The sequence below is a fragment of the Clostridium sp. 1001271B_151109_B4 genome, assembly GCF_015670405.1.
GTDB lineage: Bacteria > Bacillota > Clostridia > Clostridiales > Clostridiaceae > Clostridium.
In genome coordinates, this window is record NZ_JADPBQ010000012.1 from 1 (window position 1) to 96,343 (window position 96,343).

At 29.4% G+C, this 96,343-nt stretch carries 83 protein-coding genes, 9 tRNA genes, 2 riboswitches and 4 other annotated features; of the genes, 77 read left to right on the forward strand and 15 right to left on the reverse strand.

The window, feature by feature from the left end; genetic code table 11:
- Positions 1-647: hypothetical protein (locus I4V63_RS09590; RefSeq protein WP_207746543.1), on the reverse strand; the 647-nt coding region annotated here is incomplete at its 3' end.
- Between the two features lie 158 nt (positions 648-805).
- Here I4V63_RS09590 and I4V63_RS09595 point away from each other — a divergent pair.
- The 8 genes from I4V63_RS09595 (at position 806) to I4V63_RS09630 (ending at position 9,586) form a co-directional block, all read left to right on the forward strand.
- Positions 806-1,108 (forward strand): hypothetical protein, encoded by a 303-nt coding sequence (locus tag I4V63_RS09595; RefSeq protein WP_196001045.1) that lies wholly within the window; start codon positions 806-808, stop codon positions 1,106-1,108.
- A gap of 118 nt (positions 1,109-1,226) precedes the next feature.
- Positions 1,227-2,003 carry a glutamate racemase gene (gene murI / locus I4V63_RS09600; protein WP_196001046.1) on the forward strand — a complete coding sequence of 259 codons (777 nt, stop codon included), beginning with the start codon at positions 1,227-1,229 and terminating at the stop codon, positions 2,001-2,003.
- Positions 2,004-2,137: 134 nt separating this feature from the next.
- The gene (locus tag I4V63_RS09605; RefSeq protein ID WP_243280481.1) at positions 2,138-2,416 is read left to right on the forward strand and encodes an STAS-like domain-containing protein; all 279 of its coding nucleotides are present in this window, start codon (positions 2,138-2,140) and stop codon (positions 2,414-2,416) included.
- Positions 2,417-2,698: 282 nt separating this feature from the next.
- Positions 2,699-3,223 (forward strand): peptidylprolyl isomerase, encoded by a 525-nt coding sequence (locus I4V63_RS09610; RefSeq protein ID WP_196001047.1) that lies wholly within the window; start codon positions 2,699-2,701, stop codon positions 3,221-3,223.
- Between the two features lie 87 nt (positions 3,224-3,310).
- The gene (locus tag I4V63_RS09615; protein ID WP_196001048.1) at positions 3,311-3,685 is read left to right on the forward strand and encodes a DUF3783 domain-containing protein; all 375 of its coding nucleotides are present in this window, start codon (positions 3,311-3,313) and stop codon (positions 3,683-3,685) included.
- Positions 3,678-4,352: a helix-turn-helix transcriptional regulator gene (locus I4V63_RS09620; RefSeq protein ID WP_196001049.1), complete on the forward strand. Its 675-nt coding sequence runs from the start codon at positions 3,678-3,680 to the stop codon at positions 4,350-4,352. The genes I4V63_RS09615 and I4V63_RS09620 overlap by 8 nt, the downstream gene beginning before the upstream one ends.
- Before the next feature lie 272 nt (positions 4,353-4,624).
- A complete protein-coding gene (locus tag I4V63_RS09625) occupies positions 4,625-8,188 on the forward strand; it encodes a S8 family serine peptidase (protein ID WP_196001050.1) in 3,564 nt (1,187 codons plus the stop codon).
- Between the two features lie 63 nt (positions 8,189-8,251).
- On the forward strand, positions 8,252-9,586 hold the full coding sequence (locus tag I4V63_RS09630; RefSeq protein WP_196001051.1) for a peptidoglycan-binding domain-containing protein: 1,335 nt from the start codon (positions 8,252-8,254) through the stop codon (positions 9,584-9,586).
- 78 nt (positions 9,587-9,664) lie between these two features.
- Here the strand turns inward: I4V63_RS09630 and I4V63_RS09635 are convergent, their stop codons facing one another.
- The gene (locus I4V63_RS09635) at positions 9,665-10,726 is read right to left on the reverse strand and encodes a transporter (protein WP_196001052.1); all 1,062 of its coding nucleotides are present in this window, start codon (positions 10,724-10,726) and stop codon (positions 9,665-9,667) included.
- 133 nt (positions 10,727-10,859) lie between these two features.
- Between I4V63_RS09635 and I4V63_RS09640 the strand changes: the two genes are divergently transcribed.
- The 5 genes from I4V63_RS09640 (at position 10,860) to I4V63_RS09660 (ending at position 14,880) form a co-directional block, all read left to right on the forward strand.
- On the forward strand, positions 10,860-11,945 hold the full coding sequence (locus I4V63_RS09640; RefSeq protein WP_196001053.1) for a hypothetical protein: 1,086 nt from the start codon (positions 10,860-10,862) through the stop codon (positions 11,943-11,945).
- 114 nt (positions 11,946-12,059) lie between these two features.
- The gene (locus tag I4V63_RS09645; RefSeq protein ID WP_196001124.1) at positions 12,060-12,986 is read left to right on the forward strand and encodes a TIGR01212 family radical SAM protein; all 927 of its coding nucleotides are present in this window, start codon (positions 12,060-12,062) and stop codon (positions 12,984-12,986) included.
- Between the two features lie 199 nt (positions 12,987-13,185).
- The gene (locus I4V63_RS09650; RefSeq protein ID WP_207746546.1) at positions 13,186-13,731 is read left to right on the forward strand and encodes a sigma-70 family RNA polymerase sigma factor; all 546 of its coding nucleotides are present in this window, start codon (positions 13,186-13,188) and stop codon (positions 13,729-13,731) included.
- On the forward strand, positions 13,724-14,455 hold the full coding sequence (locus I4V63_RS09655) for a hypothetical protein (RefSeq protein ID WP_196001055.1): 732 nt from the start codon (positions 13,724-13,726) through the stop codon (positions 14,453-14,455). Before I4V63_RS09650 ends, I4V63_RS09655 begins: the two co-directional genes overlap by 8 nt.
- An 8-nt stretch (positions 14,456-14,463) precedes the next feature.
- Positions 14,464-14,880, forward strand: coding sequence for a DUF2752 domain-containing protein (locus tag I4V63_RS09660; RefSeq protein WP_196001056.1), 417 nt, complete (start codon positions 14,464-14,466; stop codon positions 14,878-14,880).
- A gap of 127 nt (positions 14,881-15,007) precedes the next feature.
- Here the strand turns inward: I4V63_RS09660 and I4V63_RS09665 are convergent, their stop codons facing one another.
- Complete coding sequence (locus tag I4V63_RS09665; RefSeq protein WP_196001057.1) at positions 15,008-16,183, reverse strand: class I SAM-dependent rRNA methyltransferase; 1,176 nt, start codon at positions 16,181-16,183, stop codon at positions 15,008-15,010.
- Between the two features lie 160 nt (positions 16,184-16,343).
- On the opposite strand from I4V63_RS09665, the gene I4V63_RS09670 reads away from it, so the two are divergent.
- Together I4V63_RS09670 and I4V63_RS09675 are read left to right on the forward strand one after the other, a co-directional pair.
- A complete protein-coding gene (locus I4V63_RS09670; protein ID WP_196001058.1) occupies positions 16,344-16,601 on the forward strand; it encodes a GIY-YIG nuclease family protein in 258 nt (85 codons plus the stop codon).
- A gap of 11 nt (positions 16,602-16,612) precedes the next feature.
- The gene (locus tag I4V63_RS09675; protein ID WP_196001059.1) at positions 16,613-17,116 is read left to right on the forward strand and encodes a GNAT family N-acetyltransferase; all 504 of its coding nucleotides are present in this window, start codon (positions 16,613-16,615) and stop codon (positions 17,114-17,116) included.
- An 86-nt stretch (positions 17,117-17,202) separates the two neighbouring features.
- On the opposite strand, the gene I4V63_RS09680 is transcribed toward I4V63_RS09675, so the two are convergent.
- Positions 17,203-17,415 (reverse strand): (2Fe-2S)-binding protein, encoded by a 213-nt coding sequence (locus I4V63_RS09680; RefSeq protein WP_196001060.1) that lies wholly within the window; start codon positions 17,413-17,415, stop codon positions 17,203-17,205.
- A gap of 339 nt (positions 17,416-17,754) precedes the next feature.
- Positions 17,755-17,999: a binding site (T-box leader), on the forward strand.
- 177 nt (positions 18,000-18,176) lie between these two features.
- Here I4V63_RS09680 and ileS point away from each other — a divergent pair.
- Complete coding sequence (gene ileS, locus I4V63_RS09685) at positions 18,177-21,287, forward strand: isoleucine--tRNA ligase (protein WP_196001061.1); 3,111 nt, start codon at positions 18,177-18,179, stop codon at positions 21,285-21,287.
- A gap of 177 nt (positions 21,288-21,464) precedes the next feature.
- A complete protein-coding gene (locus tag I4V63_RS09690; RefSeq protein ID WP_196001062.1) occupies positions 21,465-22,463 on the forward strand; it encodes a LacI family DNA-binding transcriptional regulator in 999 nt (332 codons plus the stop codon).
- Between the two features lie 343 nt (positions 22,464-22,806).
- Here the strand turns inward: I4V63_RS09690 and I4V63_RS09695 are convergent, their stop codons facing one another.
- Complete coding sequence (locus tag I4V63_RS09695) at positions 22,807-22,992, reverse strand: hypothetical protein (protein ID WP_196001063.1); 186 nt, start codon at positions 22,990-22,992, stop codon at positions 22,807-22,809.
- A 180-nt stretch (positions 22,993-23,172) separates the two neighbouring features.
- Between I4V63_RS09695 and I4V63_RS09700 the strand changes: the two genes are divergently transcribed.
- From I4V63_RS09700 to I4V63_RS09720, 5 genes are all read left to right on the forward strand, one after another.
- Positions 23,173-23,748, forward strand: a complete 576-nt coding sequence (locus I4V63_RS09700; RefSeq protein ID WP_196001064.1) for a nucleoside recognition domain-containing protein — start codon at positions 23,173-23,175, stop codon at positions 23,746-23,748.
- A gap of 18 nt (positions 23,749-23,766) precedes the next feature.
- On the forward strand, positions 23,767-24,291 hold the full coding sequence (locus I4V63_RS09705) for a nucleoside recognition domain-containing protein (protein ID WP_196001065.1): 525 nt from the start codon (positions 23,767-23,769) through the stop codon (positions 24,289-24,291).
- Between the two features lie 248 nt (positions 24,292-24,539).
- Positions 24,540-24,980, forward strand: a complete 441-nt coding sequence (locus I4V63_RS09710; RefSeq protein ID WP_243280482.1) for an ACT domain-containing protein — start codon at positions 24,540-24,542, stop codon at positions 24,978-24,980.
- A 42-nt stretch (positions 24,981-25,022) separates the two neighbouring features.
- A complete protein-coding gene (locus tag I4V63_RS09715) occupies positions 25,023-26,279 on the forward strand; it encodes an aminopeptidase P family protein (protein WP_196001067.1) in 1,257 nt (418 codons plus the stop codon).
- A gap of 81 nt (positions 26,280-26,360) precedes the next feature.
- Positions 26,361-26,535, forward strand: a riboswitch (Lysine riboswitch).
- A gap of 123 nt (positions 26,536-26,658) precedes the next feature.
- Complete coding sequence (locus I4V63_RS09720) at positions 26,659-28,371, forward strand: Na+/H+ antiporter NhaC family protein (RefSeq protein WP_196001068.1); 1,713 nt, start codon at positions 26,659-26,661, stop codon at positions 28,369-28,371.
- Positions 28,372-28,445: 74 nt separating this feature from the next.
- Here the strand turns inward: I4V63_RS09720 and I4V63_RS09725 are convergent, their stop codons facing one another.
- Both I4V63_RS09725 and I4V63_RS09730 read right to left on the reverse strand, forming a co-directional pair.
- Positions 28,446-29,858: an MDR family MFS transporter gene (locus tag I4V63_RS09725; RefSeq protein ID WP_196001069.1), complete on the reverse strand. Its 1,413-nt coding sequence runs from the start codon at positions 29,856-29,858 to the stop codon at positions 28,446-28,448.
- A gap of 186 nt (positions 29,859-30,044) precedes the next feature.
- Entirely contained in the window at positions 30,045-30,542 is a 498-nt protein-coding gene (locus I4V63_RS09730; protein WP_196001070.1) for an aromatic acid exporter family protein, read from the reverse strand.
- A 173-nt stretch (positions 30,543-30,715) separates the two neighbouring features.
- On the opposite strand from I4V63_RS09730, the gene I4V63_RS09735 reads away from it, so the two are divergent.
- From I4V63_RS09735 to I4V63_RS09775, 9 genes are all read left to right on the forward strand, one after another.
- A complete protein-coding gene (locus tag I4V63_RS09735; protein ID WP_196001071.1) occupies positions 30,716-31,051 on the forward strand; it encodes an SdpI family protein in 336 nt (111 codons plus the stop codon).
- A gap of 43 nt (positions 31,052-31,094) precedes the next feature.
- Positions 31,095-31,332 (forward strand) — a binding site (T-box leader).
- A gap of 127 nt (positions 31,333-31,459) precedes the next feature.
- Positions 31,460-33,403 (forward strand): methionine--tRNA ligase, encoded by a 1,944-nt coding sequence (gene metG / locus I4V63_RS09740; protein ID WP_196001072.1) that lies wholly within the window; start codon positions 31,460-31,462, stop codon positions 33,401-33,403.
- A 206-nt stretch (positions 33,404-33,609) separates the two neighbouring features.
- On the forward strand, positions 33,610-35,238 hold the full coding sequence (gene metG / locus I4V63_RS09745; RefSeq protein ID WP_196001073.1) for a methionine--tRNA ligase: 1,629 nt from the start codon (positions 33,610-33,612) through the stop codon (positions 35,236-35,238).
- 469 nt (positions 35,239-35,707) lie between these two features.
- A complete protein-coding gene (locus I4V63_RS09750; protein ID WP_196001074.1) occupies positions 35,708-36,493 on the forward strand; it encodes a TatD family hydrolase in 786 nt (261 codons plus the stop codon).
- Positions 36,494-36,724: 231 nt separating this feature from the next.
- Positions 36,725-37,774, forward strand: a complete 1,050-nt coding sequence (locus I4V63_RS09755; protein ID WP_196001075.1) for a G5 and 3D domain-containing protein — start codon at positions 36,725-36,727, stop codon at positions 37,772-37,774.
- 160 nt (positions 37,775-37,934) lie between these two features.
- On the forward strand, positions 37,935-38,489 hold the full coding sequence (rnmV, locus tag I4V63_RS09760; protein WP_196001076.1) for a ribonuclease M5: 555 nt from the start codon (positions 37,935-37,937) through the stop codon (positions 38,487-38,489).
- A complete protein-coding gene (gene rsmA / locus I4V63_RS09765; RefSeq protein WP_196001077.1) occupies positions 38,490-39,332 on the forward strand; it encodes a 16S rRNA (adenine(1518)-N(6)/adenine(1519)-N(6))-dimethyltransferase RsmA in 843 nt (280 codons plus the stop codon). It begins immediately after the preceding gene.
- Positions 39,333-39,457: 125 nt separating this feature from the next.
- Positions 39,458-40,681 carry a hypothetical protein gene (locus I4V63_RS09770; RefSeq protein ID WP_196001078.1) on the forward strand — a complete coding sequence of 408 codons (1,224 nt, stop codon included), beginning with the start codon at positions 39,458-39,460 and terminating at the stop codon, positions 40,679-40,681.
- A gap of 164 nt (positions 40,682-40,845) precedes the next feature.
- Entirely contained in the window at positions 40,846-41,670 is an 825-nt protein-coding gene (locus tag I4V63_RS09775; protein WP_196001079.1) for a hypothetical protein, read from the forward strand.
- A 97-nt stretch (positions 41,671-41,767) separates the two neighbouring features.
- Here the strand turns inward: I4V63_RS09775 and thiT are convergent, their stop codons facing one another.
- From thiT to I4V63_RS09795, 4 genes are all read right to left on the reverse strand, one after another.
- Positions 41,768-42,415, reverse strand: coding sequence for an energy-coupled thiamine transporter ThiT (thiT, locus tag I4V63_RS09780; RefSeq protein ID WP_196001080.1), 648 nt, complete (start codon positions 42,413-42,415; stop codon positions 41,768-41,770).
- 55 nt (positions 42,416-42,470) lie between these two features.
- Positions 42,471-42,572, reverse strand: a riboswitch (TPP riboswitch).
- Between the two features lie 25 nt (positions 42,573-42,597).
- A complete protein-coding gene (locus tag I4V63_RS09785; protein ID WP_196001081.1) occupies positions 42,598-42,801 on the reverse strand; it encodes a hypothetical protein in 204 nt (67 codons plus the stop codon).
- Positions 42,802-42,887: 86 nt separating this feature from the next.
- Positions 42,888-43,343 carry a PadR family transcriptional regulator gene (locus tag I4V63_RS09790; RefSeq protein ID WP_196001082.1) on the reverse strand — a complete coding sequence of 152 codons (456 nt, stop codon included), beginning with the start codon at positions 43,341-43,343 and terminating at the stop codon, positions 42,888-42,890.
- 3 nt (positions 43,344-43,346) lie between these two features.
- Positions 43,347-44,192: a DegV family protein gene (locus I4V63_RS09795; protein ID WP_196001083.1), complete on the reverse strand. Its 846-nt coding sequence runs from the start codon at positions 44,190-44,192 to the stop codon at positions 43,347-43,349.
- 239 nt (positions 44,193-44,431) lie between these two features.
- On the opposite strand from I4V63_RS09795, the gene nrdD reads away from it, so the two are divergent.
- The 4 genes from nrdD to nrdG all read left to right on the forward strand — a co-directional run bounded on the left by nrdD (position 44,432) and on the right by nrdG (position 51,105).
- Positions 44,432-46,549 (forward strand): anaerobic ribonucleoside-triphosphate reductase, encoded by a 2,118-nt coding sequence (nrdD, locus tag I4V63_RS09800; protein WP_196001084.1) that lies wholly within the window; start codon positions 44,432-44,434, stop codon positions 46,547-46,549.
- Positions 46,550-46,974: 425 nt separating this feature from the next.
- A complete protein-coding gene (gene nifV / locus I4V63_RS09805; protein ID WP_196001085.1) occupies positions 46,975-48,147 on the forward strand; it encodes a homocitrate synthase in 1,173 nt (390 codons plus the stop codon).
- A 2-nt stretch (positions 48,148-48,149) separates the two neighbouring features.
- Entirely contained in the window at positions 48,150-50,441 is a 2,292-nt protein-coding gene (locus I4V63_RS09810) for a hydratase (protein ID WP_196001086.1), read from the forward strand.
- A gap of 157 nt (positions 50,442-50,598) precedes the next feature.
- Positions 50,599-51,105, forward strand: a complete 507-nt coding sequence (nrdG, locus tag I4V63_RS09815; RefSeq protein ID WP_196001087.1) for an anaerobic ribonucleoside-triphosphate reductase activating protein — start codon at positions 50,599-50,601, stop codon at positions 51,103-51,105.
- A 227-nt stretch (positions 51,106-51,332) separates the two neighbouring features.
- Here nrdG and asnS read toward each other — a convergent pair whose 3' ends face one another.
- Positions 51,333-52,727 carry an asparagine--tRNA ligase gene (gene asnS, locus I4V63_RS09820; RefSeq protein WP_196001088.1) on the reverse strand — a complete coding sequence of 465 codons (1,395 nt, stop codon included), beginning with the start codon at positions 52,725-52,727 and terminating at the stop codon, positions 51,333-51,335.
- A 78-nt stretch (positions 52,728-52,805) separates the two neighbouring features.
- Positions 52,806-53,041 (reverse strand) — a binding site (T-box leader).
- Between the two features lie 97 nt (positions 53,042-53,138).
- Between asnS and I4V63_RS09825 the strand changes: the two genes are divergently transcribed.
- Positions 53,139-53,741, forward strand: a complete 603-nt coding sequence (locus tag I4V63_RS09825) for a cytochrome b5 domain-containing protein (RefSeq protein WP_196001089.1) — start codon at positions 53,139-53,141, stop codon at positions 53,739-53,741.
- 130 nt (positions 53,742-53,871) lie between these two features.
- Here I4V63_RS09825 and I4V63_RS09830 read toward each other — a convergent pair whose 3' ends face one another.
- Positions 53,872-54,570, reverse strand: a complete 699-nt coding sequence (locus I4V63_RS09830) for a metallophosphoesterase family protein (RefSeq protein WP_196001090.1) — start codon at positions 54,568-54,570, stop codon at positions 53,872-53,874.
- A 196-nt stretch (positions 54,571-54,766) separates the two neighbouring features.
- Between I4V63_RS09830 and I4V63_RS09835 the strand changes: the two genes are divergently transcribed.
- Positions 54,767-55,843, forward strand: coding sequence for a Xaa-Pro peptidase family protein (locus I4V63_RS09835; protein WP_196001091.1), 1,077 nt, complete (start codon positions 54,767-54,769; stop codon positions 55,841-55,843).
- A 127-nt stretch (positions 55,844-55,970) separates the two neighbouring features.
- The gene (locus I4V63_RS09840) at positions 55,971-56,696 is read left to right on the forward strand and encodes a DUF421 domain-containing protein (protein ID WP_196001092.1); all 726 of its coding nucleotides are present in this window, start codon (positions 55,971-55,973) and stop codon (positions 56,694-56,696) included.
- Positions 56,697-56,783: 87 nt separating this feature from the next.
- Here I4V63_RS09840 and I4V63_RS09845 read toward each other — a convergent pair whose 3' ends face one another.
- The gene (locus I4V63_RS09845; protein WP_196001093.1) at positions 56,784-57,602 is read right to left on the reverse strand and encodes a purine-nucleoside phosphorylase; all 819 of its coding nucleotides are present in this window, start codon (positions 57,600-57,602) and stop codon (positions 56,784-56,786) included.
- A 30-nt stretch (positions 57,603-57,632) separates the two neighbouring features.
- Entirely contained in the window at positions 57,633-59,009 is a 1,377-nt protein-coding gene (murC, locus tag I4V63_RS09850) for a UDP-N-acetylmuramate--L-alanine ligase (RefSeq protein ID WP_196001094.1), read from the reverse strand.
- 313 nt (positions 59,010-59,322) lie between these two features.
- On the opposite strand from murC, the gene purR reads away from it, so the two are divergent.
- The 39 genes from purR (at position 59,323) to murD (ending at position 95,719) form a co-directional block, all read left to right on the forward strand.
- Positions 59,323-60,138, forward strand: a complete 816-nt coding sequence (gene purR / locus I4V63_RS09855) for a pur operon repressor (RefSeq protein ID WP_196001095.1) — start codon at positions 59,323-59,325, stop codon at positions 60,136-60,138.
- Between the two features lie 131 nt (positions 60,139-60,269).
- A complete protein-coding gene (gene spoVG, locus I4V63_RS09860) occupies positions 60,270-60,551 on the forward strand; it encodes a septation regulator SpoVG (protein WP_042400088.1) in 282 nt (93 codons plus the stop codon).
- Positions 60,552-60,720: 169 nt separating this feature from the next.
- Positions 60,721-62,094 (forward strand): bifunctional UDP-N-acetylglucosamine diphosphorylase/glucosamine-1-phosphate N-acetyltransferase GlmU, encoded by a 1,374-nt coding sequence (gene glmU / locus I4V63_RS09865; RefSeq protein ID WP_196001096.1) that lies wholly within the window; start codon positions 60,721-60,723, stop codon positions 62,092-62,094.
- A gap of 67 nt (positions 62,095-62,161) precedes the next feature.
- Positions 62,162-63,121: a ribose-phosphate diphosphokinase gene (locus I4V63_RS09870; RefSeq protein ID WP_196001097.1), complete on the forward strand. Its 960-nt coding sequence runs from the start codon at positions 62,162-62,164 to the stop codon at positions 63,119-63,121.
- A 139-nt stretch (positions 63,122-63,260) separates the two neighbouring features.
- A complete protein-coding gene (locus I4V63_RS09875) occupies positions 63,261-63,947 on the forward strand; it encodes a response regulator transcription factor (RefSeq protein ID WP_196001098.1) in 687 nt (228 codons plus the stop codon).
- On the forward strand, positions 63,948-65,357 hold the full coding sequence (locus tag I4V63_RS09880; RefSeq protein WP_196001099.1) for a HAMP domain-containing sensor histidine kinase: 1,410 nt from the start codon (positions 63,948-63,950) through the stop codon (positions 65,355-65,357).
- A gap of 108 nt (positions 65,358-65,465) precedes the next feature.
- Entirely contained in the window at positions 65,466-66,599 is a 1,134-nt protein-coding gene (locus I4V63_RS09885) for a S1C family serine protease (protein ID WP_196001100.1), read from the forward strand.
- A gap of 150 nt (positions 66,600-66,749) precedes the next feature.
- The gene (gene pth / locus I4V63_RS09890; RefSeq protein ID WP_196001101.1) at positions 66,750-67,325 is read left to right on the forward strand and encodes an aminoacyl-tRNA hydrolase; all 576 of its coding nucleotides are present in this window, start codon (positions 66,750-66,752) and stop codon (positions 67,323-67,325) included.
- Positions 67,326-67,349: 24 nt separating this feature from the next.
- Positions 67,350-70,874 carry a transcription-repair coupling factor gene (gene mfd, locus I4V63_RS09895; protein ID WP_196001102.1) on the forward strand — a complete coding sequence of 1,175 codons (3,525 nt, stop codon included), beginning with the start codon at positions 67,350-67,352 and terminating at the stop codon, positions 70,872-70,874.
- A gap of 84 nt (positions 70,875-70,958) precedes the next feature.
- Positions 70,959-71,972 (forward strand): peptidylprolyl isomerase, encoded by a 1,014-nt coding sequence (locus tag I4V63_RS09900; protein WP_196001103.1) that lies wholly within the window; start codon positions 70,959-70,961, stop codon positions 71,970-71,972.
- 293 nt (positions 71,973-72,265) lie between these two features.
- Complete coding sequence (gene spoVT / locus I4V63_RS09905; RefSeq protein WP_196001104.1) at positions 72,266-72,814, forward strand: stage V sporulation protein T; 549 nt, start codon at positions 72,266-72,268, stop codon at positions 72,812-72,814.
- A 115-nt stretch (positions 72,815-72,929) separates the two neighbouring features.
- Complete coding sequence (locus tag I4V63_RS09910; protein ID WP_196001105.1) at positions 72,930-74,459, forward strand: polysaccharide biosynthesis protein; 1,530 nt, start codon at positions 72,930-72,932, stop codon at positions 74,457-74,459.
- A gap of 20 nt (positions 74,460-74,479) precedes the next feature.
- The gene (mazG, locus tag I4V63_RS09915; RefSeq protein ID WP_196001106.1) at positions 74,480-75,928 is read left to right on the forward strand and encodes a nucleoside triphosphate pyrophosphohydrolase; all 1,449 of its coding nucleotides are present in this window, start codon (positions 74,480-74,482) and stop codon (positions 75,926-75,928) included.
- Between the two features lie 254 nt (positions 75,929-76,182).
- On the forward strand, positions 76,183-76,458 hold the full coding sequence (locus tag I4V63_RS09920) for an HU family DNA-binding protein (RefSeq protein ID WP_042400053.1): 276 nt from the start codon (positions 76,183-76,185) through the stop codon (positions 76,456-76,458).
- A gap of 74 nt (positions 76,459-76,532) precedes the next feature.
- Positions 76,533-76,793, forward strand: coding sequence for an RNA-binding S4 domain-containing protein (locus I4V63_RS09925; RefSeq protein WP_196001107.1), 261 nt, complete (start codon positions 76,533-76,535; stop codon positions 76,791-76,793).
- Positions 76,794-76,845: 52 nt separating this feature from the next.
- Positions 76,846-77,139: a sporulation protein YabP gene (gene yabP, locus I4V63_RS09930; protein ID WP_196001108.1), complete on the forward strand. Its 294-nt coding sequence runs from the start codon at positions 76,846-76,848 to the stop codon at positions 77,137-77,139.
- Between the two features lie 9 nt (positions 77,140-77,148).
- Positions 77,149-77,541, forward strand: a complete 393-nt coding sequence (yabQ, locus tag I4V63_RS09935) for a spore cortex biosynthesis protein YabQ (protein ID WP_196001109.1) — start codon at positions 77,149-77,151, stop codon at positions 77,539-77,541.
- A 78-nt stretch (positions 77,542-77,619) separates the two neighbouring features.
- Positions 77,620-77,901, forward strand: coding sequence for a septum formation initiator family protein (locus I4V63_RS09940; protein ID WP_196001110.1), 282 nt, complete (start codon positions 77,620-77,622; stop codon positions 77,899-77,901).
- Positions 77,902-77,989: 88 nt separating this feature from the next.
- Entirely contained in the window at positions 77,990-78,391 is a 402-nt protein-coding gene (locus tag I4V63_RS09945; RefSeq protein ID WP_196001111.1) for a S1 domain-containing RNA-binding protein, read from the forward strand.
- A 257-nt stretch (positions 78,392-78,648) separates the two neighbouring features.
- Positions 78,649-78,735, forward strand: a tRNA-Leu gene (locus I4V63_RS09950).
- Between the two features lie 21 nt (positions 78,736-78,756).
- Positions 78,757-78,832 (forward strand) — tRNA-Met (locus I4V63_RS09955).
- 4 nt (positions 78,833-78,836) lie between these two features.
- Positions 78,837-78,913, forward strand: a tRNA-Met gene (locus I4V63_RS09960).
- A gap of 5 nt (positions 78,914-78,918) precedes the next feature.
- A tRNA-Leu gene (locus I4V63_RS09965) sits at positions 78,919-79,005 on the forward strand.
- A 21-nt stretch (positions 79,006-79,026) separates the two neighbouring features.
- A tRNA-Met gene (locus I4V63_RS09970) sits at positions 79,027-79,102 on the forward strand.
- Positions 79,103-79,107: 5 nt separating this feature from the next.
- A tRNA-Met gene (locus I4V63_RS09975) sits at positions 79,108-79,184 on the forward strand.
- 5 nt (positions 79,185-79,189) lie between these two features.
- Positions 79,190-79,276: transfer RNA gene (locus I4V63_RS09980), tRNA-Leu, on the forward strand.
- A 347-nt stretch (positions 79,277-79,623) separates the two neighbouring features.
- Complete coding sequence (gene spoIIE / locus I4V63_RS09985; protein ID WP_196001112.1) at positions 79,624-82,011, forward strand: stage II sporulation protein E; 2,388 nt, start codon at positions 79,624-79,626, stop codon at positions 82,009-82,011.
- Between the two features lie 131 nt (positions 82,012-82,142).
- Positions 82,143-83,537 carry a tRNA lysidine(34) synthetase TilS gene (gene tilS / locus I4V63_RS09990; RefSeq protein ID WP_196001113.1) on the forward strand — a complete coding sequence of 465 codons (1,395 nt, stop codon included), beginning with the start codon at positions 82,143-82,145 and terminating at the stop codon, positions 83,535-83,537.
- Positions 83,538-83,542: 5 nt separating this feature from the next.
- Positions 83,543-84,082, forward strand: coding sequence for a hypoxanthine phosphoribosyltransferase (gene hpt, locus I4V63_RS09995; RefSeq protein ID WP_196001114.1), 540 nt, complete (start codon positions 83,543-83,545; stop codon positions 84,080-84,082).
- 50 nt (positions 84,083-84,132) lie between these two features.
- Complete coding sequence (gene ftsH, locus I4V63_RS10000; RefSeq protein WP_196001115.1) at positions 84,133-85,935, forward strand: ATP-dependent zinc metalloprotease FtsH; 1,803 nt, start codon at positions 84,133-84,135, stop codon at positions 85,933-85,935.
- A gap of 279 nt (positions 85,936-86,214) precedes the next feature.
- Positions 86,215-87,885, forward strand: a complete 1,671-nt coding sequence (locus I4V63_RS10005) for a formate--tetrahydrofolate ligase (protein WP_196001116.1) — start codon at positions 86,215-86,217, stop codon at positions 87,883-87,885.
- A 133-nt stretch (positions 87,886-88,018) separates the two neighbouring features.
- Entirely contained in the window at positions 88,019-88,798 is a 780-nt protein-coding gene (locus tag I4V63_RS10010) for a type III pantothenate kinase (protein ID WP_196001117.1), read from the forward strand.
- A 4-nt stretch (positions 88,799-88,802) separates the two neighbouring features.
- Positions 88,803-89,777, forward strand: coding sequence for a tRNA dihydrouridine synthase DusB (gene dusB, locus I4V63_RS10015; protein ID WP_196001118.1), 975 nt, complete (start codon positions 88,803-88,805; stop codon positions 89,775-89,777).
- Positions 89,778-89,946: 169 nt separating this feature from the next.
- Positions 89,947-90,429: a transcription elongation factor GreA gene (gene greA, locus I4V63_RS10020; RefSeq protein WP_196001119.1), complete on the forward strand. Its 483-nt coding sequence runs from the start codon at positions 89,947-89,949 to the stop codon at positions 90,427-90,429.
- Between the two features lie 15 nt (positions 90,430-90,444).
- Positions 90,445-91,950, forward strand: a complete 1,506-nt coding sequence (gene lysS / locus I4V63_RS10025) for a lysine--tRNA ligase (RefSeq protein WP_196001120.1) — start codon at positions 90,445-90,447, stop codon at positions 91,948-91,950.
- 248 nt (positions 91,951-92,198) lie between these two features.
- A tRNA-Asn gene (locus I4V63_RS10030) sits at positions 92,199-92,273 on the forward strand.
- Between the two features lie 27 nt (positions 92,274-92,300).
- Positions 92,301-92,375: transfer RNA gene (locus I4V63_RS10035), tRNA-Asn, on the forward strand.
- A 132-nt stretch (positions 92,376-92,507) separates the two neighbouring features.
- Positions 92,508-92,672, forward strand: a binding site (T-box leader).
- A gap of 100 nt (positions 92,673-92,772) precedes the next feature.
- Positions 92,773-94,164, forward strand: a complete 1,392-nt coding sequence (locus I4V63_RS10040; protein ID WP_196001121.1) for a glycine--tRNA ligase — start codon at positions 92,773-92,775, stop codon at positions 94,162-94,164.
- Between the two features lie 181 nt (positions 94,165-94,345).
- On the forward strand, positions 94,346-95,719 hold the full coding sequence (gene murD / locus I4V63_RS10045; protein WP_196001122.1) for a UDP-N-acetylmuramoyl-L-alanine--D-glutamate ligase: 1,374 nt from the start codon (positions 94,346-94,348) through the stop codon (positions 95,717-95,719).
- Positions 95,720-96,343 lie beyond the last annotated feature (624 nt).

Here is a 96,343-nt window from a genome sequence, read left to right on the forward strand (position 1 = left end):
GAATCGCCTTCAGAACCAGAACCGCCTTCAGAGCCAGAATCGCCTTCAGAGCCAGAACCGCCTTCAGAGCCAGAACCACCTTCAGAACCAGAACCACCTTCAGAACCAGAACCGCCTTCAGAGCCAGAACCGCCTTCAGAGCCAGAACCACTTTCAGAACCAGAACCGCCTTCAGAGCCAGAATCGCCTTCAGAGCCAGAACCGCCTTCAGAGCCAGAACCGCCTTCAGAACCAGAATCGCCTTCAGAACCAGAACCGCCTTCAGAGCCAGAATCGCCTTCAGAGCCAGGACCACCTTCAGAACCAGAACCACCATTAGAGCTAGAACTACTGTTAGAGTTATTATTTGGTCTGTTTGGCTTAGATGTTGTTATATCTTCGTCATTTTCATCATCACTATAATAAATATCATTATTTTCATTATTATAAGTATCAATTTCAACTTCAGTTGGTTCTTCTACTATAACTTCTTCAGGAGGAATATAAGCTTCTATCTCTTCATCCAATATAGCCTTTTTTTCCCTTAATACGATAGAATTATTTGTAGTTGCCTTTGTTTGAATAAAATCAAGTGAGAAAATTAAAATTGTAGCAACTAGCAAAATAACAATAAACATATTTTGAAATTTTTCAGATTTAAAGTTCATAAAGTATGTTCTCCTTATATGATAAATAATAGTTTTACATAAATAATATTCTATAAAATGTAAAAAGAATCCTCTAAATTAGTAAAAAAAATGTTGCTTAAGAACAAATGTTCTGATATTATTAAACTAATAATTGAACATTTGTTCGGAGGTGCGGTATGAAAGAGAATAGGGCAATATTTGTAAAGGTTAATTATAAGAATATAGGGGAATTAAATAGTTTTATTTATGATAGTATGAATGGAGTAAATAGAAATAAAGATAAATATGTAATGTGTGCTGGAAAATATAGCAAAGACGGTTGGACGATGGTTTTTAAAGCTAAAAGCATAAGTGAAGCTGAGGAGTTATTAAATATTAATTCAGCCAAAAGAGAATCGCATAGAAAGAAAGAATTAATTAATACACAATTAATGGATAAAGAGAGGGTATTGATACCTTCATGGATGAATAATAACTAATTCATTATTTACATAAAGAATGCATAATAATTTATATATTATAATAAATCAAAGTAGATTTACGCTTAATTAAGGTATAAAATAAAATTAAGGAATATATAAATTGGAGTGAGATGATTTGGATAAAAAGGATATGCCCATAGGCTTTTTAGATTCAGGTGTTGGTGGACTAAGTGTGATGAGAGAAGCTATTAAAATAATGCCTAATGAAAATTATATATATTTTGGAGATTCAAAAAATGCTCCATATGGAATAAAACCTACAAAGGAAATAAGGGATCTAACATTTAATGTAGTAGACTTTTTAATTGATAAGGGAATTAAGGGATTGGTTGTAGCTTGTAATACGGCAACTAGTGCAGCAGTAAGTGAATTAAGAAAAACATATCCTGATTTACCTTTAGTAGGTATAGAGCCAGCTATAAAGCCAGCTGTTGAGATGAATAAGGATGGTAAAATATTAATAATGGCAACTCCTATGACAATTAAACAAGAAAAGTTTAATTTATTACTTAATAAATACAAAGACAAGGCAGATATAGTTCCAATACCATGTGCAGGGCTTATGGAGTTTATAGAAGAAGGAATATTAAGTGGAAATCAATTAGAAGAGTATTTAAGGGAAAAGTTGTGTATATATAAAAGCGAGGAAATAGCATCAATAGTTTTAGGATGTACACATTATCCGTTTGTTAAAGATACAATAGAAAAAGTTGTAGGTAGTGAAATTGATATTATAGATGGTGGAGAAGGAACTGCTAGAGAAATAAAACGAAGATTAAAAGAAAAAGATTTATTAACCCATAGGACTACTAAAGGAGAAATATCAATTTATAATTCATTAGAAGAACAAAAGGTAATAGAGTTAAGTTTAAAGTTAATAGAAAAAAAATAGAAAACGCCAAGAGGCGTTTTTTTATTGTAGAAATAAATGTAAAAAATAATTGTTAAATAGTTGACAATATTCTGAAAATTGTATATATTATTAATAAAGAAAGAATTTTCAGAAAATTTAGGGGGATTAATAATATGAGTATGAATATTAAAGTTAAAGATTTATTAGGTGATAATTATGCTATAGAAGATGCTATTTTATTAAGAGAGATAGTAAAGAATAACTTAGATCAAGAAGTAATTTTAGATTTTGCTGGGTATGATAGAATACCATCAACATTTTTAATAAATTTATTTAGTGATTTAATATATAAATTTGGAAGAGACTATATTTTTAAACAAATTGTTGTTAAAAATTTATCAAACTATAGAGATTATTCAAGAGTAGTATTAGGTACTGCATTTCAACAATAAAAAATATAACCATATCTAAATAATAGAGAATAAATTCATATCATAAATATTTATCATATATTTAGCTTCGATTATCGAGGCTTTTTTTCTTAAGTGAAAGTCCAAATTTTAACTGATACTCTAAATCATATATTTAGTTAGTAGAAGTTACCGTTTTATTAATAAATATATATAAAGTAGAATTCCTCTAAAAATTTAAGAAAATTTGAATAAAAGATTGAATTAGTATATTAAAATATGATAATAATAAATTATACCAGAAAATGAAAGTGAGGTAATAAAATGAAAAACCCTATAGTTACTATAGAAATGGAAAATGGAGATATAATGAAAGCTGAGTTATATCCAGAAATAGCACCTAACACAGTAAAGAACTTTGTTGATTTAATAAATAGAGGATTTTATGATGGATTAATATTCCATAGAGTAATACCTGGATTTATGATTCAAGGTGGATGTCCAGAAGGAATGGGAATTGGAGGACCTGGATATAGCATTAAGGGAGAATTCTCAAGAAATGGATTTAAAAATGACTTAAAGCACACAAAGGGTGTTTTATCAATGGCTAGAGCAATGCATCCAGATTCAGCAGGAAGTCAATTCTTTATTATGGTAGAAAATGCACCGCATTTAGACGGTCAATATGCTTCATTTGGAAAAATAATAGAAGGATTAGAAGTTGCTGATAAGATAGTAAATACTAAAAGAGATTATAGTGACAAACCATATGAAGATCAAGTTATGAAAAAAGTAACAGTAGATACTTTTGGAGAAAATTTTGGAGAACCTGAAATAATAGAAGATTAATATTTAATTTCATGTTAAAGTAATAGGCTGTATCATTTTTGATGCAGCCTTAAATTAAAGTTTTGTAAGTATAACGGGGTGATTGAGATGATTAATAATAATAAGTGTATATTAGTATATGGTTTATCTAATATAGACTTAGAGTATATGAAAAAGCTTAACTATAAAATAATTGAAATAACTCCAGAAATGTGCGAAATGACTTTAAGAGATATATTATCAGGATTAAGATTAGATATTTTTAATAATAGTCCGCTTAAAGAAAAAGTAATACTTTATAATAATTTAACAGAAATTGAAGTGAAAAAAGTAATAAAATATACTCGTGACTATATCAAAGATGGAATATTAGCTGTAGTAACAGAGCAATCTATTAATTGGAAAGTAAATTATTTAATGAAACATTTAAAGAATGAAAAGGATTGGTATTCAAAGGTAAGAAAGGAAATCAAGGATGAGTAGAGTTGGCGAAAAAATAAAAGAAGCTAGATTAAAGTCAGGAATGACTCAAAAGGCACTTGGTAAAAAATTAGGTGTAGCAGAAAAATTTATAAATGACGTGGAAACAGGTAGAAAAATTGTACAAGAATCATTTATAGAAAAGGCAGCAAAAATATTAAATACAGATTTAAATGATGTAAGTATGGTTGTAACTGATGAAGCATTAATGGAAGAAAGAAAAAGTTATGCCGAAAGCAATAAGAAACCTACTAAAATAGAAACAAATGAAGTTTGGGATAATGCATTTTCTACGGTATTGAAAAATGTTCCTATTTATGATTATAATTTAAAAAATATTTTAGGAAAAATAGAATTGCCTATACATTCAAATAAGGTAGAAGGATATCATCAAGATAAAGTAATGTATTTACAAATTCAGGATAATGAGATGTCTGGTTTTAGAATGATGGAAGGCGATTTAGCATTTGCTCATTTAGTTAAGGAAATAAGTAATAATGGAATATTTTTAGTGGATTATAAAGGAAAAAGAAGAATAAGACAAATAAAAAGTCTTGGAAATTCTAAATTACTTTTAGTAAGTAACGGGGGAGCTCTAATGACTGAAACTGTTGAAAGTAAAGAAATTGCAGTCATCGCAAAGATAGAAAGAATTGAAATAAGATTATAGAAAAGTGCCAAGAGGCACTTTTTTTTATTATATAAATAGTAGAAGTTTACCAATAAAAAGTAATGTACATATTAATTTGGGGACAATGTGGATAAGTTAATTAGACCTGTGCATAACTTTGCAATTAATGTTAAGTAAATTTTTTTTATTATATTCAGGCAGATTTAAATGATTTAGTTTTTTTATAGAACAATTAATAAAAGTACTTTTTTCAATGTATTAGTTCAAATATATGGAGTTAAACATATATTTATAATAGGAATTATTATGAGGTGGTAAATATAGAAAGTAATAAAAATAATTTGGGTTTATTAAAAAATATACCTAAATCAATATTATCAAAGTTTAACATATCGAATAATTTTTTAGCAACTAGTAATGATGCTGAAATTGAGGTAAGTATAATTTCAGGTAGTTCTCCAAGTGAAATTTCCCAAATTGTAGAGAATTTAGGTGGAAAATATACTGATTTAGGATATGGATATGGGATAGTATTGATTCCTATAGAGAATATTATTGCTTTAGCAACAAGTCCCCAAATTCAATATATTGAATTGCCAAAAAGTTTATATACAAATGATTATGAAAGTAATAGGGCTTCTTGTATAACTCAAATAAATTCTGGAGATTTGAAAGGGCAGGGTGTTTTAGTTGGATTTATTGATACAGGAATAGATTATACTCATCCTGCATTCAGAAATTCTGACGGAACAACTAGAATAGAATATATATATGATTTAGATGATGATGGAAAAATATATGATAAGGCTAAAATTAATGAGGCACTTCAGTCATCTAATCCATATTCAATAGTTAGTTCAACTGATGTTAATGGACATGGGACACATGTTGCAGGAATAGCATGTGCTGGGGGAAATATAGATGTGAAATATTATGGTGTAGCACCAGAAAGTTCAATAGTAATGGTTAAGGTTGCTAGAAGTAGATTTGCATTGAGTACTCAAATAATGCGAGGAATAAAATTTCTTATTGATAAAGGAAAAGAGCTAAATATGCCATTAGCTATAAATATGAGCTTAAGTACTAATGATGGAGCTCATAATGGAAGTAGTTTACTTGAGCAATATATTTCAACAGTATCTGCTACTCAGAGAGTAACTATAGTTATTGCAGCAGGTAATGAAGGGGAAGCTGCACATCATGTAGGAGGAACATTAGAAGATTTAAATGAAATATATTTTAATATTTCATCAGATGAATCTATAGTTATAATAAACTTATATAAGTCAATATTACCAGAAGTAAGCATAGAATTGTTTTGTCCATGTGGATTTAGTACAGGAGAATTAATATTAAACGAAGGATTTAATGAAGGCACGATAGGAAGCTCTAGATATTCCATATATTTAACTGGACCAAAGCCTTTTGATGTAAGTGGAGAAATTGGAATTGTGTTAACTGGTGTTAATAACTTTGTATCATCAGGTCAGTGGAGGATAACTTTAAGAAAGTTGAATGAATACCATGGAAAATTTGATATGTGGTTACCAATTTCGGAGGGGTTAAATATTAATACAAAATTTTTAAATCCGGTTGTTTATAATACATTAGGAATTCCAGCTACAGTTAGAAATGTGATATCAGTTGGTAGTTATAATTACTTGGTTAATACTATCTCGCCATTTAGTGGTAGAGGAGAAAAGTATAATGGGAAATATATAAAACCAGATATAGTTGCACCAGGTGAAGGAATTTATTCAACTATACCTAATAGAGGATTTGATAAAAAAACAGGTACATCTATGGCGACACCACAAGTTACTGGAGCTGCTGCTCTTATGATGCAATGGGGTGTAGTTAATAGAAATGATCCATATTTATATGGAGAGAGATTAAAATATTTTTTGATTACAGGAGCAAAAAAAGGAAGACGAGATATACAATATCCAGATGCAGCATGGGGATATGGAGAGCTTTGTTTAAGAGAGAGTATTAATTTAGTATCTCAAACGTTGGGCTTAGGATTTAGAAATATTTGTATCAATGATAGACAAGAAAATAAATCACTTAAAGGTGTAGCTGGAATAGATGTTGACTATGATACAGAAAGTACAGAGAAAGTCTTTATTTTAGCTGAGGTTTCAGATGCAGATGCTCTTAAAAATATATTAAAAATACCAGAAGTTTCAGGCGTAATGATATCAACAAATTTTGCAGTAATAATTACCCCGGCTAATAAGATTAATGAAATAAGTGAAGCAGTTGTAAGGATAGTTAATATGGAGGTTTCTACTATATTAACATTGAATGAGCTTTCGCCAGTGGAAGCTAGTGGAGCTCCTGTGTTTAATAACAACCCATACCTAAGGCTTAATGGAAAAGGTGTATTGGTAGGGATAATGGATACTGGAATAGATTATCTAAATAAAGAATTTCAAAGAGAAGATGATACTACAAGAATTTTAAGAATATGGGATCAAACTATTCAGGGAGATAAAGAAATATATGGATTAAAATATGGAACTGAATATACAGAGCAAGAAATAAATAAGGCTATAAATTTACAGACTACAGGTGGTGATCCATATAGTATAGTCCCATCTAAGGATGATATAGGACATGGAACTAGGGTAAGTGGAATTATTGGAGGAAGAGGAATAAATCCTGATTTAAAAGGAGCTGCACCTGACTGTCAGTTTATTATTGTTAAATTAGCTAGATCAACTAAGGTAGAACTTGATGCTGCTCTTATTGATAAAACAGATGTACCTTCATATAGTCCATGGAGTGCACTATTAGCATTAAGATATATAGTTTCAGTTGCAAGGGCATTAGATAAGCCTGTAGTTGTATTTATACCACTGGGAAGTAGTATGGGGTCTCATACAGGTAATGGAATTATTGAATCATCCATAGATAATTTTTCGAGTCAGGCGGCAACTGTAATTGTTGTTCCTACAGGCAATCAAGGTAATACAGATACTCATACAGAAGGTGTAATTGAAAAAGTTGGAGATGTAAAAGATATAGAAATAAGAATTGGCGAAAAACAAAAAAATTTACCGATAGAAATATGGATAGATAAACCAAATAGAGTTAAGCTAGCTATTATATCGCCTACGGGGGAAATCATAGATAATCTTGAGTCTAAAAATACAAATAATGATAGGATTAAGTTTTTATATGAAGAAACTGAAATGATAGTAAATTTTACTTCTCCCGAATTGACAACTGGAGACTCACTTATTTTTATAAGGGCTTATAATTTAAGGGCTGGAATCTGGAAATTTAGATTAACGGGGCAATATATAGTAGAAGGTAAATACTATGCCTGGATACCGCAAAGAGAGCTTATAGATAATGAAACTAAGTTTTTAAATCCTACTGAATATACAACTATTACATTACCAAGTACATCAAGAGGAGCGATTTCAGTATCGTATTATAATCAAAATAATAATGCAATTTTATCAGAGTCCAGTAGAGGGTATACAAGAGATGATCGTATAAAGCCAGATATAGCAGCTGGAGGAAGTAGAGCTTTAGTTACTAACCCAGGAGGTACGACTTCACTAATGACTGGATCTTCAGTTGCTGGGGCAGTTGTTTCAGGATGTTGTGCACTTATTCTTCAATGGGCAGTTACTGATGGAAATTATCCAGATATATATTCAACACAGATAAGATCTTATATTATAAGTGGTGCTAAAGGAAGACCGGGAGATGTTTATCCTAACAGAGATTGGGGATATGGGATGTTTGATTTACAAGGTATATTTGATAGGATAAGAGAAACCTATACACCGAGATCTGATGTAGGATTTCAAGAATATAGCGTTAATAATCTATTTATTAGAAAACCTACTGATTTATAATAATCACTAAATATAATTTAAAAGCATATTAATATAGTGAATTAATTTATGTAGGAGTAATATATGCCAGAAAAGGGTGGTTTAAAGTTACAATGCTTTGTTGGAGATACCTACATTCCTATAGAAGGAATAAAAGCTACATTAGTACCTTCACAGGGATCAAGTGGGGAAAGTAAGGAAATGGAGCTTACAACTAATTCGTCTGGAGAATCGCAAGTAATAGAATTATCAGCACCATTATTAGAATATTCAGAGCAACCAACAGGAAATATACCATATAGTCTTTATGATTTAAGAATAGAAAGACAAGGCTTTCAATCATTAGTTGTTAATGGAATACAAATATTTCCTGGAGAAATTGCAATTCAACAATGTAATTTAGTTGAAGAATCAAGGAGGAGTGGGAGTAGGGCAGATGTGATAAATATTCAACCTAATACTTTGAATGGAAATTATCCATCAAAAATTCCTGAAGAGGTTGATAAACCATTACCACCTCCAACAAGTGGAGTAGTTTTGCCAAAACCGGTTGTTCCAGAATTTATTACAGTTCATGCGGGGGGACCAAATAATACAAGTGCACCAAATTACACAGTAGCTTATAAGGATTATATAAAAAATGTAGCTTCTTGTGAGATTTATTCAACATGGCCAGAAAGTACCATTAGAGCTAATGTATATGCAATTATATCATTTACATTAAATAGGATTTATACAGAATGGTATAGAGGAAAAGGGAAAAATTACGATATAACTAATTCAACAGCTTATGATCATGCATTTAACTATGGAAGAAATTTATATGAGAGTATAAGTGTTATTGTAGATGATATATTTTCTACTTATATACGAAGATTTGGTAGAAAACAACCTTTATTAACACAATATTGTGATGGTAAAAATGTTACATGTCCAGGGTGGATGACTCAATGGGGAAGTAAGTATATGGGAGATGAAGGAAAAACTCCATATGAAATATTAACATCGTTTTATGGAAGTGATATTGAACTAGTTACTGCTGAAGTTGTTGAAGGAAGTCCAAGTTCTTATCCAGGATATGATTTGACAGTTGGATCTAGTGGAGATGAGGTAGAAACTATTCAAGAACAATTAAATAGAATAGCTCAAAACTATCCATTAATACCTAAATCAGCAGTTGATGGCGTTTATGGAGATAAAACAAAAGAGGCTGTAACAGTATTTCAAGGTGTTTTCAATTTACCACAAACAGGTGTTGTAGACTATGCGACTTGGTATAAAATTTCGGATGTGTATGTTGGTGTTACTAAAATAGCAGAGCTTAGATCAGGTTGTAAACCAAGGCTATTTATACCACCAGTATCATTTGATATTATAAATTCAAATGAGATACCAAGATTTAATTATTTTGGTGATTGATAAAAAAAGTGATATGTATTTATAGGTTAGCATTTACCAATTACAAATTTTGTTATTGATAAATGCTAACCTATTATTTTAGGTATTAAGTTCTGATTTGTTTTTATGATAAAAGAAAATACATTGTGTAATAAATATTAAGCTTAAAACACCAAAAAGAGGATATAAAGTAGATATTAAATTTGAGAATCCTATTTGTGATATTGGTAAGGCAACAGCTAATACAATGAATATTCCTTTCTTAAATTTTATATTAAATGATTGTTCAAGGGTTTTACTTATTGAGTATACGTCAGATACTTCAGTAGAAAACATTTCAAGCCAAATTATAACTAAAAGTAATGCTTGAATTACACTTCCAAATCTTTGAGCAACTAAGAGTAAAGGAATCTCTAATTCATATATATAAGGTTGGTTAGCTAGCAATAATAAGTTAATAGCACCTGATAGTAAGGTTAATCCTAAAGCTCCAAATGCAATTCCATATACCATGGTTTTTGAACTTTTTGTTTCGTTACTTAAAGGTACTAGAACACCAGAACAACAAAGAATGTTATAGCCTGCATAAAGGATAGTAGAAACTACAACACCTTTTTTAGGTGGTTCAAATGAAGATATAAATTGAAAAGATATAGAATCTTTACAAAATAAAAAATATAAAATTATTATAAGTGTTATTGTTCCTAATAGTGACGGAACGATAAATGAGTTTACTTCAATAAGTCCATCAGTACCTCTTAATAAAAAAATAGAGGCAAGGCATAACATTATTAATGATCCAACTATTTTAGGAATACCAAAAAATTGATTAATCAAAGCACCACTACCAGCTAGGATTATTGAAGCACTTGAAATAAGATAAAAAGTTGTAATTACGCCAGTGAGTTTACCTAATAAATTAGGACTTATTATTTTTAGAACATCACTATAGGAGTTTAGACTATATTTAATACTTATTTTAGCTATTATTGATCCCATTAATATATAAAATGCTCCACAGAAAAGTATTCCGAAAAAGCTAGTCAAACCAAATGAAGTAAAAAATTGAGTAATTTCTTTACCTGATGCAAGTCCAGCTCCTACAATGGTTCCTATAAAAACAACTGCAATTTGAAAAATTTTAGTAAAATCTTTCTTCACGCACATCCCTCCAATATATTTCTAATATCTAATATATAAGGATTACAGTATAATTATTCTTTTTATTTGTGAATAAGGTATAAGTTATTAGGAAAAATAAATTTAAAAGCAGAATAATTGTAAGGAGATTAATATGATTAGCATTAAAAGGATTTTAAATGGGATATTAATTTTATCAATTAGTGTACTAATTAGTTGTTCAAACGTAAATGAAAATAAAGAAGAAACTTTAGATTTATTTGATGTTTTTAAAGGAAAGAACTTAGCAACCGATTATTTAATTAATATAAGAAATGGGGATATAAATAGTGCAACAGAGTTTTGTGACAAGGATCTCATAGATGGTACCATTAACTTGTCAGAAGGAGTATCGAATATTACCGGTTTTCAGCTTGATAAAACCGTAGCAAGTAGTGAGTTTGCATACTATATATTTAATGTAATTAGAGATTCGAATATTGAACCTAAAAGTGATTTGGAGCAATATACAATAAGGGTAAATAGAAATGGGGATAACTATATTATTGGAGATATAAAATCAAAATCACAAAGAGAGTTATACATAAAAAATAATGCAATTAGAATAATTGGGGATAAGGGTGGAAAGAGTAACTTGGTTATTAGTTTAAATAATATACCTAAAGATACCTATTTAAGTAAAAATAAAATGATGCTTTATAAAGAAAAAGTACCTAATAATAGTTTTGGAAAGGTTGTTTTAGGTTTTACAGGCAAGAAGATTGCTATTTCAACTATAGATGATAAAAATTCATACATTTGTATTGCGTATATTGATGATACTTTAATGAGCGGAGGAACAGATATAGTTGATTTAAATAGTGATTCTCAGAATTCACAGTTAGGTGGGGAACTACAAGAGACATTAGAAAAACCGATTGCTAGTAAGATTATATCTGTAGATTTGATTAATAATTCCCAAATAGATGATTTTATATTTTCTAAAGAAGATGATAATTTAGCTGTAAATTTTAAAAACCAAAATGGATTAAGCAGTTTAAATATATATAAGGCTGAAGATGGAAAACCTGTAGATACAAAATTTAATGAGATGTTTAATCTAGACATATATAATATTAAAGCTGAATATTTTGATGATGATAAGGTGATTTTTGATGTATTTAAAAGTGATTCAACTAATGATGAGACAACAGGAAAGTATAGTCTGGATTTAAAGAGCAATGAAATGATTAAATTGTAATAAGTTAATAAGTATTTTATAATAAAGAAAAACATAAAAAGAGGTTAATGCAATTAGCATGGCCTCTATTTTAAATTATATTGAATATATAATTTATAGATTTTAAGGAGAAAAATTATGAAGGAATGGAATGGAAAAAGGTATCACAGCTTAAATTATTTCCTAAGAAATAAATTCGGTGAAAAAATATATAAAATATCATTAGATGGAGGTTTTACTTGTCCTAATAGAGATGGAAAAGTATCTAAAGGTGGTTGTACTTTTTGTAGTGCAAGAGGATCAGGAGATTATGCTGGTAGCAGAATGTTATCTATAAGTGAGCAGTTTGAAGACAGAAAGGTAATGATGGAGAAGAAATGGAAAGATGGAAAGTATATTGCTTATTTCCAAGCTTATACAAATACCTATGCTCCTGTTGAAGAATTAAGAAGAAAATATGATGAGGCATTAGCTCAAAAAAATGTTGTTGCTTTATCAATAGCAACAAGACCAGATTGCTTGGATAAAGATGTTTTAGATTATCTTGAAGAACTTAATAAAAAAACTTATCTTTGGGTTGAGTTAGGATTACAAACTATAAATGATGATACTGCTCGTAATTTTAACAGAGGATATGATTTAGAGGTATTTGATAAAAGTATAAAAGAATTACAAAAAAGAGGCATTGAAGTTGTAGTTCATACTATTTTTGGGCTTCCAGGCGAAACAAAGGAAGACATGCTAAAGACTGTAGACTATGTTGCTCACAGTGGGGCACAAGGAGTTAAATTCCACTTATTGCATTTAATGGAAGGTACTAAAATGGTACAGCAATATGAAAGTGGTGAATTAGAACTCTTAAGCAAGGAAGATTATATAGATTTAATTTGTAAAGGTATTGCGATGATACCAGAGGAAATGGTTGTACATAGGTTGACTGGAGATGCTCCGAGAGCAAGCTTAATTGGACCTATGTGGAGTTTGAAAAAATGGGAAGTATTAAATGACATTGATAAAGCGCTTGTAGATAATGATATTTGGCAAGGAAAAGATTTTAAGTAAGTTATAGAATAATATAGAGCGACTGTGTGAATTGTTTTTTGCAACAGTCGCTTTTTAATTTATAATATATTATGGAAACATTTACTACATTATATTGGTAGGTGTAAGTTTTACCAATAAAATTGAAAGTTTATATTCTTATATTATGGAACAAAGTAGAATGAGCAATTGTCAAATGAATAGGAAAGGAGCGAAAGTTTTGGAAGCTTCGATGTATGATTATAGTAAAGATCAGTTGATAATGGAAGTAAAAAGAGCAAAAGATGGAGATAAAGAAGCATTTTGTGCTCTAATAAGAATAAATAAAATAGCAGTATATAGAGTATCTAAGTCTATATTAAATAATGAAGAAGATGTAGAGGATGCTGTTAGTGAAGCTATATTAAAAGCATATAAAAATATACATGCTTTAAAGGATGAAGCTTTTTTTAAAACCTGGTTAATAAGAATAGTTATTAATGAAAGTAATAATATATATAAAAAAAGATCGAGAGAAATAGCTGTAGATAAGGAGCATTTTAAAAATATAAGGGTTGAGGATACTTATAAGGATTTAACTTTATATAATGCAATTAATTTATTAGATGATGACTTAAGAACAACTACAATATTATTCTATTTTGAAGACATGAAATACAAAGATATAGCAAAGATTTTAAATGTAAAGGAAGGAACTATAAAATCTAGGTTATCTAGAGCAAAAGAAAAGTTGCATAAGATTTTAAAGGAGGAGCTTCATGGATAATTTTGATGAATATTTAAAGAATAAAGGTCATATAGAAGATAAAGAATTTATTTTGCCAAAATCATTTGATGATAAGATTGAAGAAACTCTTGGAACGTTAGATAAGATAAATTTAGAGAAAAGGAAAAGTTGGTATAGTAATAAAAAGATTTGGGCTACAGCGGCATGTTTTGCATTTATTTGCCTAACAGCAATATCGATAAATAGTAATATTAATTTAAATAAATCATCTGATATTTTAAGAAGTGAAGAAGATAGTATAGAAGAATATAGTACTAATACTCCAGAAGTAGCAATGTATGATAGTGGAGAATCTAGAAGTATTGAGAAAGATTATGGTGATGAAACTCAAAAATCAGAATTAAATTTGATGTATAGTATAGATGGTAGTTTTATAGATATTAGTAATATAAGTAAAGTTGTTATTAAATCTATGGGAAGTGATAATAAATATAAGTCTGTAGATAATATTACAGATATAGAAAATATTATTGGATTTATTAATGAAATTTCTAAAGAAGAAGTTGAAAGGCAAGATATAAATGATTGGGATTTTTTAATTCAAACTAGTGGAATTGGCATTAATAACACTATAATAATTCAAGATGATATTATGAATATAGATGATAAATGGTATAAGATAAGTTTAGAGGATAACAAGAAGCTTAAAGAAATTTATAATAATTTAAGTTATCAAGAAGATGATATACCATATTGTAATTAGTAAATGATATGAAGAAATATGATAAGAATTTAAGTATAAAGATTGTATTTAGTATTGTAATAGGGTTAATTATTATTTACTTAATTTTAAATCAATTTTCTAAAGTTGCGGGGACAATTTGTTTAATAAGAGGATTAACAGGTATACCTTGTCCTTCTTGTGGAATAACTAGAGCAATGATAGCAGTTTTGAACGGTAATTTTATAGAGGCATTTAAGTTACATCCATTATTTTGGATGCCTTTTGCTATAGTAATATTAATAATATTAAATAGGAAATATTATAAGTGGATATTAATTGGAGCTATTGCTATTTTTATTGGAGTTTATATAGTTAGGATGAGCATTTTCTTTCCCGATATAGAACCAATGAAATATAATGAAAGGGCTATAATTAATCAATTAATAAGTAAAATTAGAAAATGATGAGGGAAGTAAGCGACAAATGACAAGTTAACGTGGAAACTCCTTATAGAGTTTCTAAATATATAGTCTAAATTCAGCCTTAACTGAATTTATTGATTAACTTGCCATTTGTCACTTGAAATTTACTTTATACTACTTGGAAAATAAAGAATTTTAAGTAGTATGATTCATCAGAATTCCAAAGGATTGGATGGTCTGAACTTTGAGTTCTAACTTCAACTTGTCTTAAGGTTCTTCTTGCATCATGCGCAGCTTCAAGAACAGTTTTCTTTAATTGTTCTTCGTTCATATAGTGAGAGCATGAGCATGTAGCAAAATACCCACCTGATTTAACCATTTTTAAACCTCTAAGGTTAATTTCTTTATAACCTCTAATTGCAGCATTTACTGTACCTCTTGATTTTGTAAAGGCAGGGGGATCTAAAATTACAACATCATATTGTCTACCTTCTCTTGACCAATCTCCAAGAACGTGAAATGCATTATGACATTCAAATTTAACTGTATCTTGTAAGTTATTTAATTCAGCATTTCTAGTAGCACAATCTACAGCATGTTGAGAAACATCTATTCCAAGAACTGATTTTGCACCAGCAATTCCAGCATTTAATGCGAAAGATCCAGTATGAGTAAAGCAATCTAAAACATCTTTACCTTTACATATTCTATGCATAGCAGCTCTATTTTCTTTCTGATCTAAGAAAAATCCAGTTTTTTGACCATTTTCTAAATCTACTATGTATTTAACTCCATTTTCAATAATTTGAATATTAGTATCAAATGGATCAGTTAAGAAGCCTTTAGTTTGTTCTAAACCTTCAATTTCTCTAGTTTTTATGTCACTTCTTTCATAAACACCCTTAGCCCCATATTCTTCAACTAGTATTTTAACTATTAAATCTCTATATTGCTCCATTCCTAGAGTAGATATTTGAATTACATAGTAATCTTCAAATTTATCAACTGTTAAACCAGGTAAGAAATCAGCTTCTCCAAATATAAATCTGCAAGATGATGTGTCAATTACAGTTTTTCTATAATCCCATGCTGCAGCAAATCTTCTTTTAAAGAAAGCTTCATCAATTTCTTCATTTATATCTCTAGTCATTATTCTGATAGTTATTTTACTTCTATCATTAATATAACCTTTTCCTATAAAGTAGTTTTTATGATTATATACTTCAACAATATCTCCGTTTTCATAATCACCATCATATTCATTTATTTCATCTATGTATATCCAAGGACGGCCTTGTTCAGCTCTTTTGTTTTTTCCTTGATGTAAGAAAAATTTACATGCCATAATATTATTTGCTCCTTTTCTGTTAATTCTCATAAGATTATAACACAACTATTGCTTTAGTGTTATGTACTTTGTTATTAAGTATTAACAACAATGATAGAAAATATAGTTAGTCATAGATATAATTATAAATAATATAGAAATATTAAAGAGGTATTATATGAATTATGTTTATATATTAAGGTGTAATGATGATAGTTTATATACAGGGTGGACAAACAATCTAGAAAAAAGGATAAAGGCACACTCTGATGGAAAAGGAGCAAAATACACAAAAGCTAAATTGCCAATTGAATTAGTTTATTTTGAGGAATTTGAAGATAAAATAGAAGCTATGAAGCGTGAATATGCAATTAAGCAGTTAAAGAGAAAGGATAAGTTAGAGTTAATAAAGAATAGTAAGTATATAAAGACTTAGGGGGAAAAACTATGGATATAAAAATAAGGCCAATAAGAATAGAGGATGCAGAGGAAATTAATGCATTAAGGATTATGGATGGAGTTAGAGAAAATATACTTGGAATAACTAGTGAAAGAATATATAGAAGCAAAAATTTTATAAGTGGCTTAAATAATAATGCTCATATGTATGTGGCAGAAATAATTGAAGATGAAGGAAGTAAAATAATTGGGACAATAGGATTACATGTTTCAGAGAATCCTAGATTAAGGCATTGTGGAAGCATAGGAATAATGGTTCATAAGGATTATCAACAAATGGGAATTGGTAAAAAGCTTATGGCAACTGTTATTGATTTAGCAGATAATTGGTTAATGCTTAAAAGATTAGAATTAGGAGTATTTACTGACAATGTAAGAGCTTTAAATTTGTATAAATCATTTGGTTTTGAAATAGAAGGAACTAAGAAATGTTCAGCTATTAGAAATGGAAATTATGAAGATGAATATATTATGGGCAGAATTAGAAATTAAATAAATATTTGAATTATAATAAAAAACCACTTACAGTGTAAGTGGTTTAAATCGTTAAACTTATAGGGGAGTTTGGGAGCGGGGTATTATTTTGAATAATCCTTAATTAAATCTTCTATCTTTGATTTACATCTAAATCCATGGCAACTTCCAGTGCAAGCACCGGTATCTTTAGAAACCTCATCAACGGTATGGGCTCCATTTTTAATGGATTCCTTAATTTTAGCTCTAGATATAGATTTACACGTACAAGTTTTTGTAATTTTATCAAGGATATCAGCATTTAAATTATTTTCCATAATAGATCCTCCAAAATACAAAGATATTAGGAAACACAAAAATTAATTATTAGGTAAACTAATTTTTGAGTAATACGTTTCAACAACTATATTAAATCATAGTATACCAAAATAGTCAACAATAAATATTAAATAATAATTATTATTGATTGAGTATAAGGCGGATAACTAATAATGAAGAGTTAAGGAGTAAATTTGGTTTAGGCTAAATTTAGAAAACTATATTTAAGAAATCTTCTAAGGGATTTTAAGTACAACTTGTCACTTGACAATTGAAACGGAAATAAACTTTTTGGGTACAATTGACAAAGAGATATTTAATAATATATAATGAATTCATTAAAGACTATGATTAGGATAAGTACTTTGATTTATTCTTTTAAGAGAGTGATTGTTTGGTGTGAAATCATAAGAAGATTAGAGGAAAATCACCTAGGAGTTTGAGGCTGAAAGTTTTATACAATTAAGTTATCACGTTTGCTCGCGTTAAGGGATAGGGTATGAAAGTATCTGAAATAATGCTCATAGAATAATTATGAGTTTATTAACCTTAGGTGGTATAGCGAATTCACTTCGTCCTTTTGGGATGAAGTTTTTTTTATTTTAAATGAATCTTAAAATTTTGAATTGAATAATTAAAGTTAGATAGTAGTGAACTAATTCAAGTATAGGAAAAGGGATTTCATTAAAAAATAGGATTAAAATATGTCTTTAAGAGAATAATTTTAATAGTTGATAAACGTAAAGAAAGGAGAATTCTTATGTACAATAAAGTTGAATTACCAAATGGTTTTGTTGGACTTGAAAAAGAAATAGCAAACCTTTGGACTGCGAGAAATGTTATAAAAAAGAATTTTGATATGAATCAAGATGGTGAGTATTTCACTTTCTATGATGGACCTCCAACAGCAAATGGTAGACCACACGTTGGGCACGTTTTAACAAGAGTTATGAAGGATATAATCCCAAGATACAAGGTTATGAAGGGATATAAGGTTATCAGAAAAGCTGGATGGGATACTCATGGTCTTCCAGTAGAACTTGAAATAGAAAAGAAACTTGGTATTTCTGGTAAAGAGCAAATCGAAGAATACGGAGTTGAAAAGTTCGTTAAAGAATGTAAAGAAAGCGTATTTACTTATGTGAGTATGTGGGAAAAAATGACTAACCAAATTGGATATTGGGTAGATATGGAAAATCCGTATGTTACTTACCACAATCCATATATCGAATCAGTTTGGTGGGCATTGAAACAAATGTGGGATAAGGGTCTTTTATATGAAGGACACAAAGTAATGCCATACTGTCCAAGATGTGGGACTGCATTATCTTCTCACGAAGTTGCACAAGGATATAAGGATGTTAAGGACTTAACTTGTATAGCTAAATTTAAGGTTGTAGGAGAAGAAAACAAGTATATACTAGCTTGGACAACAACTCCTTGGACATTACCTTCAAACTTAGCTTTATGTATAAACAAGGCTTATACATATATTGAAGCAAAAGTTGGAGAGGAAGTTTATGTTTTAGCTAAGGATTTAGCTGATAAAGTTTTAGGTGAAGAATACGAAGTAGTTAAAGAGTTCAAAGGCGAAGAACTTTTAGGAACTAAGTATGAACAATTAATGCCTTTTGGTAAAGTTGAAGGAAAAGCATTTGAAGTTATTCATGGTGATTATGTTACTTTATCAGATGGTACTGGTATAGTTCATATAGCTCCAGCATATGGTGAGGATGATAGTTTAGTAGCTAAAGCTAATGGAATCACTTTCATAAACTTAGTTGATAGAGAAGGTAAATTCGTGGAAGAAGTTACTCCATGGGCTGGTAAGTTTGTTAAAAAGTGTGATGAAAGCATTTGTAAGTGGTTAGAAGAAAATAATAAGTTATTTAAATCTGAAAGACATATGCACTCATACCCACATTGTTGGAGATGTGACACACCACTTCTTTATTATCCAAAGGAAAGCTGGTTTGTTGCAATGACAACATTAAGAGATAAGCTTTTAGAAAATAATAATAATATTAACTGGTATCCTGATAACATTAGAACTGGTAGATTTGGTAAGTTCTTAGAAAATGTTATTGACTGGGGTATTTCAAGAGATAGATATTGGGGAACTCCACTTCCAATTTGGAATTGTGAATGTGGTCACAAAGAATGTATAGGAAGTATTGAAGAGCTTAAGAAAAAGGGAATCAATGTTCCAGAAGATATCGAATTACACAAACCATATATAGATAATGTTCATTTAAAATGTGAAAAGTGTGGTAAGGAAATGACAAGAACTAATGAAGTTATTGACTGTTGGTTCGATTCAGGATCAATGCCATTTGCTCAATTACACTATCCATTTGAAAATAAAGAATTATTTGATCAAAATTTCCCAGCTCAATTTATATCAGAAGCTGTTGACCAAACAAGAGGATGGTTCTATACTTTACTTGCAATCTCAACTGCAATATTTGATAGAAATCCATTTGAAAACTGTATAGTTTTAGGTCACGTTCTTGATAAGAAGGGCTTAAAGATGTCAAAATCAAAAGGAAATGTTGTAGATCCATTTACTGTACTAGACTCACAAGGTGCTGACGCAACAAGATGGCATTTCTATACTGCAAGCGCACCATGGTTACCTACAAGATTCTCTGTAGATGATGTTGGAGAAGCCGGAAGAAAGTTTATGGGAACATTATGGAATGTTTATTCATTCTATGTATTATATGCTGAGTTAGATCAATTCAATCCTCTACAATACGCTGATTTTGTATCAGAAAATGTAATGGATAAATGGATTATGTCTAAATTAAATACTTTAGTTAAAGATGTTGGCTCTATGTTAGATTCATATCAAATAACTCAAGCGGCTTTAGCTATTGAAGACTTCACAGATGAGTTATCAAACTGGTACGTAAGAAGAAATAGAGGAAGATATTGGACTCAAGAATTAACAGATGATAAAATAGGTGCTTATGTAACATTATATAGAGTATTAACTACAGTAATAAAAGTTGCGGCTCCATTCGTTCCATTTATAACAGAAAATATCTACCAAAACTTAGTTGTTGGATTAGATAAGAATGCTGAAGAAAGTATTCACTTATGTAGATGGCCAGAAGTTGATGAAAAGGCTATAGATAAGGAATTAGAAAAGGAAATGGACTTAGCTTACACTATAGTTAAGCTTGGAAGAAGTGCAAGAAATGGGGCTAACATTAAGAACAGACAGCCGCTTTCAAAGATGCTTGTTTCTACTGATTCACTTCCAAGATATTATGATGATATAATAACTGATGAGTTAAATATCAAAGAAGTAGAATTTGGTGCTGACTTATCTACTCATGTTAACTTTGAAATTAAGCCTAACTTACCTGTATTAGGAAAAGCTTATGGTAAGTTAATACCAGCAATAAGAAAAGAAATTGCTGCTAGAAACCAAATGGACTTAGCTCAAACTATTCAAAATGGTGGAGTAGTAGTTATAAATGTTGATGGAAATGAAATTGAATTAAATAAGGAAAACTTATTAGTTACTATGCAAGGGCTAGAGGGTTATGCATTTGCTGGTGAAGGTTCAATTGGGGTTGTTTTAGATACAAATATTACAGAAGAACTTAGAGAAGAAGGCCATGTAAGAGAAATGATCTCTAAGATTCAAAATATGAGAAAAGATAAAGGGTTTGAGGTTGCAGATAAAATTAAGTTATATGTTGCAGATAATGATATGTTATTAGATATTGTTAAAAAATATGCAGAAGTAATAAAGAAGGAAACCTTAACTCAAGAAATAGTTTACAATGAAGAAGTTGATTATTCAGATACAGTTATCAATGGTGAAAACTTAAAGATGAATGTAGAAGTTATAAAATAATTAATAGATTTATTGCAAAGGGTAGGGATTAAGTAATAATTCCTACCCTTTTTTCAAAGAATAGTATTATAGGCAAATTGTTTAAATAAAGAGTGTAAAAAAGGTTAAAATTATTGTATTAAATAGGAAAAAAAGGTATAATTAATAATTAAAATAGAAAATGGAGTGATGTTGGATATGGCTACTTCTATAAAAGATGTTGCTAGAGAAGCTGGCGTTTCAATAGCTACGGTATCAAGAGTATTAAATGATATAGATGTTGTAAATGAAGATACAAAGAAAAAAGTTTTAGATGCAATAAAAAAATTAGGATACAGACCTAATATAGTTGCAAGAAGTTTAAAAACACAAAGAACAAAAACAGTTGGAATATTAGTTCCTGATATCTCAAGTGGATTTTATCCTGAAATAGTAAGAGGGGCAGAGGACGTTGCAAATATTTATGATTATAACGTAATATTATGTAACTCAGATTTTGATTATGATAAAGAAAAAGATTATTTAAGAGTACTTAAAGAAAAAATGGTTGATGGTGTTATATATATGAGCTCTTGTTTAGAGGAAGAGACTCTAGATATAATTAATGAACTTGATTTAAAGACAGTACTTGCTGAATCAAGAGACAGAGAAGGTAGATTACCAAGTGTAATTATTGATAATGTTGGAGCGGCATATGATGCAACTAAGAGCTTAATTGATAAGGGATTAAAAAATATCGCATTTGTTGGTGTTAATAAAGGATCTGTTAATGCTTGGGAAGATAGACATATAGGTTATGAGAAAGCATTAGAAGAGAATGGCTTAAAGGCTGATGAGGATTTAAAATTCTTTAAGGACTTAAAAGTTAACAGTGGGTACAAAGCTGTAGAAAAATTCGTAGAAAGTGGCAAGAATTTTGATGGGGTAGTATGTTCTTCAGATGAAATTGCCATGGGAGTAATCAATGCATTAAGGGAAAAAGGACTTAGAGTTCCAGAAGACGTAAGTGTAATTGGATTTAATGATAATGCAGTTGCATCATACTTCTATCCAAAAATAACTACAGTAAAACAACCAAGCTATGATATGGGGTCTGTAGCAATGAGAATGCTTATTAAAATGTTAAATAATAAGCCACTAGAACAAGATCAATATGTTTTAGATTACAAAATAGTTAATAGAGAGAGTACTAAGTAGATATGAAAGTGCTATAAATTTCAATGATTTATAGCACTTATTTTTTTTATTAATATAAAAAAAAGTTGTAATCAATTTCAAAAAAAGTATTGTTTTTTAAAAAATGGCATGATATAATAGTAATAAAATTGGTAACGTTTACTAAAAGCGGTTATATCTAAAATTGGGTACACAATCAATTAGGTATAGGCAATATCACTGGGATTATTGAGACTTAGAGAATTTGGGTATAAAGTAAGGTTATAAAATAAAAAAATAATAATTGCTTTTTAGTAACTAAAATGAAAGAGGATAGATTTTACTATCCTCTTTTTGATTTCAAATGATATTTAAGTAAAATATCTTATAATATTCCTTCTGTTTTAAGTAAATTTTCTAATTTTTGAACTTTTTCTGTTAAAGTCATGAATTTTTGTTTTAATATAGTATTTTCTTCATTTCCTTCATTAATGTAGCTTTCCATTTCTTCTACAGCTTTTAATGCTTCATCAATATCTTTTTGAGCTAGTTTTAAATTTGATTCTTTCATTTATGTATCTCCTTTATTAGGTAAATAAAACTTGTATGAAAATCCTTCTAAGTACCCTTGAAGGTGAAAGTAAAACTCAAAAAATAGAATTTTACTTATGTTAATATCTTTATCCTATCACTAATAAATATGTGATGCAAGGCATATATTGTAAAGTAAAGAATAAAGAGAGGAGAAAAAATGATTAACTATATATGGTTTTTAATGATTTTTCTGGGTTTGATAGTTGGGATATTTACTGGTAATGGTGAAGGGATATCTAATGCCATAATAGGATCAATTGATTCTACAGTTACTTTTATAATTGGACTAGTAGGTTTAATGTGCTTTTGGTGTGGAGTGATGAAGGTTGCAGAGAAAAGTGGCTTTACTGAAAAACTAGCCAAGCTTATGAAACCAATATTAAAGCTTATTTTTAAAGAGGCTGCAAAGGATGAAAAGGCTTTAGGTGCTATAGTTATGAATATAACTGCTAATATGATGGGGCTTGGAAATGCAGCAACACCTTTTGGAATTAAGGCTATGGAGGAAATGGATAGATTAAATAATGAAAAGGGACGAGCAAGTGATGACATGGCATTATTTTTAGTTCTAAATGCAGCATGTATTCAATTAGTTCCATCTACTGTACTATCTATAAGAGCAGCCGCAGGTTCTTCGAATCCAGGGGTAATAATACTTCCAGCAATAATATCAACTGGTACTGCAGCTATTGTTGGTGTTATTTGTTGCAAAATTTTGCAAAGATATTTTTAAGTTTATGGGGTGATATTAATGTTTAGCTATATAACTAAAAGTATTATTCCTATAATAGTTTTAATTATTATTACTTATGGAATGATAAAAGGTAGAAAGGTTTATGATTGGTTTGTTGAAGGAGCGAAAGAAGGATTAAAAGTCTGCGTGAATATTTTTCCTTATCTTTTGGCAATGATAATAGCAGTTCAAATATTTAGAGAAGCTAATCTCTTAGACATGTTAAACAATGCAATTGCCCCACTTTGCAAGCTAATCGATTTACCAAAGGAGGTCGTACCTTTAGTATTAATCAAGCCTCTTTCAGGAAGTGGAGCTATGGGAGTTTTTACTGACATTTTAAAAAATTACGGGGCTGATACACCTATAGGTTTAGTAGCTTCTGTAATTATGGGAACTACAGAGACAATATTTTATACTGTGACTGTATATTTTGGAGCAGTTAAAATAAAAAAAACACGTCATACTGTTTGGGCAGCTATAATGGCAGATATGTCTGCTATTATAATGGCAATATTAATGGTTAAAGTACTTATTCTTTAATTATGAGTTAATGCTGAAAAGTTAAGGATATTATTTTCAGAAATTAGTATGATTTTCATTAAGAATTTATATTATTCTTTTAAGTAATATCTTTAATTTTTCTAATTTTCATCATTATTAAAAATTAGAAAAAGGTTAAATTTGCAAATTGCATAAAAGCAAATAATTTTTTGAATGTAAAATTTATAGTGCGTTGTAAAAATTTTGGTTGTATAATATTAATAGAATAAATCGAATGGAGAATGATTATGGGGGAAGATAGATTTTACATTGTAAATGAAAGATCATTACCAGAGATATTTAAAAGGGTAATTGAAGTAAAAGAGAATATTGAACTTGGGAATGCAAAAGATATAAGTGAGGCTATAAAATTAGTAGGTATTAGTAGAAGTACATACTATAAATATAAAGATGATGTATTTCCAATGGGACAAGATATGCAATCAAAAAAGGTAACTTTAATAATCTTAATGACACATAAGTCAGGAACATTATCTAAAGTATTAGATTGTATTGCTTTTTATAAGGGAAACATATTAACCATAAACCAAGATATTCCTATAAACTTATCAGCTAATGTAACTGTTACTATTGATATTTCACATATGGAGAAAAGTATAAGTCAATTAGCTGCAAGGTTAAATTCTTTACCCAATGTTAGAAGCGTTAAGTTATTAGCAGCAGAGTAATAAAACTAAATGACAAAATATTATTTGCAAGGAGATAGGGCTATGAACAAAAATATTTATAAATTTAATAGAGATAATCTTTTAGATAAAATTAAGGATAATTCAATTGTGATTTTATTTGCAGGAAAGGCAATTCAAAAGACAGGAGATCAAACTTATCCTTTTACACCAAATAGAAATTTTTATTATTTAACAGGAATAAAAGAAGAAGATCATATATTAGTTATGACAAAAATTAATGGAGTAAAATCTTCTAAACTTTATATAAAAAACATTGATCTAGAGATGGAAAAATGGGTAGGTAAAAGCATACGTAAGGAAGAAGCTGAAGAGCTTGCAGCTGTAGATGAAGTTAAATTCAAGAGTCAGTTTGACGGAGACATCCATGGAATGATTACTATGAAAGAAGAAATAAATCTTTATTTAGATTTAGAAAGAATGAGTGCAAACAGAGAAGGAACTATTTCACATAGATTTGCCAATGAAATAACAACTAAGTATCCACAAGTTAGAATAAATAATGTTTATAGTAAAATTGGTGAATTAAGATTAAAAAAATCACAGGAAGAAGTAGATAAAATAAAAAAGGCTATTGAAATAACAAAAAGCGGAATTGAAAAATTAATGTCTGAAGCTCGTGTTGGAATGAAGGAATATGAATTAGAAGCATATTTTGATTTTAATTGTAAGGTTAAAGGTGCAACAGGGCTAGCTTTTACAACAATAGCTGCTGCAGGAGAAAATGCTACAACATTACATTATGTTGATAATAATTGTGAGCTTAAAGAAAATGATTTAATTCTTTTTGATTTAGGTGCTGAATATAATTGTTATAATGCAGATATATCAAGAACATTCCCTGTTAATGGTAAATTTACTGAAAGACAAAAGGAAGTTTATAATGCTGTTTTAAGAGTAAATGAAGAAATTATAAATTTAATTAAGCCTGGTATGAAATATAAGGATGTAAATGAAAAAGCTACTGACTTAATTGCAGAAGAATGCATAAAGCTTGGATTAATTAAAGATAAGAGTGAAGTAAGAAAGTATTATTATCATAGTATAGGTCATAGTTTAGGTATGGATACTCATGATATTGAAACTCCACATAGAGATATTGTTTTTGAACCAGGAGTAGTATTTACTGTTGAACCAGGAATATATATTGCTGAAGAAGAAATAGGAATTAGAATTGAAGACGATATTCTTGTTACAGAAGATGGAGTTATTAATTTATCTAGTGATATTATAAAGAGTGTAGAAGAAATTGAAAATTTTATGAGCAAAAATAGAAAATAGTATGTATAAAAAGTTATAAAATGGTATTGCAAATATAAGAAATTGATTATATAATCAGTTTGTAAATAACAAAAGTGAATAAACTAGGGTAGAGGCGCGAAAGTTAATAGTACTATTGATGAGGAAAGCACTGTGATTCAATAGGAAAGGAGCAATCGCCGAAGCGTACAACTAATGCTTTAAGGTTGTATGGCTGGGAATACATAGAATATATGTATTACTGTCACAAAGTATTTTGTGGTGAGCTATCATTTAAGACTTGTAGTTTCATATTTTTTAGTACATACAAGGCCTTGAGTGTTAACTCAAGGTCTTTTTTTATTGTTAGTTTGGGGTGCCCTTATTATTCGCTTTTATATAAAATAAGGGGGAAAAAGAAATGAAAAGAAGTTATAAAGTATTATTGCTTACAATGTTAGTATTTGTAGTTTCAACGTCAGTTGTATTTGCTGCAGAAGTTGAACCAGCAGCAGTTAATGCAGATAAATTTGGATTATGGACATTACTTCCACCATTAGTTGCAATAATATTAGCATTTATAACAAAAAATGTTGTTATTTCATTGTTTATAGGAATTTTATCTGGGAGTTTTTTGATTAGTCTTGCAGGACATAATGTATTTGGTGCATTTATACAAGCATTTTTAGATTTTGTAAGTAGAGCATTAAATTCATTGGCTGATCCGTGGAATGCAGGAATAGTTCTTCAAGTACTTGCAATAGGAGGCGTAATTAATTTAGTTGCAAAAATGGGAGGAGCAAAGGCTATAGCAGAGGCTTTAGCTAAAAAGGCTAAAACAGTAAAAAGCACACAAATGACAACTTGGCTTTTAGGATTATGTGTTTTCTTTGATGATTATGCAAATTCATTAATAGTTGGACCAATAATGAGACCAGTAGCTGATAAAATGAAAATATCAAGAGAAAGATTGGCATTTATTATAGATGCTACAGCAGCTCCAGTGGCTGGACTAGCTATTATTTCTACTTGGATTGGGTTAGAAGTAAGCTTAATTGGTGAAGGATTTAATTCAATAGGTGTAGATGCAAGTGGGTTTGGAGTGTTTTTACAAACAATACCTTATAGATTCTATAATATATTAATATTAGCGTTCATAGTAATAACAGCTTTAACATTAAAGGAATTTGGACCGATGAGGAAAGCTGAAATTGCTGCAAGAAATAGAGATAAGAATATTAAGGATGAAGTTGCAGTTGAAGCATCAACTCAAATGGATGAATTAGAACCAAAAGAAGGTGTTAAGCTTAGTGTATGGAACGCAATTGTTCCAATAGGAGCATTAATAATTTCTGCATTAGTAGCATTTTATTATAGCGGATATAGTGCAATAATGGCGGGAGATACATCTGTAGCTCAAGAGATTATGATAAATTCACCATTTTCATTTAAAGGTATAATGGAAGCATTTGCTGCTTCAGATGCTTCTATAGCATTATTCCAATCAGCATTATTTGCTTCAATAGTTGCTATTTTGATGGGTGTTTGTAAAAAAATATTTACTTTAAGTGAAGCTATTGAAGTTTGGGTTGATGGAATGAAAGGGTTAATAATAACTGGAGTTATATTAATATTAGCTTGGTCATTAGGATCAGTAATTAAAGATCTTGGAACTGCATATTATTTAGTTGAAGTATTAAAAGGAGCAATACCAGCATTCTTATTACCAAGTTTAATATTTATTTTAGGGGCAGTAATTTCATTCTCTACAGGAACTGCATATGGGACAATGAGTATATTAATGCCACTTGCAATTCCATTAGCATATTCAATTAATCCGGATATGTCATTTGTAGTAGTTTGTACAAGTGCGGTATTAACAGGAGCTATCTTTGGGGATCACTGTTCACCAATATCTGATACAACAATACTTTCTTCAATGGGAGCTGGATGTAATCATATTGAACATGTTAAAACACAAATATGTTATTCATTATTTGTTGCATCAGTAACTATATTATTTGGATATATTCCATCAGGATTTGGAATTCCAATATATATAGTATTGCCAATTTCATTAATAGCATTATATATAGGGGTACAAATATTCGGTAAGAAGGTTGAAGGAGCTTAAGCAATAAGAAAAATAAATAAAGAGGGCTATATAATAGAAGGGTTATGCAAAAGCATAACCCTTTTTTGGTCGTTTTAATCTGTAATTTTGACTTCCTTTTTCTTTACTACGAAAAATGCTATTATAAGTCCAATTAAAGATAAAGCTGCAGTGCAAGCAAAGGAAATATTCATTCCATAAATCTGAGCCTTGATAGGATTGGAAATTCCAGAGGAAAGACTAGCCTTACTCATTAGGGTTACAATTATTGAAGTGCCTATAGAACCAGCAACTTGCCTTAAGGTATTATTTGCAGCATTACCATGGGCATAAAGATCTCTATGTAAAGAATTTAAACCAGAAGTTGTTAATGGCATCATAAGCATGGAAATTCCTAACATTCTTAATGCGTATACTATTATTATATAAGCAATAGGTGTATTCATAGAAAGAAATGAAAGCCCAAAGGTTCCTATTGTTAATATTAAAAGTCCAGATAATGCAAGGTATCTAGCACCAAATTTATCAAATAACTTACCTGTGATAGGATTCATAATTCCCATTACAATAGCTCCTGGCATAAGAGCTAATCCTGTATTAAAAGCTGAAGAGCCTCTAATATTTTCAAGATACATAGGAAGTATTAATTCTGATGAAATAAGTCCCGCATAAGCAATCATTACTATTATTGTTGAGAATGTGAATGCAGTGCTTTTAAATACATTTAAATTAAGCATAGGTTCTTTCAGAGTTAATTGTCTCCACACAAATATTACAAGAAAAACTATACCAACAATTAAAGGAATATATACATGGGTATTAGTCCAATTGTAATTTCCAGCATTACTAAAACCAAAAAGTAATGCTCCAAAACCTAATGTAGAAGAAATAAATGAAATTATATCAAATGATATATCTTTATTTTCTGTTACATTTTTTAATAAAAAGAATCCAAGTATTAAATCAATAAATGCAAAGGGTGCAGTAACATAAAATAGATATCTCCAAGGGTAACTATTTATTATCCAACCAGATAACGTAGGACCTATAGCTGGGGCAAATGCAAGGACTATTCCTACTATTCCCATTGCAAATCCTCTTTTATCTATTGGGAAGATTATTAAAAATACTGTTTGCATTAATGGAACTATTAATCCACCTGCTAAACCTTGTATTAATCTAGCACTTAATAACATAGGAAAGTTAGTTGCAAAGCATCCAACAAGAGTCCCTATTGTGAAAAGACCCATTGATATAAAAAACAAGGTTCTAGTCTTAAATTTATCTATAAGGAATGCACTAAAAGGAATTATAATACCATTAGCAAGCATGTAACCTGTACTAAGCCATTGCACAGTAGATACACTTATATTTAAATCTTTCATTATATCGGATAAAGCAACATTCATAAAGGTGCTATTTAGGAAGCAGATAAAAGCACCTAAAAGAAAAACACTAGAAATGACAATAATATTATAATTTTTATTATTAGTAGTTTCTTCAGTCATAAAATCACCTCAAAAATTTATTATATATGTAGTTATATTTCCAAAAGTGAAATTATCTTATGCAAGGATTTTGTAGAATAAAAAAAGGCTCATCTAAATAAGATGAGCAAAATAAAAATATGTATTTAGTAGTATTAAAACCAACTATACAATAATTGATTTTAATTATTGTATAGTTGATTTTAATTATTTATTTGGTGGTGGGTTTATAAGCTTATTAACTAATATTGAAATTACTATTCCAAGTAATGTTTCTATTATTCTGTTAGTTGCATAAAATAAAGGATCACTATAAGCATGAGCTGTAGTAACACCTAAAAATGCAATACAGGTTATATTGATAGCACCTGGCCTTTTTATAATATTGCATAGATAAATCATTAAGATAATACCTATAGCAATAATTAAATATATAAGTGGTTTTGATATGTAAGTATTAGATATATGATTTTCTAATGTTCTAAATAAGAATAAAAATACTAAGCCAAAACTAGCACCTAATATAGTACCTGCACCTCTATTTATACCCATATGAATTGAGTTATAAACAGTATCTTGTAAACAAATTACTGCAGTGAGGCAAGCAAAAAAAGGTTCGTTAGGCAAAAGTAACAAACATAGAAAAACAGCTATACCTGATTTTATTGTTCTAAGTCCAACCTTAGGAAATTGAAATTTTTCCATAATTAAGCCTCCTATCCCCTTAGATATTATATCTAAGAAATAGTCAAATTTCACTATTTAATATTATATTTTTTATTAAAATCAAAAAATGTTAAAAATTATATATTATTCATACTTTATAATAAAAATGATTTATAATTATTTTTAAGAATATATAGTAAAGTGGGGATAAAATGGATTTAATTATACTTATTATTTTAGAAATAATTCCAATAATATTGTGGGGGTGTGGATGGTATTTTGAAAATAAATATTCTAAATATCCTGATATGAGTAAAGGATATAAATTTGGAAGTGCAAAAAATAGTAATGAAGAATGGCGGTATGGAAATAAAGTTGCTAGTAAGGGTTTTAGTGCAACAGGAACTTTGTTATTTATACTTATAATAATAGCAAGATTATTATTTGATACTAATATAATTACTGTTATTTTCATATTATTTATTGTGATATGTGTGAATTTTATGGTAATAGAGGGCATAATAAAAAAGAAGTTTAAAAATAAATAGAATAGGTTTGACAGGTTTTGCATTTTAGCATATTATAAAATTAATAAATGCATAGAAAAGAAGAGTAGTTTAGGAATGTATCTAAAGAGAGCTAGAGTGGGTGAGAGCTAGTGTTACTGAACTTTATGAAGATGGTCTTGGAGCTGATTATCTGAGCTTGAAAAAGTTAGGGTAATACGGGAGCAACCGTTATATTGCAAGGTGATGATAGTCACCTACTGAGATATTTATTGTAAAATAAATATGAAATAGAGTGGTAACGCGTATATAACGCCTCTATATGGGTATAAAAGCCTATATAGAGGCTTTTTTTAGTTAGGAGTTTTCAGTTAGTAGTTAAGATTAAACTATTAATTTAAGCTATGACTTTTAATAGAAATTTGTTAACAAAAAAGAGGAGGAAGTAATATGACTAAAAAACCATATTATATAACTACGCCAATTTATTATCCATCTACTAAGTTACACATCGGTAACACCTATACAACAGTAGCAGCTGATGCTTTAGCTAGATTTAAGAGATTAAATGGATATGACGTAATGTTTTTAACAGGAACTGATGAACATGGGCAAAAAATTCAAAGAATAGCAGAAGAGAAGGGTATAACACCTAAAGAGCATGTTGATGAAATAGTTGCTGGAATTAAAGATCTATGGGGTATGATGGACATAAGTTATGATAAATTTATCAGAACTACTGATGATTATCATAAAAAAACAGTTCAAAAGATATTTAAAAAATTATATGATCAAGGTGATATATATAAATCTTCTTATGAAGGATTATACTGTACTCCGTGTGAATCTTTCTGGACAGAAACTCAATTAGTTAATGGAAATTGTCCAGACTGTGGAAGACCAGTTGAAAAATCAAAAGAAGAAGCTTATTTCTTTAAAATGAGTAAATACGCTGATAGATTAATGAAATATATTGATGAGCATCCAGAGTTTATTCAACCAGAATCAAGAAAAAATGAAATGGTTAATAACTTCTTAAAGCCTGGATTACAAGATCTTTGTGTATCAAGAACAAGCTTTAATTGGGGAGTTCCAGTTACTTTTGATGAAAAACATGTAGTTTATGTTTGGATAGATGCATTATCTAACTATATATCTGCTTTAGGATATGGAAGTGAAAATGATGAATTATATAAGAAGTACTGGCCTGCAGATGTTCATTTAATAGGTAAGGATATATTAAGATTCCATACTATTTACTGGCCAATTATGTTAATGGCATTAGGAGAAGAGCTACCAAAGCAAGTATTTGGTCACGGATGGTTGCTTGTTGATGGTGGAAAAATGTCAAAATCTAAAGGAAATGTTGTTGACCCAGTTGTTTTAGTTGATAAATTTGGTGTTGATGCGGTTAGATATTATTTATTAAGAGAAATTCCATTTGGAGCAGATGGATTATTTAATAATGAAATATTTATAAAGAAGATTAACTCAGATCTTTGTAATGACCTTGGTAACTTATTATCAAGAACAGTTGCAATGATTGAAAAGTATTTTGATGGAGTAATTCCAGCACCAACAGCTAAAGAAGATATTGATAATGAATTAATTAGCTTAGCTATAGAAACTCCAATTAAAGTAACAAAAGCAATCGATAATTTAAGAATTCCAGAAGCATTAGAAAATGTATTTGAACTTATAGGAAGGGCAAATAAATATATTGATGAAACAACTCCTTGGATACTTGCAAAGGATGAAGAAAAGAAAGAAAGATTAGGTACAGTTTTATATAATTTAGCTGAAAGCTTAAGATTTGCATCTGTATTATTATCATCATTCTTACCAAGTACAAGTGAAAAGATTAATTCTCAATTAAATATTACTACAACAACTTGGAATTCATTATCAGGATTTGATGGAACAACACCAGGAACTGAAGTTAAAAAAGGTGAAGCTTTATTCCCAAGAATAGATGTAGCTAAGACTTTAGAAGAATTAGAAGCTATGAGATTAGCTCAATTAGAAGCTAATAAGCCAAAAGAAGAATATAAAATGCAACCAATTAAAGAAGAAATAACTATTGAAGACTTTGAAAAAATAGATTTAAGAGTAGTTAAGGTTTTAGAATGCGAACCAGTTAAAAAAGCTAAAAAGTTATTAAAATTAAAAGTAGATTTAAACGGTGAAGAAAGACAGGTTATTTCAGGAATAGCAATGCATTATAAGCCAGAAGAACTAGTTGGTAAATATGTAGTTTTAGTTGCTAACTTAAAACCTGTTACTTTAAGAGGTGAATTATCACAAGGAATGATAGTAGCAGCAGCTACAGATGATGATAGCGTATTAAAGTTAGTAAATCCAGGTGAATTACCAACAGGAAGTATTGTTAGATAAGTGAAGTTCTAAATATTTGATTTATATAACTGAACTTACACCTACGAATGTTAATGAGTAGGTGTTTCATTAAAGTAGTGAGTGACAAGTGATAAGTTAAGTAATAAAGCCGGCATAGGCCGACTTTTGGAAATGCAAAAAGGTCAGCTTTGCTGACCTTTTTACTATAACTCAAAACTATTAACTAATTAAAAGGGGGTTTTTTAATGAATATTATTATAGGTAATGCATGGCCTTATGCTAATGGACCTTTACATTTAGGAAGAATTGCAGTTTTGTTACCAGGAGATATTTTAGCCAGATACCATAGAATGATGGGTGATGATGTTATTTTTCTTTCAGGAACAGACTGTCATGGTACTCCAGTGACTATGAAGGCAAAAGAAGAAGGAATAACACCATTAGAGGCTGTAGAAAAATATCATAATGAGTTTCAAAGGTGCTTTAAATCATTAGGGTTTTCTTTTGATATTTTTGCAAAAACTCATTCAGAGTATCATGAAGAAAAGGTTAAAGAGTTTATATTAGAACTATATAAAAAGGGATTTATATATGAAAAGAATGTAGAACAAACCTATTGTAAGAAATGTAATGAATATTTAGCTGATAGATATATTGTAGGAAAATGCCCAGTTTGTAGAGAAGAAGCAACTGGTGATGGATGTGAAAATTGTAATGGTGAATTTGAAAGCAGTGAGTTATTAGATATTAGATGTAAATTCTGTGATTCTGAGCCAGTTCTAAAAGAAACTAAACATTTATTTTTTAGCTTATCAAAGTTTGAAAATGATGTTGAAAGATTATATATAAATCAACATGGCTGGAGAGAAAATGCAAAGAAGATATTAAAAAGATATTTAGATGAAGGACTAAGAGATAGGGCAGTAACTAGGGATTTCAATTGGGGGGTTGATGTACCATTAAAAGGATATGAAGATAAAAAAATATTCGTTTGGATAGAAGCAGTTATGGGATATTTAACAGCTAGTATGAAATGCCTTGAAGAAAGAAAAGAAGATTATAAAGAATATTGGGAAGGTGAAGATTCAAGGGTTTACTTTATTCATGGCAAGGATAATATACCCTTTCATACTGTAATATTCCCAGCAATTCTATCTGGGCTTGGCATAAAAGATTCTAATTTGAGAATAATATCAGGGGAGCATTTAAAACTTGAAAATAAGCCTTTTTCCGCAGTAAAGAATTGGGCTCTTTGGGCAGATTATGTATGTGAAAGGTATAATGTTGATAGTTTTAGATACTATTTATCGTTAAATTCACCAGAAGACAAAAATACTGATTTTACTTGGAGAGAATATATAAATATACATAATAATGAACTGGTAGGAGAGTTAAATAACTTTGTTGGTAAGGTTTTATTATTTTCTAGGAAAAACTATGCTAATAGAATACCTAATGGAAAGATGGATGAAAAATTAAAAAATGAAATTTTAAATTTATATTTTGATGTAGGTGATAAGATTGAAGAAGGTCACTTTAGAGATAGTTTAAATGACATAATGAATTTATGCAAAAAGGGAAATAAATATTTTGATAATAGTAAGGTGTGGGACTTATTAAGCAGTAATCCGAGCAAATGTAAGGCTGTGATTTATAACTGCATTCAAATTATAGTTAATTTATCAAATTTATTATATCCATTTATGCCAGAAAGTTGTAAAAAAATAAAACAATCTTTAGGACTAAGCGAAGGAGTTTGGAGTTTCACTGAAAGGAAAGAAGGATTAGTTAAAGAATGTGAAGTTCTTTTTGTCAAAATTGATAAGAAAAGAGCTAGCGAAGAAGTTGCTAGATTGAAAGAAAAGAAAAATTAAAAAAAACCTAGAGTTATTTCATTTGGGGGACGAATAACTCTAGGAAACCAACTTTACAAGATGGTTTTAGGGGTAAATAATAATGCTTTAACTACTTTACAAGTATTATAATAAACTTTAAATGTGTCATTTAGGTGTCAAATTTCTGAAGAAAATATTAACTATTCTTAATATAAGCTAAATTTAAAAAGTTTTATCGTTGAATTTACTAGAATTAGTACTAGTTTCAAGGATAAAATTTTTTTGAAAAATTTTAATCTTTATATGAACTATTTTAAATCTTATAAAAGAAATAAATATATATGATATTGTTGATAAAAATTTAAATATAAAAAAAGGAAGCTTTTATTTTAATATTTAAATATTAAAATATCAATATATAAGAAGAAACTCAGTATTAGCTGAGTTTTTTTACTTTGTTTTGGTATAATAAACAATATAATTATATTTTTTTAAGGGAGAAATAAGTATGGAATTTAGATATGAAATATTTGACACACATTCACATTATGATGATGAAGCTTTCAATGAAGATAGAGAAGCCGTCTTTGAACAAATTAAAAATGAAGGAGTAGTAGGAATTTTAAATTGTGCATGTTCTAAGTCAAGCTTAAAAACTACTAATGATTTAACGTTAAATTATGACTTTATATATGGAGCTTTAGGAATTCATCCAAGTGACGCAAATGATTATAATGATGAGGTTAGAAAGGAAATAATTGAATTAGCAACAAATAATAAAAAAATATTAGCTATAGGAGAAATAGGATTAGATTATTATTGGGAAGAAAATCCGCCTAGGGATGTTCAAAAAAAAGTGTTTAGAGCTCAAATGAAATTAGCAGAAGAGTTAAATTTACCTGTTGTTATTCATGATAGAGATGCTCATGCTGATACATTAGAGATAATGAAGGAATTTCCGAATGTAATAGGTACAGTTCATTGCTTTTCAGGAAGTCTTGAGTTTGCAAAAGAATGTGTAAAATTAGGGTATTATATAGGTATTACAGGTGTTGTAACATTTAAAAATGCTAGAAAAATATGCGAAGTAGTTCAAGGGATTCCGTTAGATAGATTATTAGTTGAAACTGATTGCCCATATATGGCTCCAGTGCCAAATAGAGGAAAAAGGAATAAATCGGACTATATACGATATATAATAGAAAAAATAGCTGAAATAAAGGAAATTTCTTCAAAAGAGGTTAATTTGGCTGTAAATGACAATTTCTATCGCTTGATTCACAATAAGAAATAAAGTAAAATAAATACTAACAATTGTAAAATTTTTCTAAAAATTTATAAACAGTATCTACAAACTTCAAAAAGCAAAATGCCATTATTTATTTTTATTCAAATTAATTATTAAAGGTGTATTTTATTACACTTAAGAAACAGGTTTTATTAAGGATAGGGTGGGAAATTTGACAAAAACATGAATTATTTATATAATTCAATGGTCGCTCTTGCCAGAGGAGGTTAAATGTAGATGGTTGAAAAATGGAAGGAAAACTTAAGAAACAATTTTACTAATAGTCCTAAGGCAAAAATAATTACAGGTGCTGTAAGTGTTGTATTAGTTACATTAGTAATAACACTTGCATGTATGAGAAAAAACATAACAATAATCATTGACGGAAAAGAAGAAACATTTATAACATATAAAGGGACTGTTAAAGATGTACTTGCAGATAAGGAGATAGAAATTGCTCCTAAGGACAAAGTACAACCAGCTTTAGATGAAAAAATTTCATCAAGGGATGTTATTAACATTAAGAGAGCTGTAGAGATTGAAATGGTAGTTAATAGCAAAACTATTGTTATAAAAACTGCTGAAGATACTGTAAAAGATATGCTTGAAGCTGAAAGTGATGAACTTAATGCTGAAGGAATTGAATTTAATGAAGGATTAGATGAAATAACGCCTTCGTTAGATACTAAAATATCAGATAACCTTACGATTCAATTGGTTAAGGTTGAAGTAACAAATGAAGTAGCTACTGAAGATATTGATTATGAAACAATAGTGGAAGAGGACGAAAGTTTAGATATAAACACTGAAGACGTTAGACAAGCTGGTGAAGCTGGTCAAAAAGAAATAACTTATAAGGTTGTTAAAAAAGATGGCAAGGAAGTATCTAGAGAAGTAGTTCAATCAAAGGTTATTAAAGAACCTGTAAACGAAATTATAGCGCAAGGTACCAGAAGGGTATTTGCTAGTAGAGATGGAGAAATGGAGTATAAAGATTTAATTTATTGTGAATCTACTGCATATGCAGGAGATACTATTACTGCAACAGGAACTGTGCCAAGTTATAATCCAGGTGGGATAAGCACAATAGCAGTTGATCCAAGAGTAATTCCATTGGGTAGTTTAGTTTACGTAGAAAATTATGGTAAAGCTATTGCGGCGGATACAGGTGGTTTAATTAAGGGAAAAATAATCGATGTATTTCTTAATTCAGAATCTGAATGTAGATCATGGGGAAGAAAATATAACGTTCCAGTATATATTTTAGCATATCCTGGAGAATGGTAATATTAAAGGAGGTTAGTTGTTGGACTAGCCTCCTTTAATATTTTTAAAAATTTAGTATAAAATTTATACAGAATAATGAATATAAATTTACAAAGGTTTGACATTATATGAATATAAGGATAAATTAATAAGAGATAATAAAGGAAAGGAAGAGATTCTTTTGATTAAAGAGGTTATAGTAGTTGAGGGAAAAGATGACATCGCAGCCGTAAAAAAGGCCGTTAATGCAGAAATGATTGCCACTGGTGGTTTTGGAATAAATGCTAAAGTTATTGCTAGAATTAAAGAAGCACAAAAAAGAAAAGGAGTAATAGTATTAACTGATCCTGATTTTGCTGGTGAAAAGATAAGAAAGATAATAGCAAAGAGAGTTCCGGGAATAAAGCATGCATATATTGCACAAGAAGATGGAATTAAGGATGATGATATAGGAGTAGAAAACGCTAGTCCGGAGGTCATTATAGAAGCCTTAAATAGAGCAAAGATTACATTAGAAGAAAAGGTTGAAACATTTGATACTCAAGATATGTTTTATTTTAGATTAAATGGTGATCCTAATGCAAAAGCTAGAAGAATAAAGCTTGGAAATAAGTTAGGAATTGGTTATGGAAATGCAAATCAAATGTTATCAAGATTAAATAATTATGGAATAACTAAGGAAGAATTTATAGAAGCTATTAAATACGTAGATGCAGAACTAGAGAAGGAGAAATAAATGGATATAAAAGATGTAAAAACAGCTGAGTTGGTTAAAAAGTATAATTTTAAGTTTTCTAAAAGTTTAGGTCAAAACTTCTTAATTGATGATTCAGTACCTAGAGATATAGTTTCAGGAGCAGAAGTTGATGGAGAAGATTTAGTTATAGAAATAGGGCCGGGAGTAGGTACATTAACAGCTCAATTATTAAAGAGAGCTAAAAAAGTAGTTGCAATAGAATTAGATAATGACTTAATACCAATATTAGAACAAGAGTTAGGAGATAATCCTAATTTTACACTTATACATAATGATGCATTAAAGGTTGATTTTAATGAAGTAATAGGCGAAGAGAAGAGTGTAAAGCTAGTTGCTAATTTACCTTATTATGTTACAACACCTATAATAGTAAAATTACTTAAGGATGGGTATAATTTTAAATCATTAACAATAATGATTCAAAAAGAAGTTGCAGAGAGAATGAATGCAGAGCCTGGAAATAAAGATTATGGGGCACTATCTTTACTTGTTCAATATTACTGTAATACAAGTATTGTAAGAAGGGTACCGCCAAGTTGTTTTATACCTAGACCAAAGGTTGATTCAATAGTTATTAGATTAGATAAGCTTAGTGAACCAAAAGTTAAGGTTGAAAATGAAAAATTATTCTTTGATATAATAAGAAATTCTTTTAATATGAGAAGAAAAACTTTATGGAATGGTGTTAAGAGCATTGGACCAGCAAAGGAAAAACTTGAGGAGGCTTTTGAAAAGGCAGGAATTGATCCTAAGAGAAGAGGGGAAACATTATCTATCCAAGAATTTGCTATGCTTGCAAATTGTATCAATGAAATTTTATAATACAAGTGTTATTTCAAATTATAAATTCTATAAAGCCAATAAGTAAGCCACTTAAAAATAGGAACATATTTTATAATGTTGAACATATAATATATGGAATTAATATAAAGTGGGGGTTCTAGAGAATGGCAAGTAATAGTAGATTGTATAGAAACTTCGTAATTCTACAGGAGGATGAACGAGGATATGCAAACTCTGATGATAAAACATTATCTGGATATTCTAAGATAGAAGCAAAAGGAGATAAATGTAAAATTTCTTTCTATGCTCAAAATCTTAAAAAAGATGATGATAAATACTACATGTTACTTATTTGTTGTAAGAAAGATATGAAGCAAATAGTGAATTTGGGTCCTTTAGACGTAAGTGATAGTGGTAAAGGTGAAGCAACAAAGGAATATAATGTATCAAACATTGCTGGATTAAATTTAGAGTTTGATAAGATTTGTGGAACTGCTATAGCCAAAATGAATAATAACACTCCAATTTTTGTAATGTGCGGATTTTTAAATGGACAACAACCTAGTGAAAATTGGAAGAGTTATATTGTTGTTAAAGCCAAAGATGTTCGGGTAATAAGAGCAGCTTCAGATAAAGATTCTAAGAAAGAACAAAGAAAACCAGAGTTAAAAAAGAACCAAAGTAAATCAAGCAACAATGAAATTAAAGATTCTAAGGTAGAAGAAAAAATTACTGAAGAAAAAATTGATAGAGAAAAAATTGATAGAGAAAAAGAAGAAGAATTAAAAGAAGAAGTTAAAATACAAGAAGTAGAAGAAGTAAAAGAGGTAAAAGAGGTAAAAGAAGTAAAAGAAGAAATTTCAAATCAAATAATCGAAGAAATTACCCCAAGAGAAAATTTAAGAGGTAAATTTGAAGATTATGAAGATGAAATTGAATCTAATAAAGAATTCGATCCAGTAAGTGGAAAGATAAGAGGAAGCATAGGAGAGTATTTTGAATCAATAGTTGATGGATTTGAAAGAGATTATAGTAGTATAGATGAGTTAAAATACACAAAATGGTATAGGGTACCAATTCATGATTTACATGAAATGTGTAATATGTCTAATTATAATAAGTATACATTAGCTTATTATCCAATGCTGAATTACTACCCATATATTAAGAAATATGGATACTTTATGATTGGGTATAAGTGTGATTCAAGAGGAAATCTAAAACATATTATTTATGGAGTTCCAGGAAAGAAGGATAAGGATGAACAGCCTTATGATGGAAGGACAGGTTTTGTAACCTGGGTAAATACTAATGGAAAAAGTAGTGATGGCTGTTGGTTAATGTTTTATGATTTTAAAAATTCAACAGTTGTTGTTCCAATGCAATAATGAAGAACATAGTGCTTAGATAGTATATCTAAATTTTTTTTGAAGATTAATATAATAAATTAAAATAAATTGCTAATATTGGAATAAAGTATTATAATTATCTTTATTAGGAGAAGCATATGCTTCTCCTATTATTTTAATTAACAAATTAAAAGGAGATACAAATGTTAAGGGCATTAAAAAAATATATTTTAAGTTCATTTTTAATAATGTTTGTACTTAGTTTTTCGGGGTGTACAATTATAGAAAATGTTGAAAAAAAGTTTGGATTGAAGAATGATTATTTTGAGTATTTAAATTCAAGTGACATAGAACAAATTAGTATACAAAGTACAAGAGATACAGGATTTAAATTTATAGTAACAGAAACAAGCGCTATTAGAGATATTTATAATATATTATCTAGAGCAAAAATAAGAGAAAATAAATCGAGTTTGGAGCCAGATTATAAGTTTGAATTTGATTTAGGTGATGAAGTTAAAGAGTTTTATTATGTGGTTGGAACAGAAGATGGGAATTTTTATAACGATGGTAATACATTTTCAGTTTCTAAAAGATTAGATGAAGTAATAATTAAAAATTTATCTTTTATAAGAAAGCCTAGGGATTTCGATTATATTTATTATCAAACCATTTTAGAAATATTACAACCAGTAAGTAAAGTTGAAAATATAAATGATTATAAGGTAGGAGTAAACATAAGTGGAGATATAGATTGTTTAAAATATGTATTTTCTACTGATATAAATAGTTTTTTAGATAAAGCTAAACAAATTATTCCAAATGTTGAGCTAGTAGATAATAATGAGGTAGATTTTGATATAGTTGTTACTGTAAAAAATAGAGGATATGATAGCAGTAATTTTAAAACATTAATTACTGTAAAAAATAAAAAGGAAAATACAGAAGATAAATACTATGTTTCAGCAGTTAATGAGTTCAAAGAATGGAGCATAGAGGTATTGAAGAGTAAACCTAAAGGTTGGTAAGAGGGGTTAATAGTTTAAGGATAAAACTTCTTATGGAGTTTCTAATAATATATTTTAAAGTCTGCCTAGGCAGACTTTATTTTTTTACTATTAACTATTAAATGGTTGCTATATTAGATTTAAGCATTCTAACTAATCTTTCTACCGGTAATAATGTAAGTAAAACTAAGCAAATTATTAATTCTCCACCTACGGCTAGACCGTTAACGCTTAGTGAATAAATAATTGGAGATATACCTTCTGGTGCATATGAACCAAAGAAAACTACGCCTGAAATAAAATGTGAAATAAAGCGTAGCAACATACTGACACTTGCTCCTAAATATTTATTTTTAAAGAATCCGGCAACTCCAACAGCCATAAATGGTAATGGATAATCAAATAATACTTGAATGGGATTTAAGATATATGGATCTAGTATTAATTTGAATAATCCAAAAAGGAAACCTGTAAATAGTCCAATAGAAGGGCCATAAACAAATGAAATAATGATTATTGGAATCATACTACCTAAAGAAATGCTTCCACCGCCATTAGGTAGGGAATAAATCTTTATCATGTCTAAGATAAATGCTAAAGCAATAGCTAGTCCTATTCGTGCTATTAACTTTGAATTGAATTTTAATGATTTAAATTTAATAAAAGCAATTAATAAAATTGCACAGCCAACTAAAGTGATTAATGTTAATGGGCTGCTAAAAATAGTTTTGAAATTTTCTCCAAGTGTTGCTAGAAAATTTGACATAAAAAAATACCTCCTTATTTGCGTAAGAGGTACCTAGGCATTAGAATATATATAATTTATTCTATAATGGCTTTCCTACGCTGGAATTATCCAGATCAGGTTAAAAGGGTTGATGAAGAAGTCATCTCTCAGCCTTTGGGCACCCCTAGCAACTTTATATTAAATATATTTTAGCCATAAATTTACAAAAAGTCAACATTCTTATTAATCATTTGAGAAGACTTATAATTTGTATTAGAAGATTTATTAAATAAATTAGTTAAACTTATATTAGTGCCTATAGGCATAATAGTTTCAAATGAAGTTAGTGGCATAGTTATAACAGAATCATCCTCTAATAGTATGAAAGCATCATTGCCTGTATAATCTAATATCATTCCTTTCATGATAATACACCATCCTAAATAAATTTTTATTAGTTTACCCTTAAAATATAATAAAAATACATCCAAGAATGTTCTTGGATGTATTTTTATAAATATAAATCTTTATAAACAATTTGAAAGACTTTTAAAGATTCTTCAATTTTATGCTTAAGTAATTTTTTTCTATTAGTAAATTCCTTTTCGCCTAATGGTGTTAATGAATAAAACTTTTGAAATTTCTTTTTTGGATCATCCCATTGTCCTATAACTAATCCTTCCTTTTCTAACTTTTTTAATAAAGGATAGATTCCACCGGTACTAGGGGTCCAAAGACCATTAGTTCTTTCTGCAACTTTTGTAGAGATTTCATTACCATTTGTAGGTCCAGATTTTAATATATGGAGTACATAAATGGGTAATAAGCCTTTTGTAAAAATCTGACCAACAGCTTCCTTTTCTTTTTGTACTTTTTTTAGTTCAGCAAGCTTAGCTTTATACTCATCATGTAGTCTCTTTTCCTCAGCTTTAATATCTTCTAGATTGTTAAAATCAAAGTCGCCCATTATTTATTTTTCCATTTTAACAGAGAATCCTATTAATCCAGGACCACCATGGACACCAAGAGCAGGACTTATTTCTGCAATTTTAGTTGAAGCTACATTTGGTAATGATTTTATAGATTCCATATATTTAGTAGCTTCTTCTTCACAGCCAGCATGTAAAACTGCTACTTCACATTTTCCTTTTTCTAAATAGCCTTTTAAAATTTCAGTCATTTTAGATAAGGATTGTTTTCTGCCCCTAACTTTAGCAACATTATAGTAAATTCCATTTTCGTCAGTAGTTATTATAGGTTTAAGATTTAAGAATTCACCAACAGTTCCTGCTAATCTTCCTATTCTTCCACCTTTTTTTAGATATTCTAATGTACTAATTGTAAAATATCCAATAACTCTTTTTCTAATTTTAGGTAATTCTTCTACTATTTCTTCGAAACTTTTACCTTCTCTTATAAGTTTAGAAGTTTCTATAACTATTTCGCCTTGAGGATAAGCTAGTATTTTTGTATCATAAACGAAAGAAGTTAATTTTGGATGATCTTCTAAAGCTAATCTTAAAGCATTATAGCTTCCTGAAAGACCACTTGAAATAGAAATACAAATCACGTGTGTATATCCTTCTTCTTCTAATTTATTTAAAGTTTCTTCGGTTTCTTTAGCGCTTGGTAAAGATGTTGTCGGAATTTCCTTTTCTAAGTTAGCATAAACTTCAGATGGTGAAATATCTATTCTATCTCTATAATCACCACTAGAGTAAATTATTCTAAGTGGTAATAAATTAACGTTATTTTCTCTTAATGTATTTAAATCAAGATCGCATGCGCTATCTGTAATTAAAGCAATTTTTTGCATATAAAAAATCCTCCGATAATTTATTTTATATTTTTAGTATATCATATCAGATAATATTATCAATAGTGATAGGGATAATATTATCACTATTGATAAGGTTATGCAATTTTATAAAATTTTATTATGTTAAATTAAAAAATATATATAACTAAAAACTATTTACATATAATTCCAAAAGAGATAGAATGTATATGAGAGTTAAAATATACACAATATATTGTGTGTAGGAGGCGAATAAAGTGCTATATGTGGTAAAAAGAGATGGCAGAGAAGTTAAATTTAATACTGATAAAATTGGTAATGCAATAAAAAAAGCAAGTGATGAAGTTGGGGAACAATTAAGAGAAAGTGAAGTTCTAGTTTGCATTCAAAGGGTTATTCAGTATATAGAAGAGTCTAAAAAGAAAAAAGTATCAGTAGAAGAAGTACAAAACCTAGTAGAGAAAGCATTAATTGATAGTGGACATATAAATATACAAAGAGCATATTCTTCTTATAGGAGAGAGCGAACTAGAGTTAGGGATATTAAATCAGATTTGATGAAATCTATTAAAAATATAGGTATTGAAACAGATAGGGATAATGCGAATGTTGGGAATAATTTCAGCTCGAAATTATTAAGAATAGCTTCTGAATCTAATAAGTGGCATAATCTTTATAATATGCCTAAATATCTGGCAAAGGCTCATGAAGTTGGAGAGGTTTATTTCCATGATCTTGATTCGTATAATTTAACAACCAATTGTTTGCATATCCCTACAGGAGAGATATTAAGCAAAGGATTTAATACTGGATACGGAACTATAAACCCTCCTAAGCGTATAGAGTCTGCAGCAGAATTGTCTTGTATATTATTGCAATCAACTCAAAATGATATGTTTGGGGGACAGTCTCATCCAGATTTTGATAATGATATGGCTCAATTTGTTGAGCCAACAAGAGAAGAAATAAGAAAAGAATTAATACAATATGGAATTAAAGAAGAAGAATTTGAGAATTTAGTAGAGGAAAAATTGAAATATAGAATTCATCAGGCTATGCAAGGTGTTGTATATAATTTAAATACTATGCATTCACGTGCAGGATCTCAGGTTCCATTTTCTTCTATAAATTTAGGAATACCAAATTCTAAAGATGCTGCATTAGTTTGTGAAATCTTTTTAAAAGAATATGAAAAGGGATTGGGAAAAGGAGAGCAACCGATATTTCCTAATATAATATTTAGAGTTAAAGAAGGTATTAATAGAGAGCCAAATGATCCATATTACTATTTATTTAAAATTGCTTGTGAGGTTGCATCAAGAAGAATGAATCCAACATTTATGAATATAGATGCTGATTTTAATAAAGAATATTATGATAAGGGATATATTCCAGCAACTATGGGTTGCCGTACTTATTTGATGAAAAATATTAATGGTGAGCCGGGTTGCAAAGGGAGAGGTAACATAGCTCCAATAACCATTAATTTACCTAGAATAGGGATAGAAGCAAATAAGAATGTTGACAAATTTTTTGAAATATTACAAGAAAGATTGGTTTTAGCAAAGGAAGCATTGCTTCATAGATATAGCATTTTAAAGCAATTAAGAGTTAAAGATTTGCCATTTGTTGCAGGTCAGGGATTAATGAAAGGTTCGGAAGGGTTGTCACAAGATGATTCTATTGAACCAATTCTTAAACAAGGGACATGGGCTATAGGATTTATAGGCCTTGCTGAAACTTTAACTGCTTTAATTGGATGTCACCATGGAGAATCTAAAGAATCTAGAAAGTTAGGGTTAGAAATAATTGAGTTTATTAGAAAGTATACAGATAAATTAATTGAAGAGACACATCTTAATTGGAGTTGTTATGCAACACCAGCTGAAGGGTTATCAGGAAAGTTTATAAAGCAGGATAAAAAAGTATATGGAATAATAAAAGGAGTAACAGATAAAGATTACTACACAAATAGTTTTCATATTCCTGTAAGTTATAACATATCAATAAAAGAAAAAATAGATATTGAGGCTCCATATCACAAGCTTTGTAATGCAGGCCATATTTCTTATATTGAAGTAGATGACTCTCCATCACCTGAGGTAATTATGGATATAATAAAATATGCCTACACAAATACTAATATAAGTTATATAGGAATTAATTTCCATATTAGATATTGTAAAGAATGTGGAACAAGTATTGAAAGCAATTTAAGTAAATGTCCAAAATGCAATAGTAGAAATATTCAAGGGGTATCAAGAGTTACAGGGTATTTGAGTTTAGATGAAAGGTTTGGACCTGGAAAGTATGAGGAAAGATTAGATAGGAGATCACATACAGGAAGATATAAAAATAACTATGATGTAATGTGATTTAGTTTATGGCTAGCCATTATAATACTTCTATCTATGGAGAGATAACAACTGACGTTTCCTAGATAACGAATTCTAACCTTAATGCGGAGTTAAAACTAAATATTAAGCTAAGAATTCGCTTTATAAATGCCTTTAAGGATACTATTAATATAGTAGTAACCTTAGAGGCATTTAACATAAAATGAAAGAAAATATAAAATAATTGCAAAAATTAAAACTTCGATCATTAAAAAAGTAAAAATAGTCTTTCAAAATGAATTTTAAAATATAAAACTTGCAATTTTTAGAAAAAGATATTGTGGAAAAATTTTGGATATGATAAAATGGTAAAATAAAGATTTAGTTGTAATAATTGGGGGAAGACCCCTATTTTTTATATACAGCTATATCTAATGATATATAAATTAAAAGGGGGCAAAAAAATGTCTATTAGATGTGGTAATGATAATAGGGAAATCTATATAGTAGATACTACTCTTAGAGATGGAGAACAAACAGCTGGGGTTGTTTTTGCAAATGAAGAGAAGGTAATCATTGCAGAGATGCTAAGTGATCTTGGGGTAGATCAATTAGAAGTCGGAATTCCTACAATGGGTGGAGATGAAAAAAAGGCAATTAAGCAAATTGTTAAAAGAAATAATAATAGAAAAAGTATAATGGCATGGAATAGAGCTGTTATATCAGATATTGAACAATCTATAGATTGTGGAGTAGATGCAGTTGCAATTTCAGTATCTGTTTCTGATATTCATATTAAGCATAAGCTTAGAACTTCAAGAGAATGGGTATTGGAAAATATGATAAAATCAGTTGAATTTGCTAAAAAGAATGGCTTATATGTATCTGTAAATGGGGAAGATGCATCTAGGGCAGATAAAGAGTTTTTAGTCACATTTATCGAAGAAGCTAAAAAAGCAGGTGCTGATAGATTTAGATATTGTGATACTGTTGGAATAAGAGAGCCATTTTCTTTAAGAGCAGATATTGAAGAATTATATAAGAAAACAAATTTTGATATAGAAATGCATACTCATAATGACTTTGGAATGGCAACAGCTAATGCAATTGCAGGAATTTTAGGTGGAGCAAATCATGTTGGAGTAACTGTTAATGGGCTTGGAGAAAGAGCAGGAAATGCTGCTCTAGAAGAAGTTTTAATGGCATTAGAGTATGTTTATGGAGATACAGTTGATGTAGATACAAAGATGTTTAGAGAAGTATCTCAGTATGTTGCCCAAGCTTCAGGAAGGATTTTACCTTCATGGAAGGCGATTGTTGGTGATAATATGTTTGCTCATGAATCAGGAATTCATGCAGATGGTGCAATAAAAGATCCAAAAAACTATGAAGCATTTGATCCAGATGTAGTTGGTTTACAAAGACAAATCGTTATAGGAAAGCATTCTGGAAAAGCTGGTATAATTAATAAATTTAAAGAGTACAATATTGAATTAAATGATGAAGAAGCACAAGGTGTATTAGAAATGGTAAGAGCTGCTTCTGTTAGATTAAAGAGAACCTTATTTGATAAGGAATTAGTTAAACTTTATAAAGAATATAAACAATTAAATAAAGAAAAAAATAAGGAGAATTAAAGATGATAAAATTATTTTCAAATGGAGTTTACCTTATTAATAATAGGGAGATTGTAGAAGATTGTAACGAAGTTAATTCAATATTGGCAAATAAACTTGGAAATAATTATCCAAGCAAGGAAAATGCTAAAAAAAATACTATTGCTTATAATATTTTAAAAGAACATAATACATCAGAAAATATGGACAAACTAAAAATAAAATTTGATAAATTAGCATCTCATGATATTACATTTGTAGGAATAATTCAGACAGCAAGAGCATCAGGATTAGAAAAGTTTCCAGTACCATATGCTTTAACTAATTGTCATAATAGTTTATGCGCAGTTGGGGGAACAATAAATGAAGATGATCACATGTTTGGACTTTCATGTGCAAAAAAATATGGTGGAATATATGTACCACCTCATCAAGCTGTAATACATCAATTTGCAAGAGAAATGTTAGCAGGCTGTGGAAAAATGATTTTAGGGTCTGATAGTCATACTCGTTATGGAGCATTAGGAACTATGGCTATTGGAGAAGGTGGCCCTGAAATAGTTAAACAATTATTATGTAAAACCTATGATATTAATAGACCTGATGTAGTAGGAGTATACTTAACTGGTTCACCACAAAAAGGTGTGGGACCACAAGATATTGCTTTAGCTATAATTGGAGCTGTTTTTACAAATGGATATGTTAATAATAAAGTAATGGAGTTTATTGGTGATGGAGTTGCTAATTTAAGTGCTGACTTTAGAATTGGTGTTGATGTTATGACTACAGAAACAACATGTTTATCATCTATTTGGAAAACTGATAATAAAATAAAAGAATTCTATGATATTCATGGAAGAGTAGATGAGTATAAAGAATTAAATCCTGGAGCTGTAGCATACTATGATGGAATGATTTATGTTGACTTATCTAAGGTTAAACCAATGATAGCTATGCCATTCCATCCAAGTAATGTTTATAGCATAGAAGAACTAAATGCAAATCTTAATGATATATTAGCTGAAGTTGAAAAGAAGGCTGGAATTAGCTTAGATAATAAAATTAGATTTACATTAAGAGATAAAATTCATAATGGCAAGCTTTATGTAGAACAAGGAGTAATTGCAGGTTGTGCAGGTGGAAGCTTTGAAAATATATGTGATGCAGCAGATATTTTAAAAGGTACTTCAATTGGTAGTGATGAATTTTCATTAAGTGTTTATCCAGCATCTCAACCAGTATTTATGGAACTTGTTAAGAATGGTAGAATTGCAGATATTATGGCTACAGGTGCTACTGTTCGTACTGCATTTTGTGGACCATGCTTTGGAGCAGGAGATGTTCCTGCAAATAATGGATTAAGTATACGTCATTCAACTAGAAACTTCCCTAATAGAGAAGGATCAAAGATAACTAATGGACAAATTGCATCAGTTGCATTAATGGATGCTAGATCTATTGCAGCAACAGCAGCTAATAAGGGATATTTAACAGCTGCAACTGATATAGATGTTAATTTTACAAAACCAAAATATTATTTTGATAAGTCTATATATGAAAATCGTGTTTATGATGGAGTTGGAAAAGCTGATCCATCAGTAGAAATTAAATTTGGACCTAATATAGTAGATTGGCCTAAAATGTCAGCTTTAACTGATAACTTATTACTAAAAGTAGTTTCTGTTATTCATGATCCAGTTACTACAACTGATGAACTTATTCCATCAGGGGAAACTTCATCATATCGTTCTAATCCATTAGGTTTAGCTGAATTTACTTTATCACGTAAGGACCCAGCATACGTTGGTAGAGCTAAGGAAATCCAAAAAGCTGAAAAGGCAAGACTAGTTAATGAGTCTCCTATTGATGTAGTAAGTGAATTGGGTGATATATTTAGTACAATTAAAGAAGTGTTTACTGATGTTAATAATGAAAACACAGGAATAGGAAGTACTATTTATGCAGTTAAGCCAGGTGATGGGTCAGCACGTGAACAAGCAGCATCTTGCCAAAAAGTCCTTGGTGGATGGGCTAATATAGCTCATGAATATGCTACAAAGAGATACCGTTCTAATTTAATAAATTGGGGTATGCTCCCTTTTGTTCTTAAAGAAGATTTATGCTTTAATAATGGTGATTATCTATTTGTACCTAATATAGTAGAAGCAATTAAAGAAAAGAAAGATAGTATAAAAGGCTATGTAGTCAATAATTCAATGAAGGAATTGGAATTAAAACTAGGGGAACTTACTGATGATGAACGTGAAATTATATTAAAAGGATGCTTGATTAACTATTATAAACTGAATTCTTAGCTTAAAATGGAGATTTAGCTATAGCTTAAGATCAAAATTCGTTATGGAGGAGCGTGTCCGTTGTTAGCTTCAACTGAATAGGAGGGAGTGTTACACGGCTAGCTATCAGATAAAGCATAAAGCATAAAGTATAATGCCTTTGGAGGTTTAGTTAAAAATGAATAAAACTGTGAGACTTGCAGGAATAGCTTATGAAAGTTTAGTAAATGGGCCTGGTATGAGAAGGGTGTTTTTTGCACAAGGTTGTAAGCATAAGTGTGAGGGCTGCTTTAATCCAGAAACACATAGTTTTGATGGTGGAGAAATTATGAATATGGATAAATTAATAAAGGATGTTTTAGATAATCCTATGTTAAAAGGAGTAACATTCAGTGGAGGTGATCCAATAGAGCAGGCCCACAGTTTTGCTTATATGGCAAAGGCTTTTAGAAGTAAAAATTTAAGTATATGGTGCTATACAGGATATACATTTGAAGAACTTTTAGAACTAATGAATAGTAATGATGGTATAAATGAGCTTTTAAATAATATAGATGTATTAATTGATGGCAAATTTGAGTTAATGAATAGAAATGAGGAATTGAAGTTTAAAGGCTCAACTAACCAACGTATAATTGATGTAAAGAATAGTTTAAGTTCAGGTAATGTAATAGTTATAGGATAAAATTTTTAAGGATACTAACTGTATAATAGATTTATTAAATAGAATTTATCAGTTAAAAAAAAAAGCGCATAAGCGCTTTTTTTTAATAATGGGGGGATGGGAACCTGTATATTACAGGTTTTATATTTACATTATAATTATGTACAGTTATTAGAAGTTCTATACACATTTTTAAAAAAAATTTAAAAAAGCTACTGCATTAAAAATGCAGTAGCTCTCTAAATATATTAGAAATCAGATTGCCCAGTAGTTCTTGGGAATGGAATAACGTCTCTGATATTTGCCATACCAGTAATGTACATTATTAATCTTTCGAATCCTAGGCCAAATCCAGCATGCTTAGTTTCTCCGTATTTTCTAAGCTCTAAATACCACCAGTAATCCTCTTCTTTAAGACCTAATTCAGCCATTCTAGCTTTTAAAACATCAAGTCTTTCTTCTCTTTGGCTACCACCGATGATTTCACCTATTCCAGGAACTAAACAGTCAGTTGCTGCAACAGTTTTTCCATCATCATTAAGTCTCATGTAGAATGCTTTAATGTCTTTTGGATAGTCAGTAACGAATACTGGTTTCTTAAATATTTCTTCAGTTAAATATCTTTCATGTTCAGTTTGAAGGTCGATTCCCCATTCAACTGGATATTCGAATGTTTTACCACAGCTCTTTAACATTTCAACGGCTTCAGTATAAGTTACTTTTCCAAAGTCAGAAGTTACTATATGATTTAATTTATCTAATAATCCTTTTTCAACAAATTGGTTGAAGAATGCCATTTCTTCAGGACATTCATCCATAACGTATTTAATTACGTATTTTAACATTGCTTCAGCTAATTCCATATCATCTTGTAAATCAGCAAATGCTATTTCAGGTTCAACCATCCAGAACTCAGCAGCATGTCTAGCTGTATTTGAATTTTCAGCTCTAAAAGTTGGACCAAAAGTATAAACATTTCTAAATGCTAGAGCAAAAGTTTCAGCATTTAATTGTCCTGAAACTGTAAGGTTAGTTTCCTTACCAAAGAAGTCTTCTTTGTAATCAACTTTTCCGTCTTCAGTTCTTGGAACATTGTCAAAGTCTAAAGTAGTAACTTTAAACATTTCACCTGCACCTTCACAGTCACTTCCAGTTAAGATTGGTGTGTTTGTATATACAAATCCTTGATCTTGGAAGAATTTGTGGATAGCATAAGCTGCTACAGAACGAACTCTAAATACTGCAGAGAAAGCATTACTTCTTGGTCTTAAGTGTGCAATAGTTCTTAAGTATTCAAAAGTATGTCTTTTCTTTTGTAATGGATAGTCAGAGTCTGACATTCCTTCAATTACAACTTCTTTTGCTTGAATTTCAAATGGTTGTTTAGCCTCTGGAGTTTCAACTAATGTACCAATAACTTTAATTGATGAACTTATTGGTAACTTTGAAATGTCTTTAAAGTTTTCTAATTTGTTATCAAAAACAACTTGAATATTTTTAAAGAAAGATCCGTCATTTACTTCGATAAATCCAAAAGCATTAGATGCTCTAAGAGTTCTTATCCAACCTGAAATTGTTACTTCTTTAGATAAGTATTCTGATGTGTTTCTATAAAGTGATTTTACTAAAACTACTTTTTCCATAATAACCTCCTGTTAATAAAATATTTATTATTTCAAAATTAAATAAAAGCAATAAAAAAATCCCTTCATCCCCAAAATATATGGGACGAAAGGAATTACTTACGTGGTACCACCCAAATTGCCTAAAAAAGGCCACTTAGTAAATTAATAACGACATTTAGCCGTCTAAGCCTAATATTTAAGTAAATAAACTTACTTAAAGTTCAGTTAGAAACTCAGAGATGTTCTTCACTATTGATTTCGTATAAGGCTTACACCATCCCTTACTCGCTAAAACTACCTTCAAAAGTTACTCTTCTCATCATAGTCAATAAAAGTTTGTAATTTTATTAATACGATTTTACAATACTTTGCTAACATTTGCAACTTAATTTCATAATATATATTTAAAGAATGTTTTTGGAGGAAATTATGGCTAAAAAAGATTTCTTAGAACAAAAGTATTGTGAAATAAATAAACTAAAGAATTTATTGCAGACATATCCTAAGGAATATGCTGAGACTATTATTAAGGTTATGCAAAATGTTTTTGATGAGATAAGTGAATACTTAGATGAAGAGGCTAATAAGTTGAAAAAAATAGCAAAAATAGATATAGCAGAAAAAAATATAGATATATTAGAAAAAAAAATAGATGGATTGAATAAAAAAATAGAAAAAACTAAGGGTCAGTTATCAGAAAAGGAAAAATGCAAAAACGTGGGAAATAAAGCTAATAAAGAAGAAACAAAGGAAGATAAAAAGTCAGGAAAAAGGCAAGATTTTAGTAGTAGAGAAGAATTAAGATATTATACAATGGATGAAGTCGCTAAATTTGATGGGTGTGATGGTAGTTTAGCTTATGTTGTTATTGAAGGAACAGTATATGATGTGACAGCAGTTAAAGAATGGAGAGATGGTAGGCATTATGGATTATATGCTGGAAGAGATTTAACAGAGTATTTTAATACTTGTCATAAAGATGAAAAAAACATTTTGAATAAATTGAGGATTGTAGGAACTATTAAAAATTAGTAGTTAGTAGTTTTAGTAGTTAGTAGTTAAGGAATAAAGTCTGCGTAAGCAGACTTTAAAATATACTTTTTAGAAACTTATAAGGAGTTTAATCCTTAACTTCAAACCATTAACTACTAATTAAACTAAGTTATTCTTTGCCAGTTTCGTATGAAGATGTAATTGAATTAGGAAAGTTTAGCATAGTGCAATCTTTCATAATTCTTTTATATTCATACTCTAAGTATTTAAATGTAACTTTAACTTCACCGTTATTATTAATTTCAATAAGAGCATAAGTTGGATTTGGTTTTCCTATTTTAGGTTTTCCAACACTTCCAACATTAATTAAAAGTTTATTATTATACTTTTTGGCAAATGGAATATGAGTGTGTGCACAGACTAATACGTCACCTTCATATTGTGACATAATTTCTTTGGTCTTTTCATCATCTTCAAAAAGATAATCATTAATTGCGTTTGGACTACCATGAGTTAAAAGCATATTTACACCATTAAAAGTATATTTTAATGAGGTTGGAAGTGAGTCTAAATAGTATTTATTAGCAATTCTAACTTCTTCACAAGCCCAAGGTAGTGCAAATGAATTTATCGATGTATTTCTAATATAGGTAAAATCCCCATCTACGACAGAAGCATCATAGTTTCCTTTTACACAAGGTATTTCTCTTCTTTTTATTAGTGCTACAACTTCATTAGGATGAGGACCGTATCCAACTAAGTCTCCTAAGCATATTATTTTATCAACGTTTTGTTCATCAATATCTTCAAGTGTTTTCATTAGTGCATATATGTTTCCATGGATATCTGACATAACTGCTATTTTCATTTTGTTATCCTCCACCTTTTAAATTGAAACCCTAAATTTCTATGACTCTATTAAAATTAAGGTAGTTATTATAAAATAATTATATCACTATAAAGAAAAAAAATACGATAAAAGTTATAAATAATATTATGGATAATATAAAAAATTTAAGTTATGATAAAAATAAGAAAATAAAGGTACAGTATGGAGGTAAAACATGAAAATTTCAAGAGTTACAAAGATATTAGCGCAAATGGAAGAAAGTAAAATTCCACAATTAATTATAACTTCAGCAGAGTCAATTTTTTATTTAACTGGAAAGATGATTCATTCAGGAGAGAGATTAGTTGCATTATATTTAGATGTTAATGGTAATCATAAATTTCTTGTAAATAAGCTATTTCCTATTAATGAAGATTTAGGAATAGAAGTTGTTTGGTATGATGATATTGAAAATCCAATAGATAAATTAGAGAAGATAGTAAAACAAGGAGAAGTTTTAGGAGTAGATAAAGATTTACCAGCCCATTTTTTAATAGATCTTATGGGAAGAAATGTTGTTAAGACATTTGTAAATTCATCACCTATAATTGATAGATTAAGAATGATAAAGGATGAAGAAGAAATCAAAATAATGAAAGAAGCTTCTAAGATAAATGATGCAGTAATGTTAAAGCTTTGGAGTAATTTAAAAGAAGGATATTCAGAAAAGTATTATGCAAATCTTTTATCTGAAATTTATGAAGAAGAAGGTTCTTCTGGATTTTCATTTTCTCCAATTATAGCTACAAGTCCTAATGGTGCAGATCCACATCATGGAACTGGTAAGGATAAAATAAAAGTTGGAGATAGTGTTGTTTTAGATATTGGTGGAAGATATAAAAATTATTGTTCAGATATGACTAGAACTGTATTTATAGGTAAAGAACCAAGTAAAGAGCATGCTCAGGTGTATAACATAGTAAAAAGTGCAAATGAAAAAGCTATTTCTATAATAAAGGAAGGAGTTAAATTCTCTGATATTGATAAAGCTGCTAGAAATTTAATTACTGAAGCTGGTTATGGAGAATATTTCACGCATAGAACTGGACATAGTATAGGAATAGAAGTTCATGATTTTGGAAATGTTAGTTCAGTAAATGATGAAGAGGTTAAAGCAGGTATGATATTCTCAGTTGAACCTGGAATTTACTTAAAAGACAACATAGGAGTTAGAATTGAAGACTTAGTTCTTGTAACTAAGGATGGCTGTGAAGTATTAAATTCTGTTACTAAGGAAATAACAGTATTATAGTTTTAGAGTAATGAAAAGTTAACCATATCATAAGTAAATGAGCTTTTAATTTAGAATGTTATTATGAATAAAATTAATCAACTTACTCAAAATATAACTATATTTTAGATAAGGGGATTAATTTTAAATGTATAGTAGTATATTATTTAGCACAATAATTAAAGGTATTTTGATATATGTTTTAGCACTGATTCTTAGTAAATTAATCGGTATAAAAATTATTTCGCAAATGAATTTTTTTGATTTTATAATGGGTGTTTCTGTAGGATCAATGATTGCTAAAATTATAATTGATAAGGATCATGTAGTTTTTTCTGGAATTATAGCATTAATAATTTTTACAATGTTAACTATAGCAACTAGTTATTTAAATTTGAAAAGTTATACCGCTAGAAAAATAATAAATGCTAAAACTTTGATATTAATAGAAAATGGACGTATTATTAATAAAAATATGAAAAAACTTAGGATTTCAATAAATGAACTTATGATGAAGTTAAGAGAAAAGGATGTTTTTAATTTAGAGGATGTACAATTTGCAATTATGGAGAGTAATGGTCAATTATCAGTTTTAATAAAAGCTAATAAAAAGCCAATAACTCCATATGATATGAATTTAAAAGTAAAGAGTTTTTCTTTAATAAATGATATTATAATTGATGGAAAAATAATAGATAAGAATCTTGAAATAGCTGGTATAGATAAAAAATGGTTGCACTCTGAACTCAAAAGGAAAAGTATAAATAACATTGAAGATATTTTTTATGCCGGTATAGATCAAAATAAAAATCTTATTATTTCAGAAAAGTATCCTGATGATTTTAATATAGAAAATAAGTTTGGTATAGAATAAATGTTAAAATAATTAACTGATTTACTGAAAGAAGTAAGATTATATAAATAACAAAGCTACACACTAATTTGTGTGTAGCTTTATTTTTTATATTATTTCAATTACTTTATTCATTAATTTTATAAAATCGTTTTTAACTTTAGCAGAAGTTTCAATAACTTCTTCATGGTTTAATGGTTGGTCTAAAATACCAGCAGCCATATTTGTTAAGCACGAAATACCAACTGTTTTAATTCCACAGTGGTTTGCAATAATTACTTCTGGAACAGTAGACATACCTACAGCATCTCCACCCATAATTCTAGCAAATCTTACTTCAGCAGGAGTTTCATATGTAGGTCCAGAGAACATTACATATACACCTTGTTGTAATTTAATTTCTAGTTGTTTAGCTGCTTCTAAAACTTTATTTCTAAGTTCTAAACTATATGCTTCAGACATATCTGGGAATCTAGGTCCAAATTCATCGATGTTGTGTCCAAATAATGGGTTTGAACCAGAGAAATTGATATGGTCAGTAATAAGCATTAAGTCTCCTGCATTAAAGCTTTCATTAACTGCTCCAGCTGCATTAGTTACTATAAGTTTTGAAACCCCTAATAATTTCATCACTCTTACAGGAAAAGTAACTTTATCTAATGAATAACCTTCATAATAGTGGAATCTTCCTTGCATAGCAACAACTTGTTTATTACCAAGTTTACCTATAACTAAACGTCCAGCATGACCTTCTACTGTTGAAGTTGGAAAGTTTGGAATATCAGTATAGTTGTAATATTCAGCATCTTCTATTGTATCAGCTAATGAGCCTAATCCAGAACCAAGTATTAATGCAATTTCAGGTTTATACTTAGTTTGTTTTAAAATAAAATCAGCAGAAGCTTTAATTTGTGTTAATAAATCCATTAAAATCACCTCGTTTTTTTATCTTGTAGTTTATTTATTTAAAAGCATTTCTCCTACTTTAACAACATCTCCAGCACCAACTGTAAGAATTAAATCTCCAGATTTTACTTTAGATGCTAAGTAGTTAGCTGCTTCTTCATGGCTATGAACATTAATGCAATTTAATCCTGTCTCTCTTATAGCATTTCCAAGTTCCTCAGAAGATACTAATCCAGTATCCTTTTCACGTGCAGCATAAATATCCATTAAAATTAATTCATCTGAAGAATCAAAACATGTTGTAAACTCATCAAAAAGAGTTTTAGTTCTAGTATAAGTGTGTGGTTGGAATACGCAATAAGTTTTATTATGCTTAATTAACTTTGCAGTAGCTAATGTTGCCTTTATTTCAACTGGATGATGAGCATAGTCATCTATTATAGTAGCACCCTTAAATTCACCTTTAAATTCAAATCTCTTATGAGCACCCTTACAATTACTTAAACCTTTAATAATAGATTCTGTTGGAATATTTAAAATTAAAGATGTACAAATTGCAGAAAGGGCATTTAATATATTATGCTTACCAGTTGTATTTAAAGTAACATTAAATAATGATTCTCCATTTTTACATACGGTAAATGAAGCACATCCCTTATTGTTGAATGAAATATTAGTGGCTGTTACGTCACCTTTAGTAAAACCATAGCTTATAGTATTACATTTTGCATATTTTAGTACTTCTTCAACTCTTGAATCTTCAGCACATCCAACTAGATAACCATCAGATGGAATTAAGTCAGAGAATTTTTTAAAAGTATCTTCTATATGATTTATATCTCTGTAATAATCTAAATGATCTGCATCTATATTTAATATAATTCCTATATAAGGGAAGAATTTTAAAAATGATGCTTTATATTCACAGGCTTCTGTAACAAAGTATTCGCTTTCTCCAATTTTGAAGTTACCATGAATAGCATCAACATCTCCACCTACTAAAATTGTAGGATCTAAATCTGCACTTAAAGTTATGTGTGAAAGCATAGAAGTTGTTGTTGTTTTACCATGAGTTCCTGCAACAGCAACATTATACTTATGACCTTTCATTATATAGCCTAAGAATTCTGCTCTATCCATAAGTTCTATATTTTGATTTTTAGCTTCTATTAACTCAGGATTAGTAGAAGGAATTGCAGCAGTATATACTACTAAATCAACATTTTTTAAGTTTTCGCTTCTATGACCTATGTAAATTTCAGCACCAGATTTTCTTAATTTATTTAAAACTTCTGATTCTTTAGCATCGGAACCAGATACTTTATATCCTTTTGTTAATAGGACAGCAGCAAGTCCACTCATGCTAACCCCGCCAATTCCTATGAAATGAACTTTTTTATTTTTATCTGTATTTAAATCAAAAGACAAGATATCAACTCCTTTAATTTTATTAATAAATGTATATTTATAATTATATACAAATTTGCTAGGTTGAACACAAAAAATAAAAAATATATAAAATAATTTCTTATAAATAGGAACAAAATTATATTAAGGATATATTTGAAATAGAAATAAAAGATAAAGAGAAAAGATTATAGATATAAAATAATATTAAGAATTTCAAAGAAATAAACCAAAACCTATTGATAATCTAAGTAAATTAGAATAAAATATGAATATTCGGAATGAGAAAATTGAAATAATTCGTGTTTTTGAGAAAATAAGGAAGGTGAGTCAAGTGGAAAAATTAAGTAGAAATAATAGAGTTGTTGCCATCACAAAGATATTAATAGAAACTCCTAATAAGGTTATAGGATTAAATAGATTTTCGGAATTATTAAACGCTGCTAAATCTACTATTAGTGAAGATATAGTAATAGTAAGAGAAGTCTTAGAAAAATTAGAAATGGGTTCAATAGAAACAATTTCAGGAGCAGCTGGAGGAATTAAATTCATTCCTGCAATGGGACAAAAAGCAAGAGAAGAATTTGCTAATGAGTTATGTGAAGCTTTATTAGAAGAGGGAAGAATTGTACCAGGTAATTTTGTGTATTTAACTGATATAATGTATAATCCTCAAATTGTAAGTAAAGCTGGTGTAATACTAGCATCTCATTTCCAAGGGATGGATTTAGATTATATCGTAACAGTAGAAACTAAAGGAATTCCTTTAGCATATGAGGTTGCTAAAAGTTTAGGAATAGAATTAGTCATAATAAGAAAAGACAATAAGGTTACAGAAGGATCAACAGTTACAATTAATTATGTATCAGGTACAAGTGGAAGAATACAACAAATGGCATTAGCTAAAAAATGTATGAAACCATCTAGTAAATGTGTATTCATAGATGATTTCTTAAGAGGAGGCGGAACAGCTCAAGGTATAAAAGATCTTTTAAGTGAATTTGATAGTGAGTTAGTTGGAACAGGTGTATTAGTAGATAATGTTGGAATACAAAATAAGAGAACTGATGATTATGTTTCAATTATTGATTTAGAATATGATAAAGAAAATAATAAGCTTATAGTAAAGCCATCAGAGTTAATAAAATAGAATTAATGTCAGTTGTGAAATAATAAAATTTTAAAATAGTGGAAAATTTTTAAAAAAATTAAGTAAAAAAAAGGATTTTTAAACTTTTTATAGAAATATATTTATTATAAAGCAACTGGAGGTGTAGTGAAGTGACAATCACAGACGTTAGAATCAGAAAGATAGCAGCAGAAGGAAAAATGAAGGCTATAGTTTCTGTAACATTTGATAATGAATTTGTTGTCCATGATATTAAGGTAATAGAAGGACAAAATGGTTTATTTATTGCAATGCCAAGTAGAAAGACACCAGATGGGGAATTTAAAGATATTGCTCATCCAATAAATACTGATACTAGGGAAAAAATTCAAACTTCCATATTAAAAGCTTACGAAGAAGCAATGGAAGAAGAAAACGTTGTTATAAGTGAATAATATTTTAAATAAAAGGGGTATATGCTATTTCATATACCCCTTTTAATTTATAATTGATTTGAAGTGTTGAAATACTTTAGTTAATGCAATATAATATATAAGAAATATGAACGAACGTTTTTGAAAAAAGATTGAATTTTGTCCATTAAATTTATTGAGAGGTGAGTTAATGTATAAATGTGCTTTAATATTAGCGGCAGGTCAAGGGAAGAGAATAAAATCTGATTTACCTAAGGTTTTACATAAAGTTTGTGGAAAAGAAATGGTTAATCATGTAATTGATACATTGAGAAAAAGTAAGATAGAAGATATAAACGTTATTGTAGGAAAAGGTGCAGAATTAGTTAAGTCTAATACTAGTTCTAGAAATGTAAGCTATTCTCTTCAAGAAGAGCAACTAGGAACAGGGCATGCAGTTAAATGTGCTATGGAATTCTTAAAAGGTAAAAATGGTACAGTTGCAGTATTTAATGGAGATGCACCACTTATAAAAGAAGATACAATAGTTGAATTATTTAATATACATCAAGAAAATAATAATAGTGCAACAATTTTAACATCTATTTTAGACGATGCTTCAGGATACGGAAGAATTATAAGAAATGGCGATGAAGTATTAAAAATAGTTGAACATAAAGATTGTAACGAAGAAGAGCTTAAAGTAAAGGAAATCAACTCTGGAATTTATTGCTTTGAAATTGAAAAGTTAGTTGAGTGTTTAGGAAATCTTTCTACTAACAACTCTCAAGGAGAGTACTATTTAACTGATGTAATTGAAATGTTAAAAAATAAAGCTGAGAAGGTAGGAGCGCTTGTAATAGATCATGAAGAAACATTAGGTGTTAATTCAAGATTACAACTTTCTGAAGTTGAAGCTATTTTAAGAAAAAGAATAAATAATAAACATTTAGATAATGGTGTTACTATTATAGATCCAATGACAACTTACATTGGAGCTGATGTAGAAATAGGTCAAGATACTATTATTTATCCTGGTAATGTATTAGAAGGTAATACTAAAATAGGAAAGGGATGTACATTATTCCCTAACTCAAGAATTAATAATAGTGTAATTGGAGAAGATGTAGAGATACAATCATCAGTAATTTTGGAGAGTTCAGTTGGAAATAACACTACAGTTGGGCCATTCGCTTATATTCGTCCAGAATCTGTTGTAGGAGATAATGTAAGAATTGGTGATTTTGTCGAGATAAAAAAATCTACTATAGGGAATAATACTAAAGTATCTCATTTAACTTATGTTGGAGATAGTGAAGTTGGAGAAAGTTGCAACTTTGGTTGTGGTACTGTTACGGTAAACTATGATGGAACAAGTAAACATAAAACTATAATTGGAAATAATAGTTTTATAGGATGTAATACAAATTTAATTTCACCAGTTACAATAGAAGATAATAGTTATATAGCTGCCGGGTCAACAATTACAAATGATGTTCATAGCGGTGAACTTGCTGTTGCAAGGGCTAAGCAAAGGAATATTCAAGGCTGGGTAGATAAAAGAGGTCTTATTAAGAAAAAATAATATAAATATTTACTATAAGATAAAAAAGTGGCAAGTAATGTTGCCAATCAAGGAGGGTCTCACAATTATGATAGCACATGGAAAGAAAATTAAAATATTTACAGGGAATTCACACCCTGAATTAGCAAAGGAAATCGCAGATTTATTAGGATTACCATTAGGAAATGCAAAGGTTTCTACGTTTAGTGATGGAGAAATTTCTGTAGATATTAATGAAACTGTAAGAGGTGTTGATGTATTTATAGTTCAATCAACAAGTTCACCAGTTAATAATAATTTAATGGAATTATTAATTATGATTGATGCATTTAAAAGAGCATCTGCAGGAAGAATAACTGCGGTTATTCCTTACTATGGATATGCTAGACAAGATAGAAAAGCAAAATCAAGAGATCCGATAACAGCAAAGTTAGTTGCTGATATATTAACTGCAGCTGGAGCAGATAGAGTTTTAACTATGGACTTACATGCATCTCAAATCCAAGGATATTTTAATATACCAGTTGATCACCTTTTAGGTTCACCAATATTAGCAAAAAGCTTTATTGAAAAAGGATTTAGCGATCAAGAGGATGTAGTTGTTGTATCACCAGACTTAGGAAGTGTTACAAGAGCAAGAAAGTTTGCTGATAAGCTAAATGCACCAATTGCTATTATTGATAAAAGAAGACCAAAAGCAAATGTTTCTGAGATAATGAATATTATCGGTGAAGTAAACGGAAAAAGATGTATCTTAATTGATGATATGATTGATACTGCAGGAACAATAGCAAATGCAGCAAATGCGCTTAAAGACTTAGGTGCAAAGAATGTTTATGCATGCTGTACTCATGGAGTATTATCAGGACCAGCATTTGAAAGAATTAATAATTCTGCTATTGAGGAGTTAGTTATGTTAAATACAATTCCACTTCCAGATCAAGAAGGATTAGAAAAGTTTAAATCAATTTCTGTAGCTCCATTATTTGCTGAAGCAATTAAGAGAATATACGATGATGAACCAATAAGTAAATTATTTGAGAACTAATAAGAGTAAGCTGTTGTGGATACAACAGCTTATTCTTTTAGTTTTTTTAAATAATGTGTTACAAATGTAAATTTTATTAAAATTTTATTAGAGTTTTCAAAAATATAGTATAGAATATTAGTTAAGGAAGGTGAATGAAATGGATGATAAGTTAGGAAAAGTATTAATAGTAGATGATGATATTCATATTAATGAGCTTATAGATATGTATTTACAAAGTGGGGGATATAGTACTAAAAAATGTTTCAATGGAAATGAAGCCTGTAATATTGTGGCGACAGAAGATATTGGATTGGTAATATTAGATGTTATGTTACCAGGAAAAGATGGCATTGAGGTATTAAAAAATATAAGAAAAAATAGTGATGTACCTGTAATAATGCTTACAGCAAAAGGTGAAGTATTCGATAAAGTTCTTGCTTTAGAATTAGGGGCAGACGATTATATGGTAAAACCATTTGATCCAAAGGAGTTATTAGCTAGAGTTAAGGCTGTAACGAGAAGATATATAGTAGATAATCAAGCTAAAGATGTTGTTAAGTATTCAGATTTAACTATTGATATTGGAGCATATGAAGTAACGTATAGAGGCAGCAATGTAAAATTAGCTCCAAAAGAATTAGAGTTACTACATTTCATGGCAAATAATCCAAATAAAGTTTTTACTAGAGAACAGCTTATGTATGAAGTTTGGGGATATGATTACCCAGGAGATTCAAGAACCGTTGATGTACACATTAAAAGATTAAGAGAAAAAGTTAAAGGTGGAGATGAGTGGGAGCTTCAAACAGTGTGGGGTGTTGGATATAAGTTTGAGGTGAGATAGGTGAAGAAAAATAGCATAGTAAGAAAGCTTATAATAACTTTTTCTTCGATAACTGCTGGATTATTAATATTAGTAGGATTAGTTTTAACTATATGGTTTTATAAAAATGATTCTAGGGAAACAGTTGAAGCATTAAATAAACAGTTAGATGTTGTTTCTGAGGCTGTTGGTAGTTATTTAAAATACCAAGAAGGAAGCTATGAAGAAGTTAGCAGATTATTGGAGATAACATGTTTGACTAATAATATGGATGGGATTATTGTAGATAGGCTTGGATATGTTTATATAGTTTCTAATAGTAAGTACGACTATCTTAAATATACCAATATTGATATAAGTGAAAATAAAATGCCGGATTCAAATAAGTTGCAGTACACAAAGAAATTAATAAAGAATTACTCAGATGAAGATTTAGGTGCTTTTATAAAACCTATTTTTTCAAATGAAAAATTAGATGGATATATAATTATGCTTCAAGAGGAGAAAAGAAGTGTAAAACATACCGTAATTATTATATGGGTTGCAGTTATATTAGCAGTTATAGTTGCTGCAGCTATAGTAAAGTATTTTGCTGAATTACTAGTTGTTAGGCCTATAGAAGAAATCAATAAAGCTGCAAAGAGGTTAGCCAAAGGTGATGTAGATGAAAGGGTTAAGGTAATTAATAATAGTGAGATAGGGGAGCTTGCTCAATCATTTAATATAATGGCGCAATCTATAGAGGAATCTGATATTATAAGAAAAGAATTCATTTCAAATGTTTCTCATGAGCTAAGGTCACCAATTACATCTATTAAAGGTTTTATTGGTGGAATATTAGATGGTGTTATACCTAAAGATAAAGAAAATTACTATTTAAAAATAGTATACGATGAAATTGATAGGTTAGCACGATTAGTAAATGACTTATTAGATATGTCAGCTATGGAATCGGGAAAATTTAACTTGAATATCTCCGAGTTTGATATTAATCAAACAATAAGTTTGTGTATATTAAATTTAGAAAGTAAAATACAAGCTAAAGGATTGAATGTTAAAGCTGTTTTTCATGAAAATCGCTGTTTTGCAATAGGAGATAGAGATAGAATTCTTCAGGTTGTAACTAATTTATTAGAAAATGCTATTAAGTATAGTGAAGATAATGGTCAAATAGAAGTAAACATATCTACAAAGGGTGAAAAAATATATGTAAGCATATTTAACTCTGGAGATACTATTTCTCAAGAGGATATTAATCATATTTGGGACAGATTTTATAAAAGTGATAAATCGAGAACAAATAAGATAAGCACAGGGCTTGGTTTGCCTATAGTGAGATTAATTTTAACGCAACATAATCAAGATGTCTGGGTAAATAATGTAGAAGGAAAAGGTGTTAAGTTTACTTTTACATTGCAAGGAAATAGTTAAAAAAAGAGAAAATATTAATTTAAGATCAAAAATTAGTTTTAATATTAAAATTTAAAATATCTATAGTGTTAATCATTATAGATATTTTATAAATGCTTGGAGGAAGATATGAAATTTGGAAGAGGTAAAGAAAAAAAAATATCACGGACTCCACAAGATAGGATAGCTAATATAATTTTTGAGAAAAAAAATACTACTCAAGCAAGAGTTAAGATAGGTGTTAAAATAATCTTATATCTTGTTACAGCTAGTTTTTTAGGAGCAATTATTTCAGGTATAAATGTTAAACATAAATATGGAGAAGTAATGCAACAAGTAAAAGAGTTAAAGGGTAATGCAGATAATGTTATATTAGATTATACAAGAGTTATAAATAAGGTATCTCCATCTTTAGTGACTATTAGCGATGCTGAAGATAAACTTAATAGTGATAGTTATTTTGAGGGAAATGTAACAGGAATAATAATTAATGATAGTGGAATAATTTTAACAAATTATTCAGCAATAAAAGGAAAAAGTGATATTTATGTAAAGTTATCATCTGTTGCATCAAAGCCAATTAAAGCACAAATATTAATGGAAAATGAAGGAATAGATTTAGCAATCATAAAAATAGAATTTGATGGAGAATTAAAAGCTATAAAATTAGCGGATTTGGATAATATAAAAGAAGGACAGGGAATTGTTGTTTTAGGAAATGCAATTGGAGACGAATATATAGGAAGTTCAATTCCAGGAATAATAACTTCAAAAAATGAGAAATGGGATTCCGATGAAAAAAAATATTCTCTTTTACAAATAAATGCACCAATCGATGAAAAAAATACCGGGGGAGCTATTTGTAACTCAAAAGGTGAATTAGTTGGGATTACAAATTTATCTATAACAAATCAGAAAAATGAAGATGGACTTTATTATGGATTACAAATGAAGGAACTTCAAGAAATTATTAATTCAACAAATAGTTTTAAAAGTACCTTAGGAATAGTTGAAGGTGGAATAGTTGTTGATAAGGAAAGAGAATTTAGTGGATTTTACATACAAGAATTGTCAAAGGATGGCAGTGCATATATGGCTGGGATTAAACCTACAGATATAATTGTTGAGATTGATGGATATGAAGTTGTAGAGGTTGATGATATGATATCAATATTGCAAGGAGAACAAAAAGATGATATATTACATTGCAAGGTCTTAAGTGACGGTGAAATGAAAGATGTGGATATTAAAATATTAAGATAGATAATTTGGACTAATTCTAAAAGGAATTAGTCTAAATTTTTGTTGAAAAGAATGGAGATATTAATACAGACAATGATTAAAAAAACTTTTATTATTGAAAAAAATGGTATAATATAAAATAGGCTAATTTAAAGTAACGGAGGAGTTTAAATGTTTTTAATTGTTGGATTAGGAAATCCAGGTAAAGAGTATGATGGAACAAGACATAACATAGGATTTGCTGCAATAGATTATATAGCAGATAAGTATAATATAGAATTAAATAGGATAAAATTTAAAGGTATATTTGGAGAGGGATTAATAAATGGGAAGAAGGTAATTTTATTAAAACCGACTACATATATGAATTTAAGTGGAGAAAGTATTAGAGAAGTAGTTAACTTTTATAAAATAGACAATGAAGAAATAATTATAATTTATGATGATATTAGTTTAGATGTGGGAAGACTAAGAATAAGGGAAAAAGGAAGTCATGGAGGGCATAATGGAATAAAAAGTATTATAGCTAATTTAGGTAGTGACGTTTTTCCAAGAGTAAAAATTGGTGTAGGTGAACCTAAGGGGAATTTAGTTTCACATGTATTAGGAAAGTTTAGTGATGATGAAGTTCAAATATTAAAGGAATCAATAAAAGCTTCAAGTGATGCTGTAAGTATAATAATTACTAAAGATACTAAAGAAGCGATGAATAAATTAAATGGTTTTAATGCGGGTAAAGAGAAGTAAATAGGGAATATGGAAGGTGATACAATGAGGTTACAAGGGCTATTGCAACCCTTAATTGAAAATGAAAAATTTATTGATATTTCGACGGGATTAAAGGCGAACGCTTTTCCAATAAATATTGTTGGTTTATCAGAATCAGGAAAGAGCTATATTATAGATTCTATTTTTAATGAAATAGATAACTCGCTAGTTATAGTAACACATAATGAAATAGAAGCTAAAAATTTATATGATGATTTAAGTTTTTATTCAACTAATGTGTATTTTTTACCTATAAGAGAAGTTGTGTTTTATAATGTAGATGCTATTTCGGGTGATTTAAGATGGGCTAGATTAAAGGTTATAAAAGAAATACTTAATAATAAAGCTAAAAAGATAATAGTTACTTCTATAGAAGCAATGACAGCATTATATACACCTAGAGATAAATATTTAAGTTACAGTATTAATATAAAAAATGGTGATGAAGTAGACTTAAAAGATATTTCTAATAAATTAATTGAGTGTGGATATGAAAGAGTTGAAGTAGTAGAAGGAAAAGGTGAATTTTCATTTAGAGGAGGGATACTTGATGTTTTCCCTCCTATAGCCGTTTATCCATATAGAGTTGAATTGTTTGGTGATGAAATAGATTCGATTAGAACTTTTAATATAGAATCACAACGTAGCATTGAAAAAGTTAAATCTATTGAAATTTTTCCTGCAAAGGAAGTTATTGTTGATGAAGAAGCGAAAAAAAGAGCTAACGATACAATTATTAGTGAATTAAATTCTATATTAGAAAAAGCAAATAATAAAAGTAATGATCAAATTGAGAAAATATCAAGAATAGTAAATAAAAATTTAGAGATGTTGAATGAAACATCTACTTTTGAAACTGTTGATAGTTATTTACCTTTCTTTTATGAGAAGTCAGAGTCACTTTTTGATTATTTAGAGGGATATACATTTGTAATTGATGATTTAAAAAGATGTGAAGGAAAGCTTGAAAGTATATACTATGAATTTAATGAAAATTACTTAGCATTTCTTCAAAGAGGAGATATTTTGCCCTCTCAAAATAAATTGCTTATTGACAAAGGTGAATTATTAGTTAATTTAGAAAAGTCAAAAGTTATTACTTTAAATACATTTGAAAATCAAACAGATATATTATATCCAACAAAAAATATTGAGTTTAAGCAAATTACATCAAATACTTATAACGGACAGCTTGATTTATTAATTGAAGATATAAAATTAAGAAAAGAAAATGGATATAGAACGTTAATCTTAGCTGGAACTAGAACTAGAGGTGAAAGGTTAGTAAAGACGTTAAGAGATAGAGATGTAGAAAGTGTTTATAAAGATAATGTTGACTCAATTGAATTAGGGCAAGTTGTTGTTACTTTTGGTAATTTAGTAAAGGGATTTGAGTATCCAGATTTAAAGCTTTGTGTAATATCAGATAAGGAAGTATTTGGTGAAGCTAAGAAATCTCTTCCTAAAAAAAGTAACAAGAAAAAGGGTGTTGGGAAGATTACTAGCTTTGCAGAGTTAAAACCAGGCGATTATGTTGTACATGCAAATCATGGGATAGGTGTATTTAAAGGAATAAAACAAATTGATATTGCAGGAAATACAAGAGATTATTTAGATATTGTATATGATAAGGGTGATAAGCTTTATGTGCCAGTAGATCAACTAGATTTGGTTCAAAAATATATTGGTAGTGAAGGTAAGAGTCCTAAAGTAAATAAGCTAGGTGGAAATGAGTGGCAAAAGGCTAAAGCAAAAGTAAGAAAATCGATAAATGAAATAGCTGAAGATTTAGTAAAGCTTTATGCAGCTAGAGCAGCCCTAAAGGGATATAAATATTCTAAGGATACTGAATGGCAAAGACAATTTGAAGATGAGTTTCCATATGAAGAAACAGCAGATCAATTATCATCATTAGAAGAGATTAAGCATGATATGGAATCTGATAAGCCAATGGATAGATTGCTTTGTGGTGACGTTGGATATGGAAAAACAGAGGTTGCAATAAGGGCAGCATTTAAGGCTGTGATGGATGGGAAACAAGTTGCATTTTTAGTTCCAACTACAATATTAGCAGAGCAACATTATAAAAATTTAGTTAAAAGATTTTCAGATTTTCCGGTTAAAATTGATATGGTAAGTAGATTTAGAACAGCTAAGCAGCAAAAAGCAACATTACAGGCGTTAAAAGAAGGAAATGTTGATATATTAATAGGAACTCACAGATTAGTATCAAAAGATATTGTTTTTAAAGATTTAGGATTATTAATAGTTGATGAAGAACAAAGATTTGGGGTTGCACAAAAGGAAAAAATAAAATCAATTAAGAAGAATGTTGATGTACTAACATTAAGTGCAACACCTATTCCAAGAACACTTCATATGTCATTAACAGGGGTTAGGGATATTTCTGTTATTGAAACGCCTCCAGAAGAGAGATTTCCAATTCAAACTTATGTTGTAGAACAAAATGACCAGCTTATTAGAGATGCTATATTAAGAGAAATGTCAAGAGATGGGCAGGTTTATTTTGTATATAATAGAGTTGAAAGTATACAAGGAATGGCTCAATATATTAGTGAGTTAGTACCAGAGTGTAAGGTTGGAATAATCCATGGGCAAATGACTGAAAAAGAATTAGAATCTGAAATGATTAAGTTTATGCAGAAGGAATATGATGTTCTAGTCTGTACAACTATTATAGAAACTGGTATTGATATTCAAAATGTAAATACTATGATAGTAAATAATGCTGATAAGATGGGATTATCACAATTATATCAATTAAGGGGAAGAGTTGGGCGTTCTAATAAAATTGCATATGCATATTTTATGTATACTAAAGATAAAGTTTTAACAGAGGTTGCTGAAAAAAGATTAAAAGCATTAAAGGACTTTACTGAACTTGGATCAGGATTCAAAATAGCAATGAGGGACTTAGAAATAAGAGGAGCCGGAAATATGATGGGATCATCTCAACATGGACACATGGCAGCTATAGGATATGATTTATATTGTAGAATGCTTGAAGATACAGTTAAGTTAATTAAAGGCGAAATAGAACAAGAGCCAATTGAAACGACAGTTGATATTAAAATTGATGCATATATTCCATCATCATATATTGAAGATGAAATTCAAAAAATTGAAGTTTATAAAAAAATTGCTGCAATTGAAAATAAGGATGATTATAATGACATAAAGGATGAATTAGAGGATAGATATTCATCAATTCCGGAAGCGGTATACAACTTAATGGATATTGCATATGTTAAAAGTTTAGCTAAGATATTATTAATTGAAGAGATAAAAGAAACACCTAAAGAGGTAAGATTTAAGTTCCCAAAAGGATATAAAAAGGTTAATGATATTTATCATAAATTAATGAAAAAATATAAAGAAAATGTTGTGTTATACTTTGGAGAAACTCCATTTTTTGCGGTAAAAGTGAATAGTATTAAGCGTGAGGAAATATTAGATTTTTATAAAAAGCTTCTTACTGACTTAATTAAAAATTCACGTAAAAAATAGATAGTAGAATTTGAATAAAAAGGATATAACTGATATACTAGGGTATATAACAAATTATTATGAATGTAAAGTGAGGGAAATAAATTGAGAAATATAAAAAATATAGTAGCTATCGCAACAGTTGCTGTTATGGCGTTTTCAATGGCTGGTTGTAAGATGATAGAAAAAACTCCGGAAGCTATACAAAAGACTGTACTAGCAAAGGTTGGAAGTGACAAAATTACTATGGCTGATGTTAATAGCGAATTACAGGCTGATATAGACTATTTAATTGAAACATACGGTGAAGATTATGAAAATAAAATAGATGATACATTAAAAGCTAAATTAAAGAGTGCAAGACAAAGTGTTCTTGAACAATTAGTAGATGATAAAGTATTAATTACTAAGGGAACAGAACTTGGATATATTCCATCAGATGATGAATTAGCAACTGAGATAGAAACTGAAAGACAAAACTTTGTTGAAGCTTATGGCGGAGAAGATGGATTACAAGAAGCATTAGAATATTACGGAATGAGCGATGAGAAATTTAATTCATTCCTTGAAAATTTAGTGAAAGTTCAAAAGGTTACTGATGCAATAACAGCAGATGTAACTGTAACTGATGAAGATATTGAAACTTATTATAATGAAAATATAGCTAATTATACTAAAAAAGCTGGAGCAAATGCTAAACATATTTTATTTGAAACAGAAGAAGAAGCACAAGCAGCTAAGGATAAAATAAATTCTGGTGAAGCTACTTTTGATGAGATATATGCAGAATATGAAGCTAATGCAACTTCAGGAACTTTCCCATTATCAGAAAATTTAGGATATGTTGAAAATGAACAAGAAAACTTTGATACTGACTTCTTAGCTGGATTTAAGGTATTAAAAGAAGGTGAAATTTCAGATCCTGTTCAAAGTTCATTTGGATACCATATAATAAAGGTTGATGGAGTTCAAACTGAAGATACAGTAACTCCACTTGATGAAGTAAAAGATTCTATTAAATCAACTTTAGAGAGTAAGAAGAAAGAAGAATTATATAATTCAACATTAGAACAATGGAAAAAAGATTTAAATGTTAAATTATATGAAGATAGACTTTAGTTTCTAGTGAAAAGCCAAACAAGATTTTTATAATCTTGTTTGGCTTTTTTTATTATTATAAATAATAAATTGAATTTTAGGGAAATTTATTAGTGGAGATATGGAAGATATTATTTTAAAGTTTCATAATTGTTATTTGAATTTAATAATTGGAAAATTGCCATAGACTTCATATAATTCCTCTTTAGATAGTAGAGGATAAATATTGGGTATATGTGTATAAAATTTCTAATACTTCAAATAATAATAATGCAGTTAATCATATAACATAATTAAGGAGGTAACTCATAGTAATGAAAGCTACAGGAATAGTAAGACGTATTGATGATTTAGGAAGAGTAGTTATACCAAAGGAAATAAGAAGAACATTAAGAATTAGAGAAGGGGATCCATTAGAAATATTTACAGATAGAGAAGGTGGTGTAATCTTAAAGAAATACTCACCAATAGGAGAATTAACTGATTTCTCTAAGGAGTATGCTGAAAGCTTGCAACAAGCAATTGGACATATTGTTTTAATTGCTGATAAAGATGCCTTTATATCAGTAAGTGGAGCAACAAAGAAAGATTATATTGAAAGAAAAATAAGTTCAGAGTTAGAAGCTATAATGGATGGTAGAAAACCTTCTATCATAACAGATAATGGTAAAACAATTCCGTTACATAATGATGAGGAACCAGGAGAATATACAAGCCAAGTAATAGCACCAATAATTGCTGAAGGAGATGCAATTGGAGCTGTACTTATTGTATCAAAGGAATCTGGAGATGTATTTGGGGATTTAGAATTAAAATTAGCTGAAACTGCAGCGTCTTTCTTAGGAAAGCAAATGGAACAATAAATAATACTAAACATATTACAATATTTGTTGAACAATTATACAATATTTGTAATAATACCTCTAAGCTTTAAATAAAAATTAGTAGTAGTCAGTAATTTGAGTTTGGAGGTATTTTATGAAAAAGCAATCTCTTATAAAAGGAAGCTTAGTATTAGGAGTGGCAGGAATGTTAGCAAAAGTATTAGGCTTTTTCTTTAGATGGCCATTAATTATGTTAATTGGTGATGAAGGAATAGGGTATTATCAATTATCATATCCGTTATACATGTTTTATGTAGGAATGGCAAGTGGGGTTCCGGTAGCAGTTTCTAAAATGATATCAGAAAAAAATGCTGTTGGGGATGTTGAAGGTAGTTATGAAGTTGTTAAAGAATCTTCTTTTTTGATGATAACATTAGGCGTAGGTACTTCATTAATATTATTCTTCTTTGCAAAGCCAATTATTAGTTTCTTAAAATGGGATATGAAATCTTATTATTCATTAATAGGTATATCTTTTGCACCAATGATGGTTTCATTCGTTACTATATTTAGAGGTTTCTTTCAAGGTCTTCAAAATATGACACCATCTGGGGTATCACAGGTATTAGAACAAATAGGAAGAGTGATAATTGGAGTTGGACTAGCCTATTTTCTTTTTAGTAAGGGGGTTGAATATTCTGCAGGAGGAGCAGCTTTTGGAGCTGCGGGAGGAGCTTTTATTGCAGGAATATATTTGATTATAAAATATAGACATGTAAAAAAAGAAATGGGAATAAGAAAAGTTAAAACTAATCCGGAATTATTAAGCAAAATATTAAAGATTGCAATACCAATTTCTATTGGTGCTACAGTGGGAACGATAATGAATTTAATTGATTCTATATTAGTACCACAAAAGTTGATTGAATCAGGGGTTGTAAATGCAACGGCTTTATATGGACAACTTACTGGTAAAGCAGCTGTGTTAGTTAATATACCTTTAACATTATCAGTAGCAATTTGTACATCATTACTTCCGATAATAGCAGAAAACTATATACTAAATAGAAAAGAAGAAATGCAAAGTAAAATTAATATCGCAATGAAATTATCAGCAGTTATTGCATTGCCAGCTACATTAGGAATGTTTTGTTTAGCAGGACCTATAATGAAGTTAGTATTTTTTGATAGGTATGAGGGGATTGAAATATTAAGATATCTATCACTATCTATACCTTTTGTTATTGTAACTCAAACAACAACTTCTGTTTTGCAGGCAACAAATCATTATATAAGACCTGTTATAAATCTAGTAATAGGATGTATTGTAAAGGTAATTTTAACTACAATATTAGTGCCGATGCCAGAAATAAATATTTTTGGGGCTGTAATAGCAAGTGTTTCTGCTTATGTAGTAGTTACTATATTAAATCTTATAGCACTTAAAAGTAAAATTAAATGTAAAGTAAGCATTTATGATTCATTTATAAAACCAGCATATGCATCAGTTGTAATGATAGTAGTTGTTTTATTTAGCTATGATTTTATTATGAAAAAAATAGACAGTAACAGTATTTCTTGCTTATTATCAATATTTATGGGTATTATTATATATATAATAGCTATTCTACTTTTTAAAGTGTTTAATGTTGATGAAATAAAAAATAGATTAGTAAGAAAATGATATAAGGAGAGTACTGTATAATGATAAAAATAGTTGGATTAGGACCTGGTTCACCAGATGCTTTAACTATAGGAGCTGTGAGAGCTTTAGAGGAAAGTAAAAATCTTTATTTTAGAACAGAAAAGCATCCTACAGTTGATTATTTAAAAAAGGGATTAACTTCTTTTAAGACTTGCGATAATTATTATGAAGAAGGAAGTAGTTTTGATGAGGTGTATTCTAATATTGCAAATGAAATGATAGAAGAATATAAAAAGTGTGGCGAACTAGTTTATGCTGTTCCAGGACATCCTTTAGTAGCAGAAAGATCAGTTTTAAATCTTATTAACTTATGTAATGAAAATAATATAGAATACAAAATACTACCTGCAGTTAGTTTTGTGGATGCTATGATGGATAGGCTACAAATTGATCCAATAGAAGGACTAAAAATAATAGATGCATTTGATATAAAAAATCAAATATTAGATAAAAGAATTGGTACTATAATTACTCAAGTATATAATGTATTAATTGCTTCTGAAGTGAAACTTGAGTTACTTGAATATTATAATGATGAAACAGAGATATACTATGTAAGAGCAGCAGGAATAGAAGGAGAAGAGTCTATAAGAAAAATTCCTCTATATGAATTAGATATGCAAGAAGATATAGATTATTTAACTTCAGTATATATTCCTAAAGATATAAATAATAAAAAGGATTTTTATGATTTAATTAATACAATAGAAACTTTAAGAGGCGAAGATGGATGTGCTTGGGATAGAGAACAAACTCATGAAAGTATTAAAAATTCTCTTATAGAAGAAGCGTATGAAGCTGTAGAAGCTATAGATGATGATAATATAGATGGATTAATAGAAGAATTAGGCGATGTTTTATTACAAGTTGTATTCCATTCTGTAATTGGAAAAGAAGATGGATATTTTAATATATCTGATGTTATAGAAGCAATAACTTCAAAAATGATCTATAGACATCCTCATGTTTTTAGTGATGGAGTTGCTAATTCATCTAAAGAAGTTTTAGAAAATTGGGATGAATTAAAGAGAAAAGAAAAGAATTATGAAACTCTGTCTGAAGAAATTGAAGGGATAGCAAAGACGTTACCTGCATTAACAAAAGCACATAAGGTGCAAAAAAAGGTTTCGAAGGTTGGCTTTGATTTTCAAGATGTAAATGAAGCCGTTAAAAAAATAGAAGAAGAAATAAATGAAGTACTAGATGTATATAAATCCAATAATATGGAAAAAATAATAGATGAAGTTGGTGATTTATTATTTGCTTGTGTTAACGTAGCTAGATTATTAAATGTTGATGAAGAAGAAGCACTAAATAAATCAATCAAAAAGTTTGTTAAAAGATTTAAATTTGTTGAGGAAAATTTATTAAGACAAAACAAAAATTTAAATGAATCTACATTAGATGAAATGAATGCTTTATGGGAAGATTCAAAAAAATACGATTAATAGAAGAGATATAGAATTTCTGCAGCTTTAGAAGGACTTTTATAGTTTATGCAGAATATTTTAAGAAGAGGAATATAAAAAATGACTATACTACAAGAAAAAGTTGTAATAAATATATTTTTATAGAAAAAAGCCCGTATTACTATAGACTACTGAATAAAGTGGATATATAATAAGGTAATGTAGTTATAGTACATAATTAAAAATAGTTAACTACAATATTTTTAACTGTTTATTTAAGGAGGATGTAAATCGTGAATAAAGCAGAATTAATTACTAGCATGGCAGAAAAAAGCCAATTAACAAAGAAGGATGCAGAAACTGCATTAAAAGCATTCATTGATTCAGTTCAAGAAGCTTTAGAAAATGGTGAAAAAGTTCAATTGGTTGGATTTGGTACTTTCGAAACTAGAGAAAGAGCAGCTAGAGAAGGAAGAAACCCAAGAACTAAAGAAACTATAAACATTCCAGCTTCTACTGTACCAGTATTTAAAGCAGGTAAGGAATTTAAAGAAAGAGTTAATAAGTAATTATAATTTTTAAGCCCGGGTTATCTCGGGTTTTTTAATACCTAAAATTAATGAACTTATGTGGAGGATATAATATGAGATTAGATAAATATTTAAAAGTATCGAGAATAATAAAAAGAAGAACAGTAGCTAAAGAAGCTTGTGAAGGTGGAAGGGTTTCAATTAATGATAAGGTGGCAAAACCATCAACTAATATAAATGAAGGCGATATAATAGAAATTACTTTTGCAAATAGAAAGCTTAAGGCAAGAATTATTAATATTGCTGAGCATGTGAGAAAAGAAAATGCTAAAGAAATGTATGAGATTTTAGAAGGTGTAGAAGATCAAGAATAATTTTTGATGATACTTCATATATTTAATCAAGAAATATATGGAGGAGTAAATAATGGAGAAAAAATTAGAGGGTAGGATAGAGGATAATAGAGGAAATATTATATTAGAAAATAGAAAGAAAATGACATTAACTGGAGTAGAGGAAGTAATTAGTTTTGATGATGAAAAAATATTACTCAATACTAAACTTGGGGCGTTAACAATAAAAGGTCAAAATTTGAAAATGAATAAGCTTGATGTACAAAATGGTGATGTAATGATTAATGGAGAAATATATTACATCGTTTATAGTGGAAAAGAAGTTAAAAAAGAAAAGGAAAGCATAATTGGAAGGCTTTTCAAATAGGGGGTTATTATGCCATTAAAAACAGATGTACAATTTAGTATCATACTTTACGCAATGTTAGCTGGTATATTAACAGGAGCAATGTTTGATTTATATAGAATAATAAGGGGTAGCAATGTAAATAAAATTGTAATTGCTATTGAAGATATATTGTTTTGGATATTAGCAGCTATGGCTGTTTTTGCATTCCTCCTTTATACTAATTATGCATTTTTAGGAGCTTATGTTTATATATTTATGATTATTTCTTTGACCTTATACATAAGGTTTATTAGTAATATATGTATTAAATTTGAGTTGAGACTTATAAGTGCTTCAGGAAAAATATTTAGAGTAATATTTAAAAATTTTATTTATCCATTTAAAGTAATATTTCATAATATTACAGGAAAAAACAATTAGTATAAAAAATATCTTGAATTAATTATGTAGAGTGGTTTACAATATATTTATAGAATAATATAAAGAGGGTACTATTTTATGAAAAAAAGCGTAAACCTTAAAGGAATTATTATTGTTTTAGTTATTGGAATTTTTGGTATAAGTGTAATAAAACAAGTAACTGTACTAAGAAGAATAAAGAATGATATTTCTATTCAAACTCAAGAGTTAGAGGAATTAAAAGAAAAAAATATTAAGTTGCAAGCTGAATTAGATAGGGCACAAAGTAATAATGAGTATCTAGAAAAACTAGCTAGAGAAAGGTTAGGATTAATAAAAGAAGGTGAGCAACAAGTTATTCCAAGTAAAGAAGCAGAATAGTATTGGTTTAAGTTTAAATTTGTATTAATATGGTTATTATTATTAATGACATAGATTATTTTTTATTTTAAGGAGGATTCTTTGTAAAATGACCTTAATGGCAGGAAACATATTAGAAGGTACAGTGGTAAATATTACAAACTTCGGAGCTTTTGTAGAGATAGAAGGTAAAACAGGTTTAGTTCATATTTCAGAAGTTGCAGATTCTTTTGTTAAGGATATAAGACAACATCTTAATGAGCAAGATAAGGTAAAGGTTAAAGTTATATCAATTGATGATAATGGAAAAATTAGTTTATCAATTAAGCAAGCTAATGTTAAGAAAAAATCTGTAAAGCCAGCAGAAATCGAATGGACATCTGAAAAGAAAAAGGTTGCACCAGCAAACTTTGAAGATATTATGTCTAGATTTTTAAAGGATAGTGAAGAAAGACAACAAGATTTTAAAAAGCATCAAGAGTTTAAAACAAGACCTAAAAGAAGTTTTTAATTAGAACCGTTATATAAGTTTTATATATTAGAGAGAATGGATAATGAATTATCGTTCTCTTTTTTTATTATATTTTTTTAATAAAAAAAGAGAATAATATAAAAAGTATATAAAATCAACTAATGAAAAGTGGCTATTTTACTGGCTTTAGATAGAAATTAAAATAAAAAATAAAAAAAGTGAAAAAAATGTTGACAGTATTAAGTTCATACTATATAATTAATTTTGTCGTCAGATGACGGCGGCAAAATAAATATGCTGAAGTGGCGGAACAGGCAGACGCACAGGACTTAAAATCCTGCGGTAGCGATACCGTACCGGTTCGATTCCGGTCTTCAGCACCAAACTAAATTCAACTTTAATATCGCGGGGTGGAGCAGTTGGCAGCTCGTCGGGCTCATAACCCGAAGGTCGTAGGTTCAAGTCCTGCCCCCGCAACCAACATGGCGGAATAGCTCAGCTGGCTAGAGCACTCGGTTCATACCCGAGGTGTCGTAGGTTCAAGTCCTATTTCCGCTACCATATACGCTGAAGTGGCGGAACAGGCAGACGCACAGGACTTAAAATCCTGCGGTAGCGATACCGTACCGGTTCGATTCCGGTCTTCAGCACCAAACTAAATTCAACTTTAATATCGCGGGGTGGAGCAGTTGGCAGCTCGTCGGGCTCATAACCCGAAGGTCGTAGGTTCAAGTCCTGCCCCCGCAACCAAACATGGCGGAATAGCTCAGCTGGCTAGAGCACTCGGTTCATACCCGAGGTGTCGTAGGTTCAAGTCCTATTTCCGCTACCATATACGCTGAAGTGGCGGAACAGGCAGACGCACAGGACTTAAAATCCTGCGGTAGCGATACCGTACCGGTTCGATTCCGGTCTTCAGCACCAAAAGAGATACAAAGAAATTTGTATATCTTTTTTTATTTATAAATGATTAAAACTATCTAAATTAAAAGTATATTGAAGATAATTAATAATATGACTGATAGTAATAAAAAAATATTGATTATATGCGACAAAAATACAACTTAAATATCAAAAAAGTTAAAGTAAAAATAACCCTAGATATTTTTAAGATGTAAATAAAGAGTGTAAAAAGAAAAATATAAAACATTCATTGGAAAAAAAAGGATAATTGTCTTACGAATTTAAGATTTCATAAACATTAATTGACATAACTCTAATTATAATAGTGCTATTATTTTAGTAGGATTTTTAAGAGGAGATTGATAGTTATGGATTATGGAGTAGAAGTACCTAGCTACAGAAGAGTAGATAGTGAAAAGAAAACAAAAAAATTAGATTTTGAAAATGGATTAGTAGGATTATTAGTAGTATTGATTTCGGGAGTTATGATAAGTAGAGTTGGATTCGGATTTGTTGAAGGCTTATATTTAGCTCCTTTTGGAATAGGGTATTTTTTATCTATGGTGAAAAAAAGTGATATTAAGAAACTAATTTTAGTTTATTTGTCAGTTAGTGTTGGATATCTTATAGGATATAGCAAGAGTAAAGATATAATAATTTATATTTCTATAGCAACAGCAATATTATTATGTAAGATTATATGTAATGCTATTAATAAAGAGTTCAAAAATAGTATAGCTTTTTTGGCTGTTATTGTATCCACTTTAGCAATAGGTTTATTCATTGGGGAGCAAAGTTTTGAAATTAATTTAATTTTTTCTTTAACTAAAGCCTTATTAATAATACCAGTATTTTATATGCTAAATTATGGAATTGGTTGTATGCAAGAATTAAATACAAATTACTTTTACTCAACAGAAGAGTTGATAAGTATAGCTATTTTAAGTTGCTTAGTAGTAGCAGGTATAGGAAATTTTACGATATTAGGAGTTGGAATAAGAACTATAATAGCTTTAGCTATGGTGATAACAATAGCATACGCAGCAGGAAGTAATGTGGGGGCTATATTGGGAGTAACAATGGGAATAATAATAGGAATTGCTAATAATGATTTGCTTATATCAACAACTATGTATTCTATTTGTGGATTAATTGTGGGTGTATTTAAAGAAACTGGGAAAAATTTTTCGATATTAGCTTATATTATATCTATGTTTATGATGGAAGCATATACTGGTCAAATAAGCGTTCAGTCAGGTGTAGAAGTATGTTTTGCGGCAGTAATTATGTTTATTATTCCGGCAAATGTTATCAAAGAAATCTTAAGAGAGCTTAGTAATGAAGAGAAAAGTAATGTAATAAGTGATGCACAGGTTGAAGGTATTAAATTAGAGTTTGTAGATAGATTAGAAGCTTTGAGAGGATCTTTATCGGCTGTAGCAACATCAATTGAAGATTTATCAGGAAATGAAAAATTACTTATGAAAAATAAGGGTACTGCTATGATAGAAAGTTTGGCTGATAGAGTTTGTCAAAGTTGTGAGATGAATAGTAAATGTTGGGGAAGAGAATTGCATAGCACTTTTTCGGATTTTGGAGAGCTTATGCTAAGTTGTGAAAGTAAAAAGGTATACTTACCTAAAAATTTAGATTTAAAATGTGTAAAAAGAACTACATTATTAAAGAGTGCAGAGGACTTATTTTCAACCTATACGGTTAATGAAGCTTTAAAATCTAGACTGATAGAAGGAAGAAAAGTTATAGCAAATCAAATAAATAATATGTCTATAACAGTATCAGGAATTCTTAGCGATTTTAATAGTAATGTAAATAGTTGTCTAGAAATTGATAAAGTATTAAGAAAAACATTGTCTAAAAATAAAATTAGATACAATAATATTTATTCTTATACTGATAGAAAAGGGCGTTTAAAGATTAAAATAAAAATAGATAGTTATGATGGTGAAAGTTACTGTAGAAAATATATATTGCCTATTATTAGCGAGTTTGTAAGAACACCATTAAGTATAGCTCAAGATGGATGTACTGTTGATCCAGATACTAATGAATGTTCAATAGTTATGGAGGAAACTTGTAAGTATAATGTTTCTTCATTTGTAGCTTTTAATGTTAAAGATGGAGAAAAATATTCAGGAGATAGTTATAGTTTTGGTAAGAATAAGGTAGGTGAGTATGTAACTATATTAAGTGATGGAATGGGCTCAGGACCAGAGGCTGGTTTAGAAAGTGAAGCAGCTATTGAGTTGATAGAGAAATTTAATGAAGGTGGATTTAGTGAAGCAACTACTTTAAATGCAGTAAATTCTATTATGGGAATGAAGTTTAGTGAAGATGAAAAATTTACTACATTAGATATGAATTCAATAGATTTATATACAGGTGAAGCTCAGTTTATAAAAGTTGGAGCAAGTATGAGTTTTATTAAAAGGGGTGGAGAAGTCGAAGTTGTTGATAGTGCCAGCTTACCTTTTGGTATTGTTGATGATATTGATATCAAGCCTATTAAGAAGAAGGTTAAAAATGGAGATATAATAGTGACTATTAGTGATGGTGTTATAGATATTGATAAAGATAACGTTGGGGAATATGCTTGGATAGTTAATTATTTAAAATGTGAACAAGTAAATCCAGAAATTTTAGCAAGAGAAATATTAGAACAAGCTAAAAGAAAAAGCAACGGAAGAGTTTTAGATGATATGACGGTAGTAGTTTCAAAATTATATTCAACTTATTAATAAAAGTGCTCTTAGGAGCACTTTTATTATCCTAATAATAAATTTAAATTTGAAATAAATGTATATAATGTTTACATTGAAATATGGTAAATGTATTATATATTTATAAATATATAAATAGGAGAATATAAGTGTTAGATAAAGTAATAAAATATATAAACGATAATGAACTTATTCAAAATGAAGATAAAATATTAGTGGCGTTGTCAGGTGGACCTGATTCTGTGTGTATGTTACATATATTATATAAATTAAAAGATATACTTAATATAGAATTAGGTGCTATACATATAAACCATATGTTAAGGGGGGATGAATCAGATAAAGATGAAAAATATATAGGTAATTTATGTAGTCAATTAGGTATAAATTATTATGTAAAAAGAATAGATATAGAGTATGTTGCTAATGATACTAATGTTTCTTTAGAAGTGGCTGGAAGAAATGAAAGATACAGGGCTTTTGAAGAAATAAGATCAAGGCATGGGTACAATAAAATAGCTGTAGCACATAATGCAAATGATCAGGCTGAAACAGTTCTTATGCGTATGATGCGAGGAACTGGACTTGAAGGATTAACAGGAATTAAATCAAAAAGGGAAGATGGTGTTATAAGACCTATATTATGCTTAGATAGAAAGGAAATAGAAGATTATTGTGAAGAAAATAAACTTAATCCTAGAATAGATAAAAGTAATCATGAGAGAATCTATAGTAGAAATAAGGTTAGGTTAGATATAATTCCATATATGAAAGAACATTTTAATGAAGAAATAGTTGAAACTTTAAATAGAATGGTATCATTATTACAAAAAGATAATGAGTTTATAGAAGAATATTCTAATGAGTGTTACAATAAATATTGTAAAATTAAAGATAAACAATTGAGAGTAGAAAAGGAATTATTCGTAAAAGAAATGGAGGCTGTAGTTACTAGAGTTGTAATAAAGGCATTTAAGGAAATTTCTAATTGTCATCAGAATTTCGAGATGAAGCATATATATGAGATTGTTAATTTAGCTAAAAATTCAACAGGAAAGAAAATAAATTTAACGAATAATATAATATGTGAAAACTCATATGGGAACCTTATATTTAAGGTAAATGAAAAAAATATTATAGATTATAAGGTTACTGAAGTACGAATAAATAAAAGTAATATTTTAAATGATATTGAATTTAAAAATTATAATGTTAGTTTTCAAATTATTAACAATAAAAGTAAGGTAGAATTTTCTAAAAATAGCTTAATAAAGTTATTTGATTATGATAAGATAGAAAAAGAGATTATAATTAGGAGTAGAAAAGATGGGGATAAAATTATTCCTTTGGGAATGAAAGGGAATAAAAAACTTAAGGATATTTTTATTGATATGAAGATTCCAAGGGAGCAAAGAGATGAAATTCCTATTTTATGCTTTGATGAAAAAATTGCCTGGGTTGTTGGATATAAAACTTCTCAAGAATCAAGAATAACTCAGGATACAAAAAATATATTAAAAATTACGTTTGCCAGAAAGGAATAGTGACAATGTTACAAGATATTAAAGAAGTGTTATTTAGTGAAGAGGCTATTAATAAGAGAGTAAAGGAATTAGCGTCAAGAATTAGTGAAGATTACAAAGGAAAAGAATTATTAGTGGTAGGTGTTTTGAAAGGTTCTGTAATATTTGCAGCAGAATTAATAAAAAATATAACTATTCCTTGCCAAATTGATTTTATGGCAGTTTCTAGTTATGGAGATTCATCTGAAACTACTGGGGTTGTTAGAATACTTAAGGATTTAGATAGTGAAATCTCAGGAAAACATATAATTATAGTTGAAGATATAGTTGATAGTGGAGTTACATTAAATTATTTATTAAATTATTTAAAAAGTAGAAATGCTAGCTCAGTTGAAATTGTATCATTATTAACTAAACCATCTAGAAGAAAGGTTGATATAGATTGTAAATATATTGGCTTTGAAACTCCAGATGAATTCTTAGTTGGATATGGATTGGATTATGCTGAAAAGTATAGAAATTTACCTTTTGTAGGAATATTAAAAAGAGAGGTTTATGAGAAGTAGATTATTAAAAAAACAAAATAATAAAAAACTATGAGAAAGGGGGGCCTTGAATGAAGAAATATTCAAGTGCTACTGTATGGATAATAGCTATAATATTATTATTTTTTGCAGCATCATTTCTTTTAAGGGGAGAAAGTGGTTCTGATAGAATAGTATTTAGTGATTTCCAACAAAAGTGGATAAATGACGAAATTGAAAGTATAAGAGTTGATCCTGATAAGATGCTCGTTACTGGACAGACAAGAGATGAAAAGAATTTTACAGTGTATGCACCAGATACAATGGTGGAAATGTTAAATAGTCAATATGCAAAAAATGATATTAAGATAGAATATGCTGCGCCATCTAATAATAGTGTGTGGCTTACTATAATACCTATGGGAATGATAATATTATTATTTGTAGTGTTTATTTTCTTCTTTACACAGCAGTCACAAGGTGGTGGAAGTGGAAAGGGAGTAATGAATTTTGGAAAAAGCAGAGCTAAGATGATGTCTCCAGATGCCAAGAGAGTAACTTTTGATGATGTTGCTGGAGCAGATGAAGAAAAGGCTGAACTAGAAGAAATAGTAGATTTCTTAAAGGCTCCATCTAGATATATTGAAATGGGAGCGAGAATACCAAAAGGTGTTTTACTAGTTGGGCCTCCAGGAACAGGAAAGACCTTATTAGCTAAGGCAATTGCAGGAGAAGCAGGAGTACCATTCTTTAGTATATCAGGTTCTGATTTTGTTGAGATGTTTGTTGGAGTTGGTGCATCAAGAGTTAGAGATTTATTTGAGCAGGCAAAGAAAAATTCGCCAGCTTTAATATTTATAGATGAAATTGATGCTGTAGGTAGACAAAGAGGTGCTGGTCTTGGTGGTGGTCATGATGAGAGAGAACAAACTCTTAATCAATTACTAGTTGAAATGGATGGTTTTGGAGCTAATGAAGGTATCATAATGATAGCGGCAACAAATAGACCAGATATTTTAGATCCAGCGTTATTAAGACCAGGTAGATTTGATAGACAAATAGTTGTTCAAAGACCAGATAGAAAAGGGAGAGAAGCTGTTTTAAAGGTTCATACACATAAAAAGCCTTTAGCTGTTGATGTAGATTTAGAGGTGTTAGCAAAGAGAACACCAGGATTTAGTGGTGCTGATTTAGAAAACCTAGCTAATGAAGCTGCTCTTTTAGCCGTAAGAAAAAATAAAAAGGCTATAGGAATGGATGAATTTGAAGAAGCAATAACTAGGGTTATTGCAGGTCCTGAAAAGAAGAGTAGGGCTATTAGTGAGCATGATAGAAAGCTTACAGCTTACCATGAAGCTGGTCATGCGGTTGTGATGAAGTGTTTAAAACATTCAGATCCAGTACATGAAATAAGTATTATACCAAGAGGTATGGCGGGTGGATATACTATGCATTTACCAAATGAAGATAGAGCGTATACTTCTAAGGAGAAACTACAAGATGAAATGGTAGGGCTTTTAGGTGGTAGAGTTGCTGAAAAGTTGATATTAGGTGATATAAGCACAGGAGCTAAGAATGATATTGATAGAGCAAGTTCAATAGCAAGAGCTATGGTTATGGAATATGGAATGAGTGATGAAATTGGAACTATTTCTTATGGTTCTGATAACAATGAAGTATTCTTAGGTAGAGAGCTTGGAAGAGGAAGAAACTTTAGTGAGGAAATTGGTGCAGAAATAGATAAGGAAGTTAAGAAATTTATTGAAGTAGCATATGATAGAGCAGAAAATCTTCTTAAGACTAATATTAATAAGCTTCATGCAGTAGCTAATGAATTGCTTGATAAAGAAAAGATAGATGGAAAAGAATTTGAAATGATATTTGATGCAAATTAAAAGTAGCCTTAGGGCTACTTTTTTTATGATAAGTTTTAAGTGGGATTAATAAATTTAGCTTAGTTAGAATATTAAAAGGTATAGTTTAGGTGGGGAAAGTATTTTGATGTAAGCTGACTTTTTGTTTATTAATTCTTATTTAAAAGAAAAGTAATAAAAACAAAACACGAATATTTAAATAGAAAATTACAAAAATGTTCGAAAGATGTTTAAAAAAGGAATTTATAGTGATATAATTAAGTATACTTAAAATTTGAAGGTATTAGGGAGGTTTATTATATGAAAAGTGATATTCAAATAGCTCAAGAAGCTAAAATGGAACCTATAGTTAAGATTGCAGAAAAACTAAATTTAGGTGAGGATGATATAGAACTTTATGGAAAGTATAAATGTAAGATTTCTTTAGATATATTAAATAAAAATAAAGATAAAAAAGATGGAAAATTAGTTCTTGTAACAGCAATAAATCCAACTCCAGCTGGAGAAGGAAAATCAACAGTTACAGTAGGTTTAGGGCAGGCACTATGCAAAACTGGAAAAAAAGCAGTTATAGCATTGAGAGAACCTTCATTAGGGCCTGTTTTTGGGGTTAAAGGAGGAGCAGCTGGTGGTGGATATGCACAAGTAGTACCTATGGAAGATATAAATCTACATTTTACTGGAGATATGCATGCAATTACTACAGCAAATAATTTATTGTGTGCTGCTATAGATAATCATATTCATCAAGGAAATACATTAAGAATTGATTCAAGAAGAATCATATTTAAGAGAGTTATGGATATGAATGATAGAGCGTTAAGAAGCATAGTAGTAGGAATGGGTGGAAAAATAAATGGTTTTCTAAGAGAAGATGGATTTATGATAACAGTTGCTTCAGAAATAATGGCTATTCTTTGTTTAGCTACTAGTTTAAGTGATCTTAAAGAAAGAATGGGAAATATATTAATAGCATATGATTTAGATGGAAATCCAGTTTATGCAAAACAATTAGATATTCAAGGAGCAATGGCCCTTCTAATGAAGGATGCTGTTAAGCCAAATTTAGTTCAAACCTTAGAAAATACTCCAGCAATAATTCACGGAGGACCATTTGCAAATATTGCACATGGATGCAATTCAATACTTGCTACAAAGATGGCACTTAAATTAGGTGATGTAGTAGTTACTGAAGGTGGCTTTGGGGCTGACTTAGGGGCAGAAAAATTCTTAGATATTAAATGTAGATATGGTGGATTAACACCAAATTGTGTAGTGATTGTTGCTACTATGAGAGCTTTAAAACATCATGGTGGTGTAAAAAAGGAAGATTTAAATACTCCAAATGTTGAAGCAGTAGCTAAAGGAATAGTTAATTTAGAAAAGCAAATAGAAAATATGCAAAAGTATAATATTCCAGTCGTAGTTGCTATAAATAAATTCTTAACAGATTCTGATGAAGAAATTGAATATATAAAGAATTTCTGTGATAAATTAGGTGTTAAGGTTGCTTTAAGTGATGTTTGGGCTAAAGGTGGAGAAGGGGGATTAGAATTAGCTAATATAGTTAATAATATATTAGAAAATGAAGAATCAAACTTTAAAGTTTTATATGATGAAAAGAGTAGTATTAAAGAAAAAATATTAACTATTGCCAAGGAAATTTATGGAGCAAATGATGTAAGATATACTCCGGCAGCAAATAAGCAAATTGCAGAATTAGAAAAATTTGAATTAGATAAATTGCCTATTTGTATGGCGAAAACACAATACTCATTATCAGATAATCCAGCACTACTAGGTAGACCAGAAGGATTTGATATAACTGTTAAAGAAGTTAGAGTTTCCAATGGAGCTGGATTTATAGTAGCATTAACTGGTGATATTATGACAATGCCTGGTTTACCAAAGGTACCAGCAGCAAATAGAATGGATATTTTAGAAAATGGCGAAATTGTAGGCTTGTTCTAAAAAAATAAAAATTTACAACACTTGACAAATAACATGTAATTGTTAAAATTAAAGTATTAGTTTAAATTACTGTTTATAGTACAATAAAAGCAGCTTTAGGGCTGCTTTAATTATGTTAAGGTGGTGTGCGTTTATGATTCTACTGGTAGATGTAGGGAATACCAACATAGTTATAGGAGTATGCAAAAATAATGAGTATATAGCTGGTTGGAGAATTTCTACTGATTCTAAAAAAACTTCAGATGAATATGGTATTCAAATGATACAATTATTCCATCAAAGTGATTTAAATCCAAAAGAAGTAAAAGGAATAATAATTTCTTCGGTTGTACCTAATATAATGCATTCCTTAGAAAATATGGTTAAGAAGAGTTTTAATATAGATCCTATAATTGTTGGGCCAGGTGTAAAGACTGGAATAAATATTAAATATGATAATCCTAAGGAAGTTGGAGCGGATAGAATTGTAAATGCAGTGGCTGCTCATGAAATATATAGAAGAGATGTAATTATAATTGATTTTGGAACTGCAACTACGTATTGCGCTGTCACTGAAGAAGGAAATTATTTAGGTGGATGTATTTGTCCAGGGGTGAGAATTTCTTCAGATGCCTTGTTTGAAAGAGCAGCAAAGTTACCTAGAGTGGAGTTAGAATTACCAAAGAGTATAATATGTAAGAATACTGTATCAAGTATGCAAGCAGGTATATTATATGGATATATAGGGCAAGTAGAATATATAGTTAGCAAGACAAAAAAAGAGATGGTTGCACTTGGATATGAAAATCCATATGTAATTGCAACTGGGGGCTTAGCTAATTTAATAGCTAAATCAACAAATGTAATAGATAAGGTTGATTCAAGCTTAACATTAGAGGGGTTAAGAATAATTTACGATAAAAATAAGGAGTAAACAAATGAAAATAGGAAACCTTAATTTGGGGAAGAGTGTTTTCTTAGCACCTATGGCAGGAGTAACGGATATTTCATTTAGAGGATTATGCAAGGAGATGGGATGCGGATTAGTATACACAGAGATGGTAAGTGCAAAAGCATTATATTATGGAAGTGAAAATACTAAGACTTTATTAAGAATTGCAGATGAAGAAAAACCAGTAGCAGCTCAGATTTTTGGAAATGATCCTAAGATAATGGCGGAAGTTGTACAAAGCTATTTTAACAATATAGATGATATATGTATTTTGGATATAAATATGGGATGTCCTGCACCTAAGATAACTAAAAATGGAGAAGGTTCGGCATTAATGTTAAATCCTAAATTAGCAGGAGAGATAGTAAGTGAAATTAAAAAAGTTTCAAAGAAGCCCGTTACTGTTAAATTTAGAAAAGGATATGATGAGCATAATATTAATGCTGTTGAGTTTGCTAAAGTAATGGAATATTCAGGAGCAGATGCAATTGCTGTTCATGGAAGAACTAAAAAACAAATGTATGAAGGAAAAGCAGACTGGGATATAATAAGTAAGGTGAAAAGTGCTGTATCTATACCGGTTATAGGTAATGGAGATGTGTTCACACCGGAAGATGCATTAAGAATGAAGGAAATAACTCAGTGTGATGCTATAATGATTGCAAGGGGAAGTATGGGAAATCCATGGATATTTAATCAAATAGAACGAGTATTAAATGGTCAAGAAATTTTACCTATTACAGCAGAAGAGAAAATAAATATGTGTTTAAGGCATTATGAATTAGCTATTAAATATGATGGCGAGTTTAAGGCTGTAAAAGAAATGAGAAAGCATGCTTCGTGGTATCTAAAAGGATTACCCAAAAGTAGCGAATTGAGAAATATAGTAAATACGTTATCAACAAGTACAGAAGTGTTTAATATATTGCAAGAATATAAAAATGAATTAAAGAATATTTAGATATATGTATTATCTAGTGAAATTTTGTGAAAACAATACGTTGAAAATAGTCAGCTATTTTATTGACAGATGAAATAGCCTGATTTATAATATTTAAAATGATTTTAAGATTACTAAACTTACCTATTTATGAGTTGAATACGGTTAAGTTTTGAAGGGGAGAAAGATTATGAGTCAAGCAAAAAAATTTATAATGACTTACGAAGGTGTTAAAAAACTTGAAGAAGAATTAGAATACTTAAAAACTGTTAAAAGAAAAGAAATTACTGAAAAAATAAAGGTAGCTTTAGGATATGGAGATTTAAGTGAAAACTCTGAGTATGATGAAGCTAAAAACGATCAAGCTTTTACTGAAGGTAGAATTATTCAATTAGAAAACATGTTAAAAAATGCAGTTGTTGTTGATGAAAATGAAATACCAAAGGATAAAGTTTCAGTAGGATCTATAGTAAAGGTTATGGATTACGAATTTGATGAAGAAGTTGAATATACAATTGTTGGTTCAGCAGAAGCAGATCCAATGAATTTTAAAATATCAAATGAATCACCAGTGGGTAGTGCATTATTAGGAAAAAAAGTTGGAGATGTAGTAGAAGTTACAGTTCCAAGTGGAGTAAGTAAGTTTGAAGTCTTAGAAATAAGAAGAGACTAATTGGAGGTATAGTGAATGTCAACTGAAGAAATGAACATGCAAGAACTAGAGTCACAATTCAATGAACAAGAAAGATTAAGAAGAGAGAAGCTAGTTCAATTACAAGAAGAGGGAAAAGATCCTTTCGATGTATACAAAGTATATAGAACTCATAGTTCACAACAAGTTAAGGATAACTATGAGGAATTAGAAGGTAAAGATGTTACAGTTGCTGGTAGAATTATGTCTAAGAGAGGACAAGGAAAAGTTGTTTTCTCAGATATACATGATAGGGACGGGAAGATTCAATTATTCATAAAAATTGATGAAGTTGGAGAAGAAGCGTTAAAGCAATATAAGTCTAATGATTTAGGAGACTGGGTTGCTTGCACTGGAGAAGTATTTAAGACTAAAACAGGTGAAATATCTGTTAAAGCTAAAAAAATAGAATTAATATGTAAATCATTAAAGCCACTTCCAGAAAAATGGCATGGTTTAAAGGATCCAGATTTAAGATACAGACAAAGAGAAGTAGATATTATAACAAATCCAGAAGTTAAATCTACTTTTATGAAGAGAAGTCAAATTATAAAAGGAATAAGAGAATTCTTAGATAATAGAGGATTCTTAGAAGTTGAAACACCAATGCTTGCAACAATAGCTGGTGGAGCATCTGCTAGACCTTTCATAACTCATCATAATACATTAGATTTAGATATGTTCTTAAGAATAGCTCCTGAGTTATACTTAAAGAGATGTATTGTTGCTGGTTTTGAAAGAGTTTATGAATTAGGAAGAACTTTTAGAAATGAAGGTATGTCAATAAGACATAATCCTGAATTTACTATGATTGAATTATATCAAGCTTTTGCAGATTATAATGATATGATGGAATTAACTGAAAATATGGTTGCTGAAGTATGTAAGAAGGTTAATGGAACAACAAAGGTTACTTATCAAGGAACTGAAATAGACTTTATGCCACCATGGAGAAGAATAACTATGGTTGATGCTGTTAAAGAATATGCTGGAGTTGATTTTGCTGCAATTAATTCTGATGAAGAAGCTCAAGCTATTGCCAAAGAAAAGCATTTAGAATTCCCAAAACCATTAAATACTGTAACTAAGGGTGAAGTATTAAATATGCTATATGAAGAGTTCTGTGAAGAGCATATGATACAACCTACGTTTATTATAGATTATCCAGTAGAGATTTCACCTCTTACAAAGAAAAAGAGAGGAAATGAAATGTTCACTGAAAGATTTGAAGGATTTGTATTTGGTAGAGAGTTATGTAATGCATACTCTGAATTAAATGACCCAATTGTTCAAAGAGAAAGATTTGCGCAACAGGAAAAAGAAAGAGAACTTGGTGATGATGAGGCTTACATGATCGACGAAGAATTCATGAGCGCATTAGAAACAGGTATGCCACCAACAGGTGGACTTGGAATAGGAATAGATAGATTAATAATGTTCTTAACTGATTCAGCATCAATAAGAGACGTTATATTATTCCCAACAATGAAACCAATAAACTAATAAAATGATAAAAAACCACCAAAAGGTGGTTTTTTAGTTTTAAGCTATAAATGACAATTTTAAGGGTGAGTTAAGTATATCATAAATTTAATAAAGTATATTTTTAGACCGTATTAAAGGATTTTTATATTTAACTTATTAAAACTGTTTAATAAGTTAAATATAAAATTTTAAAGAAAAAATAAAAAAATATAAAAAAGGTGTTGCATTTTATAAAAAAGCTGATATAATAAATTATGCAATGACATTCCGCGATAGCTCAATGGTGGAGCACTCGGCTGTTAACCGATAGGCTGGAGGTTCGAGTCCTCTTCGCGGAGCCATTTTAAATTTCATTGCTGCAATAATATTCCGCGATAGCTCAATGGTGGAGCATTCGGCTGTTAACCGACAGGTTGGAGGTTCGAGTCCTCTTCGCGGAGCCATTTTTATTTTAAAGAGTTTTGTAGGAGCAGATGAAGTCTGTTGATACAAAACTCTTTTGTTATATAAAGCAAAATAATATATAATTTATCTTGACATATATAAGCTGTTTGATAAAATTAATATATAATTTAATAAACACGATGAAAAAGAAGAGTAATTTTAATATTTTTTTTAGAGAGATGATGGTTGGTGGAAATCATTAAAAAGTTAAAATGAAGGGAGCTTTTGAGTGTAGTTTGTAAAGTTGGGCTTTAGCCAAGAAGGGTGGAACCGCGGAATTTATTTTCGTCCCTTTATGGTTATAAGGCTTTTTTTATTATAAAAAAATAAATACGAATAATTTATTTGTATATAGCTTATAGAAATAAAGTTATCGTAAAAAATGGAGGTAGTAAAATGGCAGTAGAAAAGACTATGGATAAAATAGTTGCTTTATGTAAAAGTAGAGGGTTTATATTCCCAGGATCAGAGATTTACGGAGGGCTTGCAAACTCATGGGATTACGGTCCATTAGGAGTTGAATTCAAAAACAATGTAAAAAAAGCTTGGTGGAAAAAATTTGTTCAAGAAAGTCCATATAATGTTGGAGTAGATTGTGCAATATTAATGAATCCAGAAGTTTGGGTTGCATCAGGACACGTTGGAGGATTTTCAGATCCATTAATGGATTGTAAAGAATGTAAATCAAGATTTAGAGCAGATAAATTAGTAGAAGATCATATGACTGAAAGTGGAGTAGAAGTTGCTTGTGCTGATGGATGGACAAATGAAGAGTTAATGGACTACATAACTAAGAACAACATAGTTTGTCCTAAGTGTGGGAAAATGAATTATACTGATATAAGAAAGTTTAATTTAATGTTTAAGACTTTCCAAGGAATAACTGAAGATTCTGCAAATACAGTATACTTAAGACCAGAAACTGCACAAGGTATATTTGTAAACTTTAAATCAGTTCAAAGAACTTCAAGAAAGAAGGTCCCATTTGGTATAGCTCAAATAGGTAAATCTTTCAGAAATGAAATTACTCCAGGAAACTTTACTTTTAGAACAAGAGAATTCGAACAAATGGAATTAGAATTTTTCTGTAAGCCAGGTACTGATTTAGAGTGGTTTGGATATTGGAAAGATTACTGCTGGAACTTCTTATTAAACTTAGGAGTAAACTCAGACTCTTTAAGAATGAGAGATCACGGTGAAGAAGAATTATCATTCTATTCAAATGCAACATCTGATATAGAATACTTATTCCCGTTTGGTTGGGGAGAACTTTGGGGAATAGCTGATAGAACAGACTATGACTTAAAGAAACATGCAGAACATTCAGGAACTGATATGTCATATTTAGATCCAACAACTAATGAGAAATATGTGCCATATTGTATAGAACCATCACTAGGAGCTGATAGAGTTGCATTAGCATTCTTAGTAGATGCTTATGATGAAGAAGAGTTAGAAGGTGGAGATGTAAGAACAGTTATGCATTTACATCCAGCTTTAGCTCCATACAAGGCAGCTGTATTACCATTATCTAAGAAGTTATCAGATAAAGCTGATGAAGTATACTCAATGTTAGCAAAGAAATTTAATGTTGAATATGATGAAACTGGAAGTATAGGTAAGAGATATAGAAGACAAGATGAGATAGGAACTCCTTTCTGTATTACAGTTGACTTTGAAACTGAAAATGATGGATGCGTTACTATAAGACATAGAGACTCTATGACTCAAGAAAGAGTTGAAATTAGTAAATTAACACACTTTATTGCAAAAAGCTTAGAGTTTTAATTAGGAAGCAGCAAGAAATGATTATTGAAAGTTATTTCTTGCTGTTTTTGTTTTTAGAAAAATGTTTTTAATTTTATATTTATAGAATGTGAGAAAGTATAATGATATAATTATTTGTATATTGGTAAGAATTATTAATAATTATAAATTATAAAGTAATATAATTTAGTTGGAGGCAGTAATGAGAGAGTTTAAGGAATTTAAAGATTTTATTAATGGTAAAAATGTTGCTGTTGTAGGTATTGGTGTAAGTAATATTCCTTTAATAAATTTTTTGATGAAATTAGGAGCTAAAGTAACGGCTTTTGATATGAAGAAAGAAAATGAATTAGGAAAAATCGCAAGTGAATTTAAATCAAAAGGTATTAAGTTAGAGTTAGGTGAAGGATATTTAGATAAATTAACTGGATTTGAGGTAGTTTTTAAAACGCCATCAATGAGAATTGATTGTGAAGCTCTAGTTAGAGCAAAGAATGAGGGTTCATATATTACCTCTGAAATGGAAGAGTTTGTTAAGTACTGTAAAGGTAAAATATATGGAATAACAGGATCGGATGGAAAAACTACAACAACAACTATAATATCTAAGTTGTTAGAAGCTCAAGGTTATAAAACTTGGGTTGGTGGAAATATAGGAACACCATTGTTTTCTAATATAGAGGAAATAAACTCTGAGGATATGGTTGTTTTAGAGTTATCAAGTTTTCAGCTTATGACAATGGATTCTCCAATAGATGTATCTATTGTTACTAATTTAGCACCTAATCATTTAGATATGCATAAGGATATGCAGGAATATATTGATGCAAAGAAAAATATATTCTTATATCAGAATGAAGATAATGTATTAGTTTTAAATAGAGAAAATGAAATAACTTATGGATTTGAAAAAGAAGCTAAGGGGCATATTAGAGAATTTTCATCACAAAGAGTTATTCCAAATGGTTCATATTATAAAGATGGTACATTATATTTGGAAGGGAAAGAAGTTTGTAAGAAAAATGATATAGTAATTAAGGGTATGCATAATGTAGAAAATTATCTAGCAGCATTTATAGCTACAAAGGATGATGTTGAAATCAAAACAATGAAAAAGGTAGCTGAGACATTTGCTGGTGTAGAACATAGATGTGAATTAGTGAGAGAAATTGATGGAGTAAAATATTACAATGATTCTATAGCATCAAGTCCTACTAGAACGTTAGCTGGATTATTTGCGTTTGAAAGAAAAGTAATACTTATAGCTGGTGGATATGACAAACATATACCTTTTGAACCATTAGCTGAGCAAGGGTATCCTTTTATAAAAGAAATAATTCTTATGGGAGATACTAAATATTTAATAAAAGAAGCCTTTGATAAATTGAAATTAGAGAAGGGGATAGAAGTTCCTAGTATTATGGTTAATTCTTTAGAAGAAGCTGTAATTAAAGCTAAGGAAATTGCAATAAGTGGGGATATTATAACTTTATCGCCAGCTTGTGCATCTTTTGATATGTTCCCTAATTTTGCGGTTAGAGGAAATAGGTTTAAGGAAATAGTAAATAAGATTTAATAATAATTTATTTTTATTGATATATATAAAGTGAAATATATATAACTACATTGAATAGAGTATAGAAGTAAAAGCAATAGTTTGAGAAAGTTAAGCACTTTTGTTGCTTTTACAAAATGAATACTTTATTAAATGTAGTTATTTTTTTGAAATTTTAATTATAAGAATATTATATTTTAAAAATTTTCATTATAAAAATAATAGGATATGAGGGTTGATAAGCTTAATAAATATGAAAGATGATAAATATATAAAGCAAAATAGCAACAACAAATCCTGGCGTATCAATATAAGAAAATATTAGTATTATATAGATATAATGAGAAAAATAAATATAAACATCGTAATTAAGCAAAAGGATATAGTTTGTATATTATTAAACATGTTAATATAAAACACGTCGTCGGGAACAAAACAAGAAAAGTTCTTGAGACAAAAGTCTAACAACACAAACAAATAAAACTTCAAAAAAGTTTTTAAAAAAAAGTGTTGACAGACAAAAAGAAAAATGATATTATGATTAAGCAGTCAGGTTGATTGCAAATGATCTTTGAAAATTGAACAGAATATAAATTAAGTAACCAGCAATTCTTTTGAGAGTCTTAAAACAAAGACTCAAAGTAA

Excerpts from the sequence above, each read along its gene's own strand:
- I4V63_RS09595 (WP_196001045.1), top strand. The coding sequence starts at position 806 with ATGAAAGAGAATAGGGCAATATTTGTAAAGGTTAATTATAAGAATATA.
- I4V63_RS09605 (WP_243280481.1), top strand. The coding sequence starts at position 2,138 with ATGAGTATGAATATTAAAGTTAAAGATTTATTAGGTGATAATTATGCT.
- I4V63_RS09610 (WP_196001047.1), top strand. The coding sequence starts at position 2,699 with ATGAAAAACCCTATAGTTACTATAGAAATGGAAAATGGAGATATAATG.
- I4V63_RS09615 (WP_196001048.1), top strand. The coding sequence starts at position 3,311 with ATGATTAATAATAATAAGTGTATATTAGTATATGGTTTATCTAATATA.
- I4V63_RS09620 (WP_196001049.1), top strand. The coding sequence starts at position 3,678 with ATGAGTAGAGTTGGCGAAAAAATAAAAGAAGCTAGATTAAAGTCAGGA.
- I4V63_RS09630 (WP_196001051.1), top strand. The coding sequence starts at position 8,252 with ATGCCAGAAAAGGGTGGTTTAAAGTTACAATGCTTTGTTGGAGATACC.
- I4V63_RS09640 (WP_196001053.1), top strand. The coding sequence starts at position 10,860 with ATGATTAGCATTAAAAGGATTTTAAATGGGATATTAATTTTATCAATT.
- I4V63_RS09655 (WP_196001055.1), top strand. The coding sequence starts at position 13,724 with ATGGATAATTTTGATGAATATTTAAAGAATAAAGGTCATATAGAAGAT.
- I4V63_RS09660 (WP_196001056.1), top strand. The coding sequence starts at position 14,464 with ATGAAGAAATATGATAAGAATTTAAGTATAAAGATTGTATTTAGTATT.
- I4V63_RS09665 (WP_196001057.1), bottom strand. The coding sequence starts at position 16,183 with ATGGCATGTAAATTTTTCTTACATCAAGGAAAAAACAAAAGAGCTGAA.
- I4V63_RS09670 (WP_196001058.1), top strand. The coding sequence starts at position 16,344 with ATGAATTATGTTTATATATTAAGGTGTAATGATGATAGTTTATATACA.
- I4V63_RS09675 (WP_196001059.1), top strand. The coding sequence starts at position 16,613 with ATGGATATAAAAATAAGGCCAATAAGAATAGAGGATGCAGAGGAAATT.
- I4V63_RS09680 (WP_196001060.1), bottom strand. The coding sequence starts at position 17,415 with ATGGAAAATAATTTAAATGCTGATATCCTTGATAAAATTACAAAAACT.
- ileS (WP_196001061.1), top strand. The coding sequence starts at position 18,177 with ATGTACAATAAAGTTGAATTACCAAATGGTTTTGTTGGACTTGAAAAA.
- I4V63_RS09690 (WP_196001062.1), top strand. The coding sequence starts at position 21,465 with ATGGCTACTTCTATAAAAGATGTTGCTAGAGAAGCTGGCGTTTCAATA.
- I4V63_RS09695 (WP_196001063.1), bottom strand. The coding sequence starts at position 22,992 with ATGAAAGAATCAAATTTAAAACTAGCTCAAAAAGATATTGATGAAGCA.
- I4V63_RS09700 (WP_196001064.1), top strand. The coding sequence starts at position 23,173 with ATGATTAACTATATATGGTTTTTAATGATTTTTCTGGGTTTGATAGTT.
- I4V63_RS09705 (WP_196001065.1), top strand. The coding sequence starts at position 23,767 with ATGTTTAGCTATATAACTAAAAGTATTATTCCTATAATAGTTTTAATT.
- I4V63_RS09710 (WP_243280482.1), top strand. The coding sequence starts at position 24,540 with ATGGGGGAAGATAGATTTTACATTGTAAATGAAAGATCATTACCAGAG.
- I4V63_RS09715 (WP_196001067.1), top strand. The coding sequence starts at position 25,023 with ATGAACAAAAATATTTATAAATTTAATAGAGATAATCTTTTAGATAAA.
- I4V63_RS09720 (WP_196001068.1), top strand. The coding sequence starts at position 26,659 with ATGAAAAGAAGTTATAAAGTATTATTGCTTACAATGTTAGTATTTGTA.
- I4V63_RS09725 (WP_196001069.1), bottom strand. The coding sequence starts at position 29,858 with ATGACTGAAGAAACTACTAATAATAAAAATTATAATATTATTGTCATT.
- I4V63_RS09730 (WP_196001070.1), bottom strand. The coding sequence starts at position 30,542 with ATGGAAAAATTTCAATTTCCTAAGGTTGGACTTAGAACAATAAAATCA.
- I4V63_RS09735 (WP_196001071.1), top strand. The coding sequence starts at position 30,716 with ATGGATTTAATTATACTTATTATTTTAGAAATAATTCCAATAATATTG.
- metG (WP_196001072.1), top strand. The coding sequence starts at position 31,460 with ATGACTAAAAAACCATATTATATAACTACGCCAATTTATTATCCATCT.
- metG (WP_196001073.1), top strand. The coding sequence starts at position 33,610 with ATGAATATTATTATAGGTAATGCATGGCCTTATGCTAATGGACCTTTA.
- I4V63_RS09750 (WP_196001074.1), top strand. The coding sequence starts at position 35,708 with ATGGAATTTAGATATGAAATATTTGACACACATTCACATTATGATGAT.
- I4V63_RS09755 (WP_196001075.1), top strand. The coding sequence starts at position 36,725 with ATGGTTGAAAAATGGAAGGAAAACTTAAGAAACAATTTTACTAATAGT.
- rsmA (WP_196001077.1), top strand. The coding sequence starts at position 38,490 with ATGGATATAAAAGATGTAAAAACAGCTGAGTTGGTTAAAAAGTATAAT.
- I4V63_RS09770 (WP_196001078.1), top strand. The coding sequence starts at position 39,458 with ATGGCAAGTAATAGTAGATTGTATAGAAACTTCGTAATTCTACAGGAG.
- I4V63_RS09775 (WP_196001079.1), top strand. The coding sequence starts at position 40,846 with ATGTTAAGGGCATTAAAAAAATATATTTTAAGTTCATTTTTAATAATG.
- thiT (WP_196001080.1), bottom strand. The coding sequence starts at position 42,415 with ATGTCAAATTTTCTAGCAACACTTGGAGAAAATTTCAAAACTATTTTT.
- I4V63_RS09785 (WP_196001081.1), bottom strand. The coding sequence starts at position 42,801 with ATGAAAGGAATGATATTAGATTATACAGGCAATGATGCTTTCATACTA.
- I4V63_RS09790 (WP_196001082.1), bottom strand. The coding sequence starts at position 43,343 with ATGGGCGACTTTGATTTTAACAATCTAGAAGATATTAAAGCTGAGGAA.
- I4V63_RS09795 (WP_196001083.1), bottom strand. The coding sequence starts at position 44,192 with ATGCAAAAAATTGCTTTAATTACAGATAGCGCATGCGATCTTGATTTA.
- nifV (WP_196001085.1), top strand. The coding sequence starts at position 46,975 with ATGTCTATTAGATGTGGTAATGATAATAGGGAAATCTATATAGTAGAT.
- I4V63_RS09810 (WP_196001086.1), top strand. The coding sequence starts at position 48,150 with ATGATAAAATTATTTTCAAATGGAGTTTACCTTATTAATAATAGGGAG.
- nrdG (WP_196001087.1), top strand. The coding sequence starts at position 50,599 with ATGAATAAAACTGTGAGACTTGCAGGAATAGCTTATGAAAGTTTAGTA.
- asnS (WP_196001088.1), bottom strand. The coding sequence starts at position 52,727 with ATGGAAAAAGTAGTTTTAGTAAAATCACTTTATAGAAACACATCAGAA.
- I4V63_RS09825 (WP_196001089.1), top strand. The coding sequence starts at position 53,139 with ATGGCTAAAAAAGATTTCTTAGAACAAAAGTATTGTGAAATAAATAAA.
- I4V63_RS09830 (WP_196001090.1), bottom strand. The coding sequence starts at position 54,570 with ATGAAAATAGCAGTTATGTCAGATATCCATGGAAACATATATGCACTA.
- I4V63_RS09835 (WP_196001091.1), top strand. The coding sequence starts at position 54,767 with ATGAAAATTTCAAGAGTTACAAAGATATTAGCGCAAATGGAAGAAAGT.
- I4V63_RS09840 (WP_196001092.1), top strand. The coding sequence starts at position 55,971 with ATGTATAGTAGTATATTATTTAGCACAATAATTAAAGGTATTTTGATA.
- I4V63_RS09845 (WP_196001093.1), bottom strand. The coding sequence starts at position 57,602 with ATGGATTTATTAACACAAATTAAAGCTTCTGCTGATTTTATTTTAAAA.
- glmU (WP_196001096.1), top strand. The coding sequence starts at position 60,721 with ATGTATAAATGTGCTTTAATATTAGCGGCAGGTCAAGGGAAGAGAATA.
- I4V63_RS09870 (WP_196001097.1), top strand. The coding sequence starts at position 62,162 with ATGATAGCACATGGAAAGAAAATTAAAATATTTACAGGGAATTCACAC.
- I4V63_RS09875 (WP_196001098.1), top strand. The coding sequence starts at position 63,261 with ATGGATGATAAGTTAGGAAAAGTATTAATAGTAGATGATGATATTCAT.
- I4V63_RS09885 (WP_196001100.1), top strand. The coding sequence starts at position 65,466 with ATGAAATTTGGAAGAGGTAAAGAAAAAAAAATATCACGGACTCCACAA.
- pth (WP_196001101.1), top strand. The coding sequence starts at position 66,750 with ATGTTTTTAATTGTTGGATTAGGAAATCCAGGTAAAGAGTATGATGGA.
- mfd (WP_196001102.1), top strand. The coding sequence starts at position 67,350 with ATGAGGTTACAAGGGCTATTGCAACCCTTAATTGAAAATGAAAAATTT.
- spoVT (WP_196001104.1), top strand. The coding sequence starts at position 72,266 with ATGAAAGCTACAGGAATAGTAAGACGTATTGATGATTTAGGAAGAGTA.
- I4V63_RS09910 (WP_196001105.1), top strand. The coding sequence starts at position 72,930 with ATGAAAAAGCAATCTCTTATAAAAGGAAGCTTAGTATTAGGAGTGGCA.
- mazG (WP_196001106.1), top strand. The coding sequence starts at position 74,480 with ATGATAAAAATAGTTGGATTAGGACCTGGTTCACCAGATGCTTTAACT.
- I4V63_RS09925 (WP_196001107.1), top strand. The coding sequence starts at position 76,533 with ATGAGATTAGATAAATATTTAAAAGTATCGAGAATAATAAAAAGAAGA.
- yabP (WP_196001108.1), top strand. The coding sequence starts at position 76,846 with ATGGAGAAAAAATTAGAGGGTAGGATAGAGGATAATAGAGGAAATATT.
- yabQ (WP_196001109.1), top strand. The coding sequence starts at position 77,149 with ATGCCATTAAAAACAGATGTACAATTTAGTATCATACTTTACGCAATG.
- I4V63_RS09940 (WP_196001110.1), top strand. The coding sequence starts at position 77,620 with ATGAAAAAAAGCGTAAACCTTAAAGGAATTATTATTGTTTTAGTTATT.
- I4V63_RS09945 (WP_196001111.1), top strand. The coding sequence starts at position 77,990 with ATGACCTTAATGGCAGGAAACATATTAGAAGGTACAGTGGTAAATATT.
- spoIIE (WP_196001112.1), top strand. The coding sequence starts at position 79,624 with ATGGATTATGGAGTAGAAGTACCTAGCTACAGAAGAGTAGATAGTGAA.
- hpt (WP_196001114.1), top strand. The coding sequence starts at position 83,543 with ATGTTACAAGATATTAAAGAAGTGTTATTTAGTGAAGAGGCTATTAAT.
- ftsH (WP_196001115.1), top strand. The coding sequence starts at position 84,133 with ATGAAGAAATATTCAAGTGCTACTGTATGGATAATAGCTATAATATTA.
- I4V63_RS10005 (WP_196001116.1), top strand. The coding sequence starts at position 86,215 with ATGAAAAGTGATATTCAAATAGCTCAAGAAGCTAAAATGGAACCTATA.
- I4V63_RS10010 (WP_196001117.1), top strand. The coding sequence starts at position 88,019 with ATGATTCTACTGGTAGATGTAGGGAATACCAACATAGTTATAGGAGTA.
- dusB (WP_196001118.1), top strand. The coding sequence starts at position 88,803 with ATGAAAATAGGAAACCTTAATTTGGGGAAGAGTGTTTTCTTAGCACCT.
- greA (WP_196001119.1), top strand. The coding sequence starts at position 89,947 with ATGAGTCAAGCAAAAAAATTTATAATGACTTACGAAGGTGTTAAAAAA.
- lysS (WP_196001120.1), top strand. The coding sequence starts at position 90,445 with ATGTCAACTGAAGAAATGAACATGCAAGAACTAGAGTCACAATTCAAT.
- I4V63_RS10040 (WP_196001121.1), top strand. The coding sequence starts at position 92,773 with ATGGCAGTAGAAAAGACTATGGATAAAATAGTTGCTTTATGTAAAAGT.
- murD (WP_196001122.1), top strand. The coding sequence starts at position 94,346 with ATGAGAGAGTTTAAGGAATTTAAAGATTTTATTAATGGTAAAAATGTT.